Origin of the sequence: Curtobacterium sp. MCBD17_023 (assembly GCF_003224415.1) — a bacterium.
Taxonomy (GTDB): Bacteria; Actinomycetota; Actinomycetes; order Actinomycetales; family Microbacteriaceae; genus Curtobacterium.
The window spans coordinates 227,425-341,189 of the sequence record NZ_QKLJ01000004.1; the positions used below are offsets into that span (position 1 = coordinate 227,425).

Consider the following 113,765-nt stretch of genomic DNA (forward strand, 5'->3'; position numbering starts at 1 on the left):
CGCCGGCGGCCCCGGGAGCGGCCGACGCGGCAGCGCGCTCGCGGTCCTCGCGTTCCTGACGTTCCTGACGTTCCTGTTCGACGAGGACCGGGTTCACCCAGCCCTCGGGCGCGTACTCGCCGTACTGCGGAGCCGGTCGCCCAGCCGGGACGGCGCCCGGGGTCTGCGTGGCGGCACCCGCGGTATCGGCGGCGATCCGGGCCTCCTGAGCGTCCACGGCCGTGGTCCCGCGCGGCGGGACGACGTCCCACCCGGTCGGGCGTCCGTCCGGAGCGCTCATCGGGTGCGCCCGCCCAGCGGACGCGTCGGCTTGCCGTCGGCGTCGGTGCGGAGTTCGCGCGGGAGGGAGAACATGAGGTCCTCGTGCGCGGTGACGACTTCCTCGACCGTGCCGTAGCCGGCGTCGGCGAGTTGGTCGAGCACCTCGGCGACCAGGACCTCCGGGACGGAGGCGCCGCTGGTCACGCCGACGGTCCCGACCCCCTCGAGCCATTCCTGCCGGATCTCCTCGGCGTAGTCGACCCGGTGCGCGTCCTTGGCGCCGTACTCCAGGGCGACGTCGACGAGGCGCACGCTGTTCGACGAGTTCGCGGACCCGACCACGATGACCAGGTCCGCGGCGGGTGCGACCTTCTTGACCGCGACCTGCCGGTTCTGGGTGGCGTAGCAGATGTCGTCGGAGGGCGGGTTCTCGATCGACGGGTACTTCTCCCGCAGGAGCCGGACCGTCTCCATCGTCTCATCGACGCTCAACGTGGTCTGTGACAACCACACGAGGTTGTCCGGATCGGGGACCTCGAGCGCGGCGACGTCGGCCGGGCCGTTCACCAGGATCGTCCGCTCGGGCGCGTGACCCATGGTGCCCTCGACCTCTTCGTGGCCGGCGTGCCCGATCAGGATGATGGTGCGCTCCGCCTTCGCGAACCGGGAGGCCTCGCGGTGGACCTTCGTCACGAGCGGGCAGGTGGCGTCGATGGCGTGCAGGTCGCGTGCGGCGGCTCCGGCCACCACCGCCGGGGAGACACCGTGCGCGCTGAAGACGACGTGCGACCCGCGGGGCACCTCGGCGACGTCGTCGACGAACACGGCGCCACGCTGCTCGAGTGTGGAGACCACGTGGACGTTGTGGACGATCTGCTTCCGGACGTACACCGGCTCGCCGTACTGCTCGAGCGCCTTCTCGACCGCGACCACGGCGCGGTCGACCCCCGCGCAGTAGCCGCGCGGCGCCGCGAGCAGCACCCGCTTGCTCCCGCTGACCGGCAGGTCACGCAGGCGTCCGCGCGCTGCGGGGACCCGCGGCGGGGCGAGCGGGACCGAGTGGCCGTTGGTGATCGTCACGTCCCCGATGATAGGTGAGCAGGACCCGCGCAGCCTGGGCACGGACGAGCCCGTGGAGAACGCGCGGACGGCCGGGATGTCACCGGCGTCCGACACCATGGTCCGCACGACCGGGAGGAGCACGATGGCGATCGAACAGGGGCCGCCCACGGCGGAGGACCCGTGGCCCGTCGCGCTGCTCGGCGCGAAGCTCCGCGACTGGATCGACCGCCTCGGCGTCGCCTGGGTCGAGGGTGAGATCACGCAGTGGAACGTCGCCGGCGGCAACGTCTACGGCAAGCTCAAGGACGTCGAGGTCGACGCGACCGTGTCCTTCTCCATCTGGTCGAGCGTCCGCTCCCGGGTGCCCACCGACCTCAAGCAGGGCGACCGCGTCGTCGCCGCCGTCAAGCCGAACTACTGGGTCAAGGGCGGCTCGCTGACGATGCAGGTGGTCGAGATGAAGCACGTCGGGCTGGGCGACCTGCTCGAACGGCTCGAGCGGTTGCGGCGTGCCCTGGCGGAGGAGGGGCTGTTCGACCCGTCCCGCAAGAAGCGTCTGCCCTTCCTGCCGCACCGCATCGGCCTCGTCACCGGCAAGGACTCCGACGCCGAGAAGGACGTCAAGCGGAACGCCCAGCTGCGGTGGCCGCAGGTCGAGTTCCGGACGGTGCACACGGCGGTGCAGGGCGACCGTGCCGTGGCCGAGGTGACCGCGGCGATCCAGGAGCTCGACGCCGACCCGGAGGTCGACGTCATCATCGTCGCTCGTGGTGGTGGCGACTTCCAGAACCTGCTGGGCTTCAGCGACGAAGGCCTCGTCCGCGCGGCCGCCGCGGCGACGACACCGCTCGTGTCGGCGATCGGGCACGAAGCCGACCGGCCGATCCTCGACGAGGTCGCCGACCTCCGGGCCTCCACCCCGACCGACGCGGCGAAGCGGGTCGTCCCGGACGTGGCCGAGGAGCTCGCGAACGTCCGTCAGGCCCGAGCCCGTCTCGGCCTGCGGCTCTCGCACACCCTGTCGGTCGAGGCGGACCGGATTGCCGCGCTGCGGTCCCGGCCCGCGCTCGCCTCGACGGCCTGGCTGGTGGACACACGTGCCGAGGAGGTCGCCCGTGACCTCTCCCGCGCCCGGGAGCTGCTCGACCGTCGGATCGAGCGGTCCCACTCCGACGTCGGGCACCTGACGGGGCGGCTCCGGGCCCTGTCCCCGCGCGACACCCTCCGACGCGGGTACGCGATCGTGCAGACGCAGGACGGCGCGGTGGTCCGCGGCGCGGACGAGCTCCACGGCGCCACCGCGGTGCACGTGACGCTCGGAGCGGGGACCGCGGTCGGCACGCTGGAGGCGGACGGGCCCGGTCCGGACGGATCGGGCGCCGGCGGGGCGGCCGGGGACGCCGCCTGACGCGGGAGGCGCGCCCCGGTCGGCCCGTTCCGGCTCGGAGGCCCGTCCCGACCTCCCGGGCGACGCTCCGTGCGCCTCGGCGCGCGTTCTCCACGGACACCGCCGGACAGCGGAACCGTCGGTGGCGGCTCGGTAGGATCGGACCGTGTCTTCCGAGCAGCAGTCCGAGCAGCCCGACGTCCGCTCGTTGAGCTACGAGGCGGCGCGTGACGAACTCGTCCGTGTCGTCTCCGAACTCGAGCAGGGGTCCGCGACCCTTGAGCGTTCCCTCGGCCTGTGGGAGCGCGGGGAAGCCCTGGCTGCTCGCTGCGAGGAGTGGCTCATGGGGGCCCGCGCCCGCCTCGACGCTGCGCGTGCCGCCACGGAGGACCGTCCCACGGCCGACGACTCCGCGGTCGGTGGTGCCCGATGACCGATCCGGACACCGGTCGACCGATCGTCGCCGAGCTCGGCCGCCCGGAGACCGCCGAGGAGACCTGGGCGCGGAAGGACACCGCTCGTCGTGCGCGGCGTGAGCACCAGACGGCGTTCAACCTCGTCCTGGCGCTCATCGCGTCGCTCGGCATCGTGCTCTTCCTGGTGGCGGTCGTGGTGCGACCCGACCAGGCCGTCGACCGCGCCGTGGACTACCGCCAGGTGGCACAGCAGGCGGACGTGTCCGGTGCCACCCTCGTGGTCCCGACGCTGCCGTCCTCGTACACCTCGAACCACGCCGACTACGAGTCGGGCTCCGCTCGTGGGGTCGCCGTCTGGACGATCGGCCTGCTGACGCCGGACTCGCAGTACATCGGCATGCACCAGGGGATCGACGCGAACGACACCTGGATCGCCGACCAACTGGACCAGAAGCCGGCGACCGGCTCCCGCGACATCGGTGGCGTCGAGTGGACCGTCTACGACCGTCGTGACGAGGGCAAGGACGCGGGCAACAACGCGTACGCCCTCGTGACGACCTCCGGTCGGGACACCGTCGTGCTCGCCGGCACCGCAGACGACCGCTCGTTCCGCACCGTCGCGACCGCGATCGGCGAGGAACTCCGGAACTAGCCGCCGGCGGCCGGTCCTGCGGCCGACCGCGGCCAGCACCGGCCGAGAACCACCACGAACCAGTCCCGAGAACCCGAACGCCCGAGGAACGACACACGATGACCGACCGCGCCGCCTCCACCCCCGCCGAGGCCCTCCGACTCCTCGTCGAGGGCAACGCACGCTTCGCCGCCGACAAGCGCCGGACCGGGCGGATCGACCCCGAGCGTCGCTCCGAGCTGCAGGGCTCGCAGGCTCCGTTCGCCACCGTCCTCGGCTGCTCCGACTCACGCGTGCCGTTCGAGCACGTGTTCGACGCCGGCATCGGTGACGTGTTCGCGATCCGGAACGCCGGACAGATCGTGGACGAGGTCGTGCTCGGCTCCATCGAGTTCGCCGTCGTCGCGCTCGGCACGCCCCTGGTGGTCGTGCTCCGGCACACCAAGTGTGGAGCCGTCGCCGCTGCTCGGTCGGGTGAGCCCGTTCCCGCGCCGCACCTGCAGGCCCTCGTCGACGCCATCGCGCCGAGCGTCGAGCGTGTCCGCGCCACGGACCCGGACGTCGCGCAGGAGTCGGTCGGTGCCGCACACCTCGAGTCGAGCCTGAAGACCATCCTCGACCGCTCCGGCGCGGTGTCCGACGCCATCGCGGAGGGTAGGTTGGCCGTGGTCGGCGCGACCTACGACCTCACCACGGGAGAGGTCACGATCGACACCGTCGTCGGACAGGCCTGATCGGTCCGTGCGGCGGACGCCTGCGCCGTGGGGACACGCGCGGGCGCCCGGACGGACCACGTCCGACGACGACACCGCCCCGGCAGCGACGAGCCGCCGAGCGGACACCGACACCGCCCGCGACCGCGACCCGGTGTGAGCACCACGAGGAAGGACCACGACGACGTGACCGACACCACCACCCCCGCTGACGGCGAGTTCCGCATCGAGCACGACACGATGGGCGAGGTGCGGGTCCCCGCGTCGGCGCTCTACCGTGCGCAGACACAGCGGGCCGTGGAGAACTTCCCGATCTCCGGCACGGGCCTCGAGTCCGCGCAGATCGTGGCGCTCGCGCGGATCAAGCGCGCCGCAGCCCTGGTGAACGGCCGGCTGGGCATCCTCGACGACGACGTCGCCCAGGCGATCGCGACCGCCGCGGACACCGTGATCGGCGGCGAGCACCACGACCACTTCCCGGTCGACGTGTACCAGACCGGCAGCGGCACCTCCTCGAACATGAACATGAACGAGGTCCTCGCCACGCTCGCCTCCCGGACCGCCGGGACCGAGGTGCACCCGAACGACCACGTCAACGCGTCACAGTCGTCGAACGACGTCTTCCCGACCTCCGTGCACGTCGCGGTCACGGACGCCCTCATCCGTTCGCTCGTGCCGGCACTCGACCACCTCGCCGAGGCACTCGAGCGCAAGGCGACCGAGTGGGCCGGCGCGGTGAAGTCCGGCCGCACCCACCTGATGGACGCCACGCCCGTCACCCTCGGCCAGGAGTTCGGCGGGTACGCGCGCCAGATCCGCCTCGGCATCGAGCGCGTGACCGCCACCCTCCCCCGCGTCGCCGAGGTCCCGCTCGGCGGCACCGCGGTCGGCACCGGCATCAACACGCCGAAGGGCTTCCCGCAGCAGGTCATCGCGCAGCTCGCGGAGGACACCGGACTGCCGATCACCGAGGCGCTCGACCACTTCGAGGCGCAGGGAGCCCGCGACGCCCTCGTCGAGGTCTCCGGTGCCCTCAAGGTCATCGCCGTCAGCCTGACGAAGATCAACAACGACCTCCGCTGGATGGGCTCCGGCCCGAACTCCGGGCTCGGCGAACTGCACATCCCGGACCTGCAGCCGGGCTCGTCGATCATGCCGGGCAAGGTGAACCCGGTGATCCCCGAGGCCACGCTCATGGTCGCCGCACGGGTCATCGGCAACGACGCGACCGTCGCGTGGGCGGGCGCGTCCGGCTCGTTCGAGCTCAACGTCGCGATCCCGGTGATGGGCACGGCGCTGCTCGAGTCCATCCGTCTGCTCGCGAACAGCACCCGCGTCCTCGCCGACAAGACCGTCGACGGGCTGCAGGCGGACCTCGAGCGGGCGCGGGCGTTCGCCGAGTCGTCGCCGTCCATCGTGACGCCGCTGAACCGAGTCATCGGCTACGAGTCGGCCGCGAAGGTCGCGAAGACGGCGGTCGCCGAGGGCATCACCGTCCGCGAGGCAGTCGTCGCCCTCGGGTTCGTCGAGCGCGGCGAGGTCACCGAAGAGCAGCTCGACAGCGCCCTCGACGTCCTCAGCATGACCCGCCCCGCCTGACCCGGCCAGCACCAGACACCGGCGTCTGCACGAAACGCCGCTCCGTCACCGAGACGCCGCCGTTCCCGGCGGCGTCTCGTGCGTCCGGCGGCGTCCCGCCCCGACGGGCCCGTCCTGCGCCGCCGGGCCCATCCCACCCCGGCGGCCAGACGGGAGGCTCGGCGGCGACGCACCCCGAGCCTCCCGTCCGCAGCGATCACCCGACAGCAGCGCACTGGCGCGGGTCGGCGGCGCACAACCGGATCCGCTCCGGACCACGCGAATCCGTGGTTCGGAGCGGTTCCTGGTGTGCGAGACCGGTCCGCGCCGCCGGACCCGTGCCGTCCCGCACCCCGAGCCTCCCGGCCGGCGCCGTCGCGCCGGACGTCTGATCGCGCTGAGCGACACCCCTCGCGCCGACGAGCGCGAGGGGTGTCGCTCAGCGCGAAACGAGCCGCCCGCCCCTACGCCAGGTCGGGCGAGTCCAGCAGCTCCGTCACGAGCGCCGCGATCGCCGAGCGCTCCGAGCGTGTCAGCGTCACGTGTGCGAACAGCGGGTGCCCCTTCAGCCGTTCGATGACCGACGCGACCCCGTCGTGCCGGCCGACCCGCAGGTTGTCCCGCTGCGCCACGTCGTGGGTGAGCACCACGCGCGAGTTCTGCCCGATGCGGGACAGCATCGTCAGCAGGACGTTGCGCTCGAGCGACTGCGCCTCGTCCACGATGACGAACGCGTCGTGCAGGGAGCGGCCCCGGATGTGGGTGAGCGGCAGCACCTCGAGCATGCCGCGCTCGACGACCTCGTCGAGCACGTTGTCGGACACGAGCGCCCCGAGGGTGTCGAACACGGCCTGCGCCCACGGGTTCATCTTCTCCGAGGCGTCCCCGGGCAGGAACCCGAGCTCCTGGCCGCCCACGGCGTACAGCGGGCGGAACACCATGATCTTCTTGTGCTGCTGCCGTTCGAGCACGGCCTCGAGACCGGCGCACAGTGCGAGCGCGGACTTGCCGGTGCCGGCACTCCCTCCGAGGGACACGATGCCGATCTCCGAGTCGAGCAGGGCGTCGATGGCGAGCCGCTGCTCGGCGGACCGCCCGCGGAGGCCGAAGACCTCGCGGTCCCCGCGCACGAGCGACACCGAGCCGGCGGTGTGCACGCGGCCGAGTGCGGAGCCGCGCTCGGAGGAGATGACCACCCCGGTGTTGACCGGGACGCCGTCGAGGTCGGCCGTGCGGAGCTCCTCGGTTTCGTAGAGCGCCGTGACCTGGTCGCCGGACACCTGCAGCGTGGTGATGCCCGTGTACCCGGTGTCGACGGCGAGTTCGGCGCGGTACTCCTCGGCGGCGAGGCCGATCGACGCGGCCTTCACCCGGAGCGGCAGGTCCTTCGACACGACCACCACGTCGAGCCCGTCGTTCGCGAGGTTGGACGCGACCGCCAGGATGCGGGAGTCGTTGTCCCCGAGCTGGAGCCCGGACGGCAGGACGGACTGGTTCGAGTGGTTCAGCTCGACGCGGAGCGAGCCGCCGTCCCCGACCGCCACCGGGAAGTCCAGTCGCTCGTGCTCGACCCGCAGCTCGTCGAGGATGCGCAGCGCCTGCCGGGCGAAGTACCCGATCTCCGGGTCGTTGCGCTTCGACTCGAGTTCGCTGACGACCACGACGGGCAGGACGACCGCGTGCTCGGCGAAGCGGAACAGGGCGCGCGGATCGCTGAGCAGCACCGAGGTGTCCAGCACGTAGGTGCGCTGGGCGGCCGACGTCGATGCCGGCGCTGCTGACGAGGTTCCGCGGGAGACGTTCTGAGAGGTCACGACCACTCCATCCCCGGGCCGCGAGCGACCCGGTCCATGTCCTCGACGCGGCCACTGGAGCGGTCCCGGAGCACCGACCGTGGCCGCTCCGACCGGGCGCGTTGCCCGATGTCGCCAAGCTACGACGGGTGGGCGCAGCGCACCAGCGACACGCCTGATCGCGCGGTTACGGTCGTGTGTCGGCCGGCTGAACGGCCGGGAGGCGCGGCCAGCGCCCGGCGTCAGGCGTCAGGCGTCAGGCGTCAGGCGTCAGGCCGTCATCGTGGCGTACGAGACGCAGGCGTCCCGGAACATCCCGAGCGTCTCGTCCGTCGTGGACGCGAACACCGAGACCCGCACCTCACCGAGGCGGGCCGTCGCGGTGACGCCGTGGTTGTGCAGCGCTGCGCTCAGTGCGGTGAGCCGTCCGGCACCCGGGCGGAGCACGACGATGCCGGCGCGCTCCGGGAGGTCGCGGCTCGACACGACGGGCAGGCCGAACTCGTCGGCGATGGCGATGACCCGGTCCACCCGGTCGGCGACGCGCTCCTGCACGGCGGCGACGCCGACGGCGGTGAGACGTTCGAGGGAGACGGCGAGACGGGCCTGGGACACGGGGTCCACCCGCGACATGCTGAAGGCCGTCGCACCGGGGCGGACGGTCGGGACCTCGGACGGCCACCCGGTCGTGCCGTGCGGACCGGACAGCGCCGGCCGGACACGTTCGAGGGCACGGTCGCTGAACGACACGAAGCCGGTGCCCCACCCGGCGTGCAGCCACTTCTGGCCGCCCGTGGCGACGACGTCCGCCACCTCGTACGGGGCGTCGACGACGCCGAAGCCCTGGATGGCGTCGACGATGAGCAGACGGTCACCGATGACGTCCCGGATCGCGGCGAGGTCGGCGAGGTAGCCGGTGCGCCAGTCGACGAGGGACAGCGCCACCGCGGTCACGTCGTCCGAGAGCCGCTCGCGGATCAGCTCGGGCGTGAGCCAGCCGGCGCCGGACTCGATGACGACGGGCTGCACGCGGCCGCCGGTCGCCGACGCGGCACTCGCGAGGGCGAGCGGCAGCGACGGGTACTCGTCGGCGGCGACGAGGACCCCGCCGGTCAGGCCGAAGGCGGTGTGGAGCAGGCCGGGCGTGGTCGCGGTCTGCGAGACGACCTGGTCCTCCCGACGGCGGACGAGACGGGCGGTGACGGCGCGGACCCGGGCGTCCTGTTCGTCGAGCGTCTCCATCGCCCCGAAGCGCATGTGCTCCTGGATGTGGCCGAGGACACGCTGCTCCTCGAGGACGGCGGTCTGCACGGGGCCGAACGCGGCGTGGTCGAGGTAGCCGGGCTCCTCGGCGAAGCCGGCGACGTACTCGTCGATCGTGGTCACGGGGTGCACCTTCCAGTGGGCAGAACCCTGTGAGCCTACTGGGACCGGTGCAGGCGGTCGAATGCAGTCCGCGGAACGCCAGGCACACGGGGCGGCCGATCGGCCCCGGCCACCCCGGCTCGGACCCTGTGGAGCGGTTCAGCCGCCGAACCGTCGCGAGCGCAACCCGAAGTCGCGGACCGCACGGAGGAAGTCCACCTCGCGCAGGTCCGGGTAGAAGGCCTCGACGAAGTAGAACTCGCTGTGGGCACTCTGCCAGAGCAGGAAGTCCGACAGCCGCTGCTCCCCCGACGTCCGGATCATGAGGTCGGGGTCCGGCTGCCCCTGCGTGTACAGGTGGTCGCCGATGAGCTCGGGCGTGAGCACCTCGGCCAGGGTGTCGAGTGTCCCGCCGCCCTCGCCGTGGGACCGGACGATGCTCCGCATGGCGTCCGCGATCTCCCGCCGACCGCCGTACCCGACCGCGAGGTTGATGTGCAGCCCGGCGTGGTCCGCCGTGCGTTCCTCGGCCCGCTCGAGCGCGCTGACGAGCTCCGGCGGCAGGCCGTCGTTCGACCCGACGTGCTGGACCCGCCAGGTGCGGTGGTGCGACAGGCGCTCGGCCAGGTCGGCGATGATCCCGACGAGCTGGTCGAGCTCCTCGCCGCCGCGACCCTTCAGGTTGTCGGCCGAGAGCAGGTAGAGCGTGACGACCTGGATGTCGAGGTCCTCGCACCAGGACAGGAACTCGGGGATCTTGGCAGCGCCGGCCCGGTGGCCGTGTGCCGCGGTCTCGAGACCGAGCTGCCGGGCCCACCGGCGGTTCCCGTCGACGATCATCGCCACGTGCTTGGGCTTCTGCGCGCCCTCGATCTCGCGGCGGATGCGGTTCTGGTACGCGCGGTAGAGGAGCCCACGCCCCGCCCATCCCAGCCTGCCCGTCACGCGTCGACTGTAGTGCAACCACTCCGTACGGCGACTCCCAGCCGCTCTTCCGTGATCCGGTCGTAGCGTCGAGGGCATGCAGTCAGACCAGGACGCGCCAGCGCTCCCCCACGTCCCGTTCACGGAGGAGGCGAGCGCCGACGCCGCCACGACGGACGCGCCCCGTCCGGCCTGGCGCGGGTGGATCCACGCCGGCACGTTCCCGTTCGCCGTGGCGATGGGCATCGTGCTCATCGCGCTCGCGGCCACCCCTGCCGCGAAGGCGGCGAGTGCGGTGTTCATGGCGACGTCGATGATCATGTTCGGCGTCTCCGCGACGTACCACCGGTTCCCGTGGGGCCCGGTCGTCAAGCGCGTGCTGAAGCGCATCGACCACACGAACATCTTCCTGCTCATCGCCGGCACGTACACGCCCGTCGCGGTCTGTGCGCTGCCGCACACGCTCATGGTCGTGGTGCTCTGGGTGATGTGGAGCGGAGCGCTGCTCGGCGTCGCCTTCCGCGTCTTCTGGATCGGCGCACCGCGGTGGCTGTACGTGCCCCTCTACCTGGCGCTCGGCTGCGCGGCGTTCCTCATCCTGCCGCAGCTCTTCGCGGCGAGCGTGCCGATGACCGTGCTCGTGCTCGCCGGCGGGGTGGCGTACATCCTCGGAGCGGCCGTCTACGGCTTCAAGCGCCCGGACCCGTCGCCGACGTTCTTCGGCTTCCACGAGGTCTTCCACGCCCTCACGGTCGTCGCCTTCGCCGCGCAGTGGGCGGGCATCCTGGTCATCGCCCTCGACCCGGTGCGCTGAGGCGACGCGCGGACGCCGCACCCACGACGGACGGGAGGCTCCCCACCAGCTGGTGGGGAGCCTCCCGTCCGTCGTGCGGACGCGTCAGCCGCGCTCGGTGTCGTCGCCCACGTCGGCCCGACCGTCCTCGGCGGCCCGCCGCGACGGCTCGTCGGTCGCGGCGCCGTCGTCGGGCTCGCCCGCGACCTCGGCCTCGAGGCGTTCCCGCACCTCGGCGCGGTAGCGGGTGCGACGGATGCGCCGCGTCATGTCGAGCACGAGGAGGATCGTCACGATCGCGACCACCGCGATGGCGACGAAGCCGGCGACCCCGGGGGTGACGTCGACGTCGGGGACGCCGCTCGGGCTCGGGCTGGGGGTGGCTGCCAGTACGGCGGCGATGGTGCTCACGCGTGCGCGTCCTCTTCGGATGGGATCCCTGCGAACAGGTCGGACTCGGGGAGCTCGGTCGGCACTCGGGCCTCGACGAGCTGGTAGTCCTCGGTCGGCCAGACCTCGGCGAGCAGGTCGTTCGGCCAGTAGAAGAACGGGCTGTCCGGCGGCACCTGGCTCGCGTGCGCCCGGAGTGCGGCGTCCCGCGCCTCGAAGTACTCGTGCACGTCGACGTGCGACGTGGCGAGGTCCGGCCGGTCCGCGAATCGCTGCACCCACTCGCCGAGCTGCTCGAGGAGCGGGTTCTCGGGGTCGCGCTCCCGCAGGGCCTCGTGGAAGGCCGAGAACCGCCGTGGGTTCATGGTGCGCTCGTAGTACAGCTTCGACACGGACCAGGCGGGCCCGGCCTCCGGGTACTTCTCGGGATCCGCGGCGTCACGCCACGCAGCGACCGAGACCTCGTGCGTCCGGATGTGGTCCGGGTGCGGGTAGCCGCCGTTCTCGTCGTACGTCACCAGGACGTGCGGGCGGAAGCGACGGACGACCCGGACCAAGGCCGCGGTGCTGTACTCCAGCGGGACCGTCGCGAACGTGCCGGGGCGGACCGTCTCACCCTGCTCGGTGTCCGGCAGTCCGGAGTCGTGGTACCCGAGCCAGACGTGGTCGATCCCGAGGGCTGCCTGCGCGGCCGCCATCTCGGTGCGGCGGAAGCCCGCCATGTCGCGGTGCGCGCGGGCCTTCGACGCGTCCGGCAGCTGCTCGTTGAGGATGTCCCCGGCCTCGCCCCCGGTGCACGAGACGACGAGGACCTCCGCACCGTCGGCCACGTACTTCGCCGCCGTGGCCGCACCCTTGCTCGACTCGTCGTCGGGATGGGCGTGCACGGCGAGCAGACGACGGGGCACAGCGTTCCTCCACTGCTCACGGACCTTCGGACGCGGGTGGCGCACGGCGAGCGTGAACTACCCTGGGATCAGGATAATCACCCCGGGAGCCCCGAACTGTCCGATCAGCACACCGCCCCAGCAGCAGGGCCCGCAGCAGCCGGTAGCGCGGCACCCGCCGACCGGGCAGCACTGGACGACCGCTACGGTCGCGGCGCCGGCACCCGACGCCGGGGCAGGCTGCTCGCGATCGTCACCGCGGTCGCGATCGCCGTCGTGTTCGCGGTCTGGGCGATCTGGGCCGGCCCCGGACAGACCGACCACGGGCTCGACACCGACGACGTCGGGTACGAGGTCGTGTCGGACCACCAGGTCGTCGTGCACACCCAGCTGGCGGTCGACCCGGGCACCGAGGTCGAGTGCGCGGTCCAGGCGCTCGACAAGGGCTACACGATCGTCGGCTGGCGGGTGGTGACGGTGCCGGCGGACGACCAGCGGAGCCGCTCGCTCTCGACGCCCGTGAACACGACGTCGCGGGCCGTCACCGGCTTGATCCACTCGTGCTGGGTTCCCTAGACTGCTCGGAATCACGATTCGAGACCGGCCGCCGGCCGGTCTCGATTCTTTTGCGCCACACGCCGTGACCGGTCCCGACCGTCGCGGCCGAAGGGAAACGACATGAGCAACGACACGCAGGGCACCTGGCTGACCCAGGAGGCGTTCGACCGTCTCACCGCCGAGCTCGAACAGCTCACCGGCCCGGCCCGCATCGAGATCGCGAGCCGCATCGAGGCCGCGCGCGAAGAGGGCGACCTCAAGGAGAACGGTGGCTACCACGCCGCCAAGGACGAGCAGGGCAAGATCGAGGCCCGCATCCGCTCCCTGACCGAGCTCCTCAAGCACGCCACCGTCACCGAGGCCGAGTTCGACGGCACCGTCGAGCCGGGCACCGTCGTCACCGCGACCATCGCCGGCGACTCCTCGACGTTCCTCGTGGGCAACCGCGAGATCGTCGCGGAGGGCTCGGACCTCACCGTGTACAGCCCGGTCAGCCCGGTCGGCGCCGCGATCGTCGGCCTCCGTGCCGGTGAGGCGACGACGTACACGGCCCCGAACGGCAAGGAGATCGCCGTCGAGGTCACGAAGGTCGAGCGGTACGAGCCGTAGGCCCTCACGGCCCTCACGGCCCTCACGGCCCTCACGGCCTTCGCGGCCTTCGCGGCCTTCGCGGCACCTGACCTCCGGCCCGGCGTGCACCGTCCTGGTACACGCCGGGCCGTCGTGTGCCCGCCGCGCACGGCGGGCCGCCGGTCGTTGACCGTCGCGACGGCCTGGAGGCGCGACCGCCGTCCGCCGGGCCGGCCCGGGCCTCCAGGCCGTCGCCGTGCGCAGCGCGGTCCTGCCGGAGGAGCGCGCGTCAGTTCGTCAGCTGCTCCGGGCGGAAGCCGGCCTCCTGCAGCCGGGCCATGACCTCGTCGGCGTGTTCGGGCCCGCGCGCCTCGATCGACAGGTCGAGCGCCACCTCGCTGATCACCACACCCTGGCCGTGGCGGGTGTGCAGGACCTCGACGACGTTGGCACCGGCGTCCGAGATGATCTGCGAGACGCGGGCGAGCTGACCCGGACGGTCCGGCAGCATGATCCGGATCCCGATGTAGCGGGACGCGGCGACGAGTCCGCGCGTGATGATCCGCTCCATCATGAGCGGGTCGATGTTGCCGCCGCTGAGGAGGACCACGGTCCGGCCGGTGTCGTGCACCGCGCCCGCCATGATCGCCGCGACGCCGACGGCACCGGCGGCCTCGACCACGAGCTTCGCGCGCTCGAGCAGCACGAGGAGTGCCCGGGCGACGTCGTCGTCGGAGACGGTCACGATCTCGTCGACCAGATCACGGATGATCGGGAAGTTCATGTCGCCCGGGCGCGCGACCGCGATGCCGTCCGCGATCGTCGGGCTCGTCGTGATGGTGACGGGCTCCCCCGCCTGGATCGACGACGGGTAGGCGGCCGCGTTCTCGGCCTGCACGCCGATGACCCGGATGTCACGACCGAGGCGCTCGGCCATCCCCTTCACCGCGATCGCGATGCCGGAGATGACGCCGCCACCACCGATCGGTACGACGACCGTGTCGACGTCGGGCACCTGGTCGACGATCTCGAGGCCGACCGTGCCCTGACCGGCGATCACCGCGGGGTGGTCGAACGGCGGGATGAAGACGGCGCCCGTGCGGATGGCGAAGTCCTTGGCGGCGGAGAGCGCCTCCTCCACCGAGTGCCCGCGCAGGACGACGTCCGCCCCGTACCGGCGGGTGGCCTGCAGTTTCGGCAGGGCGACGCCGACCGGCGTGAAGATCGTCGCCGGGATGCCGAGCTCGCGCGCGGCGAAGGCGACCCCCTGCGCGTGGTTGCCGGCGCTGGCGGCGACGACCCCGGCCTCCCGCTGCTCGGCCGACAGCGTGGACAACCGGTTGTAGGCACCGCGCACCTTGTACGCGCCGGTGCGCTGCAGGTTCTCGCATTTGAGGTGCACCGGCGACCCGAGCAGGCCCTCGAGGAACTTCGACGTCTCCATCGGGGTCACCCGCGCGACCCCGGCGATCGTCTCGCGCGCGGCCTCGATGTCGGCGAGCGTCGGGATCGGGGCTGCAGTCGTGTCGGTCACGGTCCCATCATCGTCGGTCGCGGAGCGGTCGCGTGCCACGTGACGCTCAGTTCGTGCTGGCGGTCCCCGGCTCGGCCGCGGGCTGCGCGTCGCTGCCCGGTGCCGGGACGTCGTCGCCGATCTGGTGACGACGTCGTCGGAGGAGCTGGATGCGGCCGTGCTGGCCGCGCTTCGGGGTCGCCTCGCGGACGTGCTCCGAGTCGAGTCCCCGCCACCGGCCGCTCGCGATGGTCGTGACCATCGCGTTGAGCGTCGCGATGAGCGGGACCGCGAAGAACGCCCCGGCGATGCCGGCCAGCCCGGACGCGGCGGTCACACCGAGCACGACCGCGAGGGGGTGCACCTTGACGGCATTGCCCATCACGAGGGGCTGCAGGATGTGGCCCTCGATCTGCTGGACGAGCAGGACGACGCCGAGCACCAGGACCGCCGCGAGCGGACCGTTGAAGATGAGCGCGACGAAGACCGCCAGGAAGCCGGTGACGATCGCACCGACGACCGGGATGAACGCACCGAGGAACACGATCGCGGCGATCGGGATGACGAGCGGCATGCCGCCGAAGAACAGTCCGACGATGAACGCGCCGAGGCCGATGCCCACGGCGTCGACGAAGGCCACGAAGATCTGCACGCGGATGAAGCTCGTCAGGGTGATCCACCCCGCGACGCCGGCCCCGTCCACGGTCGCGCGGGCCTTGCGCGGGAAGAGCCGCACGGTCCATCGCCAGACGTTCTTGCCGTCGATGAGCAGGAAGATCGTGGTGAACAGGATGATGAAGAGCGCCTCGAACACGTGCGTGGCACTCGAGCCGGCGGTGGCGACCCCGGACAGGATCGTCCCGGTGTTGTCCTGCACCCAGGTGGTGGCCTCCCCGATCCAGTTGTCGACGTCCGCCTGTGAGATCCCGAATCCGGAGTTCAGCACGAACTCGCGGACGTTGCCGAACTGGGACACCGTGCGGTCGCGGAGCGAGGGGTACGACGCGATGATCTGGTCGATGACGAGCCAGAGCAGCGCTGCGACCGCGGCGAGCCCGCCGAGCAGGCTGAGGACGACGGCGAGCCACTTCGGCACGTGGTGCCGCTGCAGCCGGTTCGAGATCGGCACCAGGAGCGCGGAGATCACGATGCCGACGAGGAAGGGGACGAGGATGTCGCTGAAGATCGTCATCAGCCAGACGAAGAGCGCGATCACGCCCGCGATGACGAGCACCCGCCACGAGAACGCCCCCGCGATCCGCATGCCGATCGGCACCGATTCCTCGACCACGGGATCGGGGTGCGCCTTCTTGACCCAAGCCATGCGCTCACTGTATCCACGCGATGCCGCAGGAGTACCGGGCGCGGCACGGACCGGATCGGCACGCGGTGTCGGGCGCCGTCGGTAGCGTTCCCCCATGGTCAGGACCACGCTCTCCGCCTCCGAGGCCCGCCGGGTGGCCCTGGCCGCGCAGGGGTTCGGCCGGCCCCGACCGGAAGCGGTCACCGCGCGCACGGTGTCGGCCGGCGCGGCACGTCTCGGCCTGCTGCAGATCGACTCCGTCAACGTCTTCGAGCGGAGCCACTACCTCCCCCTGTACGCACGCCTCGGCGCTTACGACAAGGCGGCACTCGACCGGCTGACGCTCACCCAGCGCAGCCCGTGGATCGAGTACTGGGCGCACGAGGCGGCGTTCGTCCCGCGCGACGACCTCCGCCTGTTCCGTTGGCGCATGGACGCGTACCGGGAGCGGGACGCGACGCGGCCGAACCGGATCGCCGGGGTCGAACGCACCGCCCGGGTGCGCGGTGAGCTCCTCGCGCTGCTCGCGGCGCAGGGGCCGATGCCGGCGAGCGCCGTCGAGCACGAGTCGAACGTGCGCCGGGGCCCCTGGTGGGGCTGGAGCGACGTCAAGCACGGGCTGGAACAGCTCTTCCGGTGGGGCGACGTCGTCAGCGCGGGCCGTGCCGGCTTCGAGCGGGTGTACGCGCTCCCCGACCAGGTGTTGCCGGCCGGGTACTTCGCGACCGCTCCGGACCGGCAGGACGCCGTCCGGGAACTCGTCCGACGCTCGGCCCGCGCGGTGGGCATCGGCACCCGGGCGGACCTGGCGGACCACCACCGGTTGCGCGCGGACGACACCGCGGCGGCGATCGCCGACCTGGAGGACGCCGGCGAGCTCGTCCCGGTGTCGGTGGCGGGGTGGAAGGACCGCGCGTGGATGCACGTCGACGCACGGGTGCCGCGACGGGTCGACGCCGACGCCGTGCTCAGCCCGTTCGACCCGGTCGTCTGGTTCCGGCCGCGTGCCGAGCGGGTGTTCGGCTTCCACTACCGGATCGAGATCTACACGCCGGCACCGAAGCGGGTGTTCGGGTACTACGTGCTCCCGGTGCTGCAGGACGAGGCGCTCGTGGGGCGCGTCGACCTGAAGAGCGACCGGCAGCGCGGGGTGCTGCACGTCCGGACGGCCTGGCACGAGCCCGGGTCGGTGGTGGACGTCGACCGTTTGGCAGCACTGCTCCGCCGGACAGCGGCGTGGCAGGGGCTCGGCGACGTCGAGGTCACCGACCGCGGGACGGCCGCCGCGGACCTGGCCGGCGCGCTGGGTGTCCGTCCACGACGGGACGGCTGACGAACGCGACCGCCTAGAACTGGACGCGCGGGGGTTCCGCGATCGCGGCGGGCTCGGCCGTCTCGAAGAACGGAGCGGGCCCGACCCCGCGGTGCTTCGCGAAGGTGGACGTGGGGAACGACTTCACCTTGGTGTTGAGCTCGCGGACGCCGCCGTTGTAGTGCCGGCGTGCGGACTGGATCTTGTCCTCGGTGGCGACGAGCTGCGACTGGAGTTCGAGGAACCCCTGGCTCGACTGGAGCTGCGGGTAGTGCTCGGCGACCGCGAAGACGCTCTTCAGTGCCTTCTGCATGTGCCCCTCGGCGGAGGAGGCCGCGACGGCGTCCCCGGCGGAGAGCGTCTCGGTGCGGGCCCGGTCCACGGCGGAGAAGACGGACTCCTCGTGCGCGGCGTACCCCTGCACGGTGCTCACGATCGTCGGGATCAACTCGGCACGGTGCTGCAGGTGCTCGGCGATCTCCGACCAAGCGCTGTCGACCCGTCCCTGCAGTGCGACGAGCGACTTGTGACTGACCCAGAGCCAGATCCCGATCACCACGAGGACGACGACCACCACGCCGACCACGATGAGTGCCGTGATGAGTCCGGTGTCCATTCGGTCGTGCTCCTCTGCGCGTCGGGCCGCGGTCGTGCCGGACCACCAGGGTCCGTCGGGCGGACCAGGGAGGTCCTCGACGATCTTACCGAGCAGGTCGGAGCGCCCTCACCGGGGGAGGATCTTCACGGCCGATTCCCGAGTGCCGCACACCCTGCTCGCGGACCACGTCCGGCTCGGGCGACGATCGACGCAGAACCGGCCGGATCGTCCGCGCGGGGTGTTGACCCGGGGCGTCTCATCACGTGGGATGGAGGGGATGGACACGGCAGGGGGCGACGTGGGACACCGGGGTGCGAGGGGCGGTGCCCGTGTTCGGCGGTCCCGGAGCCGTGGCCCGGTCGCCCGCCTGCTCGTCGCCGCGGCCGGTCTCGTCCTGGTGCCCCTCGTGCTGGTACCGCTCGACGCCGTACCGGTGGCCGCCGTCCCCTCCACCCTGCCCGGTGCCGGCACGACCGCGCCGCCGACCGAGCCACCCACGTTCGCGAACCCCGTCCCGGCGCCCGCCGCACCGAGCCCGTCACCGAGCCGGACACCCGTGGCGCCGCCGTCGGGCGGCACCCCGACGGCGCCGACCATCGCCGACCCCGGGGACCTCACGACCGACCTCGCGCGCTTCTCGGGCCGTGCCGCCCCGGGTCACGGTGTCCGCGTCGCCGACCCCGCCGTCCCGTCCGCCTCGGTGTGCCGGACGACCGCCAGGGCCGACGGCACCTGGTCGTGCGTGGGCACCGTGCACTCGGGACCGGCGCAGGTCTTCACCGTCCTCGACACGACCACCTCGTCCCTCCCGAGCGCCGACGCCGCTCCGTCGGACGTGATCGTCCCACCGGTCGTCACCACCCGGCGACCGACCGCCGGGGCCGTCACGGGCACCGGCCGACCAGGCGCGACCGTGACGGTCACCCGGGCCGGCAGCACGGCCGTGCGCACCGCGATCGTCGGGCCCGCCGGCACCTGGCACGTCTCCTGGGCCGTCGGTCCCGGTGCGCCCGCAGACGGCCCGTCCACCGTGACGGCGACGCAGACCGCGAGCACGGCCGACGGGTACCGCTCCGACCTCCGGAGCGCGGTCTCGCCGCCGAGCAGCATCACGATCGACCGGACGGCCCCGGCCGCTCCCCGCATCGGCACCCCGTCCGCGTCCGCGGTCGTCGACGGACGCTCGGTCCGCATCGCCGGCACCGCGGAGCCCGGGACCATCGTGACCGCCTACGTCGACGACGTCGCGGTGTGCCGGGCGGAGGTCACGGCCTCGGGGGCGTGGTCGTGCCGCGTCGCCGACGTGCTCCGTGGTGGCGCCCACCGCATCAGCGCGGGGGCGCAGGACGTCGCGGGCAACACCTCCCGGGCGGCGCCCGCGGTCCCGGTCCGCGTGAGCGGGCCGTCGGCCGCCGGGCCGTCGCCCACCGACGGGTCCGGATCGGACCCGGGCGCCGACCGCCCCTCCTCCGGCAGCGGCGCCGTGGCCCCGACGCCCCGGCCCGGCCGAGGACAGCAGTCCGACCCCGACGACGGACCGGGTGGCGGACCGGAGGGCCCCGCCGACGGCCCACCCTCCGCGGGTGTGCCCGGCGGCGGCACCGACGGCAGACCCGACGGGCGGCCGGACTGGTCCGGCCCAGCAGGTGACTGGACGGTCGCGACGGCGTACGACCACGCGGTCCCCACGATCCAGTCCTCGTTCTCGTGGCGCACGCTCGCGATCGCGGTCGGCGTCGCCGCCGCGTTCCTGCTCCTGGTGGCCGGACCGGTGCGGGTCCTCGCCGGCGCCCTCCGCGGGCGATTGCCGCGTCCCGCTTCCCGCTTCACGGGCCGAAACCGGCCCCGGTCCGAGCGCACGCGCGGTGACGACGCACTGCCGGCCTGGGTCTCGATCGCGGTCGGCACGACGCTCGCCGCGGTGTCCACGCTGCTGGGCGCCGGGATCGCCCTCGAGGCTCGCTACGTCCGACTCGCCCTGGCCGTCCTCGCCGGCGTCGTCGTGCTCACGGCCGGTGTCGTGCTCGCGACGCGGTGGGCTGCGGGTGAGGATCGACGAGCCGTCACCTTCCGGGTCTCACCCGGTCTCGTGCTCGCGGCGGTCGTCGCGAGCGGCCTCACCCGCACCGCGGACCTCTCCCCCGCCCTCGTCGTCGGCGTCCTCCTGGTACCCGTCGGCCGCACCGACGTGGACACCGCCGCCATGCGACTCGGGAACGGTGTCGCGGCCTGTGCGCGGAGCGCCACGTGGCGGTCGGTGACCCTGCTCGTCCTCGCGGCCGTCGGATGGGTCGTGCACAGTGTGACGGCCGGGTCCGGGTTCACCGCCTCGCTCGTGTCCGAGTTCGCCAGCACGCTCTGCGTCGGCGGCCTCGGCGCACTCGTCGTGACGCTCCTGCCGCTCCGGGGGTCGGCAGGAGCAGCCCTCGCCGCCGTGTCCCGTCCGCGGTACGGCGCCCTCGCGGCCGTCGCCGTCGGTCTGGCCGCGGCGGTCTACTCCGGCCCGACCGGGACGCACCTGCCGCTCGTCGCCTGGGCCTCCGCGGTCGCGGTGGTGGTCGCCCTCGCGGCAGCCGTCCTGCTCTGGCCCCGGCTCCGCGGAGGTGCCTCCGCGTCCTGACCGGTTCCGTGGCGGCGGCGGCGGGCGCGCACCGGATGCGCGCCGGCGGGGAGGCCCGCATGCTCCGCACGGAGCGGCGACCGGTCCGACAGCGACAGGCACGCGTCGGCCGGGAGGCCCGCACACGCCCCATGGACCGGGCACCGGTTCGAAAGTGACCGGCACGGCGTCGGCCGGGAAGCCCACCACGCGCAGTCCGCTCACTCGTCCGGCGGGCGGAGACCGAGCCTCCAGAACGGGACGACGTGCCCCGGTCGTGTGACGCCAGGTGGTCCCGGCGCCGGCTGCCGGATCCCCTCGGTCAGTGGGTCGGCGCGGACCGGGCGAACAGCCCGGGCAGCAGCCCGCCGATCTTCGTCCCAACGCAGAGGCTGACGAAGGTCGCGAGCGGCGTCGCGAGCGCGGCGGCGTCGAACGTCGCGACCGCGACCAGCCCGACCGTGCCGGGCACGAGCAGCAGGAACGCCGGCCGGAACGACACGGTCGCCGGCACCACCGGCACGATGCGTTCGAGGACACGCGTCGCGACGAACAGCAGCGCCGCGGCGAGGCCCGTCGCGACGACGCTGCCGCTGAGCGGCGTGAGCAACGACACGACGGCGTAGGCGGTGACCATGACGACGACCGACGCCGCCGTCAGGCGCCACCCGGATCCGAAGACGAGGCTGATGCCGGTCGCGAGGACCACCACGGCGACCCACGACGCCCAGAGCGCCGGGACGGCCTCCCAGCCGGGTCGGTCGGTGCCGATGCCCGCGACCTCGCCGACGAGTGCCGCCGAGGTCGGGTCGATGCGGAGGCCGGTCACCGTGCTCCCCGCCGCGATCCCGGCGGCCATGAAGCCGAGCATGATGAGCCCCTGCATGAGACGAGCCGACCCCGTGACGATGTCGGCGGCGGTGAGTTCGAGCAGGGCGTTAGTGATGAGTGCTCCGGGCACGAACACCGCGACCGGCGCGCACACGGCGTACAGCGGGACGTGGTCGAAGCCCGTGCCGGCGGCGACGAGTCCGACGACGGCCGTCGAGCAGAAGGCCGCGAGGAACGGCACGACGGCCACGGCCTCACGGAAGCGCCGGAGCAGCAGGCCGATGACCCCGACGAGCGCCCCGACCACCAGCGCGAGGAGGACCGCCCACCACGGGCACCGGAACACGACCGCGAGCCCGGCGGAGGTCAGTGCGTTGCCGAGCACCCACGGCAGCGGGGCCGGTGGTCGCGTGCCCTGGCGGATGCTCCGGACCCGGGCGGGGATCTCGGCGAGGGCGATCGCGCCGCGCTCCAGACCGAGCACCAGGCGGTTCGCGCGGGCGGACTGGCGGAACGAGAGCTCGATGCCCTCGGCGTTGACGATCGTCGCGGCGCCCGTCGCGGTCTCGCTGACGATGACGAGGGCGGGCAGCACCCCGATGGCGAGGCCGTTGCCGACACCCGCTGCGTCGCGGGCCTTCTCGAGCGCTGAGCGGACGTCGGTGACCGAGCTGCCGGCGTCGAGGAGCAGTGCGCCGAGCGTGCCGAGCAGCATGCCGACCGGGACCGTCTCGCCGTCGATGACCTCGACGTGGGCCTCGGGGCGCCGGAGCGCGTCCCGGAGGTTCGTCAGCGCGCTCCCGATCCCGACCACCTGGTCAGCGTAACGAGTACCCCCGGAGGGACTCGAACTCTCATCTCGGCGATGTTGAGTCGGACGCCCGTCCGGTCTCCGTACCCCCGGAGGGACTCGAACCCTCATCTCGGCGATGTTGAGTCGGATGCCCGTCCGGTCTCCGTACCCCCGGAGGGACTCGAACCCTCATCTCGGCGATTTTAAGTCGCATGCCTCTACCGATTGGGCCACGGGGGCGCACGGCGACGGGCGGCCGCGCCGGGACAGCCTACCGACGCCGGAGGGCGGCCACCCGTCGGGTGACCGCCCTCTCGACAGCGGGTGTGCGCTGCCTACTCGGCCTTGGCGGACTCGCCGGCGCCGACGGGCTCGGCGGCCTTCGAGACGTCCTCGGCGGGCGTGGCGTACGCGGGACCGGCAGCACCGGCGGGCTGGCCCTCGGCCGGGGACTCGGCTGCCGGAGCGGCCTCGACGGCCGGCTTCGGGCGGGAGGCCCACGCCTCGAACGCGGCGCGGGGCGTCTCACGGTCGTCGAGCGACACGATGTCGCGACCGAGGAAGAAGCCGGAGACCCAGTCGCCGACGACGCGGATCTTGCGCTCCCACGACGGCATGGCCAGACCGTGGTAGCCGCGGTGGGCGCCCCAGGCCAGGAAGCCCTTCATCGCGAACTTGCCGGACTGGAAGACACCGATGCCGAGACCGAGGCCGGCGACGGCACCGAGGTTCTCGTGCTTGTAGTCGACGGTGGCTTCGCCGCGCAGGGTCGCGACGATGTTCTTCGCGAGCTGCTTGGCCTGACGGACCGCGTGCTGGGCGTTCGGCACACACATGCCGCCGACGCCACCACCGGTGAGGTCCGGGACGGCCGCGACGTCGCCGCAGGCCCAGGCGTCGGCGATGACCGTGCCCTCGTCGACGATGCGGAGGTCGGGCTGCACCGTGATGCGGCCGCGGGGCTCGAGCGGGAAGTCGGTGCCCTTGACCATCGGGTTCGCCATGACGCCGGCGGTCCAGATGATCAGGTCGGACTCGATGACCTCGATCGACTCGTCCTTGGCCTTGAGCTGGCAGACGCCACCGACGGCCGAGGCGAGCTGCGTCTCGAGGTGCACGGTGGCCCCGCGCTCGGCGAGGTTCTTGAGCACCCAGTGCGAGGTCTCGAGCGAGACCTCGGGCATGATGCGGCCCATCGCCTCGACGAGGTGGAAGTGCGTGTCCTCGAAGGCGATCTGCGGGTAGCTGCTGAGCAGGTCCGAGACGAAGGAGCGGAGTTCGGCGAAGACCTCGATACCGGCGAAGCCACCACCGACGACGACGACCGTGAGTAGACGCTGCCGCTCGGGGCCGGCCGGCAGGTTCGCTGCCTTGGCGAAGTTGGTGAGGATCTTGTCGCGGATCGCCGCGGCCTCTTCGATGGTCTTCAGGCCGATGGCCTCGTCCGCGACGCCCGGGATCGGGAAGGTGCGCGAGACGGCGCCGGCGGTCATGACGATCTGGTCGTACGACTCCTGCCACGGCTCGCCGACCGCGGGGGTGATGGTCGCGGTCTTGTTCGCGTGGTCGACCCCGGTGACCTTCGCGGTGACGACGCGGGTCGACTTGAGGTGGCGGCGGTGCGAGACCACGGCGTGACGCGGCTCGATCGACCCGGCGGCGACCTCGGGGAGGAACGGCTGGTACGTCATGTACGGCAGCGGGTCCACCATGACGACGTCGGCTTCGCCGTTGCGAAGGTGCTTCTCGAGCTTCCATGCGGTGTAGAAGCCGGCGTAGCCGCCGCCGACGACGAGGATCTTGGGCACGGTTGGTGATCTCCTTGGGGTGGTTGGACTGCTGGGCGGCTGGTCAGGACTCGCCGCCACCCACCCCGACTCCGGCGTCTGCATCCTCATCATAGGCCCGGCATTCGCACCGGGACGGCGACCAGTCCGCGCGCTCCAGCGCGAGGTCTCCGATGGGGTTGACGCCGGGTCCGGCGGCGAGGGCGTGCCCGACCAGTGCGTGCAGGCACTTCACACGGGTGGGCATGCCACCGGCGCTGATGCCCGCGATCTCCTCGACGTGCTCGATCGACTCACGGTCGTCGAGGTACGCCTGGTGCGCGTGGCGGTACTGCTCAGCGGTGTCCGCGTCCTCGAGGAGGGCGGCCAGCTCGGGCATGACCTGGTTCGCCTCGAGGGTGCTGACCGCTGCGGTGGCTGCCGGGTGGCAGAGGTAGTAGAGCGTCGGGAACGGGGTGCCGTTGCCGAGGCGGGGCTTCGTGGACACGACCGTCGGGTTGCCGCAGACGCAGCGAGCAGCGATGCCGATCACGTCACGGGCGGGGCGTCCGAGCTGGGCGGTCACCACCTGCACGTCGTGCGCGGTCGGCGGGTCGAACGGAGGGGTCGTCACGGGCACGTGAGCCTACCCGACTCCGCGCGTCGGCCCTACTCGGGGGACGAGCCGCTGTCCGTCCCGCGGTCGGTGTCGCTGCCGCTGCCGTCACCGGTGTCGCCGCGGCGCTCGAGTTCGTCATCGGTCTCGTCCGACAGCCCGGACTCGAGGACGGACGAGAGCATCGACCGCACCCAGTCCACGTCCGGCGTCTGCACCGTCGAGCTGACCGGGGTGCCGGACTCGGTCCTCGGCGCCGGGGTGGCCGAAGCGCCGGCCTCGCTGCCCATCACCAGGTAGCTCTCCTCGCCCGGGTACACGTAGAGCAGGCGGTCGCGCGCCTGTGCCTCGATGTAAGCGGGGTCGTCCCAGCGCGCCACGTCGTGCTTCTTCTGCGCGACGTCGGCCTTCTGCGCCGCGACCTGCCGCTGCATGTCGGTGATCTGGTCCTGCTGCTGCACGAGCGTGCGGAGCGAGGGGGCGAGCACCACGACGAAGAGCACGATGATCGCGAGCATCAGCAAGCTGAACCCGGAGAAGTGCAGCGACCGGTACCACGGCTGTCCCGAGGTCGCTCCCTCGGGCATGGCCACGGGGACGCGGCGGACGCGGGGCTTCTGGCTGGGCACGACGACGACGATAACGCGGCCGTCGGGGCTCGGCATCCCGCCGCGCGCGCGTTGCGCACCCTCTCAGCGACGGCTGCCGACGCTGGAAGCGCGCCCCGCGCCTCCAGTCCGGCTCGGGTCCCCGAGACGCCCCCGCCGCACCGAGACGCCGCCAGGCCGCCGAGACGCCGCCGAATTCGGAGGCGTCTCGCGCGCATCGCGGCGTCGTACGCAGACGGGGGCGTCTCGCTCCACCGGCCTGGAGGCACGGCCCGGGTCTCCCGGCTGGCTCGGGTCCCGGGACGTCAACTGACCGACGGGACGCCGCCGGGCCGCCGAATCGCCTCGACCTCGCCGAGACGCCGTCGGATTCGGAGGCGTCTCGCGCGCACCGCGGCGTCACGCGCAAACGGGGGCGTCTCGCTCCACCGGCCTGAGGCACGGCTCGGGTCTCCCGGCTGGCTCGGGTCCCGGGACGCCAACTGACCGACGAGACGCCGCCGGGCCGCCGAACCGCCGCCACCTCGCCGAGACGCCGCCGAATTCGGAGGCGTCTCGCGCGCATCGCGGCGTCACGCGCGGACGGGGGCGTCTCGCTCCACCGGCCTGGAGGCTGGCTCGGGGCCCCGAGACGCCCTGGCCGCGCCGAAACGCCGCCACCTCGGCGAGACGCCGTCGAATCCGGAGGCGTTCAGCACGCACCGCGGCGTCGTCCACAGACGGGGGCGTCTCGCGCAGACGAGGCGGCTCGCGTGAGTCGGTGGCACGCGCGGACGGGTCCGTTCCGCGCAACGGCGAGACGCCGCCCTCCGAACGGAGGACGGCGTCTCGGGGGGGGTGCTGGGTTACAGCGAAGCCGAACGCGGGAAGGCGGAGCGGCCGGCGTAGACCGCCGCGTCGCCGAGCTCTTCCTCGATGCGGAGCAGCTGGTTGTACTTGGCGACGCGGTCCGAGCGGGCCGGGGCGCCGGTCTTGATCTGACCACCGTCGACCGCGACCGCGATGTCCGCGATCGTGGTGTCCTCGGTCTCACCGGAGCGGTGCGACAGGATCGCGGTCATGCCGTGGCGGTGCGCGAGGGAGACCGCGTCGAGGGTCTCGGTCAGCGTGCCGATCTGGTTCACCTTGACCAGGATCGAGTTGCCGGCCTTCTCGTCGATGCCGCGCTGGAGCCGCGTCGGGTTGGTGACGAACAGGTCGTCGCCGACGATCTGCAGCTTCGAACCGAGCTCGGCGGTCAGGTGGGTCCAGCCCTCCCAGTCGTCCTCGGCCAGCGGGTCCTCGATCGTGGCGAGCGGGTAGTCACGGGCCAGGTCGACGAAGTACTGCGTGAACTCGGCGCTCGAGAGCTGCTTGCCCTCGAAGGAGTACTTGCCGTCGTGGAAGAACTCGGTGCTGGCGACGTCGAGGCCCAGCGCGATGTCCTTGCCCGGGGTGAAGCCGGCCTTCTCGATCGCCGCGAGGAGGAAGTCGAGCGCGGCGCGGTTCGAGGCGAGCTCCGGCGCGAAGCCGCCCTCGTCACCGAGGCCGGTCGCGAGGCCCTGCTTCTTCAGCTCGCCCTTGAGGGCGTGGTAGGTCTCGACGCCCCAGCGCAGGGCCTCCGAGAAGGACTCGGCGCCGTACGGCACCAGGAAGAACTCCTGGATGTCGACGTTTGTGTCGGCGTGCGCGCCGCCGTTGACGACGTTCATGAGCGGCACGGGGAGCGTGTGCGCGTTCGGGCCACCGAGGTAGCGGAACAGCGGCAGGTCGACCGAGTCGGCCGCGGCGCGGGCCACCGCGAGCGAGGCACCGAGGATGGCGTTCGCGCCGAGGCGGGACTTGTTCTCGGTGCCGTCGAGCTCGATCAGCGCGGCGTCGACGAGACGCTGGTCGGTGGCGTCGAAGCCCTCGAGCGCCGGGCCGATCTCGTCGAGCACGGCCTCGACGGCCTTGAGCACGCCCTTGCCGCCGTACCGGGAGTCGTCGCCGTCGCGCAGCTCGTACGCTTCGAAGGCGCCGGTGGAGGCACCGGACGGAACGAGGGCGCGCGAGACGACACCGTCGTCGAGGAGGACCTCGACCTCGACCGTCGGGTTGCCTCGGGAATCGAGGACTTCGCGTGCGCCTACGGCATCGATCACTGCCACGGGGAACTCCCTGTCGTTGGGTTGTGGTGGTTGCGCTGTCGATCCTAGCGACGCCGCTGCACCGCGACGCCTGGCTGTGGATGACCGGGAGGAGTCCGTCAGGCGAGCGGACGGAACTCCACGCCGTCGAGCGACGTGGTGTCGGTCCCGACGGTGGCGAACGAGCCGAAGCCCTGCTCCGCGAGTCCGGCGAGGAGGTTCTTCATGTTCTTCGTGCGCTTCTCGAGGCGCACGCGGTGGTGCGTGTCCAGTGCCTCGGCCTTCAGCGCGGCCAACCGGACCGGGTCGACGTCCTTGTCGTACACGAGCACGACGGCGTCGGACTCGGCCGAACCGGGCAGCGACACGAGGTCCACGAGCCGCTCGAACCCGAGCGAGAACCCGACCGCCGGGACGTCCTGCCCGAGGAAGCGCCCGATCATGCCGTCGTAGCGGCCGCCCCCACCGAGGCTGTACCCGAAGTCGGGGTGCGCGACCTCGAAGATCGTGCCGGTGTAGTACCCCATGCCGCGGACGAGCGTCGGGTCGAAGCGGAGGTCGACGCCCGGGAGCGCCGCGCGCAGTCGCTCGAGGTCAGCGAACGCCTCGGCGTCGAGCCAGTCGGCACCGCGCACGCTGTCCCAGTCGGCGGACTCGAGCGCCCGGATCGTGTCGGCCGTGGCGGCGGGGTCGAGGCCGAGCGTGGTCCCGAGCTCCTCCGCGACGCCGACGGCCCCGATCTTGTCGAGCTTGTCGACCGTGATGAGGGCCCGGTCGGCTGCGGACTGCTCGGTGACCCCCCACGAGGCGAGGAGCGCGAGCAGGATGCGGCGGTCGTTGATCCGGATCGACGTGCCGACGATGCCGAGCGCGTCGAGCGCCGCGGTGGTCGCCCGGATGAGTTCGATCTCGGCGAGCTGCCCGGGCTCGCCCAGGACGTCGATGTCGCACTGCACGAACTGGCGGTAGCGCCCCTTCTGCGGACGCTCGGCACGCCACACGGGCGCGATCTGCACGGCACGGAACACGCTCGGCAGTTCGGCGCGGTGGGAGGCGTAGAACCGAGCGAGCGGGACGGTCAGGTCGAACCGCAGCCCGAGGTCGGCGAGGTCCAGCGGCGCGTCGGCCTGCCGCAGGTCCTCGGTGGTCAGCCCGCGGCGCATCACGGCGAAGGCCAGCTTCTCGTTGTCGCCACCGAGTCCGGAGTGGAGGCGGGCGGCGTCCTCGACGACCGGCGTCTCGATCTCGTCGAACCCGTGTCGCGCGTACACACCGCGGATGACGCCGAGCACGTGCTCCCGCCGGGCCTTGTCGGCGGGGAGGTGGTCTCGCATGCCCCTGGGGGCCGTCACGGTCGTCGCCATGCCGTCGATTCTCGCAGAGCACGACCGCCTCTTGCAGCAGCGCGTGTCCGCTGATATGCTGCATCCAGAACCTCGGTCGGAGCGTGCCTGATCCGCGCGTCGGCCGGCAGCGGAGGCGGCGTGCTGCAAGCGCCTCCGCGGTTCGAGCGGGATCCCCTGTCGGCGTCGCTCCCTGGTGACGCCGTCTCCCGCTCGCGGGCGTCCTCCTTTTTCGGGTTAGGAGGACGCCCGCTCTTCGTCGTGGTCGTAACGGTCGTCCCCGCGGTCGTCCTGCTCCAGGCCGCGGCCCGCCACCTCGAGCATCGCCACCGCGGCTCGCAGACTCGCGATCGGGTCCAAGCCCTGTTCGTGCGCAACGGCCACCTCGGCGAGCATCCCGGCGCCCCAGGCCGCGTCGACCCGGGTCCCCGGCTGCTGCCCGGCAGCGGCGTCACCGGGGTCCGCGGCACCGACGACGTCCGCAGCACCGACCGCGCCGGAGGCCGCCGCTCCGTCGGCGCCACCGGGAGCGTCGGCGACACCGGGAGCACCGGGCGCTCCGGGAGCGACGGGGGCGCCGGGGACGTCGGCGGCAGCGGGTACCCCGGCGACACCGGGAGCGACGCGGGCACCGGGGACGGGATCGACCACCTCGAGCACGGCGCCGTCCGTCACGGAAGCCATCGCGGCGTGCAGGTCACCACGCTCCTCCAACCGCTCCAGGAGCTTCACGGCACGTTCGAGCGGCGGCATCGCCCGCGGCACGCCCGTGTACGCGCTCGTCCGCGACGACTTCTCGGCGGCCTTCGCGGCACGCCAGACCCGGATGACGTCCTCGACCGTGTGCGCTTCCTCGTCGCCGAAGACGTGCGGGTGGCGCCGCTGCATCTTCTCGCGCACGGAGTCGGCCACGTCGTCGAGGTCGAACCTCCCCTGCCGCGCGGCGATCCCCGCGTGCAACACGACCTGGTACAGGACGTCGCCCAGTTCCTCGCGGAGTTCGTCGTCGTCCCCGCCGTCGATCGCGTCGACGAGCTCGTAGGTCTCCTCGACGGCGTACCGGGCGAGGGTGGCATGGGTCTGCTCGCGGTTCCAGACGCATCCGTGCTCGGGGTCGAGCAGGCGGTCCACGACGGCGACGAGTTCGGCAACGGCAGTCATGCCGCCATGCTGCCACCCGCGGCTCCGCGTGGATCGGGCTCCCGGGCCGTCCCGCTATCCTGGTGGAGGTGTGTCGGGAAGTCTGGTCGACGGTCCGTTCCCCGTACCCGATCTCCACCGGAGCCGCATGCCGTCCTTCGTCCGTTCGCCCCGTTTCAGCGCGATCGCCCTCCTCACCGCCGCCGTCCTCGGACTGGTCGTCGCCAACACCGCACTCGGCCCCGGTCTCGAGCGGGGCCTCGACTGGCACACCCCGTGGGGGGCGGTCGGCTTCGACCTCTCCATCGCCCACTGGGTCAGCGACGGCCTGCTCGCGGTCTTCTTCCTGCTGGTCGCCATCGAGCTGAAGCACGAGCTGGTCGCCGGCGAGCTCGCGAACCCGAAGACGGCCGTCGTCCCGGCCATCGCCGCGGTCGGCGGTGTGCTCGTGCCGGCGCTCGTCTACCTGCTCGTCACCGCCGGGACGCCGTACACCCACGGATGGCCGATCCCGACCGCGACGGACATCGCGTTCGCGCTCGGGGTCCTGGCGATGTTCGGGCGCGGGCTGCCCGCGACGATCCGGGTGTTCCTGCTCGCCCTCGCGGTCCTCGACGACCTGATCGCGATCGTCATCATCGCCGTCGTCTTCGCGCACGGCACGGACTTCCTCGCGCTCGGCGGCGCAGCGGTCCTGCTCGTGGTCTTCGCACTGCTCGGACGCCGGCTGCGCCCGGGCAGTGCCGCGCAGCCGTTCCTCGTCGTCGCGATGGTCCTCGTCGGCCTCGTCACGTGGTGGCTCGTGTACCACTCGGGTGTGCACGCGACCATCGCCGGTGTGGCCCTCGGGTTGGTCCTCCCCCGACGTCCGGGCGGCACCCTGCACGAGCAGGTCGAGCCGTGGTCGAACGCGATCGTGCTCCCCGTCTTCGCCTTCGTCTCCGCAGCGGTCGTGATCCCCGCCGTCGGCATCGGCGAACTCTCCCCGACGTTCTGGGCGGTCGTCCTGGCGCTGCCGGTCGGCAAGGTCATCGGCATCACCCTGTTCGGCGTCGTGGCCGGTCGGCTCTTCCGCGGACCGGGTCGGTCGACCCTCTCGGTCGGCTCCGTGATGACGGTCGGCGTGCTCGGCGGCATCGGCTTCACCGTGTCGCTGCTCATGAACGAACTGGCGTTCGCGGCGAACGAGGAGATCGTCGACGAGGGCGTCCTCGCGGTCCTCGTCGGGTCGGGCATCGCGATGGTCGCGTCCGCGGTCGTGGTGTCGGTGCGGGCGCGCCGGTACCGCCAGCGGCGCGAGCTGTCCGAGGCCGAAGCCACCGAGTAGCGCCCGCTCACGCACCGGCGCGACCACGTGACGGACGGGAGGCCCGGGACGGATCCGTCCCGGGCCTCCCGTCCGTCCGGTGGTCACCGGACGAGGACTGTCAGGCGGCCGGCGCCTCCGCCCGGGCAGGCGCTCCGTAGACCGCGGTGAGGATGCTCTCCACCCAACCGATGAGGGCGTCGTCCGGCAGGGTCTCGCCGTGCGGCTTCGGGACCGGGATGCTCGCGGCGTCCTGCTGCGGGAACCAGCGTGCTCCGGCGAACATCCGCTTGAGGCGGACCTGCGCCGAGTCGGCGAGTTCCTTGCCCGCCACCCGCAGGTTCGACCCCATGACGACCACGTCGGACAGGCCGACCTGCTGCGCCATCCGGCGGAGGCGGGACACCTCGATCAGCGTCAGCACGGCCTGCGGCGGGGTGCCGTACCGGTCGGTGAGCTCGTCGAGGACCATGTCGATCGCCTCGGGCTGCGCGGCCGGGGCCGACGCGGCGGAGAGCTTCTGGTAGGCCTCGAGTCGGAGGCGCTCGGACTCGACGTAGTCCTCCGGGATGTGCGCGTCGACGGGGATCTCGAGCCGGAGCTCGGTCTGCCCCTCCGCCACGTCCCCGCGGAACTGCGACACCGCCTCGCCGATCATCCGGAGGTACAGGTCGAACCCGACGCCTGCGATGTGCCCGGACTGCTCGCCGCCGAGCAGGTTGCCGGCACCGCGGATCTCGAGGTCCTTCATCGCGACCTGCATGCCCGCGCCGAGCTCGTTGTTCGCCGCGATCGTCTCGAGGCGGTCCTGCGCGGTCTCGGACAGCGGCTTCTCGGCGTCGTACAGGAAGTACGCGTACCCGCGCTCGCGCCCACGACCGACACGGCCGCGGAGCTGGTGGAGCTGCGACAGGCCGTACTTGTCCGCCTTGTCGATGATCAAGGTGTTCGCGTTCGCGATGTCCAGACCGGTCTCGATGATCGTCGTGGACACGAGCACGTCGAACCGGCGCTCCCAGAAGTCGACCATGACCTGCTCGAGGGCCTGCTCGCCCATCTGCCCGTGCGCCACGGCGATGCGGGCGTCCGGCACGATCTCGGCCAGGTGCGACGCGACCGACTGGATGTCCTTCACGCGGTTGTGCACGTAGAACACCTGGCCCTCGCGGAGCATCTCGCGCTTGATCGCCGCGGCCACCTGCAGGTCCGACTGCGGTCCGACGAACGTGAGGATCGGGTGCCGGTCCTCCGGCGGGGTCGAGAGGGTCGACATCTCGCGGATGCCGGTCACCGCCATCTCGAGCGAGCGCGGGATCGGTGTCGCGGACATCGCCAGGACGTCGACGTTCGTCTTGAGCTTCTTGAGCTGGTCCTTGTGCTCGACACCGAAGCGCTGCTCCTCGTCGATGATGACGAGGCCGACGTCCTTGAACTGCACGCTCTGCGACAGGATCCGGTGCGTGCCGATCACGACGTCGACGGTGCCGTCGGCGAGGCCCGCGAGGGTCTCCTTCGTCTCCTTCTCGGTCTGGAACCGGCTCAGGGCGCGCAGGTTCACCGGGAACCCGGCGAACCGCTCCTGGAACGTCTCCATGTGCTGGCGGACGAGCAGTGTCGTCGGGACGAGCACGGCGACCTGCTTGCCGTCCTGCACCGCCTTGAACGCGGCGCGGATCGCGACCTCGGTCTTGCCGTAGCCGACGTCTCCGGAGAGCAGCCGGTCCATCGGGATCGGGCTCTCCATGTCGCGCTTGATCTCGTCGATGGTCGTCAGCTGGTCGACGGTCTCCGCGAAGGGGAACGCCTCTTCCAGCTCGCGCTGCCACGGGGTGTCCGGCCCGAACGCGTGCCCCTTCGACGCCATTCGGGCGGAGTACAGCTTCACGAGGTCCACCGCGATGTCGCGCACGGCCTTGCGCGCCTTCGACTTCGCGGCCGACCAGTCCGAGCCGCCCATCTTCGACAGGGTCGGGTTCTCGCCGCCGACGTACCGGGACAGCTGGTCGAGCTGGTCGGTCGGCACGAAGAGCTTGTCGCCGGGGTAGTTCCGCTTCGAGGGCGCGTACTCGAGCACCAGGTACTCACGCTGCTGCTTGACGGCGTTCCGGCCGCCGGAACTGACCTCCCTGCTGACCAGTTCCACGAACTTGCCGATGCCGTGCGTGGCGTGCACGACGACGTCGCCCGGCTTCAGCTGCAGCGGGTCGACGACGTTCTTGCGCCGGCTCGCGAGCTTCTTGACGGTGCGGGCGCCCTGCTGGACGCTGCGGCCGTAGAACTCGGCCTCGCTGAGGAGCGCGATGCGCGGGTCCGCGACGGCGAAGCCGTGCTCGACGCTGGCCGTCGTGACGATGGCGACGCCCGGCTCGGGAGGCCCGTCCAGCGTCTCGGCGCGCGCGGCCACCCCGGCGTCGGCGAGTACCTGCACCGCACGTTCGACGAGGCCCTGGCCCTGCGCCGTCACGACGACGGCCCACTGGTCGTCGGTCAGCGCCTTGACGTGGGCGACCGCACCGTCCGCACTGCCGGCGAAGCTCGGGATCGCCTCGCCCGGGACGCGGATGTACTCCCCCGCCTCGGCGGCCGCGTCGGCGTCGCTCAGCGGTTCGTCGGCGCCGGAGTCGAACGGCGACACCGTCCACCACGTGCGCTGCCCGCGGGTGTTCTTCAGCTGCTGGACCGTGAGGAAGTTGCCCGCGTCGAGGTCGATGGGCGCCTGGGCACCCGCCACGGCCGCGCTCCACGCCGCCTGCAGGAACTCCTGGTTCGTCTCGGCCAGGCTGTGCGCGCGACCGCTCACCCGCTCCGGCGAGAAGACCGCGATCGTCGCTTCCTCGGGCAGGTACTCCGTCACCGGCACGAGCTTGCGGACCAGCGCCGGGGCGAGGGACTCCATGCCCTCGACGGGGATCCCCTCGGACACCTTCGCGAGCATCTGCGACAGGTTCGGGAACTCGTGGAGCATCTCGCGCGCCCGCTGCCGGACGTCGTCGCTCAGGAGCAGTTCGCGTGATGCGGTGAGCTCCACCGCGTCGAGGTCGTCGTCCGTGGACCGCTGGTCGGCCACCGAGAACGCCTTGATGCCCTCGATCTCGTCACCGAAGAAGTCGACGCGGACGGGGTGGTCGGCCGTCGGCGGGAAGACGTCGAGGATGCCGCCGCGGACGGCGAACTCCCCGCGGCGGGTGACGAGGTCCACCCGGGCGTACGCGAGGTCGACGAGCTGTGCGGCGATCGCGCCGAGGTCGTTGCCCCGCGACGCGCTCCGCAGCACGACCGGCGCGAGCTCGGTCAGGTTGTCGGCGATCGGTTGGAGCGCTGCCCGGACGCTCGCGACCACGACGGTCGTCCGGCGCTGCGCGGCAGGGGCGTCCTGCCACCGCTGCAGTGCGCGGAGGGTCGCGATGCGGGTGCCGACGGTCTGCGGGCTCGGGCTGAGACGCTCGTGCGGCAGGGTCTCCCACGCCGGGAACTCGAGCACGTCCGCGTCGGGGACGGTGCAGCTGAGGGCGTCACGGACGGCTTCGGCCTCCCGCCCGGTCGCGGTGATGACGAAGGCGCACTGCGGACCCGAGCGCTCGGCCAGCAGGGCGGCGAACAGGGGCACGCGCAGGCCGTCGACCACCGAGAAGTCGGCGTCGCGAGGAGCGGCACGGAGCGCACGATCGAAGGAGGAGGCGCGCGAGAGCGCAGGGATGAGGCCCGAGATCGTCACTCACACGATGGTACCGGCGGCCCCCGACAGCGGTCGCGGCGTGCGCGACGGGCGAACAGGAGGCGCGTGGCGGAGCCGGGGCGGGCCTCCCGGCCGGTTCCGGCTCAGGAGCTGCCCGGCTCCAGGTCGTCCGGCGGCGGCGTCGGCTCGCCCTCGCGCGCCTGCTCGGCCGCGCGGCGACCGAGGAAGCGCGCCGTCCCGACGAGCGCGATGCCCATGACCGAGACGACGACGAGCGCGGCCGTGGCGAACGGGTTCGTCGCGAGCACGACGGCGGCGACGGCGTTCATCAGGCCGGGGCGTGGAAGCGCTGCTGCGCGGCGAGCAGGCCGTCGGTCACGATCGCCTCGACGGCGTCGGCCGCGTCGGCGAGGAGGTTCGGCAGCGCCTTCTTCTCGGCCGCGGAGAAGTCACGCAGCACGTAGTCGGCCGGGTCCTGACGACCGGGCGGGCGTCCGATGCCGACCCGCACGCGGGCGAACTCGTTCGTGTTCGTCGCCTTGATGACGTCGCGGATGCCGTTGTGCCCGCCGTGGCCACCGTTGCCCTTGAGCTTCACGGAGTCGAACGGCAGGTCGAGCTCGTCGTGGACCAGGATCAGGTCCGCCGGCGGCACGCTGTAGAACCCGAGGACGGCGGAGACCGGACCGCCGGACGTGTTCATGAACGACCCGGGCTTCGCGAGGACGAGCTTCGGGCCCCCCGGTACGAGGCGCCCCTCGGCGACCTGGTTCGGGGTCTTGTGCTTCCTGAACGTGGCACCCATCCGGGCGGCCAGTTCGTCGAGGACCATCTGGCCGACGTTGTGACGGTTGCCCGCGTAGTCGGGCCCGGGGTTCCCGAGCCCGACCACCACGAACGTGCGCTCCGCCATCAGCGTCGGCCAGACGTCGTCGTCGTCTTACTCGGAGTCGGCGTCGGCCGGGGCGGAGCCGCCCTCGGTGCCGGCCTCGGCGCCCGCCTCGGCAGCGGCCTCGTCGGCGGCGTCGTCGTCAGCGGTGCCACGCGGGGTGACGATCTGGACGACGAGCGACTCGGCGTCGGTCTCGAGCTCGGCACCGGCCGGGAGCTGCAGGTCGGACGCGTGGACCTGCGCACCGTCCTCGAGGCCCTCGACGTCCACGACGACGTGCTCGGGGATGTCGGTCGCCTCGACGAGCAGGGAGACGCTCGCCAGGTCCTGCACGTGGATGGTGCCGGCGAAGGACTCGCCCTCGATGACGACGGGCACGTCGACCGTGACCTTCTCGCCACGACGCACGACGACGAGGTCGATGTGCTCGATGATCTGACGCACCGGGTCACGCTGGACGTCCTTGACGAGGGCGAGCTGGGCAGCACCCTCGATGTCGAGGTCCACGACCGCGTTGGCGGTACGGACGAGGAGCATCGTCTCGTGGCCCGGCAGGCTGATGTGCTGCGGCTCGGTGCCGTGACCGTAGACGACGGCGGGGATCTTGTCGGCGGCGCGGAGCTTGCGGGCCGCACCCTTGCCGAACTTGGTGCGGACTTCCGCTGCGAGCTTGGTGTAGTCAGCCATGATGCCTCCTGGTGTCGGGGACGACGCCGGAGTGCCGGCATCGGGGGGTCTGTGGTGTTGCAACTCGAACGCGTGCACGCGTGAGGAACGTTCCCAGGGCTGGCCGGGTCTCCCACCGCGTCGATCACGGCCGCTTGCGCGGCCCTCGCCGAAGTCAGTCACCCATCCTAGCAGGGCCTCCGGGCGTGTCGCGACGGTGCCGAGACTGGTCAGCGGCGACGGTGGTGCCGGGCGGCGACGAGGGCTTCCCGGGCGCGGTCGCTCGCGGCCTCGGCGTCGTCGCGCTCCTGCCCGAGCCGCTCGGCCTCGGCGTCGAGGTCGGCCTGCTCCTGGTCGAGGACGGTGAGCTGTCGCTCGAGGTCCCGACGGCGGCGGTCGAGGTCGGCGCGTCGGTCCTCGACGTCCTCGAGGGCGGACTCCGCCTGGTCGAGAGCGGCATCGGCCTGGCGGGAGGCACGTCTCGCTGCCGTCTCGGCCTCGCGCGCCTCGCGGCGCTCGGCTGCGGGGTCGCGTTGGTCCTCGTCGGAGGCCGGCACGTCGGGCCCCTCAGGAGCGTCCGGTTCGGCAGCAGCATCTGGTCCATCCGGCGCATCCGGCTCGTCAGGGGTCCCAGGCCCGTCAGGAGCATCCGGCTCGTCGGGGGTCCCCGGCTCGTCGGGGATCCCGGGCTCGTCGGGGGTCCCGGGCTCGTCGTCTGCGGGACCGGGCGCGGCGGGACGGCCTGCACCGCGCCTCCCGGCCGTGATCGGGATGGGAGGCGCGTCGCTGCCGGACCACGCGTCCGGGACGGCGTCCGGGACGGCCACCGCGTCGGTCAGGTCGACGTCCTCGAACCCCACGCTCTCGAGGGGCCGCAGGAGGAGGCCCGATCGGATCGCGGCGCCGGCGTGCGGGTCGGCCATGCCGGCCTCGATGGTCGCGCGGACCTGCTCGAGCACGGTCGGGGTCGGCGGGTGCCCGGCCGCGGCCGCTCGGTCGGCCCCGGTGTCGGCGAGCGCCGCCACGACCTGGGACCGCTGCTTCCGGAGTGTCGCGATCTGCTGCGGGTCCGCGGAGGCCTGCGCCTGCCGGAGGGCCGGACCGAGGTCGACGGCGTCGTCGAGGGCGTCCTCGGAGGCGAGTAGGTCGACGATCCACGCGGCCGGCGCGGGCTTCTTCAGCTTCCCGATCGCTGCCGCGAGCTCCCGGTCGTCCTTCCGGACCGCTCGTAGCCGTGCCGTCCGCGCGGCCACGAAGTCGCCCGGAGCGGCGCGCAACAGGTCGCGGGCGACGTCGGCGAGCGCTGCGGGGTCCACGCCACCACTCTGCCCGTCGGGCACGGTGCGGCGCCCGGGAACGCTCACCAGTCGTGCACGGTGCCGTCCGCCAGGCGGTTGAACGGCAGGTACGCCTGCTCGTACGGGTACTTCCCGGCCTCGTCGACGTCGAGCGAGACGCCGATGCCGGGCTCGTCGCCGGGGTGCAGGTACCCGTCGGTGAAGGTGGCCGTCTGCTGGAACACCTGGTTCGTCCTCGGGCCGTGCTGCATGTACTCCTGGATCCCGAAGTTGTGGATGGCGAGCCCGAGGTGCATCTGGGCCGCCATCCCCACCGGCGAGATGTCGGTCGGCCCGTGGAACCCGGACTTCACCTGGTACATCGCGGCGTAGTCCATCGTCTTCCGCAGCGGGGTCACGCCGCCCATGTGCGTGACGGCGCCGCGGACGTAGTCGATGAGCTGGTCGCGGATGAGGTCCTTGAAGTCCCAGACCGTGTTGAAGACCTCACCGATGGCGAGCGGGGTCGTGGTGTGCTGCCGGACGAGTCGGAGCGCTTCCTGGTTCTCGGCGGGGGTGCAGTCCTCGAGCCAGAAGAGGTCGTACGGCTCGAGCGACTTCCCGAGCTTGGCGGCCTGGATCGGGGTCATCCGGTGGTGTCCGTCGTGCAGGAGCGGCAGCTCGGGGCTGAACTCGTTGCGGACCGCCTCGAAGACGGTCGGCAGGTGCCGGAGGTACGCGCGGGTGTCCCAGTCCTCCATGGCCGGGAACACCCCACGCTGCGCGGGCTCGAAGTCGTAGCGGACGCCGGCGTTGCCCTCGGTGGTGCGGTTCGAGGCGATGCCGTAGATGGACTCGAGCCCCGGCACGCCGGTCTGGACGCGGATCGACCGGTACCCCTCGGCCTGGTGCTGGCGGATCGAGTCGAACAGCTCCGGGAGGTCCTTGCCCGAGGCGTGCCCGTACGCCATCAGCCCGGTCCGGGAAGCACCGCCGAGCAGCTGGTAGAGCGGCATCCCGGCGACCTTGGCCTTGATGTCCCAGAGCGCCATGTCGACGGCGGCGATCGCGGCCATCGTCACCGGACCCCGACGCCAGTAGGTCGAGCGGTAGAGGAACTGCCAGGCGTCCTCGATGCGGCTGGCGTCCCGACCGGTGAGCAGCGGGACGACGTGCTCGGACAGGTACGCGGCGACCGCGAGCTCGCGGCCGTTCAGGGTCGCGTCACCGAGACCGGTGACGCCGTCCGCGGTGGTCAGTTTGAGGGTGACGAAGTTCCGGTCCGGACTGGTGACGATCACCTCGGCACGGTCGACGAGCTGTCCACGGTCCGTGCTCGGACAGGTGTCCGGCCTGGAGGCTGTGCCTCCGCCCGCAGAGCGGGCGTCGGTCGCACCGGGGGTCGGGTTCGCGGGATCGGTCACGGCGTTGCTCCTCCTCGAGGTGGGCGCGGTGCTCCTCCGCGGCGGTGCGGGATGCATCCGGCGTCCACCTGTCGAGCCTGCACCGGCGGCGGCCGTGTGTCCATCGTCAGCGGCGGCTCGAGGCCCGCTCAACCCCGACGCACGGCGGGCGCGCGGCTTTCTCGACCAGCGACGGGTAGGCATCGCGGCCGTCGACGCTGGCGGCGGGCCGGGCGACCGCGGCTTCCAGCAGGCCCGCGTCACGAATGTGTTCCCGGTCATCCCGTCCACCCCGGGGTGACGAGGCCGGTCTCGTAGGCGAAGACCACGAGTTGGGCGCGGTCGCGAGCGCCGAGCTTGATCATCGCCCGGGAGACGTGGGTCTTCGTCGTGGCCGGACTGACGAACAGGCGCTCGGCGATCTCGGCGTTCGTCAAGCCGCTCGCGACCAGGCGCATGACCTGGCGTTCGCGGTCGGTCAGGGCGTCGAGTTCGGGTGCGAGCGCTGCCGGCTTCGCGTGCGCCGCGTACGCCTCGACGAGCGACCGGGTCGGGCCGGGCGACAGCAACGACTCCCCCGCGACCACGGTGCGGATCGCCCGGAGGAGTTCGGCGGGCTCGGTGTCCTTCACGAGGAACCCGGCAGCACCGCCACGGATCGCCTCGAACACGGTGTCGTCCTCCTCGAAGGTCGTGAGGACCACCACGTGCACCGCGCCGAGCGCCGGGTCCTCGGAGATCCGCCGTGTGGCGACGAGGCCGTCGGTCCCCGGCATGCGGATGTCCATGAGCACGACGTCCGGCAGTTCCCGTGCGACGACCGCGACGGCGTCCTCGCCGTCGGACGCCTCACCGACGACCTGCATCCCCGGCTCGGCGGACACGAGTGCGCGGAGTCCGGCACGGATGAGGCTCTGGTCGTCCACCAACACGATCCGGATCAGATCCGGCGTGGTGGGAGTCGCGGACATGGTCATGCGGTCGTCTCCGTCGCTCCGGACGCAGTGCGTGCGGGTTCGCCGATCGGCAGGCGTGCGTGGACCGACCACCCGCCGTCGGGCGTCGGGCCGACGGCGAGTGTGCCGCCGACAGCCGTGGCCCGTTCGTGCATCCCGACCAGCCCGTTCCCCGGACTGCTGCCGCTGCCGCCGTCCGCCTGCTCGGTCACGGTGTGCTGGCCCGCCGCACGGGCGAGGGCGGACGAGGAGCGGTGCCCGCGGGGCGCCTCCTCGGTCCGCGGGGCACCGGCGCCGATCGCGACCGGCGCCGGGACGTCGGTCACCGTGATGTCGACGACCTCGGCCCCCACGTCGACCACGACCGAGGCGTGGTGGTCAGGGGCGTGCTTCATGACGTTCGTGACGGACTCCTGCACGATGCGGAAGGCGTTGCGCGAGACGACGCCGGCGACGGTCTCCACCGGGCCGTCCAGGCGCAGCTCCACGTCCATCCCGGCCAGGCGGGCTCGATCGACCAGGTCGGGGACGCGGTCGAGACCGGCGACCGGGGTGCGGTCGGAGGTGCCGGACGATGCGTCGACGGCCCGCAGCACGCCGAGGATCGTCCGGAGCTCCACGAGCGCCTGCTTGCTGGAGTCGCGGATGTTCAGCAGCGACTCCCGGGTCTGCTCGGGGAGTTCGGCCCCGAGGTGCAGGGCCACCCCCGCCTGCAGGTTGATGAGCGACATGCTGTGGGCGACCGAGTCGTGGAGCTCCCGGGCGATGCGGACGCGCTCGGCGCCGGCGCGCTGCTGCTCCGCCGCGAGGCGGGCGCGACGGGCGTCGGCGGCGCGGGCCACCCGTACCCGGACGAGCTCGGTGACGGCGATGGTGACCGTCAGCCACGCCAGGCAGAGCGTCATCGTGGTGACGGTCGGGAAGGGCGCGCGGCCTGTCAGGGTGTCCGCCGAGGGCAGGACGACCTGCGCGACCGCGGCAGCGACGTACGTGGGGACGCGGTGGCCGCGGAACCAGGCGTTCGCCAGCGCCATGGTCAGCGCCGCGACGAACGGCCCACGCGGACTGACGACCAGGGCGTAGCCGATCGTCGTGCCGAGGGTCAGGGCCAGGACCACGACCGGCCACCGCCACCGGAAGGGCAGGACGACGATCCCGCCCACGAGCAGCACCCATGCCAGGGGCCCGAGCAACACCGGGTCGACGCCGTCACCGAAGCGCTCTGTCCACGGCGGGCCACCAGCACCGACGGCACCGGGACCGACCCCGGCTGCCCACCGGGTGGCGGCGACGGTGCCGACGACCTGCACGAGCGCCACCGGCAGCACCCGTCCCACGCGGGCGAACCGGCGTCCACCCGCCGGGCGGGTGTCGGAGCGCGTGTCGGTGGTCATGCAGCGAGCCTACGGTCGGCCCTCCCCCGACACATCGCGCAACGGGAGGGCCTGTGGACTACGCCCGGAGGAGTAGTCGCCTGTGGACGAACCGGCGCGGGTGAGCCGGCGGGAGCAGGTCCGAGTGGGCTCTCCTGGCGGACGCGGGTGGGGCCTCCCGACCGACAGCCTTGTCGTGTCGCGACCGCGGCACCACACCCGACCTCGGAGGTCCCCATGCTCACCACACTCGCTGCCACCGCTCCGTACTGGCACGGAGGCGGGATGCCGTCCCACGGCTTCCCCGTGTTCCCGGCGCTCCTGCTCCTGCTCGTCGTCGGGGCCGTCGTCTTCGGCGTCCTCCGCCGCGGTGCCGGACGGGCGATCGCCGACGCGCGGTCGGTGCTGGCCGACCGGTTCGCCCGCGGCGAGATCGACGCCGAGGAGTACCGCGCTCGACGGTCGGAGCTCAGCCGGAAGTAGACCCGACGGTCAGGTCGTCGAGCGCGACGGGCTCAGGGCAGGACGGGTTCAGGGCCGGACGGGCTCGGGGCAGGACGGGCTCAGGGCAGGACGGCGAGGATCGCCGCGACGGTGTCGTCCACGACCCCGTGGATCGGCACCGCCGCGACGGCTTCGTCCGCGCCCGGGCGCTCGAGCGTCGCGAACTGCGAGTCGAGCAGGGAGTTCGGCATGTACTCGTGGTGACGGTGGCGCTGCCGATCGGCGATGAGCTCGCGCGACCCGTCGAGGAACACGATGAAGAGGTCCGGGGCGTCCTCACGCAGGCGGTCCCGGTACGCGCGCTTCAGCGCCGAGTTCGCCATCACACACCGCGAGCCGGAGGCCTCGACCTCCGCGATGCGGGACGAGCACGCGTCCAGCCAGGGGCGACGGTCGTCGTCGGTGAGTGGGATGCCGGCGTGCATCTTCTCCTTGTTCGCCGCCGGGTGCAGCGCATCCGCGTCGACGAACTCCACCGCCTGTCCGCGGTCGACGAGCGCCTGTGTCAGGGCCTCACCGATCGTCGACTTGCCGGATCCGGAGACCCCCATCACGAGCACGGGCGGGAGGACGGTCGCATCGGCCATGTCTCCACAGTACGAACAGGGGGACCGACTGTCCCCAGGATGCGGAAGACCTGGATGAGCACATCGGGCGCTGCATAGATTGGCGACGGCCGTCCAGACACGAAGGAGTCGACGTGGCAGACAACAACGAACAGGGGAACATCGGGGTCATCGGCCTCGCGGTGATGGGTTCGAACCTGGCGCGGAACCTCGCGTCGCGTGCGGGGAACACCGTCGCGGTCTACAACCGCACCTACGCCCGGACCGAGGACCTGATGCGCGAGCACGGGGACATGGGCTTCATCGCGTCGGAAGACATCGACGGCTTCGTCGCCTCGCTGTCGAAGCCGCGCACGGCGATCATCATGGTCCAGGCCGGGAAGGGCACCGACGCCGTCATCGGTCAGTTGGCCGAGCGGTTCGAGGCGGGCGACATCATCGTCGACGGCGGCAACGCGAACTTCCACGACACCATCCGCCGCGAGCACGACCTGAAGGAGAAGGGCATCAACTTCGTCGGCACCGGCATCTCCGGCGGCGAGGAAGGCGCCCTGCACGGGCCGTCGATCATGCCCGGCGGATCGGACGAGGCGTGGGAGACGCTCGGCCCGATCCTGAAGTCGATCGCGGCCGTCGCCGAGGGCGAGCCCTGCGTCACCCACGTCGGGACCGACGGCGCCGGACACTTCGTCAAGATGGTGCACAACGGCATCGAGTACGCCGACATGCAGCTCATCGCGGAGTCCTACGACCTGCTGCGCCGCATCGGGGGCTACAGCGTCGACCAGCTCGTCGACGTGTTCGACGAGTGGAACAAGGGCGACCTGGAGTCCTACCTGATCGAGATCACCGGGGAGGTCCTCAAGCAGAAGGACGCCGACACCGGCACACCGCTCGTGGACGTCATCCGGGACGCCGCCGGATCGAAGGGCACCGGCGTCTGGACCGTGCAGAACGCAGTCGGTCTCGGCATCCCCGTCTCCGGCATCGGCGAGGCCGTGTTCGCCCGAGCCGTCTCGTCCCGGCCCGCGCAGCGCGCAGCCGTCCAGAAATCGGTCACCTCACGGCCGGACATCGCCCAGGCACCGGACTCGTTCACCGACGACGTCCGAGCAGCCCTCTACGCATCGAAGGTCGTCGCGTACGCGCAGGGCTTCGACCTCATCATCGCCGGGGCGAAGGAGTACGACTGGGACATCGCGCTCGGGGACATGGCGAAGATCTGGCGCGGCGGCTGCATCATCCGCGCCCAGTTCCTCAATCGCATCGTCGAGGCCTACGAGAAGAACCCGGACCTCGAGTCGCTGCTCGTCGACCCGTACTTCGCCGACGCCGTCGCCGAGGGCGAAGCCGCCTGGCGTCGGATCGTGGGCATCGCGGCCGCGTCCGGTGTCCCCGCGCCCGGGTTCTCCTCCGCCCTGTCCTACTTCGACTCCCTCGCGTCCGAGCGCCTGCCCGCCGCGCTCATCCAGGGGCAACGCGACTTCTTCGGCGCCCACACCTACCAGCGCATCGACAAGGACGGCACGTTCCACACCCTCTGGTCCGAGGACGACCGCCGCGAGGTCGAACAGGAGCCGTCCACACACTGAGCAGGACCCGCGGCAGGACCCGCGGGAGCGCAGGCCCGGGTCGGTTGCCTCGTCATCGACGAGAGCCGACCCGGGCGAACCCGTGTCCCGGTCGGTGCCGGGCGGGACACGGGCACCAGCACGGGCGCGGTCACGGACACGGGCACGGGCACGGGCACGGGCACGGGCACGAGCACGAGCACGAGCACGAGCTCACGCACAGGTCCGCAGCGCCATCCCCGTCAGGCGACGATGCGCTCGCGGGCGAGTCGGGCGAGCAGGTCGTCGAGACGAGCACCGGGGCCGAGCAACCGGTCCGAACCGGGGGCGACACGCACGAAGAACGTCGCGACGGCGGTCGTGTCGTCGGCTCGGACGTAGTGCACCGCTACGGCGGGGGCGGTGCGCCGACCGGCACCCGGCACGAGGACCGCCTCGGTCCCGACGTGCATGACGCGGCTCCACCGGATGACGAGCAGCCGAGTCGCCCGCCGTCCGTCGAGTTCCCACAGCGAAGCCTCCGTCGCTCCGAACGCCCAGGTCACGCGAGCGGTGAGTGGCACCTCGGGTCGGGCCGCCTCGATCACCCCGCGCAGTTCCTGCGTCGGAGCCGCGGGGACCAGCCACACCGTCGGGTCGATACGGCGCACCGCGCGCGCGAGCACGTCGTCAGCGCGACGCCGACCCGCTGCGCGTGCACGGACGACCGCGAGGACGACGATCGTCACGCCAGCGGTGACGGCCACCGCCTCCGCGATGCCGAAGGCCCGCATGTCTGCGTCCGGGTGGACGGTCACGACGATGATCCGGGCAGTGAGGAGCGCCACCCACACACCGACGATCACCCACCGGAGCACGAGGAGCCGACCGGCGGAGGACCAGCGGTGCTGGTCGTCGCGGGCGCGACCGAGCCCGGGGACACGATCAGGTCGCCACGGCACGCTCCGATCCTGCCACGGCGCCCGCACGGCACACCTCGCACCGGGTGAACGCTCCCCGAACCCCGACCCCGAACCCCGATCCCGACCCGGACCCGACGCGCGACCTGCAGCCGCAGCCGCAGCCGCAGCCGCAGCCGCAGCCCACGAGCGGCACCGACGCCCTGTTCCCAGCACGACTGACCTACGATCCGATCGTGACCGAGCCAGACCCGCGCCTCCTCCCGCACCGCAGGTGGGCCGCAGCGCTCGTCGGCGTCATCGCCGTCCTCGCGTTCCTCGCGGTCGCCGAACTGGGCGCGCTCGTCCTGGGCGGCGCAGGCAGTCCGCTCGTCGCGGTCGGCTCCGCCGTCATCGACCTCGCGCCCCCGACGGCGAAGGACCTCATGGTGTCGCTGTTCGGGACGGGCGACAAGGTGGCCCTGTTCGTCCTGATGAGCGTCGTCCTCGTCGCGGTGGCGGCCGGCGCCGGTGTCCTCGAACGCCGGAACCCGCCGTACGGCGCGCTCGTCTTCGCCGCCGGCGGGGTGCTCGCACTCCTCGCCGTCACCACTCGTTCGGGCAGCGGCACCCTCGACGGCGCCCCGACGGTCGCCGGCATCGCCGCCGCGGTGGTGGTGCTGCGGCTCCTGCTCCAGCGTCTCCGCCGCTGGGAGGACGCCCGCGCGGTCCCGACCGCCGGACCCGGCGGTGCTGGTGCGGTCGAACGCCGCTCGTTCCTCCGCTGGACGGTGACCAGCGCAGCGCTCGCGGTGGTGGTGGGCGGCGCCTCCCGGATCGGCTCGGCCTCGCTCCAGGCCGCAGCGGCCGTCCGGCGAGCCGTGCGTCTGCCGCAGCCGGCGACGCCCGCCCCGCCCGTCCCGAGCGGCGCGAGCCTGGACGCCGAGGGCATCACCCCGTACGTCACGCCGAACGCCGACTTCTACCGCATCGACACGGCGCTCCGCGTCCCCGCCATCGATCCCGCGGACTGGTCGCTGAAGATCACGGGCGAGGTCGACGAGGAGGTCGAGCTCATCTGGGACGAACTGCTCGCGCTCCCGCTCGAGGAGCACATGGCGACCCTGAGCTGCGTGTCGAACGAGGTCGGTGGCGACCTGATCGGCAACGCCCTCTGGCTCGGGTACCCGATCCGGTCCCTGTTGGCGCGCGCCCGCCCCCGCGCCGGAGCGGACATGGTGCTGTCCCGCAGCATCGACGGCTTCACCGCGGGGACCCCGCTCGACGTGCTCCAGGACGAGGGGACCGACGCGCTCCTGGCCGTCGGGATGAACGGCGACCCGCTGCCCGCCGAGCACGGGTTCCCGGCGCGGCTGGTCGTGCCCGGCCTGTTCGGGTACGTGTCCGCGACGAAGTGGGTGACCGAGCTCGAGGTGACGCGGTTCTCCCGGGCACAGGGGTACTGGACGCCGCGGGGTTGGTCGGAGCGGGGACCGGTGAAGCTCGAGTCGCGGATCGACACCCCGGTGGACGGCGTGACGGTGGCCGTCGGTGACCGGGTCCCGATCGCGGGCGTCGCGTGGCAGCCGCACACCGGGGTGAAGGCCGTGCAGGTCAAGGTCGGGGACGCCGACTGGCAGGACGCCGAACTGGCGGACTCGGTCTCGGCCGACACGTGGCGGCAGTGGGTGCTCCGGTGGACGGCGACGAAGGGACGGCACGAGATCCAGGTCCGTGCCGTCGGTGCCGACGGCGAGGTGCAGACGAGCGTGCAGCGGCCGCCGGCACCGAACGGCGCGACCGGGTGGCACGGGGTCACCATCACGGCGTCCTGACGGGAGGCCCGTGCGCTCAGGCGGGGAGCGTCGCCACCACGCACGTGCCGTCGACGTCGTCGTCCCGCACGACATCGGTCGTGAAGCCGGCGGTGCGGAACAGTTCCGCGGACACCGGCGCCTGCTTGGCCGACACCTCGATGACCACGGACCCGCCGCGCCGCACCCAGTCAGCAGCGCCGGCAGCGATGCGCCGGTGCAGGTCGAGCCCGTCGGCGCCGCCGTCGAGTGCGACCCGGTGCTCGTGGTCGCGCGCTTCGGGCGGCATGATCGCGATGGCGTCGGTCGGGACGTACGGGGCGTTCACGGCGAGCACGTCCACGGCACCGCGGAACCGGGTGGGCAGCGGGTCGAACAGGTTCCCGGTCACGACGATGCCGCGGTCGCCGAGGTTCTCCGCGGCCACCTCGGTGGCGTCGGGGTCGATGTCGGCAGCGACGAGGTCGAGCGCTCCGACGCGTTCCAGCAGCGCCATCGCGACGGCCCCCGCTCCGCAGCACAGGTCGACGACACGGTCGTACCGTCGGAGCCGTCGGGCTGCCTCCGTGACGACGACCCGCGTCCGCGCCCGTGGCACGAAGACGCCCGGTGTGACGCGGACGCGGTGCCCGTCGAACGCCGCCCAGCCGAGGACGTACTCGAGGGGCTCCCCCGCCAGGCGACGCTGCACCAGGCCGCGGAGCCGGACCGCGTCGCCGTCACCGGCCGCGAGGAGCAGGTCCGCCTCGTCCTCAGCGAACACGCTCCCGCCCGACCGGAGTCGGGCGGCGAGGGCGTCCCGCGCGGTCAGTGCCACCGTCGGACGTGAGCGCTCAGGCGGCGCCGTCGAACATCGACGTCACCGAGCCGTCGTCGAACACCTCGTGGATGGCCCGGGCGATGAGCGGCGCGATCGGCAGCACCTCGAGCTTGTCCCAGCGCTTCTCGGGCGGCAGCGGCAGGGTGTCGGTCACGACGACGCGGTCGATGAACTCGCTCTGCAGCAGCTCCGTGGCCGGGTCGGAGAACACCGCGTGGGTGGCGGCGACGACGACGCCCTTGGCACCGTTGGCCTTGAGTGCCTCGGCGGCCTTCGCGATGGTGCGCCCGGTGTCGATGAGGTCGTCGACGAGCAGGCACCAGCGACCGGAGACGTCACCGACGATCTCGTGCACGGAGACCTGGTTCGGGACGAGCGGGTCGCGGCGCTTGTGGATGATCGCCAGCGGGGCCCCGAGCTTCTCGGACCAGATGTCGGCGACGCGGACGCGCCCCATGTCCGGCGAGACGACGGTGAGGGTCTCCGGGTCGAGCATCTCCTTGAAGCGCTCGAGCAGCACAGGCATGGCGAACAGGTGGTCGACGGGACCGTCGAAGAAGCCCTGGATCTGCGGCGCGTGCAGGTCGACGCTCATGATGCGGTGCGCACCCGCGGCCTTGAACAGGTCGGCGACCAGACGGGCCGAGATCGGCTCACGCCCACGGCCCTTCTTGTCCTGGCGGGCGTACGGGTAGAACGGCGCCACGACGGTGATGCGCTTGGCCGACGCACGCTTGAGCGCGTCGACCATGATGAGCTGCTCCATGAGCCACTCGTTGATCGGGGCGGTGTGCGACTGGATGACGAAGGCGTCGCATCCGCGCACCGACTCGTCGAAGCGGGCGTAGAGCTCACCGTTGGCGAAGGTCCGGGCGTCGGTCGGGACGAGGTCGACACCGAGCTCTTCCGCGATCGCCTTCGACAGTTCCGGGTGCGCTCGCCCGGCCACCAGGACGAGTCGCTTCTGGCCGGTTGTCTTGATTCCGGACACGTGTGGTGCTCACTCCCTGACCCCGAGAGGGGGCCGATCTGACCCCGCCGGGGCCGATGTCCTGGGCTCCGATCGGGGCCCACCGCTGACGGCCGCAGGGACCGTCGAAGGTGTCACTCGCCTCGCGCGCGCCGAGCTGCCTCGGCCGCCGGGGTACCGGGTCGGTTCTCCTCGACCCATCCCTCGGTGTTGCGCTGTGGGGCGTAGCTGATCGCGAGCGACCCGGCCGGCACGTCCTTGCGGACGGTCGTGCCTGCACCGGTGTACGCCCCGTCACCAATCCTAACCGGGGCGACGAACACGTTGTGCGACCCGGTGCGGACGTCCGACCCGACGACGGTGCGGTGCTTGTGCACGCCGTCGTAGTTCGCCGTGATGGTGGCTGCGCCGATGTTCGAGTCCTCGCCCACCTCGGTGTCGCCGATGTAGGACAGGTGCGGGACCTTGCTGCCGCGACCGATGACGGCGTTCTTCGTCTCGACGAAGGTACCGATCTTGCCGCGGTCGCCGAGGACCGTGCCCGGCCGCAGGTAGGCGAACGGCCCGACGGAGGCGCCGTCGCCGATGACCGCGAGCGTGGCGTCGACCCGGTTGACGGTGGCGCCGGCTCCGACCTCGGTGTCCCGGAGCGTGGTGCCCGGTCCGACGACGGCGCCGGCCGCGATCGCCGTCGCTCCGAGCAGCTGCGTGCCGGGCAGGAGCTCGGCGTCGGGCTCGATGGACACGTCGAGGTCGATCCACGTCGATGCGGGGTCCTGCACCGTGACGCCGGCGAGCTGGTGCCGACGGACGATCCGCGCGTTCAGCTCCCGGGCCGCATCCGACAGCTGTGCCCGGTCGTTGATCCCGGCCACGAGCCACGGGTCGGTCAGGGTGACGACGTCCACCCGTCCCCCGCGGGCGGCGATGAGCGCGGGCACGTCGGTGATGTACTTCTCGCCCTGTGCGTTCTCCGTCGTCAGCGACGGCAGCACCGCGCGCAGGTGGGTGACGTCGAACGCGTAGATGCCGGCGTTGGTCTCGGTGACGGCACGCTGCTCGTCTGTCGCGTCCTTGTGCTCGACGACACCGGTGAAGGCGCCGGAGGCGTCGCGCAGGATCCGGCCGAGCCCGGTCGGGTCGTCCTGGATGGCGCTGACGAAGGTGACCGCGTTCGACTGGCTCGCGTGCGCCTCGACCAGTCCGCGGAGGCTCTGCGCGTCGAGCAGCGGGACGTCGCCGGACAGCACCACGACGACGCCGTCGAAGTCGGCCGGGAGCGCGTCGACCGCGACCTCCACCGCCCGACCGGTCCCGGGGACGTCGTCCTGGTCCACGACGAGGGCGTCGGGGGCACGCTCGGTGATCTCCGCCGCGACGCGCTCACGTTCGTGCCGCACGACCACGGCGACGTGCTCGGGCGACAGGGACTCGGCGGTCCGGAGCACGTGGGCGATGAGGGGCAGCCCGGCGAGCCGGTGCAGCACCTTGGGGAGCGAGGACTTCATGCGCGTGCCCTGCCCGGCGGCGAGGACGACGACGGCGATCCGCTGGTCGGTCATGCGTCCCATCCTGGCGCACCGCTCCCCCGGCGTCCGACCGTGGCGGGCATCTGTGCGGAACTCCGCGCCGCAGCACGTCCGTGGAGGAGCCGCCGACGCACCGCGAGCGCCTGGAGGCCCGGCACCGGTCCGCCTGACCGGTACCGGGCCTCCAGGCCGAGCCGTGCGCGGTCCGCGCGTGCGTGTGGACCGCCGTCAGGCGGACGTGTCCGACAGTTCCACCTTGATCCAGCCCGGCTCGCGACGGTCGAAGGCCTCGTACGCCTCGATCGCGGACCCGATGCCCTCGTGCTCGGTGATGAGCGCGGTCGGGTCGAACTGGCCCGCTGCGACCATGTCGATGAGCGGCGGCGTGACCGAGTGGTGGTCGCAGTTGCCCATCCGGATCGTGAGGTTCTTGTTCATCGCCTCGCCGATCGGGTACGACTGCGCGGTCGGCCCGTACACACCGATGATCCCGATCCGGCCGTACTTCGCCACGCACGCGACCGCCCACTGCGCGACCTGCGACGGGCCGTCACCCGGCTTCCACTGCTGCGCCTCGCCGAACCCGTCCGGGGAGGCGTCGGGCGCGACCTGGGCGACCTCGGCGTCGAACGCGGCCGCCTGCTCGTCGGACACCGCTGCCGGGCCCCGCTTCGGGCGCTCGGCGTCGACCCCGACCGCGTCGATGACGGCGTCGGCGCCGATCCCGTTCGTGAGGTCCATGATCGCCTGCACCGGGTCCTCGCGGTTGTAGTCGACGACCTCGCAGTTCTGCGCGAGCGCGGCGGCGAGCCGGGTCTCCTCGCCGTCGACGACGATCACGCGCCCGGCGCCCTGCTTGAACGCGGACGCCGCGGCGAACTGCCCGACGATGCCCGCGCCGAACACCACGACGACGTCGCCGCGGGTGACGCCGGCGAGTTCGGCACCGAACCACCCGGTCGGGAAGATGTCGGAGAGCAGGATGGCCTGCTCGTCGCTCACGTTCTCCGGCAGCGGGTGCATGGTGTTCTGCGCCCACGGGACCCGGACGTACTCTGCCTGCAGACCGTTCACGGGACCGGTCGACTCGGGGCCGCCGAAGAAGCTCGTCCCCGCCTGCGGGCCGTTCGGGTTCGCTACGTCGCACTGCGCGGTCTGTCCCATCCGGCAGTACCGGCACGCGCCGCACGAGATCGTCGAGTTGATCACGACGCGGTCGCCGGCGCTGAAGCCACGGACGGCGTCGCCGACGCTGGTGACGACACCGACGGCCTCGTGACCGAGGATCGTGCCCTCCTGCATCGGGGCCATGGTGCCGCGGACGAAGTGCAGGTCGGTACCGCAGATCGCCGAGCGGGTGATGTGCACGATCGCGTCGTGCGGGTCCTGGATCGTGGGCTCCGGGACCTCGTCGAGCCGGATGTCGCCGATGCCGTGCCAGACAACTGCCTTCATGGGGTTCCTCCTCGTGGGTCGTCGACCCGGACGGTACGCGCGGCGGTCTCGGTGGTCGTCGAGGGCAGCAGGACCCGCGGGCAGGCGGCGGCCGGGAGGCCCTCCCCGCCTCCGTCAGGCGGCGGCGCCCCGGCTGGCGGGCCGGGTCTCGTCGCGCACGAACGCCATGAGCACGAGCCCGGCGACGAGCACCACGACCACCCCGAGGATCCCGTACCGGGTCGACCCGCCCACGGTCACGGCGAGGCCGAACAGCGCCGGCGCGATGAACGAGGCCGCGCGGCCGGTGGTGGCGTAGAGGCCGAACAGCTCTCCTTCACGACCGGGCGTCGCGAGCTTGGCCAGGTACGCCCGGGAGGACGACTGCACCGGCCCGACGAACACGCAGAGCGCGAGACCGAGCACCCAGAACGAGACCTGCGCGGAGCCGGCGAAGAGCACTGCGGTACCGGTCAGGGCCAGCCCCACGAGCGACACCATGATGAGCGGACGGGACCCGAACCGGTCGTCGAGTCGGCCGGAGAGCACGGTCGAGATGCCCGCGACGACGTTCGCGACGATCGCGAACAGGATGACCTCGGACGGGCTGAAGCCGAAGACCTGGGCGGCGATGATCCCGCCGAACGTGAACACCGCGCCGACGCCGTCGCGGAACACCGCACTCGCGAGCAGGAACGCGAGCACGTTGCGCCGCGTCCGCCAGAGCCGGGCGACGTCCCGCCCGAGGTCCGCGTAGGCGGTCCAGAGCGACCCGCGGCGGCTCGGGTCGGCGGGTGCCTCGGGAACGGCGAGGAAGAGCGGGACCGAGCTGACGGCGAGCCAGACCGCGGCGATCCCGATCGCGACGCGCACGTCCCACTGCCCGCCCGCGACCGTCGCCGGGAGCTGCAGGAGCCCACCGCGGCCGTCCACGCCGAAGTCCTGGATGCAGAGCAGGAGCAGGACGACGAGGAGCACGATCCCGCCGAAGTACCCGGCGGCCCAGCCGATCGCGGAGACCCGGCCGGTCTTCGGTCCGGTGGCGACCTGCCCGAGCATCGCGTTGTACCCGACACAGGCGATCTCGTACGCGACCGTCCCGATGCCGATGAGCGCGGCGCCGAGCACCAGGTACGGCTGCTCCGGGGCGACGAACACCATGCCGACGATCGAGAGGAAGACGCCGACCGTCGCGATGAGCACCGACCGCCTGCGGTGCCCGGACGTGTCGGCCAGCCGCCCGACGGCGGGGGCGACGAGGGCGACCAGGATGCCCGCGACGGTCAACGCCGTCGAGACGACGGCGGCGTTGTGGGCGAGCTCCCGCTCGACGGCGGCGGCTGCTGCACCGGTCGAGTCCTCGGCGGCGACCAGTGCCGGGTCCACGAAGGCCCGGCTCGCCAGGTAGGTGCTGAAGACGAACGTCGTGACGACGGCGTTGAAGGCGGCGGAGCCCCAGTCCCAGAGCGCCCAGGACACGAGTGCCCGTCGTCCTGCCGTGGTCGGCGGGGCCGCGGCGGTCGTCGGCGTACCGGTCATGGCGGAACCGTAGCGCGTCCCGGTGTCCTGCCGGGGAACCCGTGCCGCTCCGGGTCAGCAGGTCACCGTCGGAGCGTCTGCTTGGGGTACTCGCCGAACCGCTCCGCGTAGGCCGCGGAGAAGCGTCCGAGGTGCGCGAAGCCCCACCGGGTCGCGACCGCACCGACCGAGGCCGTCCGCGGGTCGCGGGCGAGCAGTTCGTCGTGCACGCGGTCGAGCCGTACCTGCCGCAGGTAGGTCAGGGGCGAGACACCGAGGGTCCGGCGGAAGGACTCCTGCACGCTGCGCACGCTCAACCCCGCGACCCGCGCCAGCTCCGCGATGGTGATCGGGTCCTCGGGGTGGGCGTGGACGTACTCGACGGCGGCCCGGAGCTTCGCCTGCCGCGGGTGCAGCAGCTCGGCGGGGAGGCGGTCGAGCTGCGGCGGGACGACCCGGAGGAAGGCGTCGGCCGTCTGCCGCTTCGCCTCGTGCCACACGAGCGAGTCGGTCCCGCCCTCGCGCAGCGCGCGGGAGAGCGCGCCGAGCGAGTCGCGCCAGTGCCGGACGGCCGCGCTCTCGGTCGGTCGCAGGTGGTCGAACCGCAGGTCGCGGGTGCCCACGTCGAACCGTTCCGAGGCGACCTCGCGGACGAACCGACGATCCAGGTGCACGAGCTGCTGGTCGTAGTCGGCGGCCACGAACACGACCTCGCGGTGCGCGGCGAACAGCGTCGGCTGCCCGATGCGGAGCGGGACGCGGTCGCGCAGGGTGTCGGGGACGCCGGAGCCCGACGTGAGCCACCCCATCACCAGCTCGTTGCCCGGGGTGGAGGCGCCGCGGAGGAAGCCGTTCATGGTCGACCGGCGCATCGACACCTCCGAGTCCCCGACGGCCGTGTAGCGGTACGAGTACTCGCCCTCGGTCCGGCGGGACAACCACTGCTTGCCGGCGTAGATGCCGGCGAGGTCGCGGACGGCCGCCTCCGGTTCGGTCCCGGCGACCTCGAACCGGACCGGCGTGACGGACTGCTCGTCGCCCGGACCATCTGAGGACGTCGGCGCGCTCACCGGGTCACCCGACCGGACCGGACGAGACCGCCGTCCGGATAGGGTGAGCCCGAACGCGCGGAGCCGACCCGCGCGCGGCTGCACGTCGAGGAGGCGAGCCCGTGAGTGAACTCGACGTCATGGGCGCCCTGGCCCGGCTCGAGCACTCCTCGATCTCGCTGCGCGACCGTCTGCGCGACCGGACCGGCATCACCGGCACGGACCTGCTGGTCGTGCGGTACGTGTGGCGCGCGAAGACGGCCGGACGGTCGGTCCGCGTGAAGGACCTCAGCGTGCACCTGGGGCTGACGGGCCCCGCGGTGACCGGTCTCGTCGACCGGCTGGCACGGCAAGGCGTCCTGCGACGGGTGCCGAACCCGGAGGACGGTCGGAGCCGCTTCATCGAGCTCACACCCGGTCACGAGGAGGTCTTCGCAGCGGCGCTGGCGAGCACCAACGAGCAGTTGCACGAACTCCTGTCCTCCTTCTCGGAACGCGAGCGTCGACGCCTCGTCCGCATCGTGGACCTGATCGCCGGGGCGCTCGACGACGGGGTGCCACCCGCGTCGTAGTGCAGGGTATGGGCCGGTCGGATCGTCGCCGGGCGGTTTGTCCGCGCAGCGCGGATGGGTCGGCGACCTCCCCGTTCGCCCGGACGTGCTCCCGTCCACCGTCGTACCGTCGGTGACGATCAGGACCCCTCGCAAGGGGGTCATGTCCGACGGGAAGGGACACCATGGGCATGTACGAGTCCGAGCCGGGCGTCGACCCGGTGCGCATCACCACCATCCGCCGTCTGCGCCGCCGCTGGAAGCACGGCGAGCAGCCGACCGACGACCAGGGGTTGTTCGACGACCTCTTCGTCGGCACGACGAAGCAGCGCTGACACACCGTCGTCGACGCGGCAGCGCGTCGCGCTGGCACACGACGGGAGGCCCGTGGCGGGATCGCCACGGGCCTCCCGTCGTGTGTGCGGCCGCTCAGCCCTTCACCGCGCCGGACGTGAGCCCGGAGACGATCGACCGGCGGAACACGAGCACGAGGATGACGATCGGCACCGTCGCCGCCACGCTCGCCGCGAAGATCTGCGCGAACGGCACCGTGAACTGGGTCCCGAACAGCGCGATGCCGACCGGGATCGTCCGCAGCGAGTTCTCGCTGTTGAAGGTGAGCGCCATGAGGAACTCGCTCCACGACGCGGTGAAGGTGAAGACCCCGACGGTGAACAACCCGGGCTTCGCCATCGGCAGGATCACGGAGAGCACCGTCCGCCAGGCACCGGCGCCGTCGATCTCGGAGGCCTCCTCGATCGTCGACGGGATGCCCTGCAGGTAGTTCCGCATGATCCAGATGGCGAACGGCAGGTTGAACGCCACGTACGGCACGATCAGCCCGGGGTACGAGTTGAGCAGTCCCAGGTTCCGTTCGAGCAGGTACAGCGGGGTGAGCACCGCGATCGCCGGGAACACCGACAACATGAGCAGCGACGTCATGATCGCGGTGCGTCCACGGATCCACCGGCCGGCGAGCGCGTACCCGGCCAGGAACGCGAGCGCGAGCACGATCACGGTCGTGGACACCGACACGATGATGCTGTTCACCATGTACTGCCCGAGCGCGTTGTCCCGGAAGGCCACGACGAAGTTGTCGAGCGTGAACGACATCGGGAAGGCGGTCGGCGGGGACTGCGCGATCTCGGAGGACGGCTTGAACGACGTCGTCACGAGCCAGTACAGCGGCAACGCGGTGACGACGGCGATGACGACGGCGCTGACGTTGACGGTGTTGACCCACCGCCGCCAGCCCTTGCGGATCCGTTGACGGGGCATCAGGCCTCGCCTCCCTTCGCCTGGTTCCGGAAGGCCCGGAGGAAGAGCAGACAGCCGGCGGCCACGATGAGCGCGGTGCTCGTCGCGATCGCCGCTCCCGGCCCGATGTTGATGTCCTGGAAGAGCACCTTGTAGCCCATGATCGCGAGCGACTGGGTGCTCGTCCCGGGGCCGCCGTTCGTCAGCACGAAGGGCAGGTCGAAGACGCCGAACGCCTGCAGGATGCGGAACAGCACCGCGATCGTCAGGGTCGGGGCGAGTTGCGGCAGCACCACGCGCCAGAACGTCTGCCAGCCGTTGGCGCCGTCGAGCTCCGCGGCCTCGTAGTGGTCCTCGGAGATCTGCACCAGGCCCGCGAGCAGGATGATCGCGACGAACGGCGTCGTCTTCCAGATGTCGGCCACCATGAGTCCGGTGATGGCCGGGACGGGCTCGCCGAGGATCACCGGCGCCTCCCCGAACAGGGCGAAGAACCAGGTCGCCACCCCGTACGTGGAGTCGTAGACGTACTTCCACAGCTGGGCGTTGACGATGGTCACGAGCGACCACGGGACGAGCATGAGCGCGAGCATCCAGCCCCGGGTCGCCCCGAGCCGCTCGAGCACGAGCGCGACGAGCATGCCGAGCACGAGCTCCACGAACACCGTGACGATCGTGTACAGGAACGTGAAGCCGAGCGCCCGGTACCAGTCCGCGCTCTGCACCAGGGCCGCGTAGTTGTCGAACCCGAAGCCCTGGATCGCGAAGCCGTCGTAGCCGATCTCGACGTCCGCGAAGCTGAGGACGATCGAGTAGACGACCGGGAAGATCGTCACCGCCGCGACGACCAAGAGGGCCGGGGCGGCGAAGCCCCAGGCGCTCCGGGCACGCAGGCGGTCGAGACGGTTCCGTCCGCTCCGGCGAACGACGGGGTCGGGGCGGGTCGGGCCTCCCGGTCGGGTCGACGTCCGGACGCCGGTCGCGGCGCTCACAGCGCCGCTCCCCGGAGCGCGAGGTCGATGGCGTCGGCCATCGCGCGCGTCCCGCCGTCGACGGTGCGCTGCCCGCCGAGGATGCCGTTGCCGTTCTGGTAGACGCCCTGCGAGACCTTCGGGTAGTAGGCGGTCGAGGTCGGACGCGGCACGAGCGTGATGCCCGCTGCGGTGTCGTACGTCGGGCGCTGCTGCCGCTTCGCGTCCGCGCTGACGAGCGACGCGGACCGGGCCGGCAGGACCCCGCCCTCGCGGGTGAGGAACTGCTGCGCCGTCTCGCTCGACATCCAGCGGGCGAACGTGAGGGCGGCTGCGGGCTGCTGGGTGTGCGGGTTGATGTAGTTCCCCCAACCGCCGATCGTCGAGTGGTGGTCCTCCATCCCGTCGAACGTCGGGCGGGCGGCGAGCCCGACCTTGCCCTGGACGGCGCTGTCCGGGCCGTTCGCGATGCCCCACGCGTACGACCAGTTCCGGAGGAACGCGGCACGACCGCCCGAGAAGGCGTCGTTCGTGTCCTGCTCCTGGTACGTGAGCGTCGCACGCGGGCTCGCGCCGGAGGTGACGAGCGAGCGCATGAACTCGAACGCCCGCCGGGTCTCGGAACTCGTCGTCGTCGCGTTCTCGAGGCCGTCGTCGAGCAGCGAGCCACCGGCGTCGGCGACGAACTCGGTGACGTTGCAGGTCAGGCCCTCGTACACGTCGCCCTGGAACGCGAACCCGTACGAGACGTCCCCGGTGTCGACGAGCTTCGCCGCGGTGTCGCGGACCTCCTCCCACGACCCGGGTACCTGGAAGCCGTGCTTGTCGAGCAGGTCCTTGCGGTACAGGAAGAACGACTCGTCGATGTAGAGCGGGAACATGTAGTACGTGCCGTCGACACTGGCGGCGAGCCGGAGCCCCTCGGGGAACTGCTCGAAGAAGTCCTCCCCCACCAGCGTGTTCACCGGCGTCGCGAGCTTGTTCTTCGCGAACTGCCCGGGCCAGGCGACATCGCCCAGGTACACGTCCGGCGTCGGCGACCCGGCTGCGATCTGCGTCGTCAGCGACGTCCGGTTCGTGTCGGTGTCGCTCGGGGCGCTGACGATCCGCACGCTGATGTCGGGGTGCTCCTTCTGGAACTCGGCGATCAGTCGCCGTCGGAGGTCCCCACCGTCCTTCGACGCCACCTGCCCGGCCCACCAGCTGATGGTCGCCGGTCCCTCCGGCGGGTCGGTCGGCCAGTCGGCGACCTCGGTCCGCTCGGGGCGCGTGGAGCAGCCGGCCAGCAGCAGCACCCCCGTGCCTCCGAGCAGGAACAGCCTGCGGTCGATGTCCATCCGTCCTCCTCGACGTCCGGTCCGCACCCCCGGCCTCCGTCTGAGCGGGCGCGCGAAGCTGTGAGGCCACTCAACCCCTGACCACCGCACCGCGCCTGGGAGTCCGCCGAGCACGAGGGTCACGCTCCTCCGCTCCGGCCGGTCTCGACGAGCCGGTCTCGTCCGCCGCGCGCGCCGACGCCCGCCGGAGCCGTACCGGACACCGCGCAGCGGTTACGGTGACCGGGTGCGCGGACCACGGACGACGGAGCCAGCGCCCGACGGTCACGCCGAGCGCGCACCGAGGGCCGTGGTCGTCGTGCCCCCTGACCCGCGGCGACGCCCGGTCCGCGCGACCCCGTGGCGTCGGGTCCTGGTGGGCGTCGTGCTCGCGGCGGTGCTCGGCGGTGCCGCGGTCGCCGCTGCCGGGACGCTCGTCTCGCAGCGGACAGCGGAACGCTTCGCCGTCGAGGACGCCACTCGCGACACCGCGGCCGTCGCACGGTCCGTCGTCGAACCCGCGCTCCGCGACGCGATCGTCGACCCGCAGGCCGACACCACCGCACACCGGGAGGCGGTGGAGGCCCTCGACCGGGCCGTGCGCCGTGCCACCGCGGCGAGCGCCGCCGTCCGCGTCAAGCTCTGGGCACCGGACGGGACCGTGCTCTGGTCGGACGAACCCCGGCTCACGGGTGAACGGTTCACGCTGTCCGACGAGGACCTCGAAGCACTCGCCGAGGACCGGTCCGACGCCGAGGTGTCCGACCTGAGCGCACCCGAGAACCGCTACGAGCGGGGACAGGGGCCGCTCCTCGAGGCGTACCAGGCGGTCCACGTCCCCTCCGGCGACCCGCTGCTGCTCGAGGTCTACTACCCGTACGACGACGTGCTGGCGAGTTCCGCGTCGCTCCGTTCGGCGTTCGCGGCACTCGCGTTCGGCACGGTCGCCGTCGTGATCGGGCTGCTCCTGCCGGTGCTCCTGTGGCTGCTGCTCCGCCTGCGCTCGGGCCAGCGGGACCGCGAACGGCTGCTCGTCCGCGCGCTCGACGCCGAGACCGCCGAGCGCCGACGCATCGCCGCGGACCTGCACGACGGACCGGTCCAGGACGTCGCCGGGCTCGCGTTCTCGCTCGGCGCGGTCGCGCGGGGAGCGACGGGTCCGACCGCCACGGCGCTCGACGCCGCCGCGTCGACCCTCCGCGGAGCGGTGTCCGCCCTGCGCTCGCTGATGTCGGCGGTGCAGCCGGCAGCCCCCGACCGGGACGGGCTCGGTGCCGCGCTCGCCGACGCCACCGCGCGCGCCCACGCCTCCGGCATCGCCACCGTCCTCGACGTGCCGGACCGGGTGGACGCCCCACCGGCCGCCCTGACCGCGGTGGTGCGGTTCGTGCGGGAGGCAGTGGCCAACACGGTGCGGCACGCCGGGGCCTCGCGGGTCGAGGTCGTCGTCCGACGGCGGGACGGTGACCTGTCGGTCCGCGTGACCGACGACGGGACGGGATTCGACCCGGTGACGGTCCTCAGCGCGCGGCGGGAGGGACACCTCGGCACGACGCTGCTCCGGCAGGTGGCCGAGGACTCCGGCGGGTCGCTGCACCTGCGGACCGCGCCGGGTGGCGGCACCACGTGGGAGCTCAGCCTGCCGGCGGAGGCCGACCGGTGGTGAGGGTGCTGCTCGTCGACGACCACGCGCTCGTCCGCAACGGGCTGCGGGCGGTGCTCGACACGACGGCGGACTGCACGGTGGTCGGTGAGGCCGCCACGGGCGAGGCCGCGGTCGACCTGGCGGAGACCCTGCAGCCGGACGTCGTGGTGATGGACCTGTCGATGCCGGGCGCGGGCGGGGTCGCCGCCACGGCCGCGCTGCGGGAGCGCGTGCCCACGGCCCGGGTGCTCGTGCTCACGACGTTCGCCGACGACGCCCGGGTCCGCGCCGCGCTGGCGGCCGGCGCGACCGGCTACCTGCTCAAGGACGCCGACCCCGACGACGTGGTCCGGGCGGTGCAGGCGACGGCGCGGGACGAGGTGCCGATCGACCCGCGGGTGGCCCGGAGGCTCCTGCCCCGCGGGGCCGACCGGCACGCGGATTCCGACGGCCACGCGGATGCCGTCGGCCACGCGGGTGCCGACGGCCACGCGGGTGCCGACCGCCACGCGGGTGCCGCCGGTCTCGCGAGCGCAGACGGTCACGCCGGTGCCGGCAGCGGCGTCCCGGCGGGCACCGGCGGTGCGGTCCGATCCGACGGCGGCGGTCCGGTGCGCGGCCGCGCCGACGGTCCGGACCGACACGATGCCGGTGGTCCGTTCCGTGGTGCGGCGGACCGGGACGCGCCCGACCTGCCGCCGCGGGAGCGTGACGTGCTGGTCTGCCTGGCCCGTGGCCTGTCGAACCGGCAGATCGCCACCGAGCTCGGCATCGCCGAACGGACCGTGAAGGTGCACGTCGGCAGCGTGTTCCGCCGCATCGGTGTCGCCGACCGGACGAGCGCCGCGCTCTGGGCCCGGGACCACCGCTGGTGACCGCACGCCGACGTCGTCCGGCAGGCGGGTACTAGTACCAAGGTCCGATGGTGCCGTCCCGCTGCAGCGGCGACGATCGTGCCGAGGGGACGAACCGCCCCGAGCACAGGAGGCACACCATGGACACCACGACCACCCACCCCGGCCGCACCGCAGGTCGCCGCACGGTCGGCATCGCCGCCACCGTCGTCGCCGCCGCGGTCGCCGCAGTCGCCCTCGTCGGGGTCGCCCCGGCGCAGGCGTCCGGCAAGACCTCGACCGGCGGGGACTACGCCGTCACCGTGAACGGCACCACGACGAACCCCGCGGTCGGCAAGGACTTCAAGCTCCGTGACACCGCGGTGTCCGGCACGATCGCCGTGCGCGGCAAGCACAACGGCTTCGACATCCGGGTCGCCGACCTCGGCGTCCACGACTACACGCTCACCGGCGCACCGGACACGCAGCGGATGGTGACGAAGCCGACCGTCGTGTTCGCGTCGAAGGTCCCGACGCTGACGCCCGCCCAGCTCGCCGGCACGCGGCTGTCGTCCCTCGAGGTGCGGGACGACACCCTGGTCGCGATCTTCAGCACCGCAGCCGGCAAGTACAAGATCCAGGCCAAGGACGGCGCCCAGGGCGGGATCTTCCAGATGGAGACGGAGTTCGCCGGGCCGGTCGAGTTCACGCACACGCTCGGCGCGGGCCTGTTCTACTTCGTCAACCCGTACACGGGCAAGGTCAACTTCGGCGACGGCACCGCGGCGGTGGCCTCGGGCAGCGGCGCGCACCAGATGCTCCTCGGCAAGGACAGCCCGCAGGTCGCGACGAAGACCTCGCAGACGGCCACGACCACGACCTGGACCGTGCAGCCGGGTGGACGCATGGGCGGGGTGCTCGGCGAGGACGCCGTCGAGCTGAGCGCGGGTGCGACGAACTGCACGAGCGACTGCCAGGCACAGAACCAGATCCGCGGCTCCCTGCCGGTGCCGCCGGACCCGGTGGACCCGACGCCGATCGCGTCGCGCTGACGGCCGGACGGCCTGACAGGCAGACGGGAGGCCCGGTACCAGCTGGTACCCTCCCTCGCAGGCTCGGTCGGCGCGCCCCGCGCAACGCTTCGCGTTGCCGCTGAGCGGGGCGCGCCGTCTGCCTGTAGCCCGTCGCGCGCCGCGCGTCAGCGCGGGATGACCGAGAACAGGAACTTCTTCCGCACCATGTACCAGACGAGCAGGATGAGCACCGTGTGGGTGATCGTCCCGATCCAGACGTTGCCGTAGTCGACCGGGATCGACGCGACCACGAGCGCGAAGAACACCTGCCACACGAACACGTACAGGCTGGCCTGACCGAGCGGGATCCAGAGCCAGCCGATCACGGCGTTCACCGGCTTCCAGAACACCGTGAGGATCGCGTACGACACGATCGCGAAGAACGCGATGTCGACGAGGCGACCCCACTGCAGGTCCACACGCTGGTACGCCGTGTTGTACAGCTCGCGGTACATGTCCGCAGGGAACGGCACCGGCGTGAAGTCGAACCGGTCACCCGCCCAGACGTAGACCAGGAACGCCGCGTACCCGCACACCAGCACGCCGACGAGCACCTTGCCGAGGCGGCCGGTCAGGGCGCGCGTGATCTGCCGTCGGTGGTAGCCGAGCACGAGGCCGTGCGTGAAGACCACCTGCCAGATGAACAGCGGGAACACCGCGTCGAACTGGGCGTTGACCGGCTTGAACTCCGGGTTGAGCACCTGGAACACGTAGAGCGCCCAGCTCGCGATGAGCAGCGCCCACCAGAACCCGCGGCGGATGATCCACATGAACACCGGGATGAACAGGCTCAGCACCACGAACAGGCCCATGATGTTGAACGGCCAGGGGCCCATCTCGAGCAGCAGGAACTGTCGGATCGCGTACCAGGGCGGCGGGTAGGCGAGCAGCTGCATCGCGTTCGGGTACAGGTCGTAGACGCGCCCCTCGGCCCGCACGCCGTCCGTCCCGGTCCCTCGGTCGGTGAAGGTCGTGATCGCGTCGGTGTTCAGGAACGGGATGAAGCTCAGCGCGAAGACGACGAGGATGACGACGAGCGTCACGACGTACTGCTTGCGCGCTCGCTTGAAGGCCCCGATCGCCGATGCCCACTCGCCGAACTTGGCGACGCCGAGCGGGTAGACCATGCCGAGGACCATGCCGGACAGGAACACGAACATCTCGGCACCGGTGATGGCGCCGACCGCGTGCAGCGTCAGGTACGAGTACGGGCCGGACACCTCGATGTGCGTGATCACCACCGCGAGGATGATGAACCCGCGGAACAGGTCGAGTCGGAGATCACGTCCGGGCTTGCCGTCGTCCGGGTAGCGCCAGCTCGGCACGAGCCGCCCGAACAGACCGCTCAGCACGAACACGACCGCGAGGCCCGCCGCCAACCAGACGATCCACGCCATCTGGTCGCCGCCGGTGTCGAGCTGCTGGTTGGTGGCCTCGGCGCCCTGCTGCGGGGTGACCCGCTCGGTGACCGGACCGAAGACGAAGCGGTCGGACTCCTGCAGGTCGGTGCGGAACGACCCGGCGATTCCCGGCGCCTTGGCGAACCGCCAGTCCGCGGGCCGGTTGCCCGCCTCGGGCTCGCGCCGGATCGCGTCGATGTAGGTCACACCGCGGATCTCCGGGTGGTCGCGGACGGCGTCGATGACCTGCCGCCACCACCCCTGCTTCACGGGCAGTTCGGCGTCCCCTCCGAGGGAGTGGTCGTAGAGCGCACCGGTGTCGAGGAGCATCGGGAGGTCCCGGCCCGCGGCGAAGCGCTCCGTGAACGTCTCCGGCTGGGCCCGCTGGTAGCCCCAGGTCTCGGCGAAGCGCTGTGCCACCTCGTCGGACTCCGGCACGTCGTTCCGCGTCAGCGGGACGTCACGCCCGGCGGCCTCCGTCGCCGCTCCTTTGCCGAAGTAGAACATCGACAGGCCGACCCAGTCGACCGACGCCTCGCCCGGCCAGTAGGGCAGGTACGGGTCGTCGGCCTCGGTCAGCTGCCCGTCACCGTTGGTGTCGAGCTTCTCCGTGTCCGTCGCCGACAGGTCGGCCAACCGGCCGGCGGACGAGCCGAACGGGTACCCGGCGCCGTAGGACGGCTGCCACACCATGCGGGCGTCCGAGTTCCCTGCGTGCACCTGCGACGCGAGCGCCCGGAAGGCCCGGATGAACTGCGTCGGCTGCTGCCCCCAGCGCAGCCACGTGCCGTTCATCTGCGGGGCGAAGCGGACGAGCAGCTGCGTGTCGTACTGCCGGTGGATCTCCTGGAGGAGCGTGTTCGCCCGGTGGGCGTCGGCCTTCGTGAGCGTCCGGAGCGCACGGTCCGGCTCGAGGCTCACCACGAGCACGGCACCCTGCGCCGCAGCGGCACGGGTCGCGCGCAGCAGCTCCCGCTCGGCCGACCGGTCGATCGGGTACGCGACCTCGACGCCGTACATGGACGGCGTCGCGTCGAGTCGTCCCTCGTAGCCGTCCGGTGAGTCCGAACCCCAGTCGAGGTCCGGTCCGAACCAGGTCTTCCCGCTCGCGGGTTCGCGGACGCCGGACGTGACGGCGTCGGCGGGCAGTGCTCCCCCGAGCACGAGCACGCCGATCGTGACCAGGAGCGCGACCGCCTTCGCCGCGTTCTGCCTCAGCGAGCGCACACCAGCGTCCAGACGTTGCGGCCGCCCTGGTGGGTGTGCTCGAGGCGGTCGAGGGCGGCGATGGCCAGGGCGAGCCCCCGGCCCCCCTCGTCCTCGGGGTCCGCCATGGTGACCTCGCCGAGGTCGATGTCGACCGGCATGCCGTTGTCGGACAGGACCGCGACCAGGTCGTCGCCGTCGGTGCCGAGGTCGAGCAGGAACCGCCGGCCCTGACCGACGTCGGACCGGCGGGTGTGCTCGATCACGTTGGCGGCGATCTCGACGAGCGCGGTCTCGAACCGGAACCGCAGCGAGACGTCGTCGACCCCCAGGCCCTCCCACCACGACCCGAACGTGTCCTGCACGGTGTCGAGCGACGCCGGGACCGCCGGGACGTCGATGCTGGCGTCTACGTTCACAGGGGTCCTCCGACGGTGGTCGACTCGTGGGCCAGGGGCATCTCGGCCTCGGGTCCGCGGTAGCGCACGGCCCGGATGACGATGCTGAAGATGAACAGGTCGAACACGACCCAGGCGGTGTTGACGAGCGGCGCGATGCCCTCGGCCTGCCCGGCCAGGTAGCGGATCGCGATCATCACGAGCGCGGCGACCAGGGCCCCCATCGCGATGAGCTGCGGCCTGACCAGGTCCCACCGGGGCCGTGCCTCGGACTCGTCGCGCACCTTCGGCGTCACGCGGAACCCGAGGGGCTTGCCGCGGAACACGTTCTCGAACGCGCTCGTCACCGACTCGATCCAGACCGGGAAGAGCGCGAGCGAGTACTGCTGCCCGCGCCACGTCGGTCTGCCTGCGGCCACCACCCAGAACAGCAGCTGGTTGAGCACCAGGAACGGGATCAGCCGGACGAAGAAGTCCACGCTGTACGCCTGCACCGGCACGACGCCGAACGACAGGCAGAGGACCGGTGCGGCGATGTAGACGACCGCGGCGAAGCCCGACAGGTAGCTCCACATCGTGGAGAAGTACATCAGGCGCTGGCCGAACGACAGGCCCTTCTGCACGAGCGGGTTCTCGCGGAAGAACACCTGCATGGTGCCCTGTGCCCAGCGGAGGCGCTGCACGAGCATGGTCTGGAGGTCCTCGGGCGCGAGGCCCTTCGCGAGGATCTCGTCGTGGTACGCCGACTTCCAGCCGAGACCGTGCAGGCGCATGGCGGTCGCCATGTCCTCGGTCACCGAGATCGTCGCCAGCGGCATGATCGGCTGCGCCTCGTCGTCGCGGTTGACGTCGAGCGCGCGGGTCAACACGGCGATCGCCTCGATCGCGGCGACCGGCGACGCGTCGCGCTGCCCGAGGACGTCGAGTGCGGCGTCGTCGAGCCCCGCGAAGGTGTTGGCGTCGGTCGACATCGCGGCGAGCTCCTGCAGCTCGGCACGGACCGCCTCGAGGTCCGCCGCGGCGAACCGGAAGGCGATCGCGTCGATGCCGCGCTGGAACCGGTAGGTGACGTCGCCGAGCGGCTCGCCCGTGCCGATGTCGGCGCGTGCCTGCTCGACCACGACCTCGGCGTCGTCGAGGGCGGCGAGCACGCGCGGGTCGGTCTCGTTCTCGCGCGCGCGGGCGAGGAGCTTCTTCGCCGTCTTGACGGTGCGCTGCACGCTCGTCTCGACCTCGCGGACGTACCGCGTGATGCCGAGCTGCATGAGGGCCTCGCGGCGCAGGATCGCGTTCGACCCGCAGAAGAACGCGGCGTTCCAGCCGTCCTTCGACTGCTGGATCGGCCCGTAGAACAGGGGCGCCTGGCTGCCGAGCGGGTCCGAGTCCGGCACGTTCTCGAACCACTGCGGGGTCTGCACGAGTGCCATCCGCTCGTCCTTGAAGTACCCCAGCGTCCGGTCGAGGATGGCGGGGTCCGGCACCTGGTCGGCGTCGAGGATGAGCAGGAACTCGCCTTGCGTGGCGAGCAGCGCGTTGTTGAGGTTGCCGGCCTTCGCGTGGCGCGGCCGGTCCACCCAGTCCTTGCCGCGCGTGATGACCCCGAGGCCCTCGGCCTCTGCCGCCGCCCGCATCTCCGGACGGTTGCCGTCGTCGAGGATCCACGTCTCGTGCGGGTGACGGATCGCCTTCGCGGCGCGGGCGGTGCGCATGACGAGGTCGATCGGCTCGTTGTACGTCGTGATGAAGACGTCGACGGTGACCGGGTCGCTCGGCGGGGTCGGCGGCTCACCGCGCTCCCGGAGCTTCCACGCGCCGAACGCGAAGAGGACCGAGTCGATGACGCTGTACGTCTCGGCGAGGATGAGCGGCACGGCGATCCACCACGAGTGCCAGTTCACCGAGGCCACCCACCGCCACGCGATGTAGTTGATGCCGGAGACGGCCGCGAGCACGGCGACCGTCCGCACGGCGAGGAGCCGACGGCGCGGGGTGCCGACCTCGAGCCGACGTCGGTCCTGACGCCCGACCTCGACCGCCGTCATCGACGTGCCTCCGGTGAACCGTGGGTGCTGTGCACGGTGTCCCCTCCTGATCCCGAAGACCCGTGCACGCGGTTGCCGCGCACGGGGGTGCCATCGGGGTCGGCGACGGTCCCGGGTCCCGCCGGTCGCTCCCCTGCGCTCGACGTCACCCCTGGCGACGTCGGCGTGCTGTCCTGTCTACCGCAGGCGGGCGACCAGTGTCAGCACCACGCCCCGATCTGGGGACGGCTGGCCCGGCACGACGACGCCCGGGCCGTCGAACTCGTCGACGACCCGGGCGCTGTCGGTCGGTGTTACGCGCCGCCACCCGCGGTGAAGATGTCCTGCGAGATCTTGTCGAGCTGCGTGCGGAGCTGCTCGAGCTCCGTCTTCGCCTTGTCCAGCGCAGCCTTGGTCTCCGGCCACGTCGAACCACGGAAGTTCGCGGCCAACGGCCCGTCCCACACGTTCGAGTCGGACAGGATGCGCCCCTGCGCATCGAGCTGCGAGATCTGGTCCGTGAACCCACCGTTCACGATGGACTGGATCTGACGGATGGCGGTCTTCGCCTGCTCGGTCGAAAGCACACGCGACATGGTGAACCCCTCTTCTCTTCGTACCTGCACCCCCGCGCAGAAGATCCCCCGGAGGCTCTGACGGGGTCCACAGTACCGAACCGCGCCGCAGGCACACCAGGGTGTGCACAGGAACGACGGGAGGCCCGGTACCGGTGGTACCGGGCCTCCCGTCAGTGGTCGGTCGCGTGCGCGGCCGGTCGTGTCAGTCGCGCGTGTGACGCGGCTTGCGCGCCTCGCGGTCGTCGCCGTACCCGCGGTCGTCGCGACCACCGCGGTCGTCCCGGTCGCCGTAGCGCCCGCCGTCACGGCGCGGACCGCTGTCACGGCGGATCGGGCCGCGACGGTCCGGCTGGATCTCGATGAGCTTGCCGCTGATCCGGGTGTCGCGCAGTCGGTCGAGGACGTCCGAGCCCATGTCCGACGGCAGCTCGACGACGGAGAAGTCCGGGCGGATCTGGATCGCACCGAAGTCGTCGCGGCGGAGGCCGCCCTCGTTGGCGAGCGCGCCGACGATCTGCCGGGGCTCGACACGGTGGCGGCGGCCGACCTCGATGCGGTAGGCCGTCATCGGGACCGAGCGACGTCGGCGGTCGCCGCCGTCGCGCTCACGGTCGCCGCCGTCGCGCTCACGGTCGCCGTCCCGGGCGGGACGGTCGTCACGGCTGCGGCGCTCGTCGCGCTCGGCCTGCTGGCGGACGCGGTCGTCGGCCGGGTCGAGGAGGAGCGGGGTGTCGCCCTGCGCGACGACGGCCAGCGCCGCGGCGACGTCCGACTCGGGGACGTCGTGGTGCTCGACGTAGTGCCCGATGATGTCGCGGAACGCGGTGATCCGGGACTGCTGCTCGAGGGCCGCGGTGATCGCGTCGTCGAAGCGGGTGAGGCGGGTCGAGTTGACGTCCTCGACGCTCGGCAACTGCATCTGCGTGAGCGGCTGCCGGGTGGCCTTCTCGATCGCCGAGAGCAGCCGGCGCTCGCGCGGGGTGACGAAGCTGATCGCGGCACCCGATCGACCCGCGCGACCGGTGCGGCCGATGCGGTGCACGTAGGACTCGGTGTCCACCGGGATGTCGAAGTTCACCACGTGCGTGATGCGGTCGACGTCGAGTCCGCGTGCGGCGACGTCGGTCGCGACGAGGATGTCGAGCTTGCCGGACTTCAGCTGGTTGACCGTGCGCTCACGCTGGGCCTGGGCGACGTCCCCGCTGATGGCGGCGGCGGCGTACCCGCGGGCGCGGAGCTTCTCGGCCAGGGTCTCGGTCTCGCTCTTCGTGCGGACGAAGATAATCATGCCCTCGAAGTCCTCGACCTCGAGGATGCGCGTGAGGGCGTCGACCTTCTGCGGGTACGAGACGATGAGGTACCGCTGCGTGGTGTTCGCCGAGGTGGTCGTCTTCGCCTTGACCGTGATCTCGGCCGGGTCGTTGAGGTACTGCTTGGAGATGCGGCGGATCTGCGCGGGCATCGTCGCGGAGAACAGCGCGACCTGCTTGGTGTCCGGCGTCTCGGCGAGGATCGTCTCGACGTCCTCGGCGAAGCCCATCTTGAGCATCTCGTCGGCCTCGTCGAGCACGAGGTACTTCAGCTCGGACAGGTCGAGGGTGCCCTTGGCGATGTGGTCCATGATGCGACCCGGCGTGCCCACGACGACGTCGACCCCGCGACGCAGGGCGGACAGCTGTACGCCGTACGCCTGGCCGCCGTAGACGGGCAGGACGTGGACGTTCTTCATGTGCGACGCGTACTGCTCGAACGCCTCGCAGACCTGGAGCGCGAGCTCACGGGTCGGGGACAGCACGAGTGCCTGCGGCAGCTTGGCGCCGGACTCCATGCGGGAGAGCACGGGGAGCGCGAAGGCGGCGGTCTTGCCGGTGCCGGTCTGGGCGAGGCCGACGACGTCGCGGCCCTCGAGCAGGGTGGGGATGGTGGCGGCCTGGATGGCGGAGGGGGTCTCGTACCCGATCTCCTTGACGGCCTTGAGGACGGCATCGCTGAGCCCGAGGTCGGCGAAGGTGATCACGGGCTCCTCGTCGACGGCTTCGGTGGGGGTGTTCGTCTCGGTGCTCATAGGAGGAACGGTATCCCGTTTTCGGACCGCACCCCAGACGGCGCGGGGCGGACGGGACGGACGGGAGGCCCGTGGCGGCGCCGCCACCGGGCCTCCCGTCCGTCGTGCGGCCGGTTCAGACGACCGACCAACCGCCGTCACTCGGCAGGACCGCTCCGTTGACGTTCGCGGAGTCGTCGCTGAGCAGCCAGGTGATGGCCGCCGCGAGTTGCTCCGGCTGCGCCACCGGCGGGATCGTGGTCTGCATGATCGGGCCGACCCGACGGGCGGCGTACTCGCTCCGCATCGGGGCCTCGATGTTCGTCGCGACCGCACCCGGCGCGACCGCGTTCGCACGGATGCCCTGCGGCCCGTGGAAGAAGGCGACGCTCTTGGTGTACCCGGCGATGGCGTGCTTCGACGACGTGTACGCGGCTCCCGCGGCGGAGGCCTTGAGCGCTGCCTCGGAGGCCACGTTGACGACGGACCCCCGGCCCGCGGCGATCATGAGCGGGAGCACGGCACGGGTGAGCCGCATCGGCCCGGTGACGTTGACGCTGAACACCCGCTCCCACGTGGCGTCGTCGACCTCGTCCGGCGGCAGGAACGCGTCCATGATCCCGGCGACGTTCGCGAGTCCGTCGACACGGTCGCCGGCGACGGCGAGCAGCGCCGCGATCGTCTCGGTGGCTGCGACGTCACCCACGACGGTCTCGACGTCGAGTCCGGCGCCGTCGACGAGCTCGCTGCGGAGCGCGTCGAGCCGGTCGGCGACGACGTCGGTGGCGATCACCCGGCCGCCCTCGGTGGCGATGCGGAGGGCGGTCGCGCGGCCGATCCCGGAGCCCGCTCCGGTGACGATCACCGTCCGGCCGGCGAAACGGGCAGCGGACGCGGTGGCTGGTGCTGGGTCGGTCATGGTGTCTCCTCGTCGAGCAGCCGACGGGCGGGTCCCACCGGCGACGGTCACCCGTCGGCACAGTTCTAGCACTCAGTGCCGGAAGTCACCAGAGTCCGGCGCCCGGACGACCGCGTGGCAGGATCGGCCCATGGCAGATCGGCCGACCGGGCGACCCCGCACGATCGACCCGGACCGGGTGTCGCTCGTCGCGCTCCGCCTGTTCGACGAGCGCGGGTACGACCTCGTCTCGATGGACGAGGTCGCCGCCGCTGCCGGGGTCAGCCGGCGCTCGCTCTTCCGGCTCTTCCCGACGAAGGCGTCGCTCGTCTGGGGTGGCCTCGACGAGTTCGCCGAGCGCCTCACCGCGGCCCTGGATGCCCGCCCCGCTGACGAACCCGCGCGCGCCGGCCTCCGCGCCGCCTACCGTGCGGCCGCCACGTTCCCCGACGCCGTGGTCGAGACGACCCGGCACCGACTCCGGGTGATCCGGGCGAACCCGACCCTCGCCCGCGAGGCCCCCCGGTTCCCCGGAGGCACCGAGGAGCACCTGGTCCGCTTCGTGGCCGAGCACGACGGGTTCCGGGCAGACGGGCTCGCGCCCGCGGTCACCGCAGCGGTCGTGATCGGGGCGGCGACGGCGGCACTCCGGTGGTGGGCCGAGCAGGACGACGGTCGCCCGGAGGACGCGGTCGACCGGGCTCTGCGTGACCTCTCCTGAGGAGACGTCCGCACCGTCCGCAAGGTCCGCAAGGGCCGCAAGGTCCGCGAGGTCCGCAAGGTCCGGGGAGATGGTTGCGTCATGGAACTATCGGGTGTAACTTTGCATCGTCTGCAAGGTTTCACGGCGCGCAGCAGCCCTCGCGATCCGTCCGGATCCCGGCCTCCGCCCGACCTCGCCACCGCCCGACGACGCGTCCGCCGCCCGGGCACATCGATGAAGAAGGACCCCCATTGTCAACAGCCACCGCAGCGACCTCGGTGCAGGACAGGCACGCCACGACCGCTGGCGCGCCCGGCCAGCAACCCCTGATGACCCACCGTCAGATCCTGCTCGTCATCTACGGCCTCATGGCGGGCATGTTCCTGTCCTCGCTCGGACAGACCGTCTTCGGCACCGCGATCCGCACGATCGGTGACGACCTGCACGGGCTCGACCAGCAGGCCTGGGTCACGACGGCGTACCTGATCACGTCGACGATCGCGACGCCGATCTATGGCAAGCTCTCGGACGTCTTCGGCCGTCGTCCGCTCTACATCTTCGGCATCGTGGTGTTCATCCTCGGCGCCGTGCTCTCGTCGATGTCCACCTCGATGCTCATGCTCGCGGCCTTCCGCGCCGTGCAGGGCATCGGTGCCGGTGCACTCATGTCCCTGCCGCTGGCGATCATGGGCGACATCCTCGCCCCGCGTGAGCGCGCGAAGTACCAGGGCTACTTCCTCGCCGTGTTCGGCATCTCCTCGGTCATCGGCCCGCTCATCGGCGGTCTGCTCGCCGGCGCGTCCGAGATCCTCTTCATCACCGGCTGGCGCTGGGTGCTCCTCATCAACGTGCCGATCGGCATCGCCGCGCTCGTCATGGTGATCGTCTTCCTGCACCTGCCGAAGGTGAACGACACGAAGGACAAGCCGGTCGTGGACTGGTGGGGCGCGACCGCGGTCATCGTCACCCTCGTCCCGCTGCTCCTCGTCGCCGAACAGGGCCGCACCTGGGGCTGGGGGTCGGCGGCCGCGATCGCCTGCTACGTCATCGGCGCGGTCGGCCTCGTCGCACTGCTGCTCATCGAGTCGAAGATGGGCGACGCGGCGATCATCCCGCTGAAGCTCTTCCGCTCGGGCACGTTCTCGATGGCGACCGTCATCGGCTTCCTCGTCGGGTTCGCGATGTTCGGCGCCATGCTGACCATCCCGCTCTACCTGCAGATCGTCGTCGGCCTCACCCCGACCGAGTCCGGGTTCGCCACGCTCCCCCTCGTCGGCGGCCTCATGATCGCCTCGATCGTCTCCGGTCAGATCGTCGCCCGCGTCGGCAGGTACCGGGTCTTCCCGGTGATCGGCACCGCGCTCGTCTCCGCCGGGTACGTCGTCCTGACCTTCATGACGATCGACAAGCCGCTCTGGTTCCTGATGATCGGCATGTTCCTCATCGGGCTCGGACTCGGTTCGGTCATGCAGTCCCTGACGCTCGCGTCGCAGGGCTCGGTCGAGGCCCGTGACATGGGCGTCGCCACCAGCTCGGCGACCTTCTTCCGCCAGATCGGCGGCACGCTCGGCACCGCCGTGCTCCTGTCGATCCTGTTCTCGGTGATGCCGACGAACATCGTGCACGCCACGGCCGACAGGGCCGACCTGACGTCCGCACTCGACGCCGCACTCGACCCGCGGGTCGCCAGCGCGAAGGCGAACCAGGGCGTCATGGACCAGATCTGGAACCCGATCGTCGACCCGGTCCAGGACAGCATCGGCTCGGGCCTGGCGCGCGCCACCACCACCGCGAAGCAGGCCGCCGACCAGGCCGTCACCGAGCAGGTCACCACCGCCGTCCAGGCGCAGGTCGCCGCCGGCACGCTCCCCGCGGCGGCCGCCGAGACCGTCATCGCGCAGCAGGTCTCCGACGCCACCCCGCAGGCCGAGGCCACCGCGCTCGCGACGGCAGCCGACAAGGCGCACGCCAGCGTCGTGGACGGCAAGCTCGCGGTCGACTGGGAGGACGCCGGACAGCGCACCTACTGGGTCGACCAGGTCGTCCCCGACCTCGCGAAGCAGATCGAGAAGGGCGCGCACGACGATTCGAGCGCATCGGCCACCAACGACACCTCGTTCCTGACCGGCGCCGACGCCCGCCTGACCCGCCCGTTCATGGCCGGCTTCAACGCCTCGTCCGTCGCGATCTACTGGGTCGGACTCGGTGTGATCCTGCTCGCGTTCGTGCTCACCTGGTTCTTCAAGGTGCCGCCGCTGCGGCAGCGCTCGGCCCTGCAGGAGCAGGCGGACATGTCCGCGCAGGCACAGCTCGAGACCGACGCCGGTCTCGCCGCTGCCGAGGCAGGCTCGTTCACCGGTCCGATGACCGGCTCCACCCCGACCCAGCGTCGGTGACCACCCGGGCCGCCCGTCCGCTCGCCGTCCCCTCGGCTGCGCGCGGGCGGCCCGTCCTCGTCTCTCCCACCCCGGAGGTCCTCCCGTGACCACCACGGCAGCACCCGCACACCCCGACGGCACCGAGCCGTGCACGCTCCGCGAGCGCAAGAAGCAGCAGACGCGTCAGGCGATCCACGACGCCGCCCTGACGCGCGTCACCGAGCAGGGGCTCGACGGGGTCACCGTCGAACAGATCTGCGCGGACGCCGACGTCTCCCCCCGGACGTTCTTCAACTACTTCTCGTCGAAGGCGCACGCCGCGATCGGGCTCGACACCGTCGAGGTCCCCGACGTCGTGCGGGACCGGTTCGCAGCCGCGGACGGCCGGCTCGTCGACGACGTCTGCACCCTCGTCGCGGACACCGTCCCGCTCGCCGCCGACCGTGCCCGCGCGAAGGAGCTCCTCGTCCGTCGCCCCGAGATGACCTCGATGGTGATGCGCTGGATGGCCGAGTCCCGTCAGGCCCTCATCGCCGCGGTCACCACCCGGACCGATGAGGACACCGCCCGCACGGCGGTCGCCCTCGTCATGTCGGCGCTGTCCGAGGCCGCCCACCGCTTCACCGTGCAGTCCCAGGCGGACCTGGCCGTCCGCCTCCGCGCCGTCGTCGCCGAGATGGTCGCGCTCGCCACCGCAGCGCCCGCCACGACCGAACGCTGACGCGCGGCGTCGTCGGGACGCCGGACGGGAGGCCCACCCGGCCCCGCGCCTCCCGGCCCGTCAGCCCGTCAGCCCGTCAGCCCGTCAGCCCGTCAGCCCGTCAGGAGCGTCGCTCCGGCCAGCCACCGCGACGGCGACGGTCGCGGAGCTCGCGGAGGAAGGCGCTGGGCGTCGTGCCCCGCTCCTCCCGGAAGAGCTGCTGCAGGCGTCGCGGCCGGAGGCCGGCCGCCGCCGCGATGTCGGCCACGGAGCACGCGCCGTCCAGGTGCGCCTCGATGTAGTCGACCGCCCGCCGGATCCGCCACGACGACCGGCCGTCGGGACGCTGCGACGTCGACGCACGCAGCGTCGCCGAGGGGTCCTCACCGAACCGCGCGCGGTAGGCGACGGCGAACCGGCTCGGGTTCGTGAACCGCCAGGTCCGGGCCACCTCGAGCACGCTGTTCGGCGACTCACCGCGGAGGAGCTCCCGCCGGACCTCGTCCAGGCGGTGGTCGCGCAGGAACCCGTTCGGCGTGACGCCGAGGGTGCGGGCGAACACCTGCTGCAGGCCGCGCTCGCTGAGTCCGGCTGCGGCCGCGATGGCCGGGACGGAGGGGCGGTCGCGTGCGTGCTCCTCGATGAACGCGATGGCGTCCCGGATCCGGCTCGCGGTCGGGACGTCGTCGCCACGGTCCCGCACGGGGAAGGTGTCGAGCACGACCGTGGCGAGCCGGCGGTTCAGGGCCGTCCGCATCGCGCCGCGCACCCGGTCGTCCATGAGCGTCGGGCTGACCTCACGGAGCAGACGCCGGAGCGGCCCGTACCGCGCGATGCGTTCGTCCTGCTGGTCGAACAGCACCGGCCCCGAGGGCATCCGGTAGCCGAGCTCGGCCGCGGTCCGGCGCAGGAACGCGTCCGAGATGTGCACGCCGTTGTAGACCGTGCCCTCCGAGGCGAAGCGGTACGCCTCGGACGCAGAGGCGATGTAGGGCGTCCCCGGCTCGATCACCCGGGACCGGTCCGCGAAGTGCATCTCGAGGCGGCCCTGCTGGAGCCAGAAACAGCACGTGGTCGTCCCGCGGACCGATCACGCCACCACGACGGCCGCCGTGCGCGTTCATCGTGCGGAGCGTCAGGTCGGCGTCGCCGATCAGCGAGTACTCGTACCGCGTGCCCTCGGTCGCGAACGCGTCCGTGACCGTCGCGGTCGCCCCGACGAGGTCCCGACCGGAGTACTCGGACCGGAAGATCGCCGTGTAGTCCGCTCCCCCGGCGTCCGTGAACCGCTGTCGGCGGAACCCGTCGTCGTCGTCGATCGGTGGCACCGCGACATCATCCCATCCGGGGAACGCGGACCGTGACCGTCGTCCGCGGAGGGCAGGGCCGGGCGGCGCCGGTCCGGGCGCGACCGGTCAGCTCCGGAAGAGCGGCGCCCAGAAGGCGTCCGGCCCGTCCTGCTGCACGGCCTCGCCGTCGAACCGGAACCCGTAGCCGCCGACGAAGTCCGCGGCGGCTGCGAGTTCGTCGACCCCGTCGTCCTGCGTGTGGTCGAAGAGGTGCACGCCGTGCCCCATCGGGACGCCGCTGTCGCTCACGATGGTGAGGTCCCAGCGGCCCTCCTCGGCGCGTTCGATGCGGACGACGGCGGCCTGGTCGGCGGTGAAGTCGGACATGACGCCGAGCCTACGCACGCGCGCGGGGTGCGGCGCCGGGAGCGGGCGGTGCCCCGGCGGCGTCCCGGGTCAGACGCCGGTGAAGAAGTCGGCGTAGGTGGGTTCGGCGGGCGTCGACCCGGACGTCCGGCGCGAGACCATCGCGTCGATCTCGTCGGGGTGGCTCAGACCGCGGCGGTGCCACTCGTCGGGCTGGCGGCGGAGGTCGTGGAGGGAGGGACGGATGCGCTCGTTCACGGTGCGCTCTTCCTGCTGGTGCGCTGGTCCCGAGGGGTTCGGAGGCGCACGGACCAGCATCCCGCGTCCGCCCGGCCGGACCAACCGCTGGGCTCCCGCGAGTACGCCGTCCGGACACGGTGTCCGCTGTGCGCACCGCCGTGGCCCTGCGGGTCCGCGCGTGCTGGGGACGGGCACCCTCGCCCTGCCCGGAACGGCCACTCCCGGACCGGTCGGTCAGCCGCCGGGACGACGGCGGAGCGTTGCCGACGGCGACTCGCCGAACGTGGCCGCGTAGGTGCCGGAGAACCGTCCGAGGTGCCCGACGCCCCACCCGAGGGCGACCTGCGCGACGGTGGTGGTGCTCGCGTCGGCGGCGGCGAGCTCGGCGCGCACCCGGTGCAGGCGGACCTGTCGCAGGAAGTGCATCGGCGAGGCACCGGTGTGCCGTCGGAACGAGGCCTGCAGGGACCGCACCGCCACCCCGGCCGCCTCGCTGACGTCGGTGATGGTGATCGGTCGCCGGGCGTTCGCGACCATCCACTCCTGGGCGGTCCGCATCGTCACGGGTCCGCCGTCCAGGAGCCGGGAGGGCGGGACCGGCACGGCGTCGAACGCGAGCACGACCGCCTCGGCGACCGCCGTGTCGAGCGCAGCCCGGCGGTCGCGGGCCGTCGTCGGGTCGAGCAGGGCACCGGCGGCTCCGGACACCACGGCCTTGAGGCGCTGGAGGGCCCCCGGGTCCGCCTGCCGCGCGAACTGCAGCGGGGCCGGCAGGTCACCCTGCCGTGCGGCGGCGACGGACTCCAGGAAAGCGCGGTCGAACCGGATGACGTGCTGCGCGGCCGGCGCGGCGTCGAAGGCGAACGCGCGCCCGGCGGGGTACATGACCGGGACGCCGGGCTGCATGTCGACCGGGTCCGACGAGGCCGTGTCGAGCCGGATGCCCGGCGCGGAGGCCCAGGCCAGGACGTAGTCGTCCCCGGGCTCGATCGTGCCACAGCGACGCGCCGCCACCGAGGACGTCCCGACGGTCACCGCGTCGTCCCCGACGAGGCGGTAGCGCCACGAGAACCCCTCGGCGGCAGCCCGCCCGATGGAGATGTCCCGGCTCGAGTAGACGCGCTCGTAGAACGCGACCGCCTCGTCGACGGCGGAACCGCGGCGGTCGATGTGCACAAGGGGTTGTTCGACGGAGTCCATGCACCTCCAGGATGCCGACGACCTCCGACATCGCGCACGTGACACAGACGAGCCCCGCACCAGGAGGTGCGGGGCTCGTCGTGGTGCCGGCGATGTGCCGGGCTCCGGCAGGCTCAGGCGCGGGAGCGGCGGCGACCGGTGATCGCACCCCAGATGACGAGGACGATCAGCGCGCCGAGGATCGCGATGATCCAGGACTGGATGCTGAAGAAGCCGTCGTAGCCCACGTCGAAGATGAGGCCGCCGAGCCAGCCACCGATGAGGGCGCCGATGACTCCGAGCACGAGCGTGGCGAGCCAACCGCCGCCCTGGCGACCGGGGAGGATCAGCTTGGCGATGGCGCCGGCGATGAGGCCGAGGAGGATGAAGCCGAGGAAGCTCATGGGAGTGCCTTTCGAGACTGGCACCGCGAGGTGCCGTTGTGGTGCAGGGGTGTCACCCGGGGGGCGACGGAGCGGTCGAGATCGACGCTCCCGGGACCGGAGAGTGCCGGTCAGATGGTGTCGAGCAGGCCGTCACGCGACTGCTCCGCGAACAGAGCCGTCATGTCGATGGCCTCGGTCGGGGTGTCCCCGTCGACGAAGGTGGGACTCGAGGGTGTCGAGTGCATCAGACCGGTCCTTCCGTGGTGGTGCGTGTACCGCTCCACCATGCTCCCCGTTCAGTAGTTAGGCACACTACACAGTAGGTGATGCGTTATCTGGAGCATCCGCAGGACCCCGGGAGGCCCGTACGGTCCGTCACACGACGCGCGAGACCTTCGAGACGGGCACGTGCGTGCCTCCGGTGAGGTGCACCAGGACCGGCACCTGACGACCGAGGGTCCGGTCGAGGGTGGTGATCGCGGCGTCCACTGCGTCGAGGACCGTCACGGCGTCCCCGCCGCGGCGGACCGCGACGCGGAGCCGTGCAGCGCGGTGCTTCCGCACCGTGTAGACGTCGACCTTCGAGGAGACGACGTCGCGCACGCCGGCCAGCTCGTGGTCGATGACGTCACGGACGAGGGCGACGTTCACCGTGACCTCGTCGTCTCCGACCGACTCGCGGACGGCGATCGCGGTGCCGCCCCGCCCGCGGGTGAGGACCCAGACGAGCGCGAGCACGACCACGACGAGGCAGGCCGCCGCCACGACCCACAGCGAGGCCGCGGGGACCTCGACGCGGTCGGGGATGGTCACGTACGGCCACAGTGCGTCCCGGACGGCGGGCAGGACTCCGGCACCCATCGCGAGTCCGACGACGACCGAGACGAGGCCGAGCACGAACAGGATCACCCGGTTGATGGTGCGGTTGCTCGATGTCATGACAGGGAGCCCTTCTCGCTGACGCGGACGGTGACGTGGCGGCCGAACCGCTCGTCGAGCTGTCCGAGCCGTTCAGCGACGGCGTGCTCGACGGCTGTGGAGTCCACCGGGATGCCGGACATCGGTACCACGGACACCTCGGTGCGGAGGCCGCGGGCACTCGCGGTGGTGTGCCCGTCGGGGACACCCGCGGCACGACCGGCGGCGTTCCGGGCGGTCGAGGCGACGATCGACGAGTCGATGACGACGGCGCCGCGGTCGTGCGCCACGACCGATCGGTGCTGGCGGCCGGGCTTGAGTGCCAGGACCACGAGGACGATCCCCGCGACGAGGAGCACCGCGGCGATGACCTCGATCTTCGTCACGAAGGCCGCGTCCGGTGCGAGTGCGGCGTCGACCGCCGTCTGCGGGTCGGCCAGGAGCGGCGGCGCTCCGATCGCACGGAGCACCGACTCGGTGCCGATCCACGCCGCGACCAGCACGAGCACCACCAGCGCCACGGACACGGCGGTCGACCGGGACCGGTACACGCTCCGGCGACGGAGCCGACGTTCGACGGGATTGTTGCTCATGGCGTCCTCTCCTACCGGACCCGGACGTCGCGCTCGCGCACGATCCCGGTCAACTCGATGCGGGCCGCGCCGACCCGACGACCGGTGAGGGCGCTCACGCGGCTCCGGATCTCAGCGGCGGCGGACGTGGTGCGCTCGACGAGGTCCGTGCCAGCGGCGATCGGGCCGGTGATGTCCATGGCCAGTGCCCCGGAGGCGTCGCCGAGGTCCACCCGCACCCGCTTCGTGGGTGCCCCGAGCCGCTCGGCGGCGACGGCGCGCGCGCACGAGGTGAGGGCACGGGTGGTGATCTCGACGCGGCCCGGCACCGTGCCCGGGCCGTCCGTCACCGGGAGCTCCGGCGTCCGGTCAGCACGTCGGTCAGCGCGGCTCGGTCGACGCGTCCGGTTGCGAGTGCCGCGACGAGCGCACCCAGGGCGGCGAACACGGCGACGAGGACGAAGCCCCAGAAGCCGAACTGCAGTGCTGCGACTGCCAGGAGGGCGCCGATCAGGGCGCCGGTCAGTGTGGCGCTCATGCGACGCGCGGCTCCTTCTTGTCCTCGTCCTCGTCGTCGTCACCCGGGATGAAGACGTCCTGGATCGTGACGTTGACCTCGGCGACCTCCATGCCGACGATCTCCTCGAGCGCACGGGAGACCGCGGAACGCACGTCCTCGGCGACCTGCTGCAGGGGCACCGGGTACTCGGCGACGATGGTGATGTCGGCGGCGACCTGCTTCTCGCCGACCTCGACCTTGACGCCCTGGCTGAGGTCACGCTGCCCGATCGCACCGCGGATGGCACCGATGGCGCGGGCGGCTCCGTTGCCGAGCGAGTGCACGCCGGGGACGTCGCGGGCTGCGATGCCGACGACCTTCGCGACGACGGTGTCGTCGACGATGGTCTTCCCGGTGGACGTGGATGTGAGCGCCGAGCTGCCCGTCGACGTGGTCGCGACGGTGGTCGTGGTGGTGTCGGTCATGGTGTCTCCTTCCGATGGCCCGCCGGACGTCCCCAGCGGGTGCTGTTCACGGATGAGACGGGCTGGAGAGGACGTTCGTCACGGAAGCCGCGCGACTTCCAGGTCGGTCCCAGGATCGGCCGGTCCACACGCATCGACCTGTACCCCGACGGTCGCATGCTTCCGATTGCGGCTCAGCCGATGCGCGGAGCGGCACCGATCGAGACCGAGGGTCGTGCCCGCTCGGGGTACACGGCGCTGTGGACACCGGCTCCCCCGACGGTAGGAACGACCCATGACGGCGACCGCGTTCTGCCTCCACGCCCTCGGGTCGAGCTCCGAGGAGTTCGCCGCGTTGCGGACCCGCCTGCACGGCACCCTCGACCTCGTCGGCATCGACCTGCCCGGCTTCGGCACGAGTCCGGCCGCGAGCGGCACCACCGTCGAGGAGATGGCCGTGCTCGTCGAGCGTGCGATCGGGACCAGCGGCGCCACCGCGTGGGCGCTGATCGGGCACTCGATGGGCGGCAAGGTCGCCGCGGTCGTCGCCGGCCGCACGATGAGCGGCGCGAACGGCCTGTTCGGACTGCGGGCGGTCGTGCTCCTGGCGGCGTCGCCCCTCTCCCCCGAGCCGATGGACGAGGGACGTCGGCAGACCATGCTCGACTGGGCCGCCGACCACGAGATCGGGCCGGACGAGGCCGCCGCGTTCGTGGACGCGAACACCGCGGGCCAGCTGCCCCCGCACGAGTCCGCGATGGCCGTGCACGACGTGCAGCGGGCCGATCCGGCAGCCTGGAGGGCGTGGCTGCTGCGCGGCAGTCGCGAGGACTGGTCCGACACGATCGCGCCGAGTCCGGTGCCGGCCCTCGTGCTCGCCGGCGCGGACGACGGTGACCTCGGCCCCGACGCCCAACGTCGACTGACCCTCCCGCACTGGACCCGGGGCGAGTTCGACGTCGTGCCGGACGCCGCGCACCTCCTGCCCTGGGAACAGCCGGACGCGGTCGCCGACCGGATCCGGTCGTTCTGGACCCGCCGCGTCGACCACGGGCCGACCGTCCCGACCGACTCCGCCCGTGTCGTCGCATCGCCGCGGGTGAGCGCCCGGACCCGCGGGGTGCTCGCGGAGCGCGCGCTCCCCGACGACCCGGCGGCGGAACCACGTGCACTGACCCCGCAGCAGCTCGACACCCTGCGCGCCGTCGCCCGGGTGGTCGTGCCGCAGGCCGCGGACCGGGCGATCGACCTCGCGCTGCGCGTCGACGCCCAGCTCGCCGCCGGTGCAGGTGACGGCTGGCGGACCGAGGGCATGCCCGCCGATCCGGACGCGTACCGGGCGGCACTCGACGTCCTCGCCCCGGTGGCCGCGGTGTCCGACGAGCACCTCGCCGAGGTCCTCGACGCCGTGGACGAGGGCACGTACTCGCCCGCCGTTGGGGTCCTCGACGCCGGGCAGTTGCGGGCCTGGTCCGAGGACGCCGGGGTCGACCTCGTCAAGCAGTGGCTCGCCCATCCCGCGACGATGGCCGCGATCGACTACGACGGCTTCGCCAACGGTGGGGACGGCGTGCGCAAGCAGGGCTTCCAGCTGCTGGGAGCCGGACAACGCGAAGCATGGGAACCGGGAGCGACACGATGAGACTCGACCACCAGCGCCGGTACGGCGAGGACGAGGTCGTCGACGTGGTCGTCGTCGGCACCGGTGCGGGCGGCGCACCGCTCCTCGCGAGCCTGGCCCGTGCCGGCCTGCGGGCCGTCGCGCTCGAGGCCGGCCGGAACACCGAGCCCGGCGACCACCTGCCCGACGAGGTCGAGGCACCGGCGGACGTCGACTGGATGGAGGAGCGGATCAGCGGCGGCGGTGCCCCGACCGCCTTCGGTCCGAACAACAGCGGCACCGGTGTCGGCGGGTCGACGCTGCACTGGGGTGCCTTCACACCGCGGCCGAGCGCGCACGACCTGCACCTGCGGTCGGACACCGGCGAGGGCGTGGACTGGCCGGTCGACCACGCCGAGCTCGTCCGCTACATCGAGCAGGTCGAGCACGACGTGGGAGTCGCCGGCCCCGAGCACTACCCGTGGGACCCCGCACGTCGGTACGCGATGCGCCCGCCGGGCCGGAACGCCTCGTCGGACATGATGATGCGCGGCACCGCAGCCGTCGGGATCACCGCGACGGACCCCCCCGTCGCGCTCACCACCGAGGACCGGCACCAGGAGCACCACGGCCTCCGCCACGCCTGCGTCTCGTGCGGCTCCTGCCACCAGGGCTGCCGGAACGGCGCGAAGGTCTCGATGGACACGACGTACCTGCCGGCCGCCGTCGCCTTCGGTGCGGAGATCCGCGCCGAGGCGCTCGTGCACGGCATCGAGCTCGACGCCCGGGGCGAGGTCGAGGCCGTCGTCTACCGGCAGCACGGTCGCGAACACCGTCAGCGCACCCGTGCCCTCGTCCTGGCGGCCGGCGGGGTCGAGACGCCCCGCCTGCTCCTGCACACCGGGATCGCGAACAGCAGCGGTCAGGTCGGCCGGAACTTCACCGCGCACGGTGCCACGCAGGTCTGGGCCCGGTTCGACGAGTCGATGCGGTCCTACCGCGGCTACCCGTCCTCGATCATCACCGAGGACTTCGTCCGCCCGGCCGACGCCGACTTCGCCGGTGGGTACCTGATCCAGAGCCTCGGCGTGCAGCCGCTGACGTTCGCCACGTCGCTCGTGCGCGGGGGCGGGCTCCGCGGCGCGGCCCTGGTGCGAGCGATGCGGGACTACCCGCACATGGCCGGTGTCGGCATCAACGCCGAGTGCCTGCCGTACGACGACAACCGACTCGTCCTCGGCGACGAGGTCGACGAGCACGGGATCCGGAAGGCGACGATCACGTTCACGCCCGGCTCGAACGAGGAGGCCATCCGGCGCCACGCCGTCCGCACCATGACCGCGATCATCGAGGCCGCGGGCGGGCAGGACGTCCGCGTGCTCGAGCGCACCGCGCACACGATCGGCACCGCCCGGATGGGCACCGACCCCGGCGCGTCGGTGGTCGACGCGGCCGGTCGGTCGTGGGACGTCCCGAACCTCTGGATCGCGGACAACTCGGTCTTCCCGAGCGCGGTGATCGCGAACCCGGCGCTCACGATCATGGCGCTGTCCCTCCGGACGGCCGACCGCATGCTCCGCGGGGACGCTGCCGGCGACCGCGCGCAGGGGCTGGTCGCCGCCGCCTGAGCGGTCCGGCCCACCACCCGTCGGACGGGAGGCCCGTTGCCAGGTCTCCCCGTGCCTCCCGTCCGGGCCCCGGCAGCGGGCGTGTCGGTGGGCGGTCGTAGCGTCGGCGCATGCCCGAGGGTGACTCCGTCCACCGGCTCGCCGCCCGCCTGCGGCAGGTCGACGGGGCGCGCGTCGTCAGCGGTGAGCTGCGCGGCGGCGGGGCCGCGGGTCGACGTCTCGCCGGGCGTCGGGTCCTCGCGCACGCGACGCACGGCAAGCACCTGCTCACCCGGTTCGACGACGGGACGACCCTGCACACCCACATGCGCATGCAGGGCTCGTGGACCGTCACGTCCCCGGGTCGCCGGCTGCCTCCGACCGTGGCGCGGCGGGCTCGCGTGCGTCTCGGGCTCGAGGACGGCCGGGTCGTCTGGGGCATCGACCTCCCCGTGGTGGACCTGGTCGACACCGTGGACGAGCACGCAGTGGTCGGGCACCTCGGGCCGGACCTGCTGCACGAGGACTTCGACGCGGCCGAGGCCGTCCGGCGCCTGACCGCCGAGCCGGACGCCACCGTCCGGAGCGTCCTGCTCGACCAGCGACGGGTGGCCGGACTCGGCAACCTCTGGGTGAACGAACTCGGCTTCGTCCGCGGCCTGCACCCCGACCGGCCCGTCGGGGACGTCGACGCCGATGCCCTGGTCGCGACGGCCCGGCGGATGCTGCACCGCTCGGCGACCGTGCCGGAGGCGTACCAAGTCACCACGGGTCTGCTCCGACGGGGCGAACGGCACTGGGTGGTCGGCCGAGCCGGGCGGCGGTGTCTGCGCTGCGGCACGACGGTGACCGCACGGAACGACGTGGAGGTCGTCGGCTCGCCGGCCCGACGGCTCTGGTGGTGCTCGCGGTGTCAGCCGCCACCGAGCCCGTCCGGCCGACGACCCGCCGACCCCTGACCGCTCCTCCTCGTGCGCCCTACCGCGTCGACCGGACGGTGCTCACCCGCAGGTGCTCGAACGTGCTCGTCGACCCGGCACCACCGAGCGAGATGAGCCCGATGCGCGGCGTCGACCCGAGGTCGGCCGTCCAGGTGCCACCCCGGACGAAGTGGCGGCCGTCGATGCTCGTGTACGCCGTGTAGCGGTGCTCCCCGTCGACGACGCGGTGCACGATCCGGAGCGTGGTGGCGTCCCCGACCGGCCCGACGACCATGTTGCCGTAGCTCGGCGCACCGTCCGGCTGACCGCTGACCTGCTTGCCGAACTCGGTCTGCCGGGTGTTGAAGATCGAGTTGGACACCAGTCGGACGTAGTTCCCGTCGTCCCCGTACACGACGAGTCCGCCCTGCCGGTAGTTGAAGGAGTCACCGGTCGCCGGGGTGTCCATCCGCACCCGGGTCTCCACGACGTAGTCCCCGGCGGGTGCCGCTTCGGTCAGCACCGAGGCGAGCGGCGTCTGCGGCGGATGCAGGTCGGCGTCCTGGGTCTGCCACCGGAAGGCACCGCCGGAGACCCCGTACGTGGCACTGTCCGGCTGCCGGGTCCACGTGAGCGTCGGCGGCAGCGCGGTGCCGTCGAACTCGGTGGACAGCGACCGGATCGTCCGCGCCGGGACGTCGACCGGGGCGAGGCGCGGCCGGTACGCGGAGCGCTGCCCGGGCTGTGCCGCCGGGGCGGGCTCCACGGAGTCGGAGGGTCCCGCTCCCCCGCGCACCACGGGCCAGCCGCCGACCCAGTCGATCGGGTCGATGAGCGCCGGGCGCTTCGTGTACCCGGTCTGCCCGGCGTAGTACGGGTCGGTCCGGTCGACCGCGTGGTAGATCATCCAGTCCTGACCGGCGAAGTCGGTGACGACTGTGTTGTGGCCGGTGCCCACCCAGCGGTTGCCGTTCTGCGCGAGGAGGGGCGAGCCTCCCACCCGGGTGTCCGTGATCGCGACGCCGTCGCGGTCGCGGAACGGCCCGAGCGGGCTCTTCGAGCGGGCGACGAAGACGCCGTACCCGGTGAGCGATCCGTTGCAGCAGTTCGTCGCGGAGCCCATGTAGTACCACCAGCCGCCGTGCCGCATCAGGTACGACCCCTCGTACCGGTTGTCGATCGCGATCTGGCGTTCGGTCTCCGGACGCGAACGCAGGCCGTCGGCCGTGAGCTGCCGCACGTGCACGCCACCGAAGTAGCTGCCGAAGTACAGGTACGTCCGGCCGGAGTCGGTGATGACCTCGGGGTCGAACGACCACCGGAAGCCGTCACCGTTCGGCGCGTTCTGCGGTGCGACGACGGGTCCGCCGGAGTCCGTCCACGGTCCGGTCGGGCTGCTGCTCGTCGCGACCCCTATCGCGGAGCCGCCGCCGGTCGGACCGGTCGCCGAGGGGGTGTCCGACGCCGTGTAGTACAGGAACCAGGTCCCCGGCTTCCCCCGCGATCCGGCGCGGTACACGACGTCCGGGGCCCAGATGCCGTTCGCCTCGCCGACCCAGGCCGGCTTCGTGTCGAAGGCGTCACCGACGTACGTCCAGTTCGTCAGGTCCGTCGACCGGTACGTCGGGACATTGTGCTGCACGAGTGCGCCGTCCGGGGTGGTCTCGGTCTCCGAGATCGCGTCGGTCGTGCAGTACAGGTACCAGTTCCGGTCGCGCCCGACCCCGTGCAGGGCGGTCGGGTCGGCGCAGCTCGCGGCCGTCTCGCCGTCCGGGAGGCGCAGGGCCATCGGATTCTGGTGCGTCGCCGCCGGGGCGTGGTGGCGGGCGGTGGCGGGTGTTGCGGGAGCGGCGGGTGGAGCGGCGGTCGCGGGCCCGGCCAGGGCCTGGGCCCCGACGATGGTCACGGCCGCGAGGGTGATCGCGATGGTTCGGCGCACGGGACAGCCTCTCGTCGTTGAGGAGGTGGTGTGCCCGCGAGCGTAGCCCTGCCACGGTCCTGTGGCCAGGGGTGCGTCGCCGTCGCCCCCGCGTCCCGGACGGGAGGCCCGGTGCCAGCTGGTGACGCGCCTCCAGTCCGGCGACCACCGGCGGGTACAACGGGAGCATGACGCGACGCAGCCCCGGCCACCCCGTTCCCGTGCAGCCCGGACCCGGTCAGGAGTCGGTCTGGGACTACCCGCGGCCACCGCGCGTCGAGCGCACCGGCGCCCGTGTCGTCGTGCGCCTGGGCGGGCAGGTCATCGCCGACACCACGGCGGCCCTCCGCGTCCTCGAGACGAGCCACCCGCCGGTCTACTACCTGCCGATCGCGGACTTCGCCCCCGGCGCGCTCGTGCCGACGAGTGGCTCGAGCATGTGCGAGTTCAAGGGCAGTGCGACGTACTTCGACGTGCACGGCGGCGACGAGGTCGTGCCGCGGGGTGCCTGGACGTACCGGTCCCCGTGGCAGGGGTACGGCGAGCTGCGTGACCACGTCGCCGTCTACCCCTCGCGGATGGACTCGTGCGAGGTCGCCGGCGAACGCGTGCAGGCGCAGGCGGGCGACTTCTACGGCGGCTGGATCACCGCGGACATCGTCGGGCCGTTCAAGGGCGAACCCGGGACGCTCGGGTGGTGACACCGGCTCCGTCGCCCTCGGGCACCACCCGCCGCCGGGTCGAACTCCGACTGCGCAAGCCCTGGTTCGCCTGGGGCGCGCGACCGACCGTCACCGTCGACGGCGTCGGGCACCCCGCGCAGTGGGGCTCCGGCACCTGGGTGCTGCCGGACGAGGGCGTCGTCGAGTTCGGCGTGTACTGCATCAACCGGGGCTGGCGGTTCGGCGCGGCCGCGGTGCGGGTCGATGCCGCCACGGCGACCGGCGGCCGGATCGACTACCGCGCCGGGGTGGTGCCGATCGGGCCGGGGAGGCTCGAGGTCATCCGGAGCTGAGGCGTCGGCGCGGACGGTGCCGCTCGCGGACGTCCCCTTCCGGCCCCTCGGACTGGGGCGACTCCGAGCCGTTGACCGGTGACGTCGACGCTCCGTAGCGTTGCCCGGACACGACCGGAGGATCTCGATGCGCGCCGTCAGCAGCACCGTCACCACGACCGTCCGACTGGCCGCGGCGGTGCTCGCGGTCGTCCTGCTCGCCGCCCTGCTCGTGGCGCTGCGGACACCGGCCGCCAGCGCCGCACCGTCCGTCCTGTCGACCGGGCGGCCGGCCGTCGCGTCGTCGACCGACTCGAGTTCGCGGTCGGCCGCGAAGGCGGTGGACGGGAACACCGCGACACGGTGGGCGAGTGCGCGGACCGACGCGCAGTGGTTGCGCGTCGACCTGGGCCGCACGGCGGCGATCTCGAGCATCACCCTGCGGTGGGAGGTCGCGTACGCGAAGGCCTACAAGCTGCAGGTGTCGGCCGACGCGAAGACCTGGACCACCGTCTCGAACGTGACCGCCGGCAAGGGCGGGGTCGTCCGGAAGGCGGTGTCCGGGACGGGCCGGTACGTCCGGATGCTCGGCGTGCAGCGCGGCACCGTCCACGGCTACTCGCTGTGGGAGTTCCAGGTGACGGGGACCCCGGTGACGCCGACCACGCCCACCACGCCGGCACCGTCCCCAGCCGCGGGGGTGCGGGTCACCGGCTCGCAGGGGAAGTGGCAGCTGACCGTGGACGGCAAGCCCTGGCTCGTCAAGGGCGTGACCTACGGTCCCCCGGCCGCCGAGGCGTCGTCGTACATGGCGGACATCGCCGGCATGGGCGTGAACACGGTCCGGACGTGGGGCACCGACGCGTCCTCCCGTCAGCTGTTCGACGCCGCCCAGGCACACGGCATCCGCGTCGTCGCCGGCCTCTGGTTGAACCAGGACGTCGACTACGTGAACGACTCCGCGTACAAGTCGAACACGCTCGCGAGCATCACGAAGACCGTCACGAGCTACCGCGACCACCGCGGACTCCTCATGTGGGACGTCGGCAACGAGGTCATGCTCGGCCAGGACGAGGCGCAGCGCGTCGCCTACGCAAAGTACGTCGAACAGGTCGCGAAGGCGATCCATGCCGCGGACCCGGCGCACCCCGTGACGTCGACCGACGCGACGACCGAGGCCTGGGACTTCTACCGGCAGTACACCCCGAGCCTCGACCTCTACGCGGTGAACACCTACGGCGGCATCGGCTGGGTGCAGCAGAAGTGGCGGGACGGCGGCTACACGAAGCCGTACCTGGTCACCGAGACCGGGCCGGCCGGGTCGTGGGAGGTCCCCGCGGACGCGAACGGTGTCCCGCAGCAGCCGAGCGACACCGCAGCAGCGCGCTCGTACACCGACGCGTGGAAGGCCGTGACCGCCGCTCCCGGGGTCGCCCTCGGCGCGACGATGTTCCACTACGGCGTGGAGGACGACGAGCAGGGCGTGTGGCTGAACCTCCGCACCGGCGGCCTCAAGCGCCTGTCGTACTACGCGGTGCAGCAGGCGTACGGCGGGCCGGTGACCGGCAACCGGCCGCCCGTCATCCAGCGGATCGCCGCCTCGCCCTCGACGGGTGTCGCACCCGGGTCGACGGTGACCGTGACCGCTCCGGCGGTCGACCCGGACGGCGACACCGTGACCTACCGGGTGTCGGTGACGAGCCGGTGGATCGACGGCAACGGGGCGCTCCGGCCGACGCCGGTGACGACCACGGGCGACGGGACGCTGCGCATCACCGCACCGACGACTGCCGGCAACTGGAAGCTCGCGGTGTACGCGATGGACGGGCACGGCAACGCGGGCATCGAGACCGTGACGGTGCGGGTGCGCTGAGCCTGGGCAGGCGGGAGGACGTCGGCGGCTGGACAGTCGATCGAACGGTTCCTCCTGCCGATGCCGTGCAGGATGGTGGACGTGCAGGCGAACATCGCGAGGGTGACGATCGACGGCCGGGAACAGGATCGCGACGCCGGCCTCGATCACCATCAGCGGTTCGAGGTCGAGACGGACGCCGGACACCACTACGTCGTGACGCGCGAAGGGTCTCCGAGCGGCTCACCGTCGGAGTGGGACGTGACTCGAGCGGACGGGAGTCCCGTGGGTCACGTGCACGGGTCTGGGTGGGCCGGGGCGGGCGACCGGGCCTACCGCTACAAGCGGACTGGTGCCTGGTTCTCCGGGGGACAGCAGCACGACCTGTGGAACGCGGTGCAGTCGCTCCTGGAGTGACCGCACCGGATCGACCGGGCGCTCAGCCCCCGCTGCCGAGGACCGCTTGCGTCCGACGACGCTCGACGGCGAGCGGAACGTCTCGGACTTCCTGGCGTCGTGACCGCTCCCCGTGGGGAGCCGCGCTCGCTTATCGGGCAGGATGACGCACGGCACTCGACGAAGGGCAGACGTGGGCAGGCGGAGCGCGAGCACGAGCACGACAGGTGACCGCGGCGGAACGCGGTCGGTCCGTCCCGGTCAACGTCGGGCCTGGTTCCGCTTCGGTGCCGGGATCGCTGCGATCCTGGTGATCGTCGGCGTGGTCTTCGTCGGCCCGGCTGTCGTCCAGTCCTACGACGCCGACCACAAGACGACGATCACCTGCCAGGTGACGTCAGCGGAAGGCGAGATGCAGTCGACGTCCTCTCGCGGGATCGGCGGGCCGATCGCCCAGGTCGTCATCTCGACCCGCGACTGTGGGCGCCTGCTCCTGCGAGACGGTGTGACCCGGGCCAACAACGAGGAGATCGCAGCTCGGCTGGCACCACCCGGTGACTACCGGATCGAGGTCGGGACCGCCTCCTGGAACATCCGGGGCATCCTGCACGCGATCCGGCGGGACCCCTCGGCCTTCGGGTTCGCTCCGGCCCCCTGACCCGACCGGGTCGGTGAGCGCGGTCGGCGGTGTGACGGTCGGGAGGCGCGCTACCGGCCCTGAACTGGTGCCCTGCCCCGCGCTCCCCGACCGCAGGTGGCGGCTGGGCGCCGGGTCGACGCCGTCAGCTGCCGTCGGTCGCCAGCGCGGCGGGCAGCCTAGTCGGTGGTCGGCCTGCTGAACAGGTTGACGACGTTGCCGTCGGGATCACGAACCAGTGCGGAGCGGTTGCCCCAGGGCATCGTGGTCGGTTCGAGTCGGCCTGTTCGGCCCCGGCTGGGCCTCCGTCTTCGAGACCCGGCTGCTGCTCGACGACGAGGGCGCGTCCCTCGTCGAGGCGGACGGCCGCCAGATCCGCTTCCCGCGCCGCGACACGGGGGTGGGACCGCGGCGTGGGCGAGAACCGGTGGCTCGCCGCCGAGGGCGACCTGGTCGTCACGGTCACGAACGCCGCCGGTGTGGTCGAAGCCGACAACACGTACGACGCGGAACGCCGGGTCGTCGAGCAGCGCACCCCGCACGGCCGTCGGGTCCGCTTCGCGTACCACATCCGCTGGCGGTGACGCCGCGGGTGCATCTGGCGACCACCAGACCGCTCGCGGCACTGCCCGTCCCCTGCGCGGTCAGCGGCGCCGAACCCGACCGGCAGGATGGACCCCACGACCAGAGGAAGGCATGACCATGACGCGCCATCGTGACGACCACACCGGCGGCAGGACGACGGCGACGGGCCGGGCTCCGCGGCGCGCCGTGGTGCGCTTCGTCGTCGCGTTCGGAGTGGTCGTCGTCATCATCGTGGCCGGCCTGATCGCCCCGGCCGCACTCCGGTCGTACGATCTCGACCACCGCATCACGATCCACTGCGACGTCACCGCCGCCGAGGGCATCACGCGCGGGCACTCCAACCGCGGCATCGGCAGTCCGGATCCACGGGTCGTCATCACCACGGAGGACTGCGGCAAGCTCGTCCTCTGGAAGGGTGTCACGCAGGACAACGACCAGTCGATCGCGGCTCGGATCGACGCTCCTGGCCGGTACGACATCGAAGTCGGGGCGGGGACCTGGCACTTCCGCGGGGTGCTCCGCGCCATCGGGCGCAGTCCGTCCGCGTTCGGGTTCGAACCGGCGTCGTGAGCTGAACCGGTCCGCCGGGTCTGGAGGCGCGGTGCGGGCCTGCTCCGCGCCTCCCGACCGCAGGTGGCGGCTGGGCGCCGGGGCGACGCCGTCAGCTGCCGTCGGTCGCCAGCGCGGCGGGCAGCCTAGTCGGTGGTCGGCCTGCTGAACAGGTTGACGACGTTGCCGTCGGGATCACGGACCAGTGCGGAGCGGTTGCCCCAGGGCATCGTGGTCGGTTCGAGGACGACGTCCTCGCTCGTGAGCCCGAGCCCGGCGAAAGCGCCGTCGACGTCAGCGACTTCGAACTCAATGAACACCGATCGGTTCGTCGCAGGAGTGAGAGCGCCACCGAGCACGGCGACGGTCACGGTGCTCGCGATCGCGAGGCTCGCGCCGGGGCCGCTGAACTGCGCGAAGACCGGGGCGGGGCGCTCGGCCTGCTGGCCGGTGACCCGCTCGTAGAACGCGACGAGACCGTCGAGGTCGTCGGTGACGATGCGGATGGATGCGAACGACATGGGGCTCCTTCAAAGGCGCTGATGAGGTTGGAGCATCAGCATCACGGGTCGTCGCGACACCGTCCTGTCGGTGTTCCGCGGAAGACGTCGGCTGCCGATCAGTCGTCGACGACCGAGCGGAGTCGTCCGTACTGGATCGCGAGGTCCTCAGCGCGGAGCGCCCGCATCGGGGGCCGCTCGTCGGTGACCCGGACCGAGAGCATGCGGTCTCCACGGAACGCCCGCACGCCGTCGCGCAGCCGGCACCAGGCGATCAGGTACCACTGCCCGTCCTTCCCGATCGACCCCAACGGTTCGACGTCACGCACGGACTCCGCACCGCCGGCGTCCTGGTACCGCAGCTGCACCACACGGTCCGCACGGAGCGCCTCGGCGAACTCGATCGGCACGACCGCGTCGTCCTCGCTCTCCAGGAAGTGCACCCGGGATGCGAAGGCGCTGGCACGTGCGGCGTCCCGGTCCGGCATGACCGCGAGCATCTTCCGGGCGGCGGTCTGTGCGGCCTGCCGGAACGGGCTGTGGCGGAGCGAGCCGAGCCCGATCAGCACCGCGAGGGCTTCGTCCAGCGTGAACCCCGCCGGGCCGAGCGTTGCTGACGCGTCGATGACGTACCCACCGGTCCGGCCGGGCTCCGCCCAGATCGGCAGGCCCGACTGCTGCAACGCAGCGAGGTCCCGCTCGATCGTCCGCACGGACACCTCGAAGCGTTCTGCGAGACGACGCGCGCTCCGCGGACGCGGCGACACAGCTCGCAGTTCCTCCACGAGGCCGTAGAGACGATCGGTCCGGTTCACCGACCCATCATCCGACACGTCGGATCGCGGCGCCGGGAGCCGGGTCCGGAGGGGGCTCGTCCGCGAATCGGGGTGCGGGGCGCGCTCGAACGAGCGCGCCCCGCACACTCAGCGCTGGTTGTACTCCGCGGCGGCGGCCACGACATCGGTGGCGAACGAACCCTGCGTGACTGCGGTCGCGCCGCCGTCGACGGGGATCACGGTTCCTGTCACGTAGTCGGACAAGTCGCTCGCGAGGAACGTGGCGACCTTCGCGATGTCGTCAGCGGTACCGGTGCGCTGGAGCGGCTGCGTCGATCCGAGCCGATCCGCCAGGAAGTCAGCGAACGGCACCGCCTCGGCAGCCGGCACGCCGAAGGTGCGCGCCATGATCGGGGTCATGATGATCCCCGGCGCGATCGCGTTCGACCGGATCCCGAGCGGTGCGAGCTCGGCCACGGCCTGTCGGACGATCCCGACGATCGCGTGCTTGGCGATCGTGTAGCCGGCCGCGGACCAACCACCCTGCAGCCCGGCGGCGGAGGCAGTGGAGATGATCGACCCACCGGTGCCCTGCGCCTGGAACTGCCGAGCGGCGTACTTGTGTCCCAGCAGCACCGAACGGGTCAGGAGGGCGATGGTCTTGTCGAAACCGACGGAGCCGATCTCGAGGATCGCGGACGGGTCGCCCTGCGCACCGGCGTTGTTGTGGATCACGTCGAGCTTGCCGAACCGATCGACCGTGGTCGCGACGAGCGCCTCGATCGCGGCTTCGTCCGTGACGTCGGTGTGCACGTACATCGCTTCCGCGCCGAGGCGGTCGGTGATCGATGCGCCGAGGTCGTCCTGGATGTCCGCGATGGCGACCTTCGCCCCCTCCGCGATGAAACGCTCCGCCGTCGCGAGACCGATGCCGCTGGTGCCGCCGGTGACGATGGCGACCTTGCCTTCGAGCAGTCCTGTCATGGTGTTCCTCGTTGTCCCGGCCCACGGGTTCTGCGCGCCTCCGGACGGGCCGAGCACCGGAGGCGTCATCCGTCATCGTCGGCGGATGGGCCCCGACGCGAATGCGTCGATGGTCTGTGCGTACATCTCTTCCGGATCCGCTCCAGAGGTGACCATGGCCTCCAGGGCGATCCGGGTGGCGCTCGCGACCGCGGCGGCAGCGGCTCGGGCGACAGGCGTGCGCGGCTCGAGCCCGAGACGGGGGGCGAGCACGGGGGCGAGCGATCGCTCGCCGTCGTGCACCTTGCGGAGGAAGACCGACCACATCTCCGCGTCGGCGAACACCAGCGGGAAGAGTGCCGTCGTCCGGGCAGCGATGCGGCCGCCGAGCGCCGCCCGGAAGGCAGCGAGCAGTGTCTCGCGTACCGGCTGGTCTTCCGGCGCTGCGTGGATGGTGACGTCGAAGCGTCGCGTCGTCCAGTCGAACAGCGGACTGACCGATTCGGCCTTCGTCGCGAAGTAGCGGTGGAACGTCCTCGGGGACAGGTCGACCGCGGCGGTGATCTCCGCGATCGGCAGACCGGTCGTGCCCCGTGCGATGAACAGCTCCGCGCATCGCTCGGAAGCACGGAGTCTCGACGCGTCGAGTGCGCTGAGCCGGTCGTCGTCGTCCACGTGAGCGACGCTACTCCGTTGTGGCAGAAACTGCCAGTAGCTGCCTGATCGTGGCTCCCGGGCGACGACGGGAGGGGCATGCCGGATGTCGACCCGCCCCTCCTGGTCGCGTTACTTGCCTTCGGCTTCGCGGGAGACGGGTGCCCACTCGGCCCACTCGGCGAGGCGCTGCTGGTAGATGTGCGGCGCGATCTGGGTGGGCTGCTCGCCGAAGAACACCCGCAGCGGCGCCTTCTCGGCGTCGACGACCTTGAGGATTGCGGACCCGAACCCCACCGGCTCGGGGCTCTTCGCGCTCGCCATCTGCTTCGACATGCCGTCGTGCAGCGGAGCGTACTGCGGCTGTGCGTCAGCGAACACGGCCGAGGCGCCGGCCCAGTCCGTGGCGAACCCTCCGGGCTCGACGAGGGTGACCTTGATGCCGAACCCGGCGACTTCCTGGGACAAGGACTCGGTCATGCCTTCGAGGGCCCACTTCGATGCGTGGTAGCCACCCAGGGATGGGAACGCGGCGACACCACCGATGGTCGAGATCTGGATGACGTGACCGGACCCCTGCTCGCGGAGGATCGGCAGGACGGCCTGGGTGACGTGGAAGACGCCGAACAGGTTCGTCTCGAGCTGGTCGCGGAGCTGCTGCTCGGTGATCTCCTCGACGGTGCCGAACAGGCCGTAGCCGGCGTTGTTGATGACGACGTCGAGCTGACCGAACGTCTCGTGTGCCTTCCTGACGGCGGCGAACGCCTGGTCGCGGTTCGTGACGTCCAGCTGGATGGGCAGGATCGCGTCGCCGTACTGGTCGACGAGGTCCTGCAGGGTGTCGGTGTTGCGTGCGGTTGCTGCGACCTCGTCGCCTCGCTGCAGAGCGGCGAGGGCGAACTCCCGCCCGAAGCCCTTCGACGAACCGGTGATGAACCAGACCTTGCTCATGATGTTCCTCCTGATGTACGCCTTCGTGACGCGAGGGAAACTGTACGCCGTTCGTGACACTTGGTGTCAAGTTCGCACCCAGGGCGTATGCTGGGAGGATGAGCCACGGCGAACCGGTACCGATCCGCGAGCGCACCAGGCGCCTCGCACAGACGGAGTTGACATCGGTCGCGCAGGACCTGTTCCTCGAGCACGGGTACGAGGCGACGACCGTCGAACAGATCGCCGCGGCCGCAGGCATGTCGAAGCGGACGTTCTTCCGGTACTTCCCGTCGAAGGACGATCTCGTGATCGGGAAGTACGACCTCTTCGGCGACCGCATGGCCGATGCACTGGACGCGCGACCGGCTGACGAGCCGGTGTGGGAGTCGATGCGTCGGGTGTTCGACATCACGCTCGACTACGTCCGCGACGACCAGCAGCGCGCTCGGAACGAAGCGATGGACCGGATCGTGCAGAGCACGCCACAGCTGACGGCGCGGTACCTCGAGAAGCTCCAGCGCGTGCAGGTCCTGCTGATCGGGCGGGTGGCCGGACGTCTCGGACTGCCTCCGTCCGACCCGCGTCCAGCCGCGATCGTCGGGGCGGCGTTCGCCTGCTTGCAGGCTGCACGAGCGTCCTGGCTCGGTTCCGACCAGTCGGCACCCTTCGACGGGTACCTCGATCGCGTCATGGGCACCGTGACGGTCGCGGAGACCCCGGCCGACTGACCGGCCGTCCGCGGTACCCAGGACCTCAGCGCGGCAGCCGCGGCACCGCGTCGAGCAGCGCCCGCGTGTAGTCCGACCGCGGCGACGCCAGGACCGCACCGGTGTCGCCCTGCTCCTCGACCCGACCGCCGCGGAGGACCACGGTCGCCGCGCAGAGGCGTGCGACCACCGCGAGGTCGTGCGAGACGAGCACGATCGTCATGCCGTGCTCCTCGGCGAGCCGCTCGAACAACTCGAGGACGGCGACCCGGGTCGTCAGGTCGAGCGCGCTCACCGGCTCGTCGGCCACCAGCACCCGGGGACCGGACACCACGGCGCGGGCGATCGCGATGCGCTGTCGCTGTCCGCCCGAGAACTCGTGTGGGTACCGACGACCGGCGTCGGCGCCGAGCCCGACGTCCCGCAGCGCGGCGGCGACACGGTCGGACGCCTCCGACCCGGACGCCACCCCGAGGGAGCGCAGCGGCTCCCCCACGATGCGGTCGATGCGTTGGCGGGGGTCGAGGGACGAGTACGGGTCCTGGAACACGGGCTGCACGGCGGTCCGGAACCGGCGGAGCGCGGCCCGGTCGCCGAGGTCGAGGGGCGCCCCGTCGAACGACACGGAGCCGCTGTCCGGCGCGGCGAGCCCGAGGAGCATCCGGAGCACGGTGGTCTTGCCCGCCCCGGACTCCCCCACGATGCCGAGGTGCTCGCCGGGCTGCACGGCGAACGAGACGCCGTCGAGCGCCAGGCCCGTGCCCCCCGTGCGGCGCGTGCCACGGCCGGGGTACCGGAACGTCACGTCCGACAGCTCGAGCAGCGCGGTCATCGCGGACCTCCGCGTCGGCCGTCGTCGAGCGCGTCCTGCAGCGTCCGGGCACTGCCGACGAGCCGCTGCGTGTACGGGTGGGTGGGTGCGGCGATGACGTCCCGGACGGGACCCTGTTCGACGGCACGACCGTGTTCGAGCACGAGCACCCGGTCCACGGTCCGTGCGACCACCGGCAGGTCGTGGCTGATGAACAGCAGCCCCATCCCCCGCTCGGTCACGGCGCGGTCGAGGAGGTCGAGCACCTGCGCCTGCACCGTGACGTCGAGCGCCGTGGTCGGCTCGTCCGCGATGAGGACCCGCGGCCGGCACGCGAGTGCCATCGCGATGGCGACGCGCTGCCGCTGACCGCCGGACAGCTCCCACGGGAACGACCCGGCGACGCGCTCCGGATCGGCGAGGGCGACGTCAGCGATCGCCTCGCGCACCGCGGCGCGCAGGGCCTCCCCGCGGAGTCCGCGGTGCCGCCGGAGCGGCTCGGCGATCTGGTCGCCGGCGCGCATGAGCGGGTCGAGGGCGGTCATCGGCTCCTGGAAGACGGGTGCGACGACCGAACCGCGGACGTCGCGCAGGCTGCGCTCGCGTGCGCCGATCACCTCGACGTCGCCGACGCGGACCGATCCGGTGGCGGTCAGCCCCGTCGGCAGCAACCCCATGACCGCGAGCGCGGTGAGCGACTTGCCGCTGCCGGACTCGCCGACGATGCCGAGGCGGTCGCCGACGTCCACGGAGAACGAGACGCCGTCGACGAGCGGGGTGCCGTCGGCGGTGGTGATGCGGAGGTCGGTGACCTCGATGGCGGACGTCATGCGGGCCTCCCGTCCGGGTCGTCGGTGGCGGACGCGACCGGTCCGATGGCGGTGCCGACGCCGTCACCGGCGACCGGCGCACCGGCCGGGAGGCCCGGGGCGGCACCGCGCGCCGCGCGCCGTCCGCGACGGGTCGGGTCCGCGACGTCACGGAGCCCGTCCGCCAGCAGGTTCGCACCGATGACGAGGACGACGAGCGCGAGGCCCGGCGCGAGGACGCCGGCGGGTGCCTCGAACGCGGTCTGCTGGGCGTCCTGGAGCATCCGCCCCCAGGACGCGTTCGGCGGCGGCGCACCGAGGCCCAGGTACGACAGGCTCGCCTCGGCGAGGACCGCGAGCCCGAACTGCAGCGCGAGGTTGACCGCGAGGGTCGGCCAGATGTTCGGGAGCACGTGCTGGGTGATGATCCGCGGCCAGGTCGTGCCGGAGGTCCGCGCCGCGGTGACGTAGTCCTGGCGGAGCACCCGTCGGGCCAGGATCCGGACGAGCCGGGCGACGACGGCGGCCATGACGAGGCCGATGGCGACGATCGCGGTCCCGAGCGACGCACCGCGTGCGGCGACGAGCAGCATCGCGACGAGCAGCGTCGGGAAGGCGATCACGATGTCGAGCACGGCGGAGAGCGTGTCGTCGAGCCAGGGCCGGGCGAAGGCCGCGGCCAGCCCGATGGCGGTGCCGAGCACCCCACCGACGAGGACGGCGCCGATGCCGGTCGCGAGTGCGATGCGGGCGCCGATGAGCAGCTGCGTCGCGAGGTCGCGGCCGAGCGTGTCGGTGCCGAGCCAGTGCGCGGCACCCGGCGGCGTGAGTCGGCCGCCGGAGGTGTCGTAGAGCGAGTAGGGCAGCCAGACGAGCGAGACGACCGCGGCGACGACGACCACGCCGACGAGCACGATGCCCGTGGTCAGGGACACCGACCGGCGCGCGCTCATCGGTTCCCCGAGACGCTCGTGCGCAGACGCGGGTCGACGATGCGCTGCACCACGTCGGCGACGAAGCCGATGACGAGCACCGCGACGGTGGAGACGAGCAGGACGCCCTGGATGCTCGGGTAGTCGTGCTGCTCGATGCCGGTGATGAGCATGCTGCCGAGTCCGGGCAGGGCGAAGACGCTCTCGACGACGACCGCGCCGAGGAAGGTCGACGCGAGCTCGATGCCGAGCACCGCGATCACCGGGACGACCGCCGACCGGACGCCGTGCCGGAGGAACGCCGACGCCGTCGACGCCCCGAGCGCCCGGGCGGTGCGGATGTGGTCAGCGCCGAGGACGTCGAGCACCGCGCTCCGCACGTAGCGCGCGATCGAAGCCGTCATCACGACCGCGACGGTGATGATCGGCAGCGCGAGCGACTCCAGCGCGTCGCCCGGGTACGTCCAGTCATCCCGCGGGAAGCCGCTAGACGGGAGCAGACCCCACTGCAGCGACACCACCTGCACGAGCAGGATGCCGATCCAGAACACCGGGACGGCGATGCCGAGCTGCGTGACGCCGGAGAGCAGCACGCCGTACCAGCGGTCGGCTCGCGCAGCTGCGACGAACCCGACGACGCATGCCACGACGACGGCGATGCCGAACGCGATGAGGGTGAGCGGCACGGTGACGACCAAGCGCTGCGCGAGGTCGGGCAGCACCGGCAGGCCGCTCGTGAACGACGTGCCGAGGTCGAAGTGCAGCATCTGGCCGATCCACTGCACGAACTGCTGCGCCAGCGGGAGGTCGGAGCCGACCTCCCGCCGGGCGGCCGCGATCTGGTCGGGCGTCGCGTTCGCGGCGAGGAGCGCGTTGGCCGGGTCGCCGGGCAGGATCCGCAGGAGCGCGAACACCACCACCAGGGCGACCGCGAGCGAGAGCACGAGGATGCCGAGGCGGCGGAGGACGTACGCGGTCATTCGGGGGTGCGGATCCTGCCTGGTCGGTGCTGAACGGTCGGTGCTAGGAGACGGTGATGTCGGAGACGGGGAACTGCGAGTTCAGCCCGTTCTTCCAGTATCCCGTGACGTCCTTGTCCGACACGACGATCTGCGGGTACAGGTACAGCCACGCACTCGCCGCGTCCCGCACGATCTGCTCGTTCGCCTTCCGGAGCAGGTCCGTCTGCTGGTCCTCGGACGGAGCCTGCTCGGCGTCCGTGATGTCCTTCTGGACCTGCGCGTCGTCGTACCCGAAGTAGAAGTCCGGGTTGCCGTAGAAGACGACGTCGCGGTCGTTGACGTGCTCCTGCAGCGTCGCCTCGAAGTCGTGCTGCTGGTACACCTTCGTGTACCACTCGTCGGCGCTGATCGTGTTGATGTCGACGGTCACGCCGACCTTCTTCAGCGCGCTCTGCAGGTACTGCGCGACGGCCGGGTGCGGGTCGTACGACGGGGTGTCGAGCGTGAAGGAGAACCCGTCGGCGTGGCCGGCCTCGGCGAGCAGGTCCTTCGCCTTGGCGGGGTCGTACGCGTTGACGCTCGTCAGGTCCTCGTACCAGGGGTCGGTCGGCGGGACCATCGAGCCGTTGACGGTGCCGTAGTCGCCCCAGATCGCCTTCAGCAGGGCCTTCCGGTCGATGGCCGCCGAGATCGCCTGGCGGAGCTTCACGTCGGTGAAGGGGCCCTCCGCGTCGTTGAACGCCAGGAGTTCCTTGGTCGTGGAGTCGCCCTCGCTGACCGTGTACTTCGACTCGTCCGCGGTGAACCGGGACAGGGCGTCGGGTGACTGGATGCTCGTGATGACGTCGACCTGACCGCTGGCGAGCGCGTTCGACAGCGTGGAGGCGCTGGTGAAGTAGTCGAACTCGACCCCGCCGTTCGCGGGCTTCTCACCCCAGTAGTCGGCGAAGGGCTCGAGCGTCATCGACGAGCCGCGCTTCCAGGTGTCGAGCGTGTACGGCCCGGTGCCGTCCTCCTCGGTCTTGAGCTTCGTCTCCCCCGCGGGGACGATCCAGACGTAGGACAGGTTGTAGACGAACGAGATCGACCGCTGCGACAGGTGCACCACGACGGTCTCGTCGTCGGGGGTCTCGATCGACTCCACGACGGCCAGGCTCGACTTGCGGGAGGACTGTGAGTCCTCGGCGGTGACGCGCTCGATGGAGCTCTTCACGTCGGCGCTGGTGAGCTCCGCGCCGCTGTGGAACTGGACGCCCGTCCGGAGCGTGAACGTGTAGGTGAGCCCGTCGGAGGACGTGTCGTACGACTTCGCGAGCAGCGGCGTCACCTTGCCGTCGTCCCCGAGGCGGAACAGCCCCTCGTAGACGTTGTCCTGGAACGCCTCGTTGACGCCCTGGCCGCCGCCGTCGACGTTCGACAGGTTGGTCGGCTCGTACAGCGAGCCGATCGCCACGGTGGCGTTCCCGCCCGACGACGATCCGCCGCCCCCGGAGGACGAGCAGCCGGCGAGGGCGAGGCTGAGGGCGATGCCGGACGCGGCGAGCGCGACGATTCGGGTCTTCACGGGGCTCCTGGTGCTTCGGGGGGTGTGTGGAGGCAGGGTGTGGCTGTGCGACCGAGGGCCGCGGGACGCGTCAGGCGCGGTGCGCGACGTGGCGCTCGCCCGCGTGGACGGGCACGTGCAGACGGTTCTGGAAGGGCGGGAGCGGGCAGTTGTACTGGTCGCTGAACCCGCACGGCGGTACGAACGCCTGGTTGAAGTCGAGGACGACGTCCGACTCCGCGCCGGTCGAGGACCCCTCCGGTCGCTCGACGAACAGGAAGCGGCCGGTGCCGTACGTGCGCTCGGACTCGTCGGTGCTGCGGTTCGTCGGGTCGCCGAACACGAGCAGCAGGGTCCCGTCGTCGTCGAAGGCGCTGAGCGTGTACTCGCGGTCGCCAATCGTCGCCGTGATGTCCCCGGGGACGACGAGGTCGCGCGTGGCACCGGCGGCGTCGCGGAGGTGCTCGTACGGGATCGTCCGGCCGGGCTCGGCGGGCGTGAAGTGCGCGGTGATCCGCCACGACGGGTCGTACGGGAACACCGGGGTGTCGATGTAGGACCGGATCGCCGGGGACTCGGCGTCCCACAGGCGGTAGCCGTGCTGCGGCTCGCCGGTGTCCAGGTCGATCCGACGCACACGGGTCGCGGTGACCGTCGCCGGCTGGTCGGCGAGCGCCGCCTCGAGGTCGGGCTCCTGGCCGATCGGGAGCCACTCGGTGCGGATCAGCGCCAGGTCGCCCTGCGCGCCGGTGACCCGCTCGCGGCGGGCTGCGCGCCAGGCGTCCCAGGAGGCGGGGGCGTCGTGCGTCGTGTCGGGGTCGGTGATGCTCATCGGGGACGAGAATCGCAGAGTGGCGTTCGGTATTCCCATGCGGTCGTCACACGGGGCAACACTGCACGTCGTCACGTCGACGGAACGGGGAGGACGGGGACCACGCGTCCCAGTACCGCCCCGACCGCTCGGTGCTTAGAATATAAGGATTGGGACGACAAGGGAGCGGAATGCTGTACCAGTCGACGTTCGAGGACCTCCGGTCGCGCATCCGCTCCGGCGAGTTCGCGGTCGGACAGCGCCTACCGTCCGAGGCCGAGCTGCTCGCGCACTACGCCGTCAGTGCGATCACACTCCGTCGAGCGCTCGACATGCTCCGGCAGGAGGGGTACGTCGCGCGGCGGCCGCGGGTCGGCACGACCGTGGTCAGCGCCGACCCTGCCGCTCGGATCCGTCCCACGGACCAGGTCGACATCGGAGTGGTGATCACCAACTTCGACGACACCTTCGGGACCCGGGTGCTCGAGGGCATGCTGGACGAGGCCGGGACCGAGACGGACGTCGTCGTCAAGCGGACCCACGGAGACCACGACGCGGAGGACGCCGCCATCCGTGCACTCGCGACGCGGGTCCAGGGGCTGGTGGTGCTGCCGAGCAGCTCCGAGTTCATCCCACCGGGGGTGCTCGAACTGCTGCCGGCCGGGTTCCCGGTGGTGATCCTCGACCGTCGGTACGAGGGCATCCCGGTCTCCGACATCTCCACTGACAACATCGGTGCCGGCGCTGCGGCGACCGAGCACTTGTTCGGTCTCGGCCACCGTCGGGTCGCGCTCGTCACGTCGGACAGCCGCGTGACGTCGAACGACGACCGGAGGCGGGGCTGGGTCGGGGCACACGCTCGCAACGACAAGGCCCTCGACGACCGGCTGGCCTTCCACGACGTCGAGTCGACGCTGCCCGGCGCCACCGACCGCCCGGAGGACGACGTCGCGAGACTGGTGGCCTTCATCGAGGCGCATCCCGAGGCGACGGCGTTCGTGGCCGGGGAGTACAACATCGCCCTGCTCCTCCGTGACGCACTCGAGCAGCTGGGCAAGCACGTGCCGGACGACGTGTCGATCGTGTGCTTCGACCACCCGGACGCGACGTTCGACCGTCACTTGTTCCGGTTCACGCACATGGCCCAGGACCAGCCCGGAGTGGGCCGACAGGCGGTGGCGCAGGTGCTGCGACAGGCACGAGGCGAGAGTGGTTCCCGGAAGATCCTCGTGCCTGCGCAGCTGGTGGCGGGCGCCTCGACCGCGCCGCCGCCTACGGGTCGAGCCGGGCGCGCAACTCGGTCGCCATCGCGGCACTGAGCTGCGTCGAGTACGGCACCGTCCCGACGGGGAGCTCGGTCCAGTCGTTCGCGGCCGGCCGGTCGAGCTCCTCCGGGAACGCCCCCCAGAGCGCGTCGGTGCTGGCACGGACGAACGCCGTCAGGGCGACGCGGTCGGCGTCCCCGTCCGGCAGCCGCTCCAGGAGGAGCCCGAGGTACCGGTAGTAGACGCCCTTGAACAACCCTTCGTCACCACCGTCGCCCTCCTGACGGAAGACGACCCCGTCGGAGAGCTCCGTCACGGCCGTCCGGGCGGTCCGGACCGCGACGGCGAGCAGGTCGTCGTCCGGACGGCGGTCCGCCAGCTCGACGGCGGCGCCGAGGTAGAGGCCCTGGTTGTACGTGAACCGCCACTGTGTGTCCACCCGCCCGTCACCCTCGCGGTTGACGCCGTCCTCGACGAACCCGTCGGAGACGTCGACCAGGTGCTCCGTCAGCCAGTCGAACGCCGTGTCGGCGTACCGGACGAACCGGTCGTCCCCGGTGGTCCGGTGCAGTCGCGCGCCGAGGATGACGAGCGGACCGTTGGCCGGCGTGTTCTTGTACGCGAGCTGCTGCTTGCGCCAGGCCAGGCTCGTGCCTCCGGCGTCGTTCCAGCCGTGTTCGACCACGTGGTCGAACAGGGCGACTGCGTCGTCGAGGTACTGCCGTTCCCCTGTCGCGTCGTGGAGTCGCAGGGTCGCGAGCGCGAACCAGAGCATGTCGTCGAAGTAGTCGTTGAACAGCGACCCGCCGTTGCGCTCCACGATGTTCCGGTGCACGGAGCGCGCCTGCTCGAGCCGCGCCGGGTCGCCGGTGCGCTCGTACGCGTCGAGCCGCACGTCGATGAGGTGCGCCAGCCACCAGTAGTTGAACGTGCTGTCGTCGGCGTCCTCGACGGGCCAGGCGTTGTGCAGGAACTGCGGCCACGGCGCTCCGTAGAGCCGCTCGATGCTGTCCTGGATGCGGTCGGCGCGGTCGCCCCAGAGGCCGGTCAGGGTGTCGGTCACTTGCGGTTCTCCTGGAGGATGCGGTCGCCCTGCTTCGCTGCCTGCGCGAGCGCCTGCTCCGCGGTCAGCTGGCCGGACATGAACTTCTCGAGCGCCGGGGTGAGGGCCTTGCCCTCGACGTCGCTGTAGCCGGGGACGTCCGGCCGGACGGAGGCGTAGTCGAGCGTCTTCACGAAACCGGCGTACCGCGGGTCGTCGGTGAAGAAGGGGTCGTTCGCAGAGGAACGGTTCGCCGGGATCCACCCGGAGACCTTCGCGAAGTCGACGCCGTTCTCGGCCTTGGTCGCCCACCACTTCTCGAACGCCCAGGCGCCGTCGGCCTGCTGCGCCCCGGTCGGGATGACGAGGCCGAACCCGCCCATCACGGCGCCCTTCTCCCCGCTCGGCCCGGCGACCGGCTCGGTGACCCCCCACTTGAGTCCGTCGGCCTCGTCGAGGTTCGGGACGTCCCACGGTCCGTCGTACTTCATCGCTGCCTGGCCAGCCGCGAACACGTCGTTGCTGTCGCCGAAGCCGTTCGTGTACACACCGTCGTCCATCAGGCTCTTCCAGAAGTCGAGCACCTCGATCCCCTGGGGGCTGTCGAAGGCCGTCTTCGTGCCGTCCTTCGTCAGGAGCTGCCCGCCGGCCTGCTGGAGCCACATCGAGAACAGGCCCGGGTCGTTGAGCATGAAGCCGGACTGCTGCAGCTTGCCGCCCTTCCTCTCGGTCAGCTTCTGCGCGTCGCTCTTGAGTTCGTCCCAGGTCGTGGGCGGCTCCAGTCCGGCCTCCGCGAACAGGTCTTCGTTGTAGACGAGCGACCGGTTGTCGACCAGCAGCGGCAGGCCGTAGAGCTTGCCGTCGTGGCGCATCTCCGACAGCGCCTGCGGGTAGAACTCGTCCGTGTCCACGCTGTCGTCGGCGACCCGGTCGTCGATGGCCTGCAGCGCTCCCTTCGGCGCGTAGAGCGAGGTCTGGTAGCGGTCCCAGAGCACGAGGTCGGGGACCTTGCCGCCCGCGATCGCGGTGAGGAGTTTCTGCTCGACGAGTTCCTGCGGGACGTACTTGACCGTGTACTTGCTCTGCGCCTTGTTGAAGGCGCTGGTCATGGTGTCGATCTGGTCGACCTGGTCGCCCGACCAGGAGCCCCACATGGTGACCTCCTGTCGGCCGTCGGCGCCGGTGGCGCCGGACGACCCGGAGGAACAGCCCGTGAGGACGAGTGCGGCTGCGGCGAGCGCTGCGGCCGCGCTGAGGAGACGACGTGACGTCATTGTCGTGTGCTTTCTGGTGCGTGGGGTACCGGACGGATCCGGCGTCCCCGGGGTTGGCGGGAGGACTTACTTGTTGCCGGCGTGCGCGATGCCCTCGATGATCCAGCGCTGCGCGAAGATGAACACGACCAGCACCGGGAGCATCGTGATGATCGTCCCGGCCATGAGCGGGCCGTAGTTCGTCGTGTAGTTGTTCACGAACCCCGCGAGTCCGACCTGGACGGTCATCATCTTCGGGTCGTTGAGGACGATCAGCGGCCAGAGGAAGTTGTTCCAGCCGGCCTGGAAGCTGAGCAGGCCGAGGACGGCGAGCCCGGCCTTCGTCAGCGGGAAGTAGATGAGCGCGAAGATGCGGAACTCACCCGCACCGTCGATGCGCGCTGCTTCCCCGAGCTCGTCGGGCAGCGACTCGAAGAACTGCTTCATGAAGAACACCGCGAACGCACCGGCGGCGCCGGGGACGATGACCGCCCAGTAGGTGTTGATGAGCCCGAGGCCACCGTTGCCGCTGAGGTCGTTCCCACCGAGCAGGGGGAAGTGCCGGAGGATGAGGAACGTCGGGATCATCGTGACGATGCTGGGCACCATGAGCGAGGACAGGAACGTGAAGAACACCGCCTGGCGTCCGGCGAACCGCAGCTTCGCGAGGGCGTACCCGGCGAGGGAGCCGAAGAACAGGTTCGCGACGGCTCCCCCGACGCCGAGGACGAGGGAGTTGACGAAGTAGCGGCCGTACGGGACGGTCGTCACCGCCTGCACGTAGTTGTCGATGGTGGGGCGCTGTGGGATCAGCGACAGCGAGTGCGCGAGGATCTCGCCGGCCGGCTTGAGCGAGGTCGCGAGCGTCCAGATGAGCGGTGCGACCGTGACGACGCTGACCAGGCAGACCCCGACCCACCAGGCGATCGTCTTCGTCCGCTTGACGGCCGCAGCACGGCGTCGCTGCTGGTGACGGTCCCGCTCGTTGACGGTGCCGGACGGGGGAAGGGTGGCTGTGGCGGTCATCGTTCGGTGTCCCGGTTCGTGAGGCGGGCGTTGACGAGGGAGAACGCGAGGATGATCACGAACAGGATGAACGACAGCGCGGACGCGTAGCCCATCTGCAGCGACCCGAACCCGCGGTCGTAGATGTAGTAGACGATGGTCACGGTCGAGTTCCCGGGTCCGCCCTTGGTCAGCACGTACGCCTGGTCGAAGACCTGGAAGGCGTTGATGATGAGCAGGGTGGAGACGAGGAACGTGGTGCGGCGGATGCCCGGCAGGACGACGTACCGGAAGACCTGCCACGCGTTCGCGCCGTCGAGCCGGGCGGCTTGGCGGAGGTCCGGTGAGACGCCCTGCAGACCGCCGAGGACGATCATCATGTTCCCGCCGAAGCCCGCCCAGACGCTCATCATGACGATCGCGAACATCGCCCAGTGCGAGTCGTACAGCCACGCCGGTCCGTTGATGCCGAACCAGCTCAGGGCCTCGTTGAGGAGACCGTGCTGGGGGTTGAGCACCCAGTACCAGACCGTCGCGGTCGCCACGGTCGACGAGACGACCGGGATGTAGAACAGCGTGCGGAAGACGCGGACCGCCCGGCCACTGCGGTTGAGCAGCAGGGCCGTGGCGATCGCGATGACCAGACCGAGCGGCACGTAGAGCACCGTGTACAAGACGGTGTTCCCCAGTGCCGTCCAGAAGAACGGGTCGGATGCGATGTCGACGTAGTTGTCGAAGCCGGTCCAGGTGAGGGGGCCGATGACGGCGTAGTCGCTGAGGCTGACGACGGCCGCGATGACCACGGGCAGCGCCGTGAAGAGCACGAACAACGCTCCCGGCAGCGCGAGGAACAGCCAGGCGGCGCGGGTCTGCTGCTTCCGGGTCGCACTGACGCCGCTCCCCCGTTCCGTCCGCCGTCGCTTCGGCTGCTCGGCGGTGAGGGCGTCGTCCGCTTCGCTCGCGACGACGGCCTGCTCCTCCGGCGTGGTGACGACGCTCATCGTGCACTCCGTTCCGGCTCCGGTACCGGCGTGGCTGCGGTCCGGAGTCCCGCGAGGTCGAGCACGAACTCGCAGAACATCGCGTTGGCCCAGGAGAACCAGGGGCGCGTGTACTCGTTGGGGTCGTCGACGTCGAACGACTCGTGCATGAGCTGCGTGCCCGCGTGGGTCGTACAGAGCTGCCGCAGGAGTCCGGCGCGCTCGTCGGGGTCGGTGGCGGTGAGCCCCTGCACGGCGAGCGCGATCGGCCAGACGTTGCGTCCCGGGGTGTGCGGGCTGCCGATCCCGCTCCCGATCGCGCCGCGGAACCAGTACGGGTTCGTCGGCGACAGGACGGCGGCGCGTGTGCGTCGGTAGAGCGGGTCGTCGCGGTCGCACCACCCGAGCATCGGCAAGGCGAGGAGACTCGGCACGTTGGCGTCGTCCATGAGCAGGACGTTCCCGGTGCCGTCGACCTCGTAGGCCAGGACCACGCCGTGGTCCGGGTGGTCGACGATGCCGGAGGAACGGATGGCCGCGTCGATCTCGTCGGCGAGCGCGGTCGCCCGACGAGCCAGCTCGTCGTCGGCGAAGACGGCGCTGGCGAGCACGGCGACGTGCCGGAGCTCCGCGACGGCGAACGCGTTGCCCGGGATGTTGTAGCCGAGCGTCGTGGCGTCGTCGCTCGGTCGGAACGCGCTCCAGGTCAGTCCGGTGCGGACGGTCACCGGTCCACGGCCGTCACGGACGAGGGTGTCGCTCGGCAGCAACGGGTCGGGCCGTTCGAACCGGTAGGGCGAAGCGGTCTCGTGGTCCTGTTCGACCGTCCACAGGTCGATGGCCGTGGTGGCGACCTCGGCGAACCGGGCGAGGTGGTCGGTCCGCCCGGTGCGCTCCCAGAGGTCGTACGCGAGTCGGATCGGGTAGCAGAGCGAGTCGATCTCGTACTTGCGCTCCCACACCCACGGGTCCATGGCGGTGACGTCGTCGGCGTGCCCTGCGCCGTCAGGCGCACGGTTGAAGGCGTTGGCGTAGGGGTCGACGAGGACGTACTCGAGCTGCCGGCGAGAGACCGAGGCCACGGTGTCCGCCAGCGCCGCGTCCTCGCCGACGAAGTGCAGGTAGGGCGTGAGTTGGGCGGTCGAGTCGCGCAGCCACATCGCCGGGATGTCGCCGGTGATCATGAAGGTCGTCCCGTCCGACATCGTCGTCATCGTCGTCGACAGGGTGTTCGCGAAACAGTTCGCGAACAGTGCGCCGACCTCGGGCCCCATCCGGTCTTCGACCTGTCGGGCGACCCGGCCCACCAGGTCTGCATGCATCTGAGCCACGTTGCTCCCTTGACTTCCGCTGGTACTGCCTCAACTATATTGATCAGCCCGATCCACGCAAGAAGTAGTTCAAGTATACTTTTTGCGCCTGCGCAGGGCAGGGCGGATCAGCTCGGATCGAAGGAGATCCCATGCAGCACAGACTCGCCGGCCTGCTCATCGCCGGCGCCGTGGCCGCGACGGCGCTCACCGGCGTCGGCCTCGCGACCGACCCTGGTCGGGCCTCCGCCCTGACCACCGACCAGGCGACCGCCGCCTACGACGCCTTCATCGCCACCTACTGGGACCCGGACACGGAGTACTTCACGACGTACAGCGACCGGCAGGTCCACCAGGAGCACGCCGTCGGGCCGCAGGGAGGGCTCTACACCGACTACTGGTGGGAGGCCCAGAACTGGGAGGCGGTGATGGACCGGTACGCACGCACCCACGACGCGGCGAGCCGCCGGATGATCGACGACGTCTTCGACGGGTGGCGGGCCGCGTACCCGGACTTCCGGCAGAACGACTGGAACGACGACATGGGCTGGTGGGCGCGCGGTGCCGTCCGCGCGTACGAACTCACCGGGGAGCAGCGGTTCCTCGACGAGGCCGAGGAGATCTTCGGGTACATCGCGCAGTACGAGGACACCACCTACGGGGGCGGCATCTGGTGGAAGAACGTCGACGTGGGCGACGGGAGCAGGAACGAGAAGAACGTCGCGACGAACGGCACCGCCGTCCAGACCGCGCTCCGGCTCTACGCGGCCACCGGGGACACCACCTACCGCGACACCGCAGAGCGCATCTTCACCTGGCTGCAGGGCCAGTTCGACCGCAACGGACACATCCGTGACCACGTGAGCGGGACCGGGCAGTTCACCGACTACGACTGGACGTACAACCAGGGCCAGTACGCCGGCGCAGCCCTGCAGATGTACCTGCTCACGCACGACCAGCAGTACCTGACCACCGCCACACGGGCGGTCGACTGGGCGATCGCGAACCTCACGGTCGCGGGCACCTTCGTGAACGAGGGTTCGAGCGACACCCAGGGGTTCAAGGCGATCCTGACCCGGGACATCCGGGACCTCATCGACGATGCCGGGCAGACGCAGTACGAGTCCGTGCTCACCGCGAACGCTTCACAGGCCGCCGCACACGTCTCCCCCGAGGGCATCGGCGGCCCGGACTGGACCGCACCGACGCCGTCGATCGGCACGACGCAGCAGCAGTCCCTCGCGGCCTCGGCCACCGTCGCAGTGCTGCAGCAGGCCGTTCCGGACGGCTCGACCTCGGTGGTGCAGGGCGACGGCGTGTACCAGGCGGAGAACATCGACCACCCGGGCATCCCGACCGAGGCGTCGAACGCCGGGTACACCGGGCGGGGGTACCTCGCCGGATGGAACGCGGTGGGCACGACGGCGACCGCGCACGTGAACGTCACCTCCGCAGGGAGCCACACGCTCACCTTCCGGTACGCCGCGGCCGCCGGCACCGCGACCAGGACGGTCAGCATCGGAGGCGGGACACCCGTCGTCGTGACCTTCCCCGCGACCGGGTCGTGGTCCACCTGGGCGACGGTCACCGTGCCCGTGCAACTCGGCGCCGGGTCGAACGCGGTGGCTGTCTCCTGCGCCTCGAGCAGCGGCGACTACCTGAACCTCGACCGGGTGACCGTCTCGCTCTGACCGAGCGGCGCCTCGGGGCGACGACGACGCCGGGACCGGCGAGAGGCCCCCACTCGTCAGGGTGGGGGCCTCTCGCATCGGCGACCCGACCGGGATCCGCACCCGCATCACCGCCGTGGGGAGGCAGCGTCCCGGGCGGTCGGCTGGAGCTCCACAGGCTCAGCCCGCGGCGCCTCCCGGCGTCAGGACGTCCGGCCCCGAGGTCCGCCGGTGACGACCTCGGCGGTCGAACGGATCGCGTCGGCGATCGGGCGGACCCCGTGCGCCAACTCGACGCTGTCGAGTTCGCCGCGGGCGAGCATGGTCCGCACCACCGAGACACACATCGCGACGAGCACCGGCGCGACGACGGCGCTGCTCTCCGCGGTCGACCCGCGGCGGAGGAGGAGGTCGGTGACCGACACGGATGCGGTCCGCACGGACGCCTTCCAAAACGGCCGGAACTCGTCGAGGAGCTCCGGGAACCGGACGAACACCTCGCGACGCAGGTCCGTGTTCGTGCTGTCGACCTGACGGCCGAGGACGGCGACGACGATGGCCACCACCGCGTCGACGACGTCGGCGGGGAGCTGGTCCAACTCGTCCGCGGTCAGCGCACGCGCTGTCCCTGGGATCACCCCGGCGATCGCCGCTTCCTTGTTCGGGAAGTAGTTGAAGAACGACCGTGGCGAGATGTCGGCCTCACGCGCGATGGCGTCGATCGTCAGACCGTCGATGCCGGCATCGAGGCTCCCGACACGCGCTGCCAGGATGATCCGACGGCGCGTCTCCTCCCGCTTGCGTTCACGCAGTCCGACCGGTGCGGGGGCCGGGTCGCCGTCCAGCGCCGCGGTCTCCCCCACCGTTCCGTCTCCTCCACCGCGGGGGGTCACGACAGCGCAGCGAGCAGTCGTGCGAGGTCCTCGAGATCCGTGCGCGGCCAGGTCACGAGCCGCTCGCGGAAGGCTGAGCGGGCACTGGCCCGGATGCGCTGGACCCGCTCGACGGCGTCGGGCGTGGCGCGGACGACGACCGCACGGCGATCGACCGCGTGCCGTTCCCGCGTGACGAGCCCGAGCGCCTCGAGCGCGCTGAGTTGACGACTGAGGGCGGTCTTGTCGTACCCGAGCGCCTCCGCGAGTTCGCCCGCTCCGGTGCTGCCGTTGACCACGACCTCGAGGAGGACCCGGTAGCCGGCCGGCTGCAGCTCCATCTGAGCGGCCTGCTCGCGCATCGTGCGCCGGGTCGAGCCGGCCAACGCCAGGAACTGCCGTTCGACGGCGGCGATCGCGCGTTCGGTCGCGTCGAGCGCCAGGTCCTCGGCGGACGCCCGCAGGGGGTCCGTGGCCGCGTCGGTCATCACATCAGTGTCGGGCACGCCGCTCGCCGCCGTCCTGGGAGTCCGCCGACTGGATCGTCGGGTTGGACCCGGTCACGGTGCCGACGCCGGCGAAGTCCTCGGCAGCACCGGCGACCGGTCCAGCGTCGGTCGAGCGCTCGGCGACGGTCTTCGTGGTGAGCGGCACGTTCGGCATGAAGGCGATCGCCAGGACGAGCAGGACCGCGATCGGGGCGGCGATGAGGAAGATCTCGGCGACGCCCTGGCCGTACGCCGACTCGATGATCTGACGTACGCCCTTCGGGAGCGAGCTGACGGCGGGGATGCTGCCGGACGACAGCTCCTTCGCGACGGCGGCGCCCTTCTCGCCGAGCGCGGCGATCGCCCTCGTCAGGGCGTCCTGCTTGTCGCTGATGGCGTCCGCCACGCGGGTCCCGAGGACCGTTCCGAGGACCGAGACGCCGATCGCGCCGCCCAGGGAGCGGAAGAACGCGACGCCGGAGGAGGCAGCGCCGATGTTCCTCGGTTCGGTCGTGTTCTGCACCACCAGGACGAGGTTCTGCATGACGAGTCCGACGCCGCTCCCCATGACGAACATGTAGACCGCGACGACGACGTACTGCGTGTCGTACGCGATCGTCCCCATGAGAGCGAGTCCGACGACGAGGGCGACCGAACCGATGAGCATGATCGGCTTCCACTTGCCTGTCCTGGTCACCAGAGCACCACCGACGGTCGAGGCGATGAGCAGACCGGCGATCATCGGGATCGTCAGCAAGCCGGACTGCGTCGGGGTGGCACCACGGGCGAGCTGCATGTACTGCGCCAGGTAGACGGTGGCGCCGAACATCGCGATGCCGACGGCGATGGAACCGATGACCGCCATCGTGAACGTGCGGCTCCGGAAGAGCGTCATCGGGATGATCGGCTCCTCCGCGCGGAGCTCGATGAAGACGGTGGCCGCGAGCAGGACGGCCGCACCGATGACCATCACGAACGAGGTGGGCGAGACCCAGTCGAAGTTCTTGCCGGCGAGGGTGACCCAGATGAGCAGGAGCGAGACGCCGCCGGCGATGGTCGCGATGCCGAGGTAGTCGATGGAGACCTTGCGCTCCGGCAGGGTCCGGAGCTTCAGGGTGACCTGCAGCAGGATGATCGCCGCGACCGCGAAGGGCACGCCGACGAAGAAGTTCCAGCGCCACCCGAGCGTGTCGGTCAGCAGTCCGCCGAACAGCGGGCCGCCGACGGTGCCGACGGCCATCACCGCGCCGAAGTAGCCGCCGTACCGGCCGCGCTCACGCGGGCTGATGATGTCGGCCAGGATGATCTGGCTGAGCGCGGTGAGCCCACCGGCGCCGAGACCCTGCACGACTCGGAACGTGATGAGCGTGCCGGGGTTCTCCGAGAACCCCGCGAGCGCAGAGCCGAGGACGAAGATCACGAGCGAGAGCTGGATGAGCAGCTTGCGGTTGAAGAGGTCGGCGAGCTTGCCCCAGACCGGCGTCGAGACGGTCGTGGCGAGGAGCGTCGAGGTGACGACCCACGTGTAGGCGCTCTCGCCGCCGCCGAGGTCACCGATGATCTTCGGCAGGGACGTGCTGACGACGGTCGACGCGAGGATCGCGACGAACATGCCGAGCAGGAGCCCGGAGAGCGCTTCGAGGACCTGTCGGTGGGACATGGCCGCGGGTTCGGTCGGGTGCAGCTGTGCTGCTGCGGCATCGGGACGGGACATCGTGACTCCAGGACGAGGGATGCCGCGCTGCACCCGAATGATTGACGACGGTCAACTATCGTCGTTTGATTGCTCTTTGTCAACCAAGGACCACCGGCGGGGCGCACCGTCCGCTGCGCCAGCGCCCGCAAAGACGTCCGTGCCGCCGCCGTCGGTCCGGACTTGGCAGACCTCCCACAGCGCTCACCGGTGGTCCGGTCACTGACGTTCGTCATCGTGATGTGCTCCTCGAGCACAGCTGCACCGACTCCCGCACCAGCGTCCCGGCGCCGGCCTTTGACCGCCACCCGGCTGCCTGGCAGGCTCTGGGAAGAACCAGACCTTGGGGCACGTCACTTCGTCTTGATGAACAAGCCGTAGTTCTGGCTCGATGTTCGATGCGGCGCGTACGTAGAGCACGGACTTTGCCGCTCAGTGCCCGGTGGAGAACCGTGCGGACGTCGCCATCCCGCGGTTGCGTCACCCCGCGGTCGCGTCACCCCGCGGTCGCGTCACCTTGACGACGAACCATGTCCTCGTAGTCACCCTCGGCGCACTCTGACTCGGCCGTCAACGCGTACCCACGAGGGTCGGCGGTGAAGTCGACGGAAGTCGTCGGACCGCCGGCGCCACGGATCCCCACGATCGGGTCCGTACCGCCGCTCTGGTACCGCTCAGTGGTCACACCCCGCTGCTTCCACAGCTGTTCGATGGCGTCGACGTCAGCGTGCGGGTCGTCCCCGGCCTGACGATCGACGATGACGACCCACGAGACGCCGTCGT

At 71.8% G+C, this 113,765-nt stretch carries 109 protein-coding genes, 1 tRNA gene and 2 pseudogenes (2 of these 112 only partly in view); 37 read left to right on the forward strand and 75 right to left on the reverse strand.

Going from position 1 to position 113,765, the window contains the following annotated elements:
* Both DEI84_RS07995 and DEI84_RS08000 read right to left on the reverse strand, forming a co-directional pair.
* Positions 1-280, reverse strand: the start of a protein-coding gene (locus DEI84_RS07995; RefSeq protein WP_110890338.1) for a DUF6264 family protein. It extends 461 nt beyond the left edge of the window; only the first 280 of its 741 coding nucleotides appear in the window; it begins with the start codon at positions 278-280; its stop codon lies beyond the left edge, outside the window.
* The gene (locus DEI84_RS08000; protein ID WP_110890486.1) at positions 277-1,341 is read right to left on the reverse strand and encodes a 4-hydroxy-3-methylbut-2-enyl diphosphate reductase; all 1,065 of its coding nucleotides are present in this window, start codon (positions 1,339-1,341) and stop codon (positions 277-279) included. Before DEI84_RS08000 ends, DEI84_RS07995 begins: the two co-directional genes overlap by 4 nt.
* A gap of 124 nt (positions 1,342-1,465) precedes the next feature.
* On the opposite strand from DEI84_RS08000, the gene xseA reads away from it, so the two are divergent.
* From xseA to DEI84_RS08025, 5 genes are all read left to right on the forward strand, one after another.
* Positions 1,466-2,731, forward strand: coding sequence for an exodeoxyribonuclease VII large subunit (xseA, locus tag DEI84_RS08005; protein WP_110890339.1), 1,266 nt, complete (start codon positions 1,466-1,468; stop codon positions 2,729-2,731).
* 145 nt (positions 2,732-2,876) lie between these two features.
* A complete protein-coding gene (locus DEI84_RS08010; protein ID WP_110823634.1) occupies positions 2,877-3,143 on the forward strand; it encodes an exodeoxyribonuclease VII small subunit in 267 nt (88 codons plus the stop codon).
* Positions 3,140-3,778: a DUF4245 domain-containing protein gene (locus DEI84_RS08015; protein ID WP_110890340.1), complete on the forward strand. Its 639-nt coding sequence runs from the start codon at positions 3,140-3,142 to the stop codon at positions 3,776-3,778. The genes DEI84_RS08010 and DEI84_RS08015 overlap by 4 nt, the downstream gene beginning before the upstream one ends.
* 98 nt (positions 3,779-3,876) lie before the next feature.
* Positions 3,877-4,491, forward strand: coding sequence for a carbonic anhydrase (locus DEI84_RS08020; RefSeq protein ID WP_110890341.1), 615 nt, complete (start codon positions 3,877-3,879; stop codon positions 4,489-4,491).
* A 165-nt stretch (positions 4,492-4,656) separates the two neighbouring features.
* Positions 4,657-6,069: an aspartate ammonia-lyase gene (locus tag DEI84_RS08025; protein WP_110890488.1), complete on the forward strand. Its 1,413-nt coding sequence runs from the start codon at positions 4,657-4,659 to the stop codon at positions 6,067-6,069.
* 443 nt (positions 6,070-6,512) lie between these two features.
* Here the strand turns inward: DEI84_RS08025 and DEI84_RS08030 are convergent, their stop codons facing one another.
* The 3 genes from DEI84_RS08030 to DEI84_RS08040 all read right to left on the reverse strand — a co-directional run bounded on the left by DEI84_RS08030 (position 6,513) and on the right by DEI84_RS08040 (position 10,151).
* Positions 6,513-7,862, reverse strand: coding sequence for a PhoH family protein (locus DEI84_RS08030; RefSeq protein WP_258371733.1), 1,350 nt, complete (start codon positions 7,860-7,862; stop codon positions 6,513-6,515).
* Between the two features lie 249 nt (positions 7,863-8,111).
* The gene (locus DEI84_RS08035; RefSeq protein ID WP_110890342.1) at positions 8,112-9,227 is read right to left on the reverse strand and encodes an aminotransferase class V-fold PLP-dependent enzyme; all 1,116 of its coding nucleotides are present in this window, start codon (positions 9,225-9,227) and stop codon (positions 8,112-8,114) included.
* Between the two features lie 138 nt (positions 9,228-9,365).
* Positions 9,366-10,151, reverse strand: coding sequence for an isoprenyl transferase (locus DEI84_RS08040; RefSeq protein WP_258365747.1), 786 nt, complete (start codon positions 10,149-10,151; stop codon positions 9,366-9,368).
* A 76-nt stretch (positions 10,152-10,227) separates the two neighbouring features.
* On the opposite strand from DEI84_RS08040, the gene DEI84_RS08045 reads away from it, so the two are divergent.
* On the forward strand, positions 10,228-10,944 hold the full coding sequence (locus DEI84_RS08045; protein ID WP_110823629.1) for a hemolysin III family protein: 717 nt from the start codon (positions 10,228-10,230) through the stop codon (positions 10,942-10,944).
* An 84-nt stretch (positions 10,945-11,028) separates the two neighbouring features.
* On the opposite strand, the gene DEI84_RS08050 is transcribed toward DEI84_RS08045, so the two are convergent.
* Both DEI84_RS08050 and mca read right to left on the reverse strand, forming a co-directional pair.
* The gene (locus DEI84_RS08050; protein ID WP_110890344.1) at positions 11,029-11,334 is read right to left on the reverse strand and encodes a hypothetical protein; all 306 of its coding nucleotides are present in this window, start codon (positions 11,332-11,334) and stop codon (positions 11,029-11,031) included.
* Positions 11,331-12,221 (reverse strand): mycothiol conjugate amidase Mca, encoded by an 891-nt coding sequence (mca, locus tag DEI84_RS08055; protein ID WP_110890345.1) that lies wholly within the window; start codon positions 12,219-12,221, stop codon positions 11,331-11,333. Before mca ends, DEI84_RS08050 begins: the two co-directional genes overlap by 4 nt.
* A 36-nt stretch (positions 12,222-12,257) precedes the next feature.
* Here mca and DEI84_RS08060 point away from each other — a divergent pair, with 36 nt between their 5' ends.
* A complete protein-coding gene (locus tag DEI84_RS08060) occupies positions 12,258-12,776 on the forward strand; it encodes a DUF4307 domain-containing protein (RefSeq protein WP_181419410.1) in 519 nt (172 codons plus the stop codon).
* 102 nt (positions 12,777-12,878) lie between these two features.
* Positions 12,879-13,367: a transcription elongation factor GreA gene (gene greA, locus DEI84_RS08065; protein WP_110823625.1), complete on the forward strand. Its 489-nt coding sequence runs from the start codon at positions 12,879-12,881 to the stop codon at positions 13,365-13,367.
* A gap of 250 nt (positions 13,368-13,617) precedes the next feature.
* Here greA and ilvA read toward each other — a convergent pair whose 3' ends face one another.
* Positions 13,618-14,862, reverse strand: a complete 1,245-nt coding sequence (gene ilvA / locus DEI84_RS08070) for a threonine ammonia-lyase (RefSeq protein ID WP_110890492.1) — start codon at positions 14,860-14,862, stop codon at positions 13,618-13,620.
* A gap of 46 nt (positions 14,863-14,908) precedes the next feature.
* Positions 14,909-16,165: an AI-2E family transporter gene (locus DEI84_RS08075; protein ID WP_258365748.1), complete on the reverse strand. Its 1,257-nt coding sequence runs from the start codon at positions 16,163-16,165 to the stop codon at positions 14,909-14,911.
* A 94-nt stretch (positions 16,166-16,259) separates the two neighbouring features.
* Here DEI84_RS08075 and DEI84_RS08080 point away from each other — a divergent pair, with 94 nt between their 5' ends.
* The gene (locus DEI84_RS08080) at positions 16,260-17,477 is read left to right on the forward strand and encodes a winged helix-turn-helix domain-containing protein (protein WP_110890346.1); all 1,218 of its coding nucleotides are present in this window, start codon (positions 16,260-16,262) and stop codon (positions 17,475-17,477) included.
* A 13-nt stretch (positions 17,478-17,490) separates the two neighbouring features.
* Here DEI84_RS08080 and DEI84_RS08085 read toward each other — a convergent pair whose 3' ends face one another.
* Entirely contained in the window at positions 17,491-18,072 is a 582-nt protein-coding gene (locus tag DEI84_RS08085; RefSeq protein WP_258367419.1) for a LemA family protein, read from the reverse strand.
* 259 nt (positions 18,073-18,331) lie between these two features.
* On the opposite strand from DEI84_RS08085, the gene DEI84_RS08090 reads away from it, so the two are divergent.
* The gene (locus DEI84_RS08090; protein WP_110890347.1) at positions 18,332-20,674 is read left to right on the forward strand and encodes an Ig-like domain-containing protein; all 2,343 of its coding nucleotides are present in this window, start codon (positions 18,332-18,334) and stop codon (positions 20,672-20,674) included.
* Positions 20,675-20,975: 301 nt separating this feature from the next.
* On the opposite strand, the gene DEI84_RS08095 is transcribed toward DEI84_RS08090, so the two are convergent.
* From DEI84_RS08095 to DEI84_RS08130, 8 genes are all read right to left on the reverse strand, one after another.
* Positions 20,976-22,298 (reverse strand): threonine/serine exporter family protein, encoded by a 1,323-nt coding sequence (locus DEI84_RS08095; RefSeq protein WP_181419411.1) that lies wholly within the window; start codon positions 22,296-22,298, stop codon positions 20,976-20,978.
* A gap of 145 nt (positions 22,299-22,443) precedes the next feature.
* Positions 22,444-22,517, reverse strand: a tRNA-Leu gene (locus DEI84_RS08100).
* Between the two features lie 95 nt (positions 22,518-22,612).
* The gene (locus DEI84_RS08105) at positions 22,613-24,085 is read right to left on the reverse strand and encodes an NAD(P)/FAD-dependent oxidoreductase (protein ID WP_110890348.1); all 1,473 of its coding nucleotides are present in this window, start codon (positions 24,083-24,085) and stop codon (positions 22,613-22,615) included.
* Between the two features lie 43 nt (positions 24,086-24,128).
* A complete protein-coding gene (locus DEI84_RS08110; protein WP_110823620.1) occupies positions 24,129-24,677 on the reverse strand; it encodes a DUF501 domain-containing protein in 549 nt (182 codons plus the stop codon).
* Between the two features lie 35 nt (positions 24,678-24,712).
* Positions 24,713-25,288, reverse strand: coding sequence for a septum formation initiator family protein (locus DEI84_RS08115; RefSeq protein ID WP_110823980.1), 576 nt, complete (start codon positions 25,286-25,288; stop codon positions 24,713-24,715).
* Positions 25,289-26,112: 824 nt separating this feature from the next.
* Positions 26,113-27,396 carry a phosphopyruvate hydratase gene (eno, locus tag DEI84_RS08120; protein WP_110890349.1) on the reverse strand — a complete coding sequence of 428 codons (1,284 nt, stop codon included), beginning with the start codon at positions 27,394-27,396 and terminating at the stop codon, positions 26,113-26,115.
* Positions 27,397-27,494: 98 nt separating this feature from the next.
* On the reverse strand, positions 27,495-28,739 hold the full coding sequence (gene hisS / locus DEI84_RS08125; protein ID WP_110890350.1) for a histidine--tRNA ligase: 1,245 nt from the start codon (positions 28,737-28,739) through the stop codon (positions 27,495-27,497).
* A 216-nt stretch (positions 28,740-28,955) separates the two neighbouring features.
* Entirely contained in the window at positions 28,956-29,879 is a 924-nt protein-coding gene (locus DEI84_RS08130) for a MazG family protein (protein WP_110890351.1), read from the reverse strand.
* Between the two features lie 127 nt (positions 29,880-30,006).
* Between DEI84_RS08130 and nhaA the strand changes: the two genes are divergently transcribed.
* Positions 30,007-31,185 (forward strand): Na+/H+ antiporter NhaA, encoded by a 1,179-nt coding sequence (gene nhaA / locus DEI84_RS08135; RefSeq protein WP_110890352.1) that lies wholly within the window; start codon positions 30,007-30,009, stop codon positions 31,183-31,185.
* Positions 31,186-31,285: 100 nt separating this feature from the next.
* Here the strand turns inward: nhaA and mfd are convergent, their stop codons facing one another.
* From mfd to DEI84_RS08180, 8 genes are all read right to left on the reverse strand, one after another.
* The gene (gene mfd / locus DEI84_RS08140; RefSeq protein ID WP_110890353.1) at positions 31,286-34,879 is read right to left on the reverse strand and encodes a transcription-repair coupling factor; all 3,594 of its coding nucleotides are present in this window, start codon (positions 34,877-34,879) and stop codon (positions 31,286-31,288) included.
* Between the two features lie 104 nt (positions 34,880-34,983).
* Entirely contained in the window at positions 34,984-35,169 is a 186-nt protein-coding gene (locus DEI84_RS08145; protein WP_110890354.1) for a hypothetical protein, read from the reverse strand.
* Positions 35,169-35,753, reverse strand: a complete 585-nt coding sequence (gene pth / locus DEI84_RS08150) for an aminoacyl-tRNA hydrolase (RefSeq protein WP_110823613.1) — start codon at positions 35,751-35,753, stop codon at positions 35,169-35,171. Before pth ends, DEI84_RS08145 begins: the two co-directional genes overlap by 1 nt.
* 27 nt (positions 35,754-35,780) lie before the next feature.
* On the reverse strand, positions 35,781-36,419 hold the full coding sequence (locus tag DEI84_RS08155) for a 50S ribosomal protein L25/general stress protein Ctc (RefSeq protein ID WP_110890355.1): 639 nt from the start codon (positions 36,417-36,419) through the stop codon (positions 35,781-35,783).
* A gap of 209 nt (positions 36,420-36,628) precedes the next feature.
* Positions 36,629-37,762, reverse strand: coding sequence for a hypothetical protein (locus DEI84_RS08160; RefSeq protein ID WP_146236330.1), 1,134 nt, complete (start codon positions 37,760-37,762; stop codon positions 36,629-36,631).
* Complete coding sequence (gene manD, locus DEI84_RS08165) at positions 37,759-38,976, reverse strand: D-mannonate dehydratase ManD (protein ID WP_110890496.1); 1,218 nt, start codon at positions 38,974-38,976, stop codon at positions 37,759-37,761. The genes DEI84_RS08160 and manD overlap by 4 nt, the downstream gene beginning before the upstream one ends.
* Positions 38,977-39,356: 380 nt before the next feature.
* Positions 39,357-40,022 carry a response regulator transcription factor gene (locus DEI84_RS08175; RefSeq protein WP_110890498.1) on the reverse strand — a complete coding sequence of 222 codons (666 nt, stop codon included), beginning with the start codon at positions 40,020-40,022 and terminating at the stop codon, positions 39,357-39,359.
* A 29-nt stretch (positions 40,023-40,051) separates the two neighbouring features.
* The gene (locus DEI84_RS08180) at positions 40,052-41,428 is read right to left on the reverse strand and encodes a sensor histidine kinase (protein ID WP_110890357.1); all 1,377 of its coding nucleotides are present in this window, start codon (positions 41,426-41,428) and stop codon (positions 40,052-40,054) included.
* 216 nt (positions 41,429-41,644) lie between these two features.
* Here DEI84_RS08180 and DEI84_RS08185 point away from each other — a divergent pair, with 216 nt between their 5' ends.
* Positions 41,645-41,890 carry an SHOCT domain-containing protein gene (locus DEI84_RS08185; protein WP_258369085.1) on the forward strand — a complete coding sequence of 82 codons (246 nt, stop codon included), beginning with the start codon at positions 41,645-41,647 and terminating at the stop codon, positions 41,888-41,890.
* Between the two features lie 80 nt (positions 41,891-41,970).
* Here DEI84_RS08185 and DEI84_RS08190 read toward each other — a convergent pair whose 3' ends face one another.
* Positions 41,971-42,498, reverse strand: coding sequence for a gluconokinase (locus tag DEI84_RS08190; RefSeq protein ID WP_110890358.1), 528 nt, complete (start codon positions 42,496-42,498; stop codon positions 41,971-41,973).
* A 164-nt stretch (positions 42,499-42,662) separates the two neighbouring features.
* On the opposite strand from DEI84_RS08190, the gene gndA reads away from it, so the two are divergent.
* On the forward strand, positions 42,663-44,069 hold the full coding sequence (gene gndA / locus DEI84_RS08195; protein WP_375537649.1) for an NADP-dependent phosphogluconate dehydrogenase: 1,407 nt from the start codon (positions 42,663-42,665) through the stop codon (positions 44,067-44,069).
* A gap of 221 nt (positions 44,070-44,290) precedes the next feature.
* On the opposite strand, the gene DEI84_RS08200 is transcribed toward gndA, so the two are convergent.
* Positions 44,291-44,989, reverse strand: coding sequence for a hypothetical protein (locus DEI84_RS08200; RefSeq protein WP_110890360.1), 699 nt, complete (start codon positions 44,987-44,989; stop codon positions 44,291-44,293).
* A gap of 194 nt (positions 44,990-45,183) precedes the next feature.
* Here DEI84_RS08200 and DEI84_RS08205 point away from each other — a divergent pair, with 194 nt between their 5' ends.
* Positions 45,184-46,761 (forward strand): molybdopterin-dependent oxidoreductase, encoded by a 1,578-nt coding sequence (locus DEI84_RS08205; RefSeq protein ID WP_110890502.1) that lies wholly within the window; start codon positions 45,184-45,186, stop codon positions 46,759-46,761.
* Positions 46,762-46,777: 16 nt separating this feature from the next.
* On the opposite strand, the gene DEI84_RS08210 is transcribed toward DEI84_RS08205, so the two are convergent.
* The 6 genes from DEI84_RS08210 to DEI84_RS08235 form a co-directional block, all read right to left on the reverse strand.
* On the reverse strand, positions 46,778-47,551 hold the full coding sequence (locus tag DEI84_RS08210; protein ID WP_110890504.1) for a putative protein N(5)-glutamine methyltransferase: 774 nt from the start codon (positions 47,549-47,551) through the stop codon (positions 46,778-46,780).
* Between the two features lie 22 nt (positions 47,552-47,573).
* Positions 47,574-48,551 carry a ribose-phosphate diphosphokinase gene (locus tag DEI84_RS08215; protein WP_110823606.1) on the reverse strand — a complete coding sequence of 326 codons (978 nt, stop codon included), beginning with the start codon at positions 48,549-48,551 and terminating at the stop codon, positions 47,574-47,576.
* A gap of 113 nt (positions 48,552-48,664) precedes the next feature.
* Complete coding sequence (glmU, locus tag DEI84_RS08220; RefSeq protein ID WP_110823605.1) at positions 48,665-50,092, reverse strand: bifunctional UDP-N-acetylglucosamine diphosphorylase/glucosamine-1-phosphate N-acetyltransferase GlmU; 1,428 nt, start codon at positions 50,090-50,092, stop codon at positions 48,665-48,667.
* A gap of 195 nt (positions 50,093-50,287) precedes the next feature.
* Positions 50,288-51,514 carry a zinc-dependent alcohol dehydrogenase gene (locus DEI84_RS08225; RefSeq protein ID WP_110823604.1) on the reverse strand — a complete coding sequence of 409 codons (1,227 nt, stop codon included), beginning with the start codon at positions 51,512-51,514 and terminating at the stop codon, positions 50,288-50,290.
* A 114-nt stretch (positions 51,515-51,628) separates the two neighbouring features.
* Positions 51,629-53,032 carry an MFS transporter gene (locus DEI84_RS08230; RefSeq protein ID WP_110890361.1) on the reverse strand — a complete coding sequence of 468 codons (1,404 nt, stop codon included), beginning with the start codon at positions 53,030-53,032 and terminating at the stop codon, positions 51,629-51,631.
* Between the two features lie 62 nt (positions 53,033-53,094).
* Positions 53,095-54,081: an AraC family transcriptional regulator gene (locus DEI84_RS08235; protein ID WP_110890362.1), complete on the reverse strand. Its 987-nt coding sequence runs from the start codon at positions 54,079-54,081 to the stop codon at positions 53,095-53,097.
* 101 nt (positions 54,082-54,182) lie between these two features.
* Between DEI84_RS08235 and DEI84_RS08240 the strand changes: the two genes are divergently transcribed.
* Both DEI84_RS08240 and DEI84_RS15650 read left to right on the forward strand, forming a co-directional pair.
* Entirely contained in the window at positions 54,183-54,632 is a 450-nt protein-coding gene (locus DEI84_RS08240) for a MarR family winged helix-turn-helix transcriptional regulator (protein WP_110823601.1), read from the forward strand.
* 164 nt (positions 54,633-54,796) lie between these two features.
* On the forward strand, positions 54,797-54,946 hold the full coding sequence (locus tag DEI84_RS15650; protein WP_181419412.1) for a hypothetical protein: 150 nt from the start codon (positions 54,797-54,799) through the stop codon (positions 54,944-54,946).
* Positions 54,947-55,040: 94 nt separating this feature from the next.
* Here DEI84_RS15650 and DEI84_RS08245 read toward each other — a convergent pair whose 3' ends face one another.
* The 3 genes from DEI84_RS08245 to DEI84_RS08255 are packed head-to-tail and all read right to left on the reverse strand — an operon-like array spanning position 55,041 to position 58,176.
* Positions 55,041-55,889, reverse strand: a complete 849-nt coding sequence (locus tag DEI84_RS08245; RefSeq protein WP_110823600.1) for a carbohydrate ABC transporter permease — start codon at positions 55,887-55,889, stop codon at positions 55,041-55,043.
* Positions 55,889-56,860: a carbohydrate ABC transporter permease gene (locus DEI84_RS08250; RefSeq protein WP_181419413.1), complete on the reverse strand. Its 972-nt coding sequence runs from the start codon at positions 56,858-56,860 to the stop codon at positions 55,889-55,891. The genes DEI84_RS08245 and DEI84_RS08250 overlap by 1 nt, the downstream gene beginning before the upstream one ends.
* On the reverse strand, positions 56,857-58,176 hold the full coding sequence (locus DEI84_RS08255) for an ABC transporter substrate-binding protein (protein WP_110890363.1): 1,320 nt from the start codon (positions 58,174-58,176) through the stop codon (positions 56,857-56,859). The genes DEI84_RS08250 and DEI84_RS08255 overlap by 4 nt, the downstream gene beginning before the upstream one ends.
* A 298-nt stretch (positions 58,177-58,474) precedes the next feature.
* On the opposite strand from DEI84_RS08255, the gene DEI84_RS08260 reads away from it, so the two are divergent.
* The 3 genes from DEI84_RS08260 to DEI84_RS15655 all read left to right on the forward strand — a co-directional run bounded on the left by DEI84_RS08260 (position 58,475) and on the right by DEI84_RS15655 (position 61,685).
* Complete coding sequence (locus tag DEI84_RS08260) at positions 58,475-59,821, forward strand: sensor histidine kinase (RefSeq protein WP_181420385.1); 1,347 nt, start codon at positions 58,475-58,477, stop codon at positions 59,819-59,821.
* Entirely contained in the window at positions 59,815-60,675 is an 861-nt protein-coding gene (locus DEI84_RS08265; RefSeq protein ID WP_181420386.1) for a response regulator transcription factor, read from the forward strand. The genes DEI84_RS08260 and DEI84_RS08265 overlap by 7 nt, the downstream gene beginning before the upstream one ends.
* Positions 60,676-60,794: 119 nt before the next feature.
* The gene (locus DEI84_RS15655; RefSeq protein ID WP_181420387.1) at positions 60,795-61,685 is read left to right on the forward strand and encodes a hypothetical protein; all 891 of its coding nucleotides are present in this window, start codon (positions 60,795-60,797) and stop codon (positions 61,683-61,685) included.
* Positions 61,686-61,831: 146 nt separating this feature from the next.
* Here DEI84_RS15655 and DEI84_RS08275 read toward each other — a convergent pair whose 3' ends face one another.
* From DEI84_RS08275 to DEI84_RS08300, 6 genes are all read right to left on the reverse strand, one after another.
* Complete coding sequence (locus DEI84_RS08275) at positions 61,832-64,333, reverse strand: OpgC family protein (protein WP_110890366.1); 2,502 nt, start codon at positions 64,331-64,333, stop codon at positions 61,832-61,834.
* Positions 64,321-64,731: an ATP-binding protein gene (locus tag DEI84_RS15660; RefSeq protein ID WP_110823594.1), complete on the reverse strand. Its 411-nt coding sequence runs from the start codon at positions 64,729-64,731 to the stop codon at positions 64,321-64,323. Before DEI84_RS15660 ends, DEI84_RS08275 begins: the two co-directional genes overlap by 13 nt.
* Entirely contained in the window at positions 64,728-66,752 is a 2,025-nt protein-coding gene (locus tag DEI84_RS08285; protein WP_110890367.1) for a glycosyltransferase, read from the reverse strand. Before DEI84_RS08285 ends, DEI84_RS15660 begins: the two co-directional genes overlap by 4 nt.
* 293 nt (positions 66,753-67,045) lie before the next feature.
* A complete protein-coding gene (locus tag DEI84_RS08290) occupies positions 67,046-67,327 on the reverse strand; it encodes a pyrophosphorylase (RefSeq protein ID WP_110823592.1) in 282 nt (93 codons plus the stop codon).
* A 184-nt stretch (positions 67,328-67,511) separates the two neighbouring features.
* The gene (locus DEI84_RS08295; protein ID WP_110890368.1) at positions 67,512-69,374 is read right to left on the reverse strand and encodes a DEAD/DEAH box helicase; all 1,863 of its coding nucleotides are present in this window, start codon (positions 69,372-69,374) and stop codon (positions 67,512-67,514) included.
* A gap of 115 nt (positions 69,375-69,489) precedes the next feature.
* A complete protein-coding gene (locus DEI84_RS08300; protein ID WP_110890369.1) occupies positions 69,490-70,272 on the reverse strand; it encodes an SDR family NAD(P)-dependent oxidoreductase in 783 nt (260 codons plus the stop codon).
* A 130-nt stretch (positions 70,273-70,402) separates the two neighbouring features.
* Between DEI84_RS08300 and DEI84_RS08305 the strand changes: the two genes are divergently transcribed.
* The 3 genes from DEI84_RS08305 (at position 70,403) to DEI84_RS08315 (ending at position 74,053) form a co-directional block, all read left to right on the forward strand.
* Positions 70,403-70,972 (forward strand): TetR/AcrR family transcriptional regulator, encoded by a 570-nt coding sequence (locus DEI84_RS08305; RefSeq protein WP_110890370.1) that lies wholly within the window; start codon positions 70,403-70,405, stop codon positions 70,970-70,972.
* A 311-nt stretch (positions 70,973-71,283) separates the two neighbouring features.
* Complete coding sequence (locus DEI84_RS08310; protein ID WP_110890371.1) at positions 71,284-73,350, forward strand: MDR family MFS transporter; 2,067 nt, start codon at positions 71,284-71,286, stop codon at positions 73,348-73,350.
* A gap of 85 nt (positions 73,351-73,435) precedes the next feature.
* The gene (locus DEI84_RS08315) at positions 73,436-74,053 is read left to right on the forward strand and encodes a TetR/AcrR family transcriptional regulator (protein ID WP_110823587.1); all 618 of its coding nucleotides are present in this window, start codon (positions 73,436-73,438) and stop codon (positions 74,051-74,053) included.
* A 100-nt stretch (positions 74,054-74,153) separates the two neighbouring features.
* Here DEI84_RS08315 and DEI84_RS08320 read toward each other — a convergent pair whose 3' ends face one another.
* Entirely contained in the window at positions 74,154-75,068 is a 915-nt protein-coding gene (locus DEI84_RS08320) for an AraC family transcriptional regulator (protein ID WP_110890372.1), read from the reverse strand.
* A gap of 89 nt (positions 75,069-75,157) precedes the next feature.
* Between DEI84_RS08320 and DEI84_RS15665 the strand changes: the two genes are divergently transcribed.
* The gene (locus DEI84_RS15665; protein ID WP_181420388.1) at positions 75,158-75,295 is read left to right on the forward strand and encodes a hypothetical protein; all 138 of its coding nucleotides are present in this window, start codon (positions 75,158-75,160) and stop codon (positions 75,293-75,295) included.
* A gap of 152 nt (positions 75,296-75,447) precedes the next feature.
* Here DEI84_RS15665 and DEI84_RS08325 read toward each other — a convergent pair whose 3' ends face one another.
* The 9 genes from DEI84_RS08325 to DEI84_RS08365 form a co-directional block, all read right to left on the reverse strand.
* Positions 75,448-75,708 carry a hypothetical protein gene (locus tag DEI84_RS08325; RefSeq protein ID WP_110823585.1) on the reverse strand — a complete coding sequence of 87 codons (261 nt, stop codon included), beginning with the start codon at positions 75,706-75,708 and terminating at the stop codon, positions 75,448-75,450.
* Positions 75,709-75,777: 69 nt separating this feature from the next.
* On the reverse strand, positions 75,778-75,945 hold the full coding sequence (locus tag DEI84_RS15670; protein ID WP_181419415.1) for a hypothetical protein: 168 nt from the start codon (positions 75,943-75,945) through the stop codon (positions 75,778-75,780).
* Positions 75,946-76,161: 216 nt separating this feature from the next.
* On the reverse strand, positions 76,162-77,127 hold the full coding sequence (locus DEI84_RS08335; protein ID WP_146236332.1) for a helix-turn-helix domain-containing protein: 966 nt from the start codon (positions 77,125-77,127) through the stop codon (positions 76,162-76,164).
* A gap of 113 nt (positions 77,128-77,240) precedes the next feature.
* A complete protein-coding gene (locus DEI84_RS08340) occupies positions 77,241-77,510 on the reverse strand; it encodes a GlsB/YeaQ/YmgE family stress response membrane protein (protein WP_110823582.1) in 270 nt (89 codons plus the stop codon).
* 357 nt (positions 77,511-77,867) lie between these two features.
* Positions 77,868-78,431, reverse strand: a complete 564-nt coding sequence (locus DEI84_RS08345; RefSeq protein ID WP_110890374.1) for a hypothetical protein — start codon at positions 78,429-78,431, stop codon at positions 77,868-77,870.
* Positions 78,428-79,003 (reverse strand): DUF6286 domain-containing protein, encoded by a 576-nt coding sequence (locus tag DEI84_RS08350; RefSeq protein WP_110890375.1) that lies wholly within the window; start codon positions 79,001-79,003, stop codon positions 78,428-78,430. Before DEI84_RS08350 ends, DEI84_RS08345 begins: the two co-directional genes overlap by 4 nt.
* A gap of 11 nt (positions 79,004-79,014) precedes the next feature.
* Entirely contained in the window at positions 79,015-79,332 is a 318-nt protein-coding gene (locus DEI84_RS08355; RefSeq protein ID WP_110890376.1) for a hypothetical protein, read from the reverse strand.
* Positions 79,329-79,520 (reverse strand): DUF2273 domain-containing protein, encoded by a 192-nt coding sequence (locus DEI84_RS08360; RefSeq protein ID WP_110823578.1) that lies wholly within the window; start codon positions 79,518-79,520, stop codon positions 79,329-79,331. The genes DEI84_RS08355 and DEI84_RS08360 overlap by 4 nt, the downstream gene beginning before the upstream one ends.
* Positions 79,517-79,966: an Asp23/Gls24 family envelope stress response protein gene (locus DEI84_RS08365; RefSeq protein WP_110890377.1), complete on the reverse strand. Its 450-nt coding sequence runs from the start codon at positions 79,964-79,966 to the stop codon at positions 79,517-79,519. Before DEI84_RS08365 ends, DEI84_RS08360 begins: the two co-directional genes overlap by 4 nt.
* Before the next feature lie 274 nt (positions 79,967-80,240).
* Here DEI84_RS08365 and DEI84_RS08370 point away from each other — a divergent pair, with 274 nt between their 5' ends.
* The 3 genes from DEI84_RS08370 (at position 80,241) to DEI84_RS08380 (ending at position 84,111) form a co-directional block, all read left to right on the forward strand.
* Positions 80,241-81,587 (forward strand): alpha/beta fold hydrolase, encoded by a 1,347-nt coding sequence (locus tag DEI84_RS08370; RefSeq protein WP_110890378.1) that lies wholly within the window; start codon positions 80,241-80,243, stop codon positions 81,585-81,587.
* Positions 81,584-83,173 (forward strand): GMC family oxidoreductase, encoded by a 1,590-nt coding sequence (locus DEI84_RS08375; protein WP_110890506.1) that lies wholly within the window; start codon positions 81,584-81,586, stop codon positions 83,171-83,173. The genes DEI84_RS08370 and DEI84_RS08375 overlap by 4 nt, the downstream gene beginning before the upstream one ends.
* Before the next feature lie 110 nt (positions 83,174-83,283).
* Positions 83,284-84,111 carry a DNA-formamidopyrimidine glycosylase family protein gene (locus DEI84_RS08380; RefSeq protein WP_110890379.1) on the forward strand — a complete coding sequence of 276 codons (828 nt, stop codon included), beginning with the start codon at positions 83,284-83,286 and terminating at the stop codon, positions 84,109-84,111.
* Between the two features lie 19 nt (positions 84,112-84,130).
* Here DEI84_RS08380 and DEI84_RS08385 read toward each other — a convergent pair whose 3' ends face one another.
* Complete coding sequence (locus DEI84_RS08385; RefSeq protein WP_110890380.1) at positions 84,131-86,011, reverse strand: family 43 glycosylhydrolase; 1,881 nt, start codon at positions 86,009-86,011, stop codon at positions 84,131-84,133.
* Positions 86,012-86,178: 167 nt separating this feature from the next.
* On the opposite strand from DEI84_RS08385, the gene DEI84_RS08390 reads away from it, so the two are divergent.
* From DEI84_RS08390 to DEI84_RS08410, 5 genes are all read left to right on the forward strand, one after another.
* On the forward strand, positions 86,179-86,691 hold the full coding sequence (locus DEI84_RS08390) for a DUF427 domain-containing protein (RefSeq protein ID WP_110890381.1): 513 nt from the start codon (positions 86,179-86,181) through the stop codon (positions 86,689-86,691).
* Positions 86,688-87,005: a hypothetical protein gene (locus DEI84_RS08395; RefSeq protein WP_146234147.1), complete on the forward strand. Its 318-nt coding sequence runs from the start codon at positions 86,688-86,690 to the stop codon at positions 87,003-87,005. Before DEI84_RS08390 ends, DEI84_RS08395 begins: the two co-directional genes overlap by 4 nt.
* Before the next feature lie 127 nt (positions 87,006-87,132).
* Positions 87,133-88,857 (forward strand): discoidin domain-containing protein, encoded by a 1,725-nt coding sequence (locus tag DEI84_RS08400; protein WP_110890383.1) that lies wholly within the window; start codon positions 87,133-87,135, stop codon positions 88,855-88,857.
* Between the two features lie 273 nt (positions 88,858-89,130).
* Positions 89,131-89,253 carry a hypothetical protein gene (locus DEI84_RS15950; RefSeq protein WP_258365756.1) on the forward strand — a complete coding sequence of 41 codons (123 nt, stop codon included), beginning with the start codon at positions 89,131-89,133 and terminating at the stop codon, positions 89,251-89,253.
* Positions 89,254-89,425: 172 nt separating this feature from the next.
* Entirely contained in the window at positions 89,426-89,890 is a 465-nt protein-coding gene (locus tag DEI84_RS08410) for a hypothetical protein (RefSeq protein WP_110890385.1), read from the forward strand.
* 158 nt (positions 89,891-90,048) lie between these two features.
* Here DEI84_RS08410 and DEI84_RS16025 read toward each other — a convergent pair.
* Positions 90,049-90,147: pseudogene (locus DEI84_RS16025) on the reverse strand (VOC family protein); the annotation flags it as partial.
* On the opposite strand from DEI84_RS16025, the pseudogene DEI84_RS16080 reads away from it, so the two are divergent.
* The 3 genes and pseudogenes from DEI84_RS16080 to DEI84_RS08420 all read left to right on the forward strand — a co-directional run.
* A pseudogene (locus tag DEI84_RS16080) lies at positions 90,108-90,197 on the forward strand (hypothetical protein); the annotation flags it as partial. The pseudogenes DEI84_RS16025 and DEI84_RS16080 sit on opposite strands and share 40 nt — an antisense overlap.
* A gap of 85 nt (positions 90,198-90,282) precedes the next feature.
* Entirely contained in the window at positions 90,283-90,453 is a 171-nt protein-coding gene (locus tag DEI84_RS15955) for a hypothetical protein (protein ID WP_181420389.1), read from the forward strand.
* Positions 90,454-90,565: 112 nt separating this feature from the next.
* Positions 90,566-91,024, forward strand: a complete 459-nt coding sequence (locus DEI84_RS08420) for a hypothetical protein (RefSeq protein WP_110890386.1) — start codon at positions 90,566-90,568, stop codon at positions 91,022-91,024.
* 125 nt (positions 91,025-91,149) lie between these two features.
* Here the strand turns inward: DEI84_RS08420 and DEI84_RS08425 are convergent, their stop codons facing one another.
* From DEI84_RS08425 to DEI84_RS08445, 5 genes are all read right to left on the reverse strand, one after another.
* Positions 91,150-91,524 (reverse strand): VOC family protein, encoded by a 375-nt coding sequence (locus DEI84_RS08425; RefSeq protein ID WP_110890387.1) that lies wholly within the window; start codon positions 91,522-91,524, stop codon positions 91,150-91,152.
* A gap of 98 nt (positions 91,525-91,622) precedes the next feature.
* Positions 91,623-92,318 (reverse strand): YafY family protein, encoded by a 696-nt coding sequence (locus tag DEI84_RS08430; RefSeq protein WP_110890388.1) that lies wholly within the window; start codon positions 92,316-92,318, stop codon positions 91,623-91,625.
* Positions 92,319-92,426: 108 nt separating this feature from the next.
* Positions 92,427-93,263: an SDR family NAD(P)-dependent oxidoreductase gene (locus DEI84_RS08435; protein WP_110890389.1), complete on the reverse strand. Its 837-nt coding sequence runs from the start codon at positions 93,261-93,263 to the stop codon at positions 92,427-92,429.
* A gap of 72 nt (positions 93,264-93,335) precedes the next feature.
* On the reverse strand, positions 93,336-93,917 hold the full coding sequence (locus DEI84_RS08440; RefSeq protein WP_181420390.1) for a TetR/AcrR family transcriptional regulator: 582 nt from the start codon (positions 93,915-93,917) through the stop codon (positions 93,336-93,338).
* Between the two features lie 111 nt (positions 93,918-94,028).
* The gene (locus DEI84_RS08445; RefSeq protein WP_110890391.1) at positions 94,029-94,847 is read right to left on the reverse strand and encodes an SDR family oxidoreductase; all 819 of its coding nucleotides are present in this window, start codon (positions 94,845-94,847) and stop codon (positions 94,029-94,031) included.
* A gap of 98 nt (positions 94,848-94,945) precedes the next feature.
* Here DEI84_RS08445 and DEI84_RS08450 point away from each other — a divergent pair, with 98 nt between their 5' ends.
* Positions 94,946-95,557: a TetR family transcriptional regulator gene (locus DEI84_RS08450; RefSeq protein ID WP_110890392.1), complete on the forward strand. Its 612-nt coding sequence runs from the start codon at positions 94,946-94,948 to the stop codon at positions 95,555-95,557.
* A 25-nt stretch (positions 95,558-95,582) separates the two neighbouring features.
* Here DEI84_RS08450 and DEI84_RS08455 read toward each other — a convergent pair whose 3' ends face one another.
* From DEI84_RS08455 to DEI84_RS08480, 6 genes are all read right to left on the reverse strand, one after another.
* Entirely contained in the window at positions 95,583-96,368 is a 786-nt protein-coding gene (locus DEI84_RS08455) for an ABC transporter ATP-binding protein (RefSeq protein WP_110823567.1), read from the reverse strand.
* The gene (locus DEI84_RS08460) at positions 96,365-97,177 is read right to left on the reverse strand and encodes an ABC transporter ATP-binding protein (protein WP_110890393.1); all 813 of its coding nucleotides are present in this window, start codon (positions 97,175-97,177) and stop codon (positions 96,365-96,367) included. The genes DEI84_RS08455 and DEI84_RS08460 overlap by 4 nt, the downstream gene beginning before the upstream one ends.
* Positions 97,174-98,109, reverse strand: coding sequence for an ABC transporter permease (locus DEI84_RS08465; protein WP_110890394.1), 936 nt, complete (start codon positions 98,107-98,109; stop codon positions 97,174-97,176). Before DEI84_RS08465 ends, DEI84_RS08460 begins: the two co-directional genes overlap by 4 nt.
* Complete coding sequence (locus tag DEI84_RS08470) at positions 98,106-99,068, reverse strand: ABC transporter permease (protein WP_110890395.1); 963 nt, start codon at positions 99,066-99,068, stop codon at positions 98,106-98,108. The genes DEI84_RS08465 and DEI84_RS08470 overlap by 4 nt, the downstream gene beginning before the upstream one ends.
* Positions 99,069-99,111: 43 nt before the next feature.
* Entirely contained in the window at positions 99,112-100,614 is a 1,503-nt protein-coding gene (locus DEI84_RS08475; RefSeq protein WP_258371736.1) for an ABC transporter substrate-binding protein, read from the reverse strand.
* Between the two features lie 70 nt (positions 100,615-100,684).
* Positions 100,685-101,425: a DUF1684 domain-containing protein gene (locus DEI84_RS08480; RefSeq protein ID WP_110890396.1), complete on the reverse strand. Its 741-nt coding sequence runs from the start codon at positions 101,423-101,425 to the stop codon at positions 100,685-100,687.
* Between the two features lie 170 nt (positions 101,426-101,595).
* On the opposite strand from DEI84_RS08480, the gene DEI84_RS08485 reads away from it, so the two are divergent.
* The gene (locus DEI84_RS08485; RefSeq protein ID WP_110890397.1) at positions 101,596-102,723 is read left to right on the forward strand and encodes a GntR family transcriptional regulator; all 1,128 of its coding nucleotides are present in this window, start codon (positions 101,596-101,598) and stop codon (positions 102,721-102,723) included.
* On the opposite strand, the gene DEI84_RS08490 is transcribed toward DEI84_RS08485, so the two are convergent.
* The 5 genes from DEI84_RS08490 to DEI84_RS08510 form a co-directional block, all read right to left on the reverse strand.
* A complete protein-coding gene (locus tag DEI84_RS08490) occupies positions 102,677-103,732 on the reverse strand; it encodes a glycoside hydrolase family 76 protein (protein ID WP_110890398.1) in 1,056 nt (351 codons plus the stop codon). The two genes, DEI84_RS08485 and DEI84_RS08490, sit on opposite strands and share 47 nt — an antisense overlap.
* The gene (locus DEI84_RS08495; RefSeq protein ID WP_110890399.1) at positions 103,729-104,985 is read right to left on the reverse strand and encodes an ABC transporter substrate-binding protein; all 1,257 of its coding nucleotides are present in this window, start codon (positions 104,983-104,985) and stop codon (positions 103,729-103,731) included. The genes DEI84_RS08490 and DEI84_RS08495 overlap by 4 nt, the downstream gene beginning before the upstream one ends.
* Positions 104,986-105,051: 66 nt before the next feature.
* Positions 105,052-105,990, reverse strand: a complete 939-nt coding sequence (locus DEI84_RS08500; protein WP_110890400.1) for a carbohydrate ABC transporter permease — start codon at positions 105,988-105,990, stop codon at positions 105,052-105,054.
* Positions 105,987-106,970, reverse strand: a complete 984-nt coding sequence (locus DEI84_RS08505; protein ID WP_110890401.1) for a carbohydrate ABC transporter permease — start codon at positions 106,968-106,970, stop codon at positions 105,987-105,989. The genes DEI84_RS08500 and DEI84_RS08505 overlap by 4 nt, the downstream gene beginning before the upstream one ends.
* Positions 106,967-108,271 carry a glycoside hydrolase family 125 protein gene (locus DEI84_RS08510; RefSeq protein WP_110890402.1) on the reverse strand — a complete coding sequence of 435 codons (1,305 nt, stop codon included), beginning with the start codon at positions 108,269-108,271 and terminating at the stop codon, positions 106,967-106,969. Before DEI84_RS08510 ends, DEI84_RS08505 begins: the two co-directional genes overlap by 4 nt.
* A 140-nt stretch (positions 108,272-108,411) precedes the next feature.
* Here DEI84_RS08510 and DEI84_RS08515 point away from each other — a divergent pair, with 140 nt between their 5' ends.
* Positions 108,412-109,950 (forward strand): glycoside hydrolase family 76 protein, encoded by a 1,539-nt coding sequence (locus tag DEI84_RS08515; protein WP_110890403.1) that lies wholly within the window; start codon positions 108,412-108,414, stop codon positions 109,948-109,950.
* Between the two features lie 182 nt (positions 109,951-110,132).
* On the opposite strand, the gene DEI84_RS08520 is transcribed toward DEI84_RS08515, so the two are convergent.
* The 4 genes from DEI84_RS08520 to DEI84_RS08535 all read right to left on the reverse strand — a co-directional run.
* On the reverse strand, positions 110,133-110,792 hold the full coding sequence (locus DEI84_RS08520; RefSeq protein ID WP_181420391.1) for a TetR/AcrR family transcriptional regulator: 660 nt from the start codon (positions 110,790-110,792) through the stop codon (positions 110,133-110,135).
* A gap of 26 nt (positions 110,793-110,818) precedes the next feature.
* Entirely contained in the window at positions 110,819-111,289 is a 471-nt protein-coding gene (locus DEI84_RS08525; protein ID WP_146236333.1) for a MarR family winged helix-turn-helix transcriptional regulator, read from the reverse strand.
* 4 nt (positions 111,290-111,293) lie between these two features.
* Positions 111,294-113,003, reverse strand: a complete 1,710-nt coding sequence (locus DEI84_RS08530; protein WP_375537647.1) for an MDR family MFS transporter — start codon at positions 113,001-113,003, stop codon at positions 111,294-111,296.
* A gap of 475 nt (positions 113,004-113,478) precedes the next feature.
* A protein-coding gene (locus DEI84_RS08535) for a hypothetical protein (protein ID WP_146236334.1) crosses the window boundary here: on the reverse strand, positions 113,479-113,765 show its 3' portion. The gene runs 232 nt beyond the window's last position; 287 of the gene's 519 nt are visible here — the last part of the coding sequence; its start codon lies off the right edge, out of view; the stop codon is at positions 113,479-113,481.

Coding starts and splice junctions, on each gene's coding strand:
- xseA (WP_110890339.1), top strand. CDS start 1,466: ATGGCGATCGAACAGGGGCCGCCCACGGCGGAGGACCCGTGGCCCGTC.
- DEI84_RS08015 (WP_110890340.1), top strand. CDS start 3,140: ATGACCGATCCGGACACCGGTCGACCGATCGTCGCCGAGCTCGGCCGC.
- DEI84_RS08020 (WP_110890341.1), top strand. CDS start 3,877: ATGACCGACCGCGCCGCCTCCACCCCCGCCGAGGCCCTCCGACTCCTC.
- DEI84_RS08045 (WP_110823629.1), top strand. CDS start 10,228: ATGCAGTCAGACCAGGACGCGCCAGCGCTCCCCCACGTCCCGTTCACG.
- greA (WP_110823625.1), top strand. CDS start 12,879: ATGAGCAACGACACGCAGGGCACCTGGCTGACCCAGGAGGCGTTCGAC.
- DEI84_RS08075 (WP_258365748.1), bottom strand. CDS start 16,165: ATGGCTTGGGTCAAGAAGGCGCACCCCGATCCCGTGGTCGAGGAATCG.
- DEI84_RS08080 (WP_110890346.1), top strand. CDS start 16,260: ATGGTCAGGACCACGCTCTCCGCCTCCGAGGCCCGCCGGGTGGCCCTG.
- DEI84_RS08085 (WP_258367419.1), bottom strand. CDS start 18,072: ATGGACACCGGACTCATCACGGCACTCATCGTGGTCGGCGTGGTGGTC.
- DEI84_RS08090 (WP_110890347.1), top strand. CDS start 18,332: ATGGACACGGCAGGGGGCGACGTGGGACACCGGGGTGCGAGGGGCGGT.
- hisS (WP_110890350.1), bottom strand. CDS start 28,739: ATGGCGACGACCGTGACGGCCCCCAGGGGCATGCGAGACCACCTCCCC.
- DEI84_RS08130 (WP_110890351.1), bottom strand. CDS start 29,879: ATGACTGCCGTTGCCGAACTCGTCGCCGTCGTGGACCGCCTGCTCGAC.
- nhaA (WP_110890352.1), top strand. CDS start 30,007: ATGCCGTCCTTCGTCCGTTCGCCCCGTTTCAGCGCGATCGCCCTCCTC.
- DEI84_RS08145 (WP_110890354.1), bottom strand. CDS start 35,169: ATGAACGCCGTCGCCGCCGTCGTGCTCGCGACGAACCCGTTCGCCACG.
- pth (WP_110823613.1), bottom strand. CDS start 35,753: ATGGCGGAGCGCACGTTCGTGGTGGTCGGGCTCGGGAACCCCGGGCCC.
- DEI84_RS08155 (WP_110890355.1), bottom strand. CDS start 36,419: ATGGCTGACTACACCAAGCTCGCAGCGGAAGTCCGCACCAAGTTCGGC.
- DEI84_RS08180 (WP_110890357.1), bottom strand. CDS start 41,428: ATGACCACCGACACGCGCTCCGACACCCGCCCGGCGGGTGGACGCCGG.
- DEI84_RS08185 (WP_258369085.1), top strand. CDS start 41,645: ATGCTCACCACACTCGCTGCCACCGCTCCGTACTGGCACGGAGGCGGG.
- DEI84_RS08190 (WP_110890358.1), bottom strand. CDS start 42,498: ATGGCCGATGCGACCGTCCTCCCGCCCGTGCTCGTGATGGGGGTCTCC.
- gndA (WP_375537649.1), top strand. CDS start 42,663: ATGGGTTCGAACCTGGCGCGGAACCTCGCGTCGCGTGCGGGGAACACC.
- glmU (WP_110823605.1), bottom strand. CDS start 50,092: ATGACCGACCAGCGGATCGCCGTCGTCGTCCTCGCCGCCGGGCAGGGC.
- DEI84_RS08225 (WP_110823604.1), bottom strand. CDS start 51,514: ATGAAGGCAGTTGTCTGGCACGGCATCGGCGACATCCGGCTCGACGAG.
- DEI84_RS08230 (WP_110890361.1), bottom strand. CDS start 53,032: ATGACCGGTACGCCGACGACCGCCGCGGCCCCGCCGACCACGGCAGGA.
- DEI84_RS15650 (WP_181419412.1), top strand. CDS start 54,797: ATGGGCATGTACGAGTCCGAGCCGGGCGTCGACCCGGTGCGCATCACC.
- DEI84_RS08245 (WP_110823600.1), bottom strand. CDS start 55,889: ATGCCCCGTCAACGGATCCGCAAGGGCTGGCGGCGGTGGGTCAACACC.
- DEI84_RS08255 (WP_110890363.1), bottom strand. CDS start 58,176: ATGGACATCGACCGCAGGCTGTTCCTGCTCGGAGGCACGGGGGTGCTG.
- DEI84_RS15655 (WP_181420387.1), top strand. CDS start 60,795: ATGGACACCACGACCACCCACCCCGGCCGCACCGCAGGTCGCCGCACG.
- DEI84_RS08285 (WP_110890367.1), bottom strand. CDS start 66,752: ATGACGGCGGTCGAGGTCGGGCGTCAGGACCGACGTCGGCTCGAGGTC.
- DEI84_RS08290 (WP_110823592.1), bottom strand. CDS start 67,327: ATGTCGCGTGTGCTTTCGACCGAGCAGGCGAAGACCGCCATCCGTCAG.
- DEI84_RS08295 (WP_110890368.1), bottom strand. CDS start 69,374: ATGAGCACCGAGACGAACACCCCCACCGAAGCCGTCGACGAGGAGCCC.
- DEI84_RS08300 (WP_110890369.1), bottom strand. CDS start 70,272: ATGACCGACCCAGCACCAGCCACCGCGTCCGCTGCCCGTTTCGCCGGC.
- DEI84_RS08305 (WP_110890370.1), top strand. CDS start 70,403: ATGGCAGATCGGCCGACCGGGCGACCCCGCACGATCGACCCGGACCGG.
- DEI84_RS08310 (WP_110890371.1), top strand. CDS start 71,284: ATGACCCACCGTCAGATCCTGCTCGTCATCTACGGCCTCATGGCGGGC.
- DEI84_RS08320 (WP_110890372.1), bottom strand. CDS start 75,068: ATGCACTTCGCGGACCGGTCCCGGGTGATCGAGCCGGGGACGCCCTAC.
- DEI84_RS08325 (WP_110823585.1), bottom strand. CDS start 75,708: ATGTCCGACTTCACCGCCGACCAGGCCGCCGTCGTCCGCATCGAACGC.
- DEI84_RS08335 (WP_146236332.1), bottom strand. CDS start 77,127: ATGGACTCCGTCGAACAACCCCTTGTGCACATCGACCGCCGCGGTTCC.
- DEI84_RS08340 (WP_110823582.1), bottom strand. CDS start 77,510: ATGAGCTTCCTCGGCTTCATCCTCCTCGGCCTCATCGCCGGCGCCATC.
- DEI84_RS08345 (WP_110890374.1), bottom strand. CDS start 78,431: ATGACATCGAGCAACCGCACCATCAACCGGGTGATCCTGTTCGTGCTC.
- DEI84_RS08350 (WP_110890375.1), bottom strand. CDS start 79,003: ATGAGCAACAATCCCGTCGAACGTCGGCTCCGTCGCCGGAGCGTGTAC.
- DEI84_RS08360 (WP_110823578.1), bottom strand. CDS start 79,520: ATGAGCGCCACACTGACCGGCGCCCTGATCGGCGCCCTCCTGGCAGTC.
- DEI84_RS08365 (WP_110890377.1), bottom strand. CDS start 79,966: ATGACCGACACCACCACGACCACCGTCGCGACCACGTCGACGGGCAGC.
- DEI84_RS08370 (WP_110890378.1), top strand. CDS start 80,241: ATGACGGCGACCGCGTTCTGCCTCCACGCCCTCGGGTCGAGCTCCGAG.
- DEI84_RS08375 (WP_110890506.1), top strand. CDS start 81,584: ATGAGACTCGACCACCAGCGCCGGTACGGCGAGGACGAGGTCGTCGAC.
- DEI84_RS08380 (WP_110890379.1), top strand. CDS start 83,284: ATGCCCGAGGGTGACTCCGTCCACCGGCTCGCCGCCCGCCTGCGGCAG.
- DEI84_RS08390 (WP_110890381.1), top strand. CDS start 86,179: ATGACGCGACGCAGCCCCGGCCACCCCGTTCCCGTGCAGCCCGGACCC.
- DEI84_RS08400 (WP_110890383.1), top strand. CDS start 87,133: ATGCGCGCCGTCAGCAGCACCGTCACCACGACCGTCCGACTGGCCGCG.
- DEI84_RS08420 (WP_110890386.1), top strand. CDS start 90,566: ATGACCATGACGCGCCATCGTGACGACCACACCGGCGGCAGGACGACG.
- DEI84_RS08425 (WP_110890387.1), bottom strand. CDS start 91,524: ATGTCGTTCGCATCCATCCGCATCGTCACCGACGACCTCGACGGTCTC.
- DEI84_RS08435 (WP_110890389.1), bottom strand. CDS start 93,263: ATGACAGGACTGCTCGAAGGCAAGGTCGCCATCGTCACCGGCGGCACC.
- DEI84_RS08445 (WP_110890391.1), bottom strand. CDS start 94,847: ATGAGCAAGGTCTGGTTCATCACCGGTTCGTCGAAGGGCTTCGGGCGG.
- DEI84_RS08450 (WP_110890392.1), top strand. CDS start 94,946: ATGAGCCACGGCGAACCGGTACCGATCCGCGAGCGCACCAGGCGCCTC.
- DEI84_RS08455 (WP_110823567.1), bottom strand. CDS start 96,368: ATGACCGCGCTGCTCGAGCTGTCGGACGTGACGTTCCGGTACCCCGGC.
- DEI84_RS08460 (WP_110890393.1), bottom strand. CDS start 97,177: ATGACGTCCGCCATCGAGGTCACCGACCTCCGCATCACCACCGCCGAC.
- DEI84_RS08465 (WP_110890394.1), bottom strand. CDS start 98,109: ATGAGCGCGCGCCGGTCGGTGTCCCTGACCACGGGCATCGTGCTCGTC.
- DEI84_RS08470 (WP_110890395.1), bottom strand. CDS start 99,068: ATGACCGCGTACGTCCTCCGCCGCCTCGGCATCCTCGTGCTCTCGCTC.
- DEI84_RS08480 (WP_110890396.1), bottom strand. CDS start 101,425: ATGAGCATCACCGACCCCGACACGACGCACGACGCCCCCGCCTCCTGG.
- DEI84_RS08485 (WP_110890397.1), top strand. CDS start 101,596: ATGCTGTACCAGTCGACGTTCGAGGACCTCCGGTCGCGCATCCGCTCC.
- DEI84_RS08495 (WP_110890399.1), bottom strand. CDS start 104,985: ATGACGTCACGTCGTCTCCTCAGCGCGGCCGCAGCGCTCGCCGCAGCC.
- DEI84_RS08500 (WP_110890400.1), bottom strand. CDS start 105,990: ATGACCGCCACAGCCACCCTTCCCCCGTCCGGCACCGTCAACGAGCGG.
- DEI84_RS08505 (WP_110890401.1), bottom strand. CDS start 106,970: ATGAGCGTCGTCACCACGCCGGAGGAGCAGGCCGTCGTCGCGAGCGAA.
- DEI84_RS08510 (WP_110890402.1), bottom strand. CDS start 108,271: ATGCATGCAGACCTGGTGGGCCGGGTCGCCCGACAGGTCGAAGACCGG.
- DEI84_RS08515 (WP_110890403.1), top strand. CDS start 108,412: ATGCAGCACAGACTCGCCGGCCTGCTCATCGCCGGCGCCGTGGCCGCG.
- DEI84_RS08525 (WP_146236333.1), bottom strand. CDS start 111,289: ATGACCGACGCGGCCACGGACCCCCTGCGGGCGTCCGCCGAGGACCTG.
- DEI84_RS08530 (WP_375537647.1), bottom strand. CDS start 113,003: ATGTCCCGTCCCGATGCCGCAGCAGCACAGCTGCACCCGACCGAACCC.